The organism is Herbaspirillum sp. GW103 (genome assembly GCF_000261365.1).
Taxonomy (GTDB): Bacteria; Pseudomonadota; Gammaproteobacteria; order Burkholderiales; family Burkholderiaceae_D; genus Herbaspirillum.
Map to the genome: position 1 here is coordinate 56,835 of NZ_AJVC01000001.1, position 115,343 is coordinate 172,177.

The following is a 115,343-nucleotide window of genomic DNA, read 5'->3' on the forward strand; positions in this document are numbered from 1 at the left end:
ACCGGACTTGGTGACTGCCGAAATATAGGCGCCCAGGCCATCGGCCTTGAGCGAGACATCCCCCCAACTGGCCAGCTCGGCCACGATGGAGGCGTTCCAGGCCCCCCCGGCGGCGGTACATGCACCGGTCACCCAGAACGGGAAGATGGCCGGCAGGATCAGCGTCTTCCACAGGTTCCAGCGTGACAGTCCGTACATGCGTGCGGCTTCCTTCAAGTCGTTGGGAATGGCCATGGCGCCGGCGATCACGTTGAAGAGGATGTACCACTGCGTGCCCATGGCGATCAACAGGATGCTGCCCCAGTTCATGCTGACGTTGGCCGCGACGAACCAGCCCACCACCAGCGGGAAGGTCATGTTGACGGGGAAGGATGCGCCGATCTGCGCCAGCGGTTGCGCGAAGCGGGCGATGTGCGGCTTGGAGCCTATCCATACCCCCACCGGGGTCCAGATCAGGGTGGCGATGACGGTCATGGCCAGCACCCGCAGCATGGTCAGGAAGCCCAGCCAGACGATGTGACCGAACAGGCTCCAGCTCATCGCGCCGTGCAGCGCATCGATGGCCGCGACCAGTCCGCGCAGGGCTTCGAAGATCAGCAGGCCGCAGATCGCGCCGGTCAACACGCGTTTGGTCCAGCGTTGGCGGGTGATGCGCGCCGGCGTGAGCGCTGCCGAGGTGGCGGGACGATGACGCGCCAGCCAGTCACCCAGCGGCTGCCAGCATTTCTCATCGAGCCAGGTAAAGACGTAGGAACCGCGCAGCAGGTCATACACCCAAGAGGTCGGCGGCGAGCTCGATTCGGTCAGTTCGATCTTGAACTTGTCGGCCCAGGCCAGCAGTGGCCGCCACACCAGCTGGTCGCTCACCAGGATCAGCGCCAGCATGGCGATGACCGCCCACAGTGCTGCCGTATGGTCGCCCTGGGCGATGGACTGCGCCATGTAGGAACCCAGGCCGGGCAGCTTCAGATCCTTGTTCATGACGCTGATGGCTTCGCTCTGCGCCACGAAGAACCAGCCGCCGCCGAAGGACATCATCGAGTTCCAGATCAGGCTGTGTGCCGATGCCGGCAGCTCCACGGTGCGAAAGCGCTGCCAGGCGGTCAGGCGATAGGTGGTAGCGGCTTCCTGCATGTCGGTCGGGATGGTGACCATGGAGTGATAGAAGCCGAAGGCCATGTTCCACACCTGGCCGGTGAAGATGGCGAAGATGGCCGCGCATTCCACGCCCATCAGGCTACCCGGGAACAGCGCCATGAAACCGGCCACGGTGGCCGAGAGGAAACCCAGCACCGGCACCGATTGCAGGATGTCCAGCGCAGGCAGGATGAGGGCGCGCGCACGGCGGCTCTTGGCGGCCAGGTAGCCGGTGCCGATGGCGAAGAAGAGCGAGAAAGCAAAGGCGATCCACATGCGCAGCAGGGTGCGGCCGGCGTAATAGGGGATCATGGCGGGCGAGCTGTCGACCTCCAGCTGGTCGGACGGGTCGAAGTGCACCAGCATGCCACGGCCGAAGTGCAGCGCGCTCCACAGCAGGCCGAACAGCACCGCCAGCACCAGCGCATCGATCCAGCCGAAGCCAGGCTTGACTTCTTCATAGGCCGTCAGTTGCGGCGAGGTGGTCTTCATTGTCATGGCGGCGAGGCTGGATGGCGGTGTTGGTGTTGGTCGCGGTGGTAGCGTTCGTGGCTGGGCAAGACGTGGTCAACGGCTTCAATCCGGTCGTGCGCGATCCCTGCCTGATGGATCAGTCGCCCCCCGGGACCGGCGGCGCCACTGTAGCAAGGAATTCTGACAGTTTCTTGACCACCTTCCCGGATGCCAACATTTGCTTGACTGCCTGACGCTACCGGGTGGACGCTTAACGCACGGACTGTCATCCCGGCTGACGCGAACCGTACGCGATCCGATGCGTCTCGCATGTCGATAGTAAAAAAAGCCGCCCTGCTCTCGCAGGACGGCTTTTCTCCCCGGACCGCCGGATCGTTTCAGGCGCGATGCTGCGGCCCTTCCTGCGTCGCTCTGCGTGGAATCATCGTCCACATCGTCAAGCCACTGAGCAACAGCAATCCCGCCAGGATATACAGCGCGATATCGATATTGCCGGTGCGCGTCTTGACCAGACCGATCAGCCAGGGGCTGACGATGCCGCTGGTGATGCCCACGCTGGAGATGAAGGCGATGCCCGGTGCGATGGTCTGGCTCGGGAGCAGTCCGGGCGGCAGCGACCAGAAGATCGGCAGGGCCGCAAAGATCAGCACCGCCGCCATCGACAGCAGTCCCAGCGAGACCGCAAAGCTGGAAGGATGCAGGGTCAGCGCGGCCAGCGCCAGCGCACCGCCGGTGGTGCACACCAGGAAGTGGCCGTGACGCTCGTTGCGGCGGTCCGAGCGGCGCGCGATCAGGATCAGGCCGATGGCGCCGATGGCGTTGGGGATGACCGTATAGAGCGAGACCTCGACCACATCCTTGATGCCGAAGTCGCGAATCATCAGTGGCATCCAGAAGTTCAGCGTGAGCGAGCCGCAGGTCAGCGCAAAGTAGATGAAGGCGAACAGGTAGGTCTGAGGATGCGACAGCGCCTGCCTGAGCGCCATCAGCGAATGCGGTCTCACATGATGGGTACGCAGCGCTTCCTGGTTTTGGCGGGTCTGCAGAAAACCGGCTTCTTGCGGGGTCAGCCACCTGGCCTGTGCCGGTCCGTCGGGAAGCAGGAAAATCACCAGCAGGCCCAGCACCACCGCTGGTGCACCTTCGATGGCAAACATCCACTGCCAGCCATACAGACCCATCACGCCAGCCATGTCACGCATGATCCAGCCCGAGACCAGTCCGCCCAATACCCCCGCCACCGCCACCCCGGCAAAGAAGATCGCCATTACCGCCGCGCGGCGCTGCGCCGGAAACCAGTAGCTGAGATAGAGCACGATGCCGGGGAAGAAACCGGCTTCGAATACGCCCAGCAGGAAGCGCAGGATGTAGAAGTGCGTGGCATCGTTGACCGCCATCATGCCCACCGATGCCAGCCCCCACAGCACCATGATGCGGGAAAAGGTGCGGCGTGCGCCAAAACGTGCCAGCAGCATGTTGCTGGGCACTTCGCACAGGACGTAGCCGACATAGAACACGGCCGCGCCCAGACCATACATGGCGTCGCTGAAGCCGAGATCCTGCTTCATCTGCAACTGGGCGAAGCCGATGTTGATACGGTCCAGGAAGGACACTACGTAACAGATGAAGAGAAAGGGAATGATGCGCAGCCAGACCTTGCGATAAATCGCGTCTTCGGCCGCCACGCCCAGATCGAGCGCGGAAGGGGCGGCCAGCGTGCCGGCGCCCTGGGATGGGGTCATCATGAATGTCTCCGTTGGATAGGCGCCTGTGGCGGCGCTCTTGTGGATGTCGAGGAAGGATGGATATGACTCAGGCCGCTTCGGCCAGCGTCGCCGAGGCTGCCGGGGCCAGGCCGGCGCGGGCGCGCTGCATGGCCTCGATCAGCACGTCGTGGCCGCCGATGTGGTTGGCCAGCAGCAGGATCAGGCGGGCATTGAGGTCCTGGCTGGCGGCATCGTCCAGGCCGCGATGGATTTCGATGAGGGCTTCGTAGAAGTCATCGGGGTGCGTCAGATTGGGCGCGGTGTTGAGGCTCATGGTGTCTCCTTGTTGAAGGGGCGGGTGGTTTTGCGATGGGTTCAGGCGGCATCCAGTTCGGCCGTGGACAGGGTGTCGTGGCTGTGGCCGGTGGCGCGCTGCAGGGCGTGTTCCAGCGCCGACGCGTCTATCCCGCGCCAGCGGGCGCAGACGTGCTGGTCCGGACGGATCAGATAGCAGGTGTGCGGCTGGCCGTCATAGCGTTGTGCCACCAGGCCCTCGATGTCCTCCACCTGGACGGCGTCGGGGCCCAGGGTTGCCAGCACGGCACGGTCGGCGGCGGTGGTCGCGACGCCGCTGACAAACAGCAGGCGCAGCGGCACCCCGTTGTCGGTCAGTCGGGCCAGTGCCGGCAGCAGGACGGCGGGCAGGGCGGCAGCCGGGGCGAAGATCATGGCCACGAACTGGTCGCCCAGATGGGGTAGCAGCCAGCCCGGCATGGTGTCCATCGAGACAGGGGCATCGGTACAGGGGGCCCCGGCCTGCATGGCCCCCTGGAAAGGGGCACTGTCGCGGGTGCTCAAGGGGGAGTCGTGCAGGGTGGCGGGCAGTGACAGGCGGCCACTGTTGACCAGTCTGCGTGCGAACACATGCTCACGCGCCAGCCCCAGCACGGCATCGCGGAAGCGGCGGCTGACGGCGCTCTTGGGCGTGATGAAGTCGGTGGAGCGGGTAGAGTTGAGCAGGTTCTCGTCAGCGGCGTATTGGCGCTCGCTGGCGTAGCTGTCCAGCAGGCTTTCAGGCGCCTTGCCCTGCAGGACGAAGGCCAGCTTCCAGGCCAGGTTCTCGGCATCCTGCACGCCGCTGTTGGCACCGCGCGCACCGAAGGGCGAGACGCAGTGCGCGGCGTCGCCCACGAACAGGACGCGCCCATGACGGAAGCTGTCCATGCGCACACAGGAAAAGGTATAGACGCTCACCCATTCCAGGGTGAATTGCGCCTGCTTGCCCAGCAGCGCCTGCACGCGCGGGATCACGCGTTCGGGCGTTCTCTCCAGGACCGGATCGGCGTCCCAGCCGAGCTGGAAATCGATGCGCCAGACATCATCGGGCTGGCGATGCAGCAGCACCGACTGGTTGGGATGGAAGGGCGGATCGAACCAGAACCAGCGTTCGGCCGGGAAGGGCGCTTCCATCTTGACGTCGGCGATGAGGAAGCGGTCGCGGAAGGTGTGGCCCACACTTTCCAGTCCCATCATCCGACGCAAGGGGCTGCGCGAGCCATCGGCTGCCACCACGTAGCGCGCCTTGAGCTGGTAGCTGTCCTCCGGGGTTTCTACCGTCAGCACTTCGTGGTCGGCGTGATGCGCGATGGCGCTGACCCGGCTCTTCCAGCGCAGCTCGATGAGGTCATGGCTGCGCGCCTGTTCCAGCAGGTAGCCTTCCACGTAGTACTGCTGCAGGTTGATGAAGGCCGGCCGCGCGTGGCCACTTTCGGGCTGCAGGTCGAATTCGTAGATGGCCTCCTCGCGCAGGAACACCTTGCCGCGATGCCAGCCCACGCCCTTGTCCATCATGCGCTGGCCGCAACCGATGCGGTCGAAGATGTCCAGCGTGCGCTTGGCAAAGCAGATCGCCCGCGAGCCGGTGGAGAGCGTATCGTCGTCATCGACCAGCACGACGCGAATGCCCTGCCGTGCGAGGTCGATGGCGGTCACCAGCCCGACCGGGCCGGCGCCGACGACGACCACCGGATGCACGGCGGCGCCGGCGGGTCTGGTTTGCTCCGGGCAGGGCTGATAGCTGAAACGTTGCTGCTGATAATCAATGGCTGGGCTGGGGTTCATGGCCGGTCTCCTCGCTGTTCTTTTCTCTTCTGACTGCGGGCGCTTGCGGTGCGCTCAGGCTTGCAGTGCGGCCCACATTTCCTTGTCGCGTTCTGCCGTCCAGATGCGCGGATGGGTGATGCCGGAGGCCTCGTCATAGGCCCGCGTGACATCGAAGGGCAGGCAGTGTTCATAGATGAAGACCTGGCCGAACCTGGGATCCATCAACTTGCGGGTGTGCGCCATGGCCTCCTTGAGCCCCATCTTGCCGGCCACGGCTTCGCGCCCTGCGCGCAGCAGGGTGGAGACGAAATCCCTGGTATAGGCGATGGCCTGCGTGACCTGCTCGCGCCCTTGCAGCGCCGGCCCGCGGCCGGGGACCAGGGCTTCCGGTTGCAGGGCCGCCAGGGCATCGAGCGTGGCCGGCCAGGGTTCCAGCTGGGCATCGCCGCAGTAGCAGGCGGCGTCGTATTCCACCAGATCGCCCGAGAACAGCACCTTCTGACCGGGGATCCACACCACCGTATCGCCCTTCGTGTGACCAGGGCCGAGATGGGCGATCTTCACTTCCAGCTGACCCATGAAGATCGTCATTTCCTTCTCGAAGACCATGGTCGGCCAGGTCAGGCCGGGCACCGTTTCCACCCCGGCGAACAGGCGCGGGAAGCGCTCGATCTCGGACTTCATGTCGGCCTCGCCACGCTCGACGATCATCTCGTAGGTACCGCGACTGGCGATGACCTGCTCGCCGCCTTCCTTGAAATAGGCCGAGGCGCCCAGCACGCGCACGGCGTGGTAGTGCGTCAGCACCACGTACTTGATGGGCAGGTCGGTCACGCTGCGGATGCGCGCGATCAGGTCCTGCGCCATGGCCGGGGTGGCGGTGGTGTCGATGACCATCACGCTGTCGTCGCCGATGATGACGCCGGAGTTGGGATCGCCCTCGGCGGTGTACGCGTAGGCGTTTTCCGAGATGCGTTCAAAGGTGATCTTCTTGGCGTCGAGATCCGCCTGGGATGCAAAAGCCTTGGCCATGTCTGCCTCGTTCTGGTTCGTTGGGTGGGGACGCGGCTGGACATGGCGTGTGCCATCGGGGGAGTCTCCGTCCAACCCGTCTTGGATCAATGCGGGTCAAATCTTGTTGTTGTTGCCTGCGACAAGCAGGTTGATCGCATCTTAGTCAGCGCGTTTTGATTAGTCAATAGCAAATACGCTTGTCAGGAGTTAATTGACGTTTTCTGCACCATGACGTGGAGGATGTCTTGCCGGACGGGAGTTGGATTAGAATCCAGGGTCTCGTATCGCAGGGCAGCCGGACGCGCAGCAATGCTTGTCGCTGCCATTGCCCGTCATCAGAAACCTTGGAATCATCGGATGAGCGCATCCCCCGTCAAGACACAACGCGGCATCCAGAGCGTGGAGGTGGCCGGGCGCCTGTTGCAGGCGCTGGCCCAGGCGCGCCAGCCATTGCCGCTGGTGGCGCTGGCGGCTGCGGCCGAATTGTCCTCGGCGCAAGCCCATACCTACCTGGTGAGTCTGCTCAGGCTGGGCCTGATCAAACGCACCCCCGGCGAGGGCTACTATGAATCCGGCCCGCTGGCCCTGCGTTTGGGCATGGCGCGGCTGGCCCGGGAACCGGCCTATCGCCAGGCCTTGCCGCAGGTCCGTCAACTGAGCCAGGAGACCGGCCTGAGCGTGGCGGTCACCCTGCCCACGCCGGCCGGCCCGACCATCGTGCATTACGCCCATGCCGGCAAGCCACTGCACGTGAACCTGCATGTGGGCACCGTCATGGCCCTCTCGGAAACCGCCACCGGACGCACCTACTGCGCCTTTACCCCACATGCCGACTGGCAGGCTCTGTGGGAGGCGCAGCATCCCGCCCAGCCGAAGGGCCGGCTCAAGCATGTCCAGCAAGAACTCGATGCCATCCGCAAGCGCGGCATGGAGCGCGCGGTCGACCTGCCCAGTCCGGGCGTGAGCAGTCTGTGCATGCCCTTGCTGGATGCACGGCAGCAGTTGCTGCTGCTGGTGACCGTGATCGGGCCCAGTGGTGTCATCGATACCGGCTGGCGCGGCGTGGTAGCGCGCCAGTTGCGCAGCTGCATCGAGGCCATCGCGGTCACGCTGGCGGCTGCAGAACAGACCGATGAGGAAGGGGAGTTTGTCCCATGAAGAGTACGCCGCACGCCTTGACCACGGTGGAGGGCGATCAGGAAGGTGAGCGCAGTCAGCGCGGTATCCAGTCGCTCGACAGCACCGGCGCCCTGCTCGATGCCTTGCTGGAAGCCGGACGGCCGCTCCCGCTGGGCGACCTGGCCAGACTGGCCGGGATGCCGGCAGCCAAGGCCTTTCCGCACCTGGTGAGTCTGCAGAAGATCGGTTTGCTGGCGCGCGATGCCCAGGGCAGTTTCTTCCCTGGTACGCTTTCGCTGGAACTGGGGCTGGCGGCCCTGCAGCGACTCTCGCCCCTGCGTGAGGCTGAGGCCGAGGTGGCTCCGCTGGCCCAGGCCACGGGCCTTTCGGTGGCGCTGGCCGTGGTCGGGCCGTTGGGCCCGACGGTAGTGCGGCTGGAGGAATCTTCGCGACCGCAGCACGTAAGCCTGCGCATCGGTACGGTGCTGTCGATGGTACATACCGCCATTGGACGTGTGTGTGCCGCACACCTGCCATCAGACATGCTGGCCGGTGCGCTGGCCATGGATGCGATCCGCATGGAAGGCGCCCATCCCGACAGCGTCTGCCATGCCGATGGCAACCTGCGCCACGACTACGCCGAACGGCTGCGCCAGATCCGCCTGCAGGCCATGGACCAGGCGCTGGGGCGACCGGTGCCGGGGATCCATACCCTGGCTGCGCCGGTATTCAATCACGCCGGACAACTGGCGCTGGTGATGGCCGTCATGGGCAGCAGCGGCAGCTTTGATACGGCCATCGAGGGCGAGGTGGCACAGCTGCTGCGGGCGGCAGCCCATACCGTGTCATGGCGCCTGGGCGCCTTCGAACAGGCTGCGCCGATGGCGCCCGAATAGGCGTTAGGATCGTATATATCGTTTATATAATTTATATTGTTGATTTTTTTTTCATTCTGACATGGTGCGGCTCTCCAGGATCTCCTGGACGCGCCGCGCCAGCGTGTCCATCTTGAACGGCTTGGTCAGCAGCTGCATGCCGCAGGGGAGATGCCCGTTGCCGAAGGCGGCGTTTTCGGCATAGCCGGTAATGAAGAGCACTTGCAGCTGTGGCCGCGTCGCCCGGGCTGCATCGGCCACCTGGCGACCGTTGAGCCCGCCAGGCAGTCCTACATCGGTAATGAGCAGGTCGATACGGGCAGCCGAATGCAGGATGCGCAGCGCCGCAGGGCCATCGTCGGCCTGCAGGGTGGTATAGCCGGCCTCGTTGAGCACCTCCGCCGCCAGCAGGCGGATCGGGGCTTCATCGTCAACCACCAGGACCACTTCACCACTGCCGGACGCTGCGGGGGCGTCGGTGAGTTCGGCTTCCTCGGTGGGGATCTCATCCTGATGGCGCGGCAGGTAGATGGAGACCGTACTGCCCTGGCCGACTTCCGAATACAACCGCACCTGCCCGCCTGATTGGCGCGCGAAGCCGTACACCATGGACAGGCCCAAGCCGGTGCCTTCACCGAGGGGCTTGGTGGTGAAGAAGGGATCGAAGGCCCGCGCCAGCACGTCTGGCGGCATGCCCGTGCCGTTGTCGGTGACCGAGACGCAGACATACTGACCCGGTGCCAGGTCGCGCTCCTGCGCCCATGTACCCTCGAGCCACTTGTTGGCGGTCTCGATGGTCAGACGTCCGCCCTCGGGCATGGCATCGCGAGCATTGATGCACAGGTTCAGCAGGGCGCTTTCCAGTTGCGGTCCGTCCACGAAGGTCGGCCACAGGGCAACTGCCGTGACCACTTCCAGCGAGATGGACGGACCGATGGTGCGGCGGATCAGTTCTTCCATGCCGCCAATGAGGGCGTTGACGCTGGTGGCGCGCGGTGCCAGGGTCTGCCGCCGCGCAAAGGCCAGCAGCCGCTGCGTGAGCGAAGCCGCGCGTTGCGCGCTGCGCGCGGCCAGGTCGATATAGCGGAACAACTCGTCGCCGCGCCCCTGCACCAGCCGCACCCGCATCAGGTCCAGGCTGCCGGTGATGCCTCCCAGCAGGTTGTTGAAGTCATGTGCCAGGCCCCCTGTCAACTGGCCGATGGCCTCGATCTTCTGTGAATGGCGCAAGGCTTCCTCGGTGGCCATCAGTTCTCTGGTGCGGGCGCTGACTTCCGCTTCCAGCGATTCATTGATCTCGCGTAGTCGTGCTTCGCTGGCGGCCAGCGCCTGCTGGTTGCGGATACGCTCGAAGGCGGCGCGGGTCTGCTGGCTGACTTCACGAACCAGGTTCAGTTCGTTGTCGGTCCAGGTGCGCGGCACATTGCTGCTCACGTGCACAATGCCTACCAGTTCGCCCCCTTCAATGAGTGGCACATCCATGTAGGACGCCATGCCGCAGGCCAGGTGCTCCTCTTTCAGAGCGGCCGCGCGCGCATCGCTGGCGACATCGCCGACCAATACCACGCTACGGCTACGCCAGGCCTGCGCCAGTCGCCGTTCATCATGCAGGGCCAGGGCAGCGACGGTGCCGTCTTCCGGATGGAACGTCCACTGGCCCAGCTCGTCGACCTGCTGCGCAGGTCCCAGCGACTTGTAGCTGACCCAGCGTGCCGTCAGGGCCTCGCCGATGACGTGGGCCGCTGCGCTGGCGATGGCGCCCAGCGATTCGGCTGCGCGGATCGCCTCGGCCAGGCGGAACAGGGCGTGCTGGCGCGCCTCACTGTTCTTGCGCTCGGTGACGTCGCGGGTAGTCCCGGCCACCGCCTCGACTTCGCCATCCGGACCCAGCACCGGGAAGAGGATGTAGTCATAGATGCGCCGACCGAAGGTCCCGTTGAAGGGTACATCGCCGCGCACGGGGCGCTTGGTGGCGCGCACCTGTTCGATCTCGCGGCTGTGCATCTCGGCGTGCCAGGGCTCGTAGCCAAGTTCCAGGCAGTTCTTGCCGATGGCCTCATCCCAGGTCTTGCCCCACATCTGCAGCAAGACGCGGTTGGCGTAGGTGAACCGGTGATGGAGATCCCAGGCGTAGGCCAGGTCGGGAGTCGTGGAAAGGAATGTTTCGTAGAAGCGCCGACGTTGTTCGGATTCGCGCGTCAGGCGCGCCAGTTCGGCGATGGCTTGCTTCTGTACATGGATGTCGATGGAGGTGCCATACCAGTGCAGGACTTGTCGCCCCCCTGCATCCAGTTGCGGTTTGCCGCGTGTGAGGAACCAGCGGTATTGCCCGTGAGCATCGCCGATGCGGTGCTCAATGGCCAACTCCTGGCAGGCGCTACGTGCTTCCTGCCAGGCCTGCAGGGTGTGCGACTGGTCCTCGGGGTGGATGTGGCGCGCGATCATGGCCTCCAGGTTGCCTAGCCCTTCGGGAGTGATCTCGCCGGTATGTTGGCGCCATTGGTCATTGATGAATTCGAGGCTGCCGTCGGCATCGGCTATCCAGACGATCTGGGCAATGGCGCTGGTCATCAGGCGAAAGCGCGTCTGGCTTTCGTGCAACATGTGGTCGATCCGCTGCTGCCGCTCTGGCAAGGGTGGGTGCAGGTCGGCCCGCAGGCTGACCGCAAGGCCGTGCGCCTGCCGACAGCAGATGACCTCATAGGGTCGCGCCTGTCCGGCCGGCGTATGTAAGCAGTGGCGGCTGTGGCCATCTTCGAGCGTGGCACGCAGGCAGGTTTCAAGATCACCGCCCGTCAGCGTCGGCCAGGCTTGCCAGAGGATGGCACCGAGTAGCCCGGCAGCGCCGCGCGAGGAGTCCCTCGGGGGTGGTGATGCCTCCAGCAGCGTGCGCGCTGCATCATCGATATAAACCAGGCGCCACTGTGCATCCACCGCAAAGTAGGCGGCGGGGAGGACGGCAGGGACGATGGCAACGGCGGATCCGGCGGCAGGCCACAAGGGATCGGCACGAGGGAAAAGCTCGGACATGGCGTACCTTGATTTCTGGTTACGCCCGATTGTAGATGAGCGTCTGTGAGGATGCTGTAGGACAAGCGCCCGTTTTGCGGCAGCCAACGGAAAAAGACCTGCGCAAGTTCCTCCCCGGCAATTGCTCGCCAGGGCCGGCTGAACGATGCGTTCCGGCTGTCTCCCTGGCGTCGCGCCATTACCCGGAAAGCGGGTTTACATCGGGCTTTTCCTGACTTTGCAGCAGCCCCGGCGCCCCTATAATCAATGCCCGGATGACAAATGGTTGCTTGGCTGATGCCCAGCCCTCATGACGCCCTGGTCGCGGCGGACAAGTTGAAAAGGCATAGAGCAAAGGATGTCTGCTTCCTCATTGATGAACATGGTGCGCGCCTACTGGCGTGTCCATTACGATCAGCCCGAGCTGCTGATTGCGCAGTACCGCGCGTTCTCCGGCAAGATGCCGATGATGTATCTGATCCTGCTGATCAACAGCTGGGCACTGGCGCATACCTACTACCCGCTGGCCCCGCACTGGCTGACGCTGTATTTCCCGGCCGCGCTGACGGTCCTGTGCGTGACGCGCTTGAGTTTCTGGTGGCGCGGGCGCCACGTGGACCCGACCCCCGGCATGGCCGCCAGGGCGCTCAAGCGTACCAATTTCCTGGCAGCACCCATTGCGCTCAGTTTCTCGCTGTGGTCGGTGCTGATGTTTCCTTATGGCGACAGTTATGCCCAGGCCCATGTGGCGTTCTACATGGGCATCACCGTCATCTGCTGCATCTTCTGCCTGATGTACCTGCGCTCGGCGGCACTGTCGGTTGCGTTGATCGTCAATGGCATCTTCACGGTCTTCTTCCTCGGCACGCATATTCCGACCTTCGTGGCCGCTGCCATGAACGTGGTACTGGTGACCATCGGCATGCTGGCCATCGTCAACAGCCATTACAACGATTTCACCCGGCTCATTGATGCGCAGGTCAGGACGGCGCTCCTGGGCAATGAGAACCTGCGTCTGGCCAACCTCGATTCGCTCACGCAGATTCCCAATCGCCGCAAGTTCTTCGCCCAGCTCAACGAGATATGTACACGTGCCACCGCCAACGGGCAGCGCTTTGCCGTCGCCATTCTTGACCTCGATGGTTTCAAGGCCGTCAATGATCTGTATGGTCATACCCACGGTGACCAGCTGCTGGTGGAAGTGGGCCAGCGTCTGACAGCAGTGTGCCTGGACGAGCGCTTCCATCTGGCGCGCCTGGGTGGCGACGAGTTTGCCATCATCATCGATGCCGGCCTCAGCGATGAGGCCCTGACCGGTTTCGGGGATCGCATCTGCGCTGCGCTGCGCCGCCCCTTCGTGCTCTACAAGGCGACGGTGCAAATCGCTGCCTCGGTGGGCGTGGCCACCTTCCCCGACATGGCGGTTGATGCGAGTTCGCTTTATGAACATGCCGACTATGCGCTGTATCAGGGCAAGCGCGAACGGCGCGGTACCGTCACGCTCTTTTCGGAGCAGGACAAGGCGCAGATCCAGCGCAACGCCAACATCGAGCAGGCCTTGCGGCTGGCCGACTTTGATCGCGAACTGTCGGTATTCTTCCAGCCCATCGTAAGTCTGGAGGATGGCCGACCGATCGCCTTCGAAGCCCTGGCGCGCTGGCACAGCGCGGTCAAGGGCGTGGTGGCGCCGGTCGAATTCATTCCCGCTGCCGAGCGCATGGGCATCATCAACCCGTTGAGCGTGATCCTGCTGAAGAAAGCCCTGCAGGCCGCAGTCACCTGGCCGTCCGCGATCCGCCTGTCGTTCAATCTCTCGGCCAACGACATCAATACCAGCGAAGGCATGGAACAGATCGTGCAGGTGATCGCCAGCTCGGGGTTTTGTCCTGCGCGGCTGGATCTGGAAATCACCGAGACGGCCGTGTTGCAGGATCTGGAGAAATCACGCCAGCTGCTCAGTGCCGTGCGCAAGCTCGGCTGCGGTATCACGCTCGATGACTTCGGAACCGGTTATGCCAGCCTGAGCCACCTGCATGCCTTGCCGCTGACGCGCATCAAGATCGACAAGAGTTTCGTCGCCGACATCGAACACAACGAGGTCAGCCACAAGATCGTGAAGTCATTGCTGGCGCTCACGCATGACATGCAGCTGACCTGCGTGGTGGAGGGCGTGGAAACATCCGCGCATCTGCAGAGCCTGCGCGAGCTCGGAGCGCTCTATGGCCAGGGCTACCTGTTCTCGGTACCGCTGGCGGCCGGCCAGGTCCAGCCCTGGATCGAGAACCGGTCGGCTGCCACACCTCAGCGCGGCTGACGCGCTGCGTTGGGGCGATCACGGCATGATGGTCCGTGCCGGATTCGCCCGCCATCATGGCGTCGGCAGGGTGCCGACAAGGCGTCTGAGGATCAGGGCTGTTTGGCCTTGCGGTTCATCTCCGGATCGGCCGAGCCGATTTCCGCCCCCGTCAACGGTTCGCCATCCTGGGCCGAAGCGGTACGCGCGGCCATCTGGTCCAGCATGGCCTGTTCCTCCGCGCTCAGCTCGACGCTTGCCTGACCGTCGCCCCCGTCGACCGGTGTCAGGGCATCGGCGCCATCCAGACGCTCCCACTGCTTGCCGTCATTCCACGGGCCGCTCTGTTCGCCGACGCCCTGCGAGAGATTGACGTAGACCTTGGAGAAGCGCGGATCGCCAGGCAGCTTTCCCGGCGGGAAGTTGGGATGGATGGCATAGAGCGCTTTTTCGAACGATTTCTGGTGTGCGATCTCGCGCGTCATCAGGAAGCCCAGCGCTTCTTTCACGCCCGGATCATCGGTCAGATTGATGAGCCGCTCATAGACGATCTTGGCGCGTGCTTCTGCGGCGATGTTGGAGCGCAGGTCGGCGGTCGGTTCGCCGATGGTATCGATGTAGGCGGCGCTCCATGGGACCCCCGCCGAATTGACCAGTGGCGCGCCGGCCCCGTAGAGCACTTGCGTGATGTGGCTGTCGTTGCCGGCGCCGGTGATCTCCTTGTAGAGCATCCCTTCTTCTTCCACGCCTTCGGCCAGCTTTCCCTTGGCGCCCTTGTTGAGCATGACCACGATGTTGCCGATCACTTCGAGATGGCTTAGTTCTTCGGTGGCGATATCGAAGAGCATGTCCTTGCGGCCGGGATCATCCTCGGCAATGGCCTGGGTGAAGTAGCGGCAGGCAGCGGCCAGTTCGCCTTGCGGGCCGCCGAATTGTTCCAGCATCAGGTTGGCCAGCCCGGGATTGGGGCCGGCGACGCGTACCGTGTATTGCAGGCGCTTGTTGTGAGCGAACATGTCGGTCTCCTTGTCGAGGTCGGGGAATTGATGGGCAGGGCTGCCGAACGTAATCGCCTTCACCGCCTGGCAAAGAGCGGACACGTACAACAGAAACTTCATCCTAGGCGGCCGGTGCTCAGCCATACCATCGGCATGTGCGGAAAACATGCGGTGATCGGTGACGACGAAACGTGTCGGAGATCCTTAGCGCGGCAGCAGGCCGGCGTCGGACGACCACGGGTTCGAGATTCAGTGTTAGTCCGATGCAGCACCGGCAGGCGCGTCGCTAGACTTGTCGACTTGCATCGCCCTGCTGTTTGTCGGCGTCCGTCGCTGGCCTATGCTGATCCTCCCCTTCAGGCAAGGACACCATGCTCAAGAAAGTCGAGCCCGCATTGAATACCGCATCGAACTCTCCTGCCAGACCCGGGCAGTCCCCCGCCGACGTGCCCGCTGCGATTCTGCTGAGCTGGCCGATGGTTGCCGGTGGCGTGATGCTGCTGGCCGTGCTGATCGGCTGGTGGAGCGCCCAGGATGAGCGTATCTGGCGCGCCTATTGCGGCGGCATGGCTGCTGCGGCGGCAACGGCGGTGGGCACCTTGCCGCTGTTCTTTTCGCGCCGCTTCTCGCTGCGCATGGCAGATTGCTGCACCGGTTTCGGCGCGGGCGTGATGCTGGCGGCCTCGGTGTTCTCGCTCATCTTGCCGGCCCTGCACAGTCTGGAGCAGGCCGGGGCCGGCAAGCAGATGGCCAGCCTCATCGCCGGTGCCAGCGTGCTATCCGGTGCGTTGCTGGTGCTGGCCCTGCAGCGTGCGGGACGAGGGCATGACGATCTTGCGCGCCAGGCAGCGTTGCGCCGCGTGTGGCTGTTCGTGCTCACGGTCGGGCTGCACAACCTGCCGGAAGGGCTGGCGGTGGGCGTAGCGTACGGGGGTATCGCGCCGGAGCAGGCCACCGTGCTGACCTTGGGTATCGCCTTGCAGGACATTCCCGAAGGGATGATCGTGGCCACCGCCTTGCGGGGCATCGGCTATTCGCGCGCCGATGCGATCGGCTGCGGCATTCTCTCGGGGCTGGTGGAACCGCTGGCGGCAGTGGCGGGTGCAACGCTGGTATCGCTGTCGGCGACGATGCTGCCATGGGCGCTGGGCGGCGCGGCCGGCGCCATGCTGTTCGTGCTGGCCCATGAAGTGATTCCGGATCCGCATCGCCGCTGCGACGCGCTGGCGGCGAGTTGCTGTCTCATCATCGGCTTTGTGCTGATGATGGTGATGGATACGGCCCTTTCATGAGGTGCAGAGCATGAAACGGCCCGTCTTTGCCGACGATTCGACCTTCTCACCGTCAACGCTGACCTATGTCGAATTATGGCGTGGTGCTGATCTGCTCATCAGGAAAGCAGGGGAGGAGCAGTCCGGTTCACGCTGGGTCTACCTGTCGGTACTGATGATGCTGTCGTTCTGTCTGGAGGCCTATCTCAACTACGCCGGCCCGCTGCTGTTCGGCGCCAACTGGAACGAGGGGAGCCAGGCGCATGGCGCACAGGATGCCAGGGCCAAGCTGCGGCTGGTGTGTGCCGCCTGCGGCGTGGAACCCGATGTGCCTCACAAGTACCGTACCGTGGCCCTTACGCTGCTGGAACTGCGTTGCAGCCTGGGGCGAGCTACCCAAGTGCGGTTGCAGCCGCCGGGCGAGCCGACGGCACGACGCGCGCAGGCTTCCACCAGTGCGAACGATCCCGATGACCTTGCCCTCGATCCGGCCTGGAGCCCGTATTGCGAGCGCAGTGTGGTGCTCGATTACCGGATGCAGTTGCGCAGTCTGCTGGCCCGGCTGCATGCCCGCTTGCCACAGCAGGGACGCAGTGCGCTGTCGATCTGAGCGCATGCGGGCAAGGTCGCGTCTCTGCCGTTGCGACACGCAACTTTTTCATCTCTAAAGGAGACCTCCATGTTCAAGCAAATTTTCCGACGCACCCTGCAAGCCGCCGCCTCCGGCAGCTTGCTGATGCTGGTCATGCACGCTGTACCAGCCCAGGCCGATGAGCCTACCCTGAGCATTCTCGAGCCCAAGTCCGGGCAGACCGTAACCAGTCCCTTCCGTGTGCGCCTGGCTGCGCATTCCATGACCACCCGCCCGGCTGGCAAGCTGGTCGAGGGTACCGGGCATCATCATGTGCTCATCAATCACGGTGCCGTGGGCAAGGGAGATGTCATACCGCACGACGATACGCACATCCACCTGGACAATGGCCAGACCGAAACCATGCTCTCGCTGCCCCCCGGAAAATACAAGCTCACGGCGCAGTTTGCCGATGGCGAGCACCGCTCTTACGGGCACATGATGGCGCACGGCATCAACATCACCGTGAAATAGACGAGGAAAGCGAGCCAGGGAAGGTGACGGGCCGTCAATGACGAGCTCCGCGATCGATCCAGGCTCATCCTGAACTGCTCACGTTGATGTAGCCGAGGGAGCACAGGGCAACAAAAAAGGGCCCCGCAGGGCCCTCTAACTTCAGCGTTGCACTACCGGTTAACGGCTGTTGCTCTGGTTGCCGCCGTTGTGGCTGTTCTGACCGCCCTTGCGGCCGGCTTCACGCGCTTCGTCGGAGCTGAACTCGTGCGCAGTACCCTTCTCGTGAGCGGCCTTGCCGCCCTGGCTGGCGATCTCGCGCTGCTTGTTTTCATCCATCGAAGCGAAGCCGCGGTTGCTGGTGGAGCCTTGGTTCTGGTTTGCCATGATGTATCTCCTTGGTTCATGAGGGGTGGAAAAATTCCGCAGGGCTTTATCTTCCCTACGAGTCCTCATCTTAGACAGACCGCACGGTGGCGACCATCAGCGTCTTTCTCTTCAAGGGGGCGGTGCCTGCTGTCAGTCATGCCAGCGTCCCTGAAGAAGAGTCTGTCGATGAAGGTGCATCGATTCATCTGGCGCGCTGTCGCTCCATCATGAGCGTGATGGCAGAGGATCGCGGACGCGAGGAACCTGCAGCAGGCAAAGTACTCCATGGCTTGTTCAACACTACGCATGCGCATTGTCGCGCTTGGCCGCCACTCTGACGGGCAGCCGGCGAGACAGGCATCACCGGGACATGACAATGAAGAAGAAACAAGCGCTGATCGAGGGAGTGAACCGGCTCAAGGCCTCGCATGAACAGGCAGCCGCGATCCTGCAGGGGATCGTGCATGACGCGGTGCGGGTGAGCAAGGGCGGTGAAGGACTGCCCGAGCGGCGCGACTTGCGTCGTTACCGTCGGGCCATCAAGGAGTTGAAACTGCAGTGCCTGCAGGTGGAGATGGTGTTGGCCGAATTCGATCGTGAACAATGATCGCTACCGTTGGTCCTGGCGGCCCGGTGGGCCGGCCAGGGCGATCTATACTTGCGCCCCTGGCTGCGAGCGGGCTTGCGTGTCATAGCTGCGGGCTGTTCTCGCGCATGTCCTGCTCGGAATAATTGTCGCCTTCCGGCTTGTTGCGTGAGGCCGGCTTGTCGCTGTCGCCGGGTGCGTATTGCCGGCCATGGGCCAACATGTCACGCTCGCTGGTGCCATTGCGCTGGTTGCCTTTCGTCTGGAGGTCTTGCGGGCCGGAGGTGTCGGCGGGGTGAGTATGTCGGTTCAGTGCGTCGGTCATGGTGTTCTCCTGATCGTGGTCAATGAAATGAGCGTGAAATGAGCGGGCTGCGGCAACACAAGGCCGCGGCGCCGTCCATATCGGATGCTAATGCTGCCGCCATGGCGTGTATGTCGGCCAGTGCCGCGCATGCAGGTGGCCAACACTGACAGTATGACGCGAGCGGCGGTCGCGGCCAGCCTGCTGGCAGTCGATTGCGCGCACGCTCATCAAGCGGCGCTGACGCCTCCGACAGTCGCCGCCCACAGGGCCAGGCGAGACACGCTGATGTTCGCGGCGCGGCGGGACGGTGAGTGTGCCGGGCGTGTATGCCGGGTTCATCCACGGCTTCCTGTTCGGCGACATCTTCGAGAAGGGGCTGACCATCAAGACAGGCCAGACCCATGTGCAGCATTACATGCCGGAGCTGCTGACCAGTATCGAGGATGGCTGGCTGCGCCCGGAAGCCATCATCACGCATCGCCTGCCCCTGGACCAAGCGGCCGAAGGCTATCGGATCTTCAACGAGAAGCGCGAGAATTGTCGCAAGGTGGTGCTCACTACGTGACGCGCTGACATTCTTCTCCCCATGTAAGCGATCACTTGGCCGAGCGCCAGCGATCTGCCAACTACTCGCATTGGCGTCATCAGTATGTCATAACGTGATGGAAACGAGACACGTCCGCAAGTTTCATTTGCTGGTAAGACCTTTGTGTGAGTAAATACTGCAAAAATTATGAAATATGCGAATAAAACATCGCGATGTTTCGTGATTATTTGCATATTTTTCATATTTTTATCGCAAACGTGATCCGGGAAAGTGAATGAAGGCTTTGTCAAACATGAAGATCGGCGTGAAGCTGAGCTTGGGGTTCGCCAGTCTGCTGGTGATGATGCTCGTACTGGTCGGGGTGGCCATGGTGGGGATCAATGCCTTGCGCGCCTCGATCGCGCGTGCCAATGAAGAACAGAACGAAAGCCTGAAACCGCTCTACGAGGCGCGCGAAGCGCTGGATCAGACCGGTCTGGCCGCACGCAATGCGTACGTCTTCCTGAGCGACGCCGATGCGCAATCCGAACTGAAGATCCTCGACCAGCAGAAGGCGCTCTATCTCAAGCTGTTGCAGAAGCTGGAACCGCGCCTGGCCGGCCTCCCGCAGTTCGCCATCGTGCGCACCGGCTTGCTGCAGATGGCTGATGAACTCAAGCGTCCGCGTCAATATCGCGAGAGCGGGGCGATGGAGGCGTATCGCGATTTCCTTGTCAATGATTGCAGTCCCTTGCGGCGCAAGATCGTGGGCGACATCAACCTGCTCATCGAGCAGATCGATGCACAAAGTACGGCAGCAGGCGCGCAGGTCGAGCGCTCGGCGACCGACGCTCTGCGTTTCATCGCCATGCTGGCGGCGGTGGCGATCCTGATTGCGGTGGGGGTGGCCTTCACCATTACGCGCGGACTGTTGCGTCAGCTCGGCGGTGAACCGGCCTATGCGATGGCCATCGCGCAGCGCATTGCGCATGGCGACCTGGCCGTGGAGGTCGTCACCCGAACCAACGACCGGAGCAGCCTGCTGCATGCGCTGGGCATGATGCGCGACAGCCTGGCTGCCATCGTCGGCCAGGTACGTCAGGGAACCGATGCGATCGAACGTGCGGCCACTGAAATCGCCTCGGGCAACACGGACCTCTCCGGCCGCACGGAACGTCAGGCCAGCTCGCTGGAGGAAACCGCCAGTGCCATGGAGCAGATCACCTCGGCCGTGCGACAGAGTGCGGCCAACGCGGTACAGGCCAATGAACTGGCGGCCTCGGCCTCGGATATCGCGGTCAGGGGCGGCGACATGATGGGCAATGTCGTGGCGACGATGGAAGACATCCATCAATCCTCGGTCAAGATCGTGGATATCATCAGCGTGATTGATGGCATCGCTTTCCAGACCAACATCCTGGCGCTCAATGCCGCCGTCGAGGCGGCTCGGGCGGGCGAGGGCGGACGCGGCTTTGCGGTGGTGGCCTCGGAGGTGCGTACCCTGGCCCAGCGCAGCGCCTCGGCGGCCAAGGAAATCAAGGAACTGATCGGCGCCTCGGTGGCCAAGGTCGATAGTGGCAGCGACCAGGTCAAGGATGCCGGCCGGACCATGGAAGAGATCGTCGCCAGCGTGCGCAAGGTGACTGAGGTGATCGCCGAGATCAGTCTGTCCAGCCGCGAACAGAGCGAGGGTATCGAGCAGGTCAACGATGCCATCGGTCACATGGATGAAGCGACCCAGCAGAATTCGGCACTGGTGGAACAGGCCGCTGCGGCAGCAGAGGCGCTGACCTCGCAGGCCGGTGCCCTGGCGCGCCTGGTTTCCACCTTCAAGCTGGCGCCGAGCGGGCGTACGGCGCTCGTGGCGGGTTGATTCGTGCTTCTTGAAAATACCGGCCACGCCTACTGTGCAGCCCCGGCCGCCTTGCCGGACGATGAAGGTGCACGCCTGGCGGCGTTGCAGGGATATTGCGTACTCGATACGCTGCCCGACAAGTCCTGTGACCAGATCACCGAACTGGCGCGCACGCTCTTTGGCGTGGAGATCGCCCTGATCTCGCTGGTGGACGAGGATAGGCAGTGGTTCAAGTCCCGTGCCGGTCTATCGGCGCAGGAGACTCCGCGCTCGATGTCCTTCTGCGCCCATGCCATTCTGGCGCGCGGCAGCCTGGTGGTGCTCGATACGCATCAGGATGGGCGCTTTCGCAACAACCCGCTGGTGACTGCTGCACCGCGCATCCGCTTCTACGCAGGCGCGCTGCTGAGATCGTCGCAAGGTCATGCGCTGGGTACGCTCTGTCTGATCGATCCGCGTCCCCGCGAGCACTTCGGGCCGGCCGAGATGGCCAGGCTGGAGCAACTGGCCTGCATGGTCATGGAGCGGCTCGAACAGCTGCGCAACCGGGGCTATACCGACCATGTGACGGGTTTGCCCAATCGCGCCCGGCTCATGGAAGTGCTGCGCGCACGGGCGCATGTAAAGGGCGATACCGGCTTGCCGTGCGCAGCGCTGGGCGTGGATATCTGTTCACGTGAATATCTGTTCGACATGGTCAAGGCACTGGGCTGGGATTATGCCGAGTCCTTCCTGGTACAGGTCAGTCGTGCCTTGTGCGAAGCGCTGGACTACCAGCCGGTCTATCGTGTGACCACGACCACCTTCGTCTTCCTCCACGAAGGAACTGCCGCGCAGCGACAGGAGCACATCGCCAACGTGCGTCAACAGTTCGTCCAGGCGCTGGAAATCCACGGCATTCCGCATCAGCTCGACATCGCCATCGGCGTACTGCCGGCGGTAGATGACATTGCCGGCAGCGACGTCGTCCGCTCGCTGCTGACCGTCATCGACGTGGGTCGCGAGGAGGGCATCTGTCCGCGTCAGTTCGAATCGGTACATGCGGAAAACCAGCGCAATGCGTTCTGGTTGCTGTCGGCGCTGCCGATGGCCTTCAACTCTTCCGATGAACTGAGCCTGCATTACCAGCCCAAGGTGCGCTTGCGCGACAGCAGTTGCGTGGGGGTGGAAGCACTGATCCGCTGGCATCACCCTGTCCTGGGCAACATCTCGCCCGCGATCTTCATCGCGCTGGCCGAGAAGACGGCGCAAATTCGCCAGATCACGGCCTGGGTCGTGCGCCATGCGGTGGTGCAGGCGGCCGCCTGGCATGCGCGCGGCCATCGGGTGCCCATTGCCATCAATACCTCGGCGCGCGATTTCGAGTCCGACGACATCCTGCGCCTGCTGGCCGCCCAACTGAAGCAGCATGCGGTCCCGCCGGGTCTGATTGAAATCGAATTCACCGAAAGCGCCATGGCCAGCAATCCTGCAGTGGTGCGCCAGCGCGTGCAGGCCATCCGCGAGCTGGGCGTGAAGGTGGCCATCGATGACTTCGGCAGCGGCTTCAGCAATCTGTCCTACCTGAAGAGCATTCCGGCTGACATCATGAAGATCGATCGTTCCTTCATCAGCAGACTGGTCGAAAACGAGGCCGATCAGGTGATCGTGCCTTCCATCATCCATCTGGCCCATCAGCTGGGGTTCAGCGTCGTGGCCGAAGGTGTGGAGAGCGAGCAAACCGCCAGGATCCTGCATCACCTGGGCTGTGACTTCGCCCAGGGCTATGCGATTGCGCGACCGATGCCGGCAGAGGAACTGGAGGAGTGGCTGGGGATGGTGCGATGAGCAGCGGCTGCTTCTTGAGCTTGCGCGTAAGCGCCTGCACGCTGCTCAGGGTGGAGAAGTCACTGGCGTTTCGATTCCAGCAGTTGCAGCGACAGGATGTCGGTCGCCAGGGCTGCGAGTTCTTCCAGCGCCTGTCGTTCGTGGGCGCGCAAGATGCGCGGTTCGGTGTCGATCACGCACAGCGAGCCAAAGGCACGGTCCTGGTACATCAGGCGGATGCCGGCATAGAAGCGGATGAAGGGTACGCCCGTGACCATCGGGTTATTGACGAAGCGGGGATCCTTGGTGGCATCGGAGACGGTGAAGATTTCCTCCTGCATCACGGCGTAATTGCAGAAGGCCCACGAGCGCGGCGTGGAGCTGATGTTCAGGCCATGTGCCGCACGGAAGATCTGCAGCTCCGAGGTCAGGAAAGTGACCAGGGCAATGGGTACATCCAGCAGTTCGCTGGCGAGCCATGTCAGGCGATGAAAGCGGGCCTCGGAATGTGTGTCTTCCATTGTCTGTTCAACAAAGCGCGCACGTTCTGGCTCGTTCGGGCTGACCGGATAAGGAACCTCGATCTGTGGCCCAGCGTGACCGGCAGTGGGCTCGGGTTGTTTCACTTCACGATGGCCAAGCAAGGTCATGACCGAGCTCAGCCGGGTGCGCCGATGGCCGCCCGGCGTTTTCCAGGAGGCCAGCATGCCGCTCTCCATCCACATCTGGGCGGTCGTGATCGATACCCCCAGCAGTCGGGCAGCTTCTCGCGAAGTCATCGCCGGGTCCCCGGGGGGCATCTCGTTGTCATCAGATGGTACTGCACGACCCATTTGATTGATCCTTGTAAAAGTATAGCTGTGCGGTGAGTGAATTTGTATATTTCACATATTTAATATTTTTCGCATGGCAGAAATGCAACGAATCGTAGATTCTTTAATATCTTTCACTTTCCGGAGCATATGCTGTGGGCAAAATATGAAATAAACAAAGCTTCATACTGTAGTCAGGGGAGCTTACGTGTTCCTTGTCATTACCGGATTCTCGCTCTGCGGGAATGCGTGGATGTGCGCCATCTTGCAGGGATGTCCTTGCCAAGCGGGCATTGTAGTGCGCATTGCGAAAAGATGTCGGACAAGCGCCCGCGTTTTGTCCGGAAGCTGACCTGCGTCAAGCCTTGGAGGCCGGCAGGCTGGTTGGAGTGGGGAAGAGAGGGCAACGCTGTGGAAAAAACGGGAGAAGCCATGGGGGTGCAAGAGCAGTCCTCCTCGATTTCTCATGAGATGAAAATCCGAATCGGGGGTACCACCTATCTGATTGAAAGCCGCGCCTCGGGCGGGCCTGACGAACATCGGCTGTATGCCTATCGCGTCTGGTGCGATGGCGAATTGGTGAAGGATTGGACCGAGGGCAACATGGCCGACTTTTTCGGCAAGCTGCCCCCGGCTCACGTGCAATAGAACGCAACTGCTCCGGCGCATCCTCCGCGCCGGAACGCTGTCCCGCCTTCTCATCCCCCCGAGAAGGCGTTTGCCCTGCTCCGCGAGGAGCGGGGCTTTTTTTCGCCCGCGCCCCGGGCCGGGAATGGAAATGTATGAGCCAATCTCATTGGTCAATGAGATCAAATCATTTTTATTCATGGATTGGGCAGCATAGAATTCGCCCGGTACATTGACCGCATCGAGTCCGCCGCGCTGTCGGCAGACACGACTTCAGCACAGGGGCGCAGAAACATCATGAGCAAGGACTTCGCATTTGCCATCAAGAGCATTTGTTTCGACGAGGATTATCATCCCGCCGACAACACGCGCATCACCACCAACTTCGCCAACCTGGCCAGGGGCGCGCAGCGTCAGGAGAACCTGCGCAACACCTTCCGCATGATCAACAACCGTTTCAATGCACTGGCCCAATGGGATAATCCCAAGGCCGACCGTTATGCCGTGGCATTGGAGATCATCTCGGTGGAAATGGGCCTGGCAGGACAGGATACCGGCCAGGCACTGCCATTGATCGAGGTGCTCAAGACCAACATCCTCGATCACCGGACCGGTGAACGCATCGAAGGGATCGTTGGCAACAATTTTTCTTCTTACGTGCGCGACTACGATTTCAGCGTCGTCTTGCTGGAGCACACGAAGCAGCAGCCAAGCTTCAGCGTGCCGGAGAATTTCGGCGAACTGCATGGCAGGCTGTTCAAACAATTCGTCCAATCGGAGGCCTACCGGGCGCACTTCAGCAAGCCGCCCGTGATCTGCCTGAGCGTGGCCAGCAGCAAGACCTATCACCGTACCGAAAATGTGCATCCGGTACTGGGCGTAGAGTATCTCCAGAACGAAAGCTCACTGACCGATGCCTACTTCGCCAAGATGGGCCTGAAGGTCCGCTACTTCATGCCGCCCGACAGTGCCGCTCCGCTGGCCTTCTACTTCAGCGGCGACCTGCTGCGCGACTACTCGAATCTGGAGCTGATCGGCACCATCAGCACGATGGAGACCTTCCAGAAGATCTATCGCCCCGAAATCTACAACGCCAATTCCGCCGCCGGAAAGACCTACCGCCCCAGTCTGCAGCATGAGGACTATTCCCTCACGCGCATCGTCTATGACCGCGAGGAGCGCAGTCGTCTGGCGCTCCAGCAGGGACGCTTTGCCGAGGAGCACTTCATCAAGCCGTATCGCAGCGTGCTCGAACAGTGGTCGTCTGCTTGCACCCATTGATCTCTCCACCCACAAGGTTCTCCATCGTGAAAAAACTATTGCCCACCTCCACCGCCGGCAGCCTGCCCAAGCCCGTCTGGCTGGCCGAGCCCGAGACTCTCTGGTCCCCCTGGAAGCTGCAGGGGGATGAACTGCTGGAAGCCAAGCGCGATGCGTTGCGCCTGTCGTTGCAGCAACAGCGACGGGCGGGCATCGATATCGTCAGTGATGGCGAGCAGACGCGTCAGCATTTCGTGACCACCTTCATCGAGCATCTTGACGGGGTGGATTTTGCCAGGCGCGAGACGGTGCGCATCCGCAATCGCTACGATGCCAGCGTGCCGACGGTGGTCGGTGCGGTCTCGCGCCAGAAGCCGGTGTTCGTCGACGATGCGCGCTTCCTGCGCAGCCAGACCCGGCAGCCGATCAAGTGGGCCCTGCCCGGACCGATGACCATGATTGATACTCTCTACGACAGCCACTACAAGAGTCGCGAGAAGCTGGCCTGGGAATTCGCCACGATCCTCAACCAGGAAGCGCGCGAATTGGAGGCGGCAGGGGTGGACATCATCCAGTTCGATGAACCGGCCTTCAATGTCTTCTTCGATGAGGTCAACGACTGGGGCGTGGCCACGCTGGAGCGGGCCATTGAGGGGCTCAAGTGCGAGACCGCCGTGCACATCTGCTATGGCTACGGCATCAAGGCCAACACGGAGTGGAAGAAGACACTGGGTTCGCAGTGGCGACAGTATGAGGAGACCTTCCCCAAATTGCAGGCATCGGGCATCGGCATCGTCTCCCTGGAATGCCACAACGCGCGCGTTCCCATGGATCTGATCGGACTCATTGCCGGCAAGAAGGTGATGGTGGGAGCCATCGATGTGGCCAATCACACCATCGAAACGCCTGAGGAAGTCGCGGCCACCCTGCGCCAGGCATTGCAGTTCGTGGAGGCGGACAAGCTCTATCCCTGTACCAATTGCGGGATGGCGCCGCTGCCCAGGGAGGTAGCGGCCGGCAAGCTCGATGCCTTGTGTGCGGGGGCGGAGATTGTGCGCCGGGAGCTGGGGGCTTGATTATCTTGCCCACGCTCTGAACGTCGACGTAGGCATTCGTCGTGACCACGATCTGCAACAGCGGTGAAGCACCGACGATCATCGACTGTCTGCAGTACCCCCCAGCCACGAGCAGTTGGTCAAGCTGATCCGGGATGCCGGTCTCGCGGTGCGCGAAGCCCTGCGTCAAAAGGCAGGTCCCTGACGGATTGATATGGCGAGCCAAGAGAATGCGCCGCGGACCTGTCCAGGCGCATGAATCAGACTGTCCTGCGGGCTCGAAGTCCGTCAGCGCTTGCCGCAATCAACGGACTTCATCTGCATTGCCTCACCGGACTTACCAACTGGTCTCCCTCTCCGCGGTCGAAGAAATCTTGTGAATGGCCAGATCCGCGCCTTCAAATTCCTGTTCCGGATCAAGACGAATCCCCACCATTTTCTTCAGCAAGCCATAGACGATCCAGCCTCCTGCCGCCGCAATGGCAATGCCCATAAGGCTGCCGATGAGCTGCGACATGAACGACACACCGCCCCTTCCGCCCAGGGCTTGCAAGCCGAAGATGCCGGCTGCGAGTCCGCCCCACAGACCGCACAGCCCGTGCAGCGGCCATACGCCCAGTACATCGTCGATCTTCCACTTGTTCTGCGTGCGGGTGAACATCCATACGAAAATCGCGCCTGCAATGCCACCCGTGACCAGCGCGCCCAGCGGGTGCATCAGGTCCGAGCCAGCGCATACCGCTACCAGTCCGGCTAGCGGACCGTTGTAGGCAAAACCGGGATCGTTGCGACCCATCATCAGGGCCACCAGCGTCCCCCCGGCCATGGCCATGAGCGAATTCATCGCGACCAGGCCATTCATCTTGTCCAGCGTCTGCGCGCTCATCACGTTGAAGCCGAACCAGCCCACCGTCAGGATCCATGCGCCCAGGGCCAGGAAGGGTATGTTGGAGGGGGGATGCGCCGCCACCGCACCTTCCTTGCTGTAACGGCCACGCCGCGCGCCCAGCAGCAGCACCGCAGGCAGGGCGATCCAGCCGCCTACGGCGTGGACCACGATGGAACCGGCGAAGTCATGGAACTGCGCACCGAAGGTCGCCGCCAGCCAGGCTTGCACACCCAGGTGCTGGTTCCAGGCAATGCCCTCGAAGAAGGGATAAACCACACCCACCAGCACGGCCGTGGCCACCAGCTGCGGATTGAACTTGGAACGCTCGGCAATGCCGCCCGAGATGATGGCCGGAATGGCCGCCGCAAAGGTCAGCAGGAAAAAGAACTTCACCAGCTCGAAACCACTGCGCTGGGCCAGCGTCTCGGCTCCCGCAAAGAAGCTCACGCCATAGGCCACGTAGTAGCCGATGAAGAAGTAGACGATGGTCGAGACCGCAAAGTCCGCCAGGATCTTCACCAGAGCATTGACCTGGTTCTTCTTGCGTACCGTCCCCAGCTCAAGGAAGGCAAAGCCGGCGTGCATGGCCAGAATCATGATCGCCCCCAGCAGGATGAAGAGGGCGTCTGCGCCGTTTTTGTGATCGTCCACCAGAAAATCTCCCAAAAAGTGTGCGAGAAAATGCTTGAAAGCCAGGACTAAAGCAATTTCCGTTCCATTTTGGTGAGAAATTCTCAGGCCGTTGATTTTAAAAGACTTTTATGGTGCATCATGATCTTGTTAGTGAATGCTGCGCACGAACTTAGTGCATTTCGAGGATGGGCCGAGGAGGCGAGCTGCATTTTGGTGCGAGGGCCCAATGGTCTGGGCCTCCCCGGATGGGAGCGCCGTTTTTTCAGTCGGCCAGTGTGCCGATGAACCCCTCGATCTGTTGCGCGACCGCCTCCGGATCCTCCAGCAAAGACAGGTGGCCCACGCCAGGCAGGATGTGCAGACGGGCGTGGGGCAGACGCGGCAGCAGCTCCGCCTGCAATGTCGTGACCCGGTCGACCTGATCGTGCTCGCCCGCGATGACCAGCGTAGGGACATTGATGGTGGCCACGGCGGTCGTGATGTCTTCGGCCATCGCCACATTGGGCCAGGCGCGCTTGGCCTGTGGTGCAGCCCGCAGGCTGTCCTCGATGACCTGCTCGCGCCGTGCGTCGCTCAGGGGGCTGGCCGTGAGCACATGGTCGAGGACGAATTCGACCGATTCTCTGGATTGATAGGCGCCTGCGAGCATCGCGCGCTGATCTTCGGAAAGCAGCATGGGCGACGGCGGCGAGGGCGCGATCAGGATCAGCCCTTGCAGCCCGTGTGGTCGCCGCGAGGCCATCAGCTGCGCGACCTTGCCACCCATGGAGTGTCCGACCAGGACGTAGCGCTGCAGCCCCAGCGCCGCGATGACACCCTCGGCATCAGCGGCAAGATCGGCAATCCCGTAGCCCTCGGCTGGCGCATCGGACTGGCCCCAGCCGCGATGGTCGGTGGCGATGATGCGGTAGCGCTGCGCCAGTTTGCCGGCCACTGCATCCCAGGTCCGCGACGAACCGCCGTAGTAGTGCAGCAACACCAGCGCCAGCTCGCCACTGCCTTGTTGCGCCACATGGATGCGCGTTCCGTTTGTTTGGATGTGCATTTCTCTGCTCCTTTTGTGATGGGGTCCTGCAATGTTAGATTCGATTTCATGAATTTATAATTGCTTAACTATTAGTGACAGTCGAAACCAGAATGATCGAATAAGGAAAGAGAATGGATCAGCTGATGAGCCTCAATGTCTTCGTGGCGGCGGTAGAGGAGGGCAGTTTTGCCGGCGCCGGGCGGCGCTTGCACCTGTCGCCCGCCATGGCCGGCAAGTACGTCAGCCACATGGAGGCCCGCTTGAGTGCCCGCCTGTTTCAGCGGACGACTCGACGCCTGAGTCTCACGGAGGTGGGGCGGACATACTACGAACGCAGCCGGCAGATTCTCGGTGCGCTGGACGAGGCCAACCGCGAAGCGACGGCCGCGCAAGGCAGCGCGCGCGGCCTGCTGCGCGTGGCGGTGCCGGTCACCTTTGGTGCCCTGCATCTGGGTGCGGTGGTGGCGCGCTATGTGGCGCACCATCCCGAGGTCAACGTGGAGGTCTTGCTGGGAGACCGCTACATCGATCTGCTCGATGCGGGCGTGGATGTGGCGATCCGGATCGGACAGCTCGATGATCCGGCGCTGGTGACGCGTCGTCTGGCCTCCTGCCCTATGGTGGTATGCGCTTCGGCCGGTTTTGTCGAACGGCATGGCCTGCCGCGTACACCGGAGGACCTGCAGCAGCTGCCGCGTCTGGCCTTCAGCGAAGCGGTGTCCGCCGGGGACTGGACCTTCACGGATGACTCGGGGCGCTCATATCGCATCGACGGCCCCTGCCGGGTCGTGGCCAACAACATGCAGATGTTGCTGGCGTGCGCGCTGGCGGGGGCGGGTGTGGCCTACGGGCCGGCCTTCGTGTTTGGTGAGGACATACGGCAGGGGCGCTTGCTTGCCCTGCTCCCCGATTACGCTACCACTGCATTGACCATGCAGGCGGTTTATCCCGGCGCGCGGGGAATTCCGATCAAAGTGCGCCGCTTCGTCGACTATCTCGCCGAGGACTTCGGCAGTCATCCTCCGTGGGCGCCGCAGGAAACGCCGCGTACCTAGGGCCCGCCTAGTGCGATGACACGAACAGCGCAGCAGGATCCGGCGCGGGAAGCGCGTAGGCAGTCTTCATTCTGGCGACCTCCTGCACGGGTGTCATGCCAAACAATCGCTTGAATTCACGGCTGAACTGGGATGCGCTTTCGTAGCCGACGGTGGCGCTGGCTGCGGCTACCGTCAGGCCGTTGCGCAACATCAGCAGACGCGCCTGATGCAGGCGCGTGGACTTGAGATACTGCATGGGCGAGGTGGCGGTGACCGCCTTGAAATGCGCATGAAAGGATGGCGGACTCATCCCGGCTTCTTGCGCCAGCTGTTCCACGTCCAGCTTGTCCGCGTAGGCGGCATGGATCTTCCGGATGGCGCGAGCTACCTTTGCGTACTGTCCGTCATTGCGCAATGCGGCTCGCATGGAGGCGCCCTGTTCGCCGCTGAGTGCCCGCAGGTAGATCTCCTTGACCAGCGAGCGGCCCAGTATGCGGGCCTCCAACGGAATGCACATGGCCTCCAGCAGGCGCAGGACGGAGGCCGACATCCTCTCGTCCATCCGGGTAGCGAACATGGTTTGCGGAATGACGCGCACATCGGTCTGGTCCATCTGCAAGAGCACTTCGGCCAGCAGCTGGAAGTCCAGCCGGAAGTAGATCGCCAGCAGTGGCGCCTTCGCGCTGGCATCGGTTTGCATCGTGAATGGCACCGGCACGGAGACGGCCAGATAGTGGCGGGCATCATAGAGATAGGTCTTCCCGCCCAGATAGCCGCGCTTTCTTCCCTGCACGACCACGACGATGCCCGGCTCGTAGAGCACCGGTGTTTCACGCAGGCGGCGATTGGAACGCAGCAGGCGCACATCCGGCAGCAGCGATAGGTTATAGCCCTCTTCAGGCGCGAGCTGCATGAGCAGGTCCACCATGCGCTGGTGCACACCCGAGGTCAAAGCTTGAGATGTCTTCATGCGTCCCGTCATCGTCAATTGATAGGTTTAGGCAAACATTGAATGCCAACCGACATGGTGCAGTCAAGTGCACCTGCCTATCATTGAAGCCGTCGCCTTCCCGGGTGATGAACCGGTTTGGTTCGTCAGGAAGGCGGTTTCATGGGAGATGTGGCGATGGTCATGCAGAAGTCCGACAAATTGAATTTTCTGATTACGGGTGTCAGCTCAGGTTTTGGACGTGCGCTGTCCCATGCGGCCTTGCAGGCGGGACATACAGTAATAGGCACAGTGCGCAACGAGGAGGCGCGCGCGGTCTTCGAGCACCTCGCACCGGGGCGGGCGATGGCAGTGGTGCTCGATGTCACCGATTTTCCTTCCATTGACAGTGTCATCGGCAGCGCGACCGAGCGCCTTGGTCCTGTCGACGTCCTGGTCAACAATGCCGGCTACGGTCATGAAGGGGCGCTGGAAGAGTCTTCGCTGGAGCAGATGCGGCATCAGTTCGACGTCAATGTCTTCGGTGCCGTCGCCATGATCAAGGCCGTGCTGCCGGCCATGCGGACGCGGCGACGCGGCCATGTCATCAACATCACCTCCATGGGTGGATTCATTACCATGCCGGGCATCGCCTACTACTGTGGCAGCAAGTTTGCTCTGGAAGGTATTTCAGAGACCCTGGCCAAGGAAGTGGCTGACTTCGGCATCAAGGTCACGGCGGTAGCGCCAGGCTCGTTCCGCACCGACTGGGCAGGCCGCTCGATGGTCCGTTCGCCGCGCAGCCTCTCCGACTATGACGCAGTGATCGATCCGATCCGCGCTGCGCGTCAGGCCAAGAGCGGTCACCAGCTCGGCGATCCGGCGAAGGCGGCGCAGGTGATCCTGGCCTTGGCCGGCGATGTCAACGCCCCGGAGCATCTCCTGCTGGGCAGCGATGCAGTCAGGCTGGTGCGGGAAAAGCTGATGAAGATGAATCAGGAGATCGACGCATGGGAACAGGTCTCCGTCTCCACCGACTTCCCGTAAATGCCCTTGCGTGACAGGTCCACCGAAGAACATCACTGCGCGGAGGGGGCGTATATTTTCGAGCGACTGACTGCATTTCAGCTGCGGTCAGGATTGGTCATCATGGTTTCATTGGACGGTCATATTGGATTGCTAGATTGCAGCTCCCCCCGTGTATCCCTCACCCTCACAGGAGCCGCCATGCCAGACCAATACCCGCCAGCCGACCACAGCCGTCGCCGCTTCCTGCGCGACAGCGCACTGACCACGGTGGCCGCCGCCACCACCTTGAGCGCCCCGGCCGCCTTTTCCGCCGCACCGGCCATCATCACCTCCGAACGCCTGCGCCCGCAATTGCCCGGCGGCGTCATGAGCGGCGATGTCACGCGTGACAGTGCCATGCTCTGGGCGCGTACCGATCGCAATGCGCGCCTGCTGGTCGAGTATTCCACCCGCGAGAACTTCAGCAATCCCGTGCGCATCGTCGGCCCTACCGCGCTGGCACGCGAGGACTACACCGCGCGCGTGGACCTGCGTGGCCTGCCGGCCGGCGAACGCATCTACTATCGCGTGCGCTTCCAGGACCTGCAGCATGAATCGGCCCTGAGCGAAACGCTGACCGGCAGCCTCATGCTGCCTGCCTCTGCACATGGCCAGGCGCGCGACATCACCTTCGCCTTCTCGGGCGACGAAGCCGGGCAGGGCTGGGGCATCAATGAGCAGTGGGGCGGTTATCGCGTTTATGAAAGCATGCGCCGTTTCCGCCCGGATTTCTTCATCCACTCGGGCGACCAGATCTATGCCGATGGCCCCATCCAGGCCGAAGTGAAGCTGGAGGACGGAACACTGTGGCGCAACGTGGTCACCGAAGCCAAGTCCAAGGTCGCGCAGACGCTGGACGACTATCGCGGCAACTTCGCCTACAACATGCTGGACGCCAACAAGCGCCGCTTCGCCGCCGAGGTGCCCTTCCTGGTGCAGTGGGATGATCACGAAGTGCGCAACAACTGGTATCCCGGCCAGGTGATCGGTGCGGCCGAAAAGCGCTACGACGAACGCAACATCGACGTGCTGGCGGCCCGCGCGCGCCAGGCCATGTTCGAACACAATCCCTTCCGCATCGACAGCGCCGATCCTTTCCGCATCTATCGCGCCTTCAATCACGGGCCCCTGCTGGAGGTGTTCATGCTGGACGAGCGCAGCTATCGCGGCCGCAATTCTCCCAACCGCCAGAAGGGCGGCCACGACGCCGACTTCCTTGGCCCCGAGCAGATGCGCTGGATCAAGCAGGCGCTGCTGCGTTCGCGCTCGACCTGGAAGCTCATCGCCAGCGATATGCCACTGTCGATCGTGGTGCCGGACCTGAACCCGGATGTGCCCAAGGGAACCTTCGAGGCCTGGGCCAATGCCGACAACGGCAAGCCCTCCGGACGCGAGCTGGAGGTGGCCGAACTGCTGCGCTTCATCAAGCAGCACGACATCAAGAACGTGGTGTGGGTGACGGCCGACGTGCACTACGCCTCGGCTACGCACTATGCGCCCGAGCGTGCGCAGTTCACCGACTTCAAGCCCTTCTGGGAATTCGTCGGTGGCCCGATCAATGCCGGTACCTTCGGGCCGGGCGAGATCGATCGTACCTTCGGTCCGGACGTGCGCTTCGTCAGCATCCCGGCGGACATGAAGCAGAACCGCTCGCCGGCCGAGCTGCTGCAGTTCTTCGGTATCGGCAAGATCGACGCCAAGAGCAAGACCCTCACCGTCACGCTGCACAACACCGACGGCAAGGAAATCTACAAGGTGGAATTGCCGCCCGAGGCCTGATCGCCTGCGGACAGTGCGGCAAGAAACGGACCGGACTCAGCCCGGTCCGGCAAGCTTGCGCGAGATGTTCGCGCAAGCTTGCAGCAGCGGCATCACATAGGCCTGCTGCGCATCGGGCAGGCGGCGATACAGCGGAATGCTCACGCTCACGCAGGCCACCGGTACGCCATCAGCACCGATGATGGCCGCGCCATAACAAAAAATCTGGGCTTCGTTCTCTTCGCGATCTTCGGCATAGCCGCGCGTGCGGGTCTCTTCGACATCGGCAAGCAGGGCCTCCAGCGTGGTGTGCGTGTTGGCCGTGAAGGCTTGCAGATGCAGCGCGCGCATCAGGCGCTCGCGCTGCGCTTGTTCCAGTGCGGCCAGGTAGGCTTTGCCCACTGAACTCGAATACAAGGTCACGCGCGTACCGATGCGCGAATCCATGCGCACGGCTTGCGGGCTTTCCAGTTTCTCGATGTAGACCATGCTGTGGTCGCTGGGCACGGCCAGGTGCACGGTCTCGCGCGTGATGTCGCGCAGCTGGCGCAACGGCTCGATGGCCGTGGTGCGGATGTCGCTGCGGTCCCAGGCACGGCTGGCCAGATGGATCAGGCGCGGCCCCACTTCATATTGCTTGCTGCGCGGGTTCTCCACCACCATGCCCTCGGCCATGAGCGCGCCGAGGATGCGATAGACCGTGGGGCGCGGATAGCCCGACAGCGCAGCCAGCTGCGCGATGGAGAGCGGCGCTTCCTGGTCGGCGATGAGCTGCAGCACCGCCATGAACTTGGAGAAGGCGGCCGTGCCTGCAATCTTGTTGGCGTCGTCGGGTTGTTGGTCTTTGTCGGGCATGAGCGGTGCAGGAAACGGTACGGGGATCGGACCAGGAGACGGACCACATGCTGGTACGGAATGGGTTGCCGGATTCCGGCCAGATTATAGCCGAGCCCGTTTGCAAAAAATCCCGCGCCGTCTGGAGCCGGCGCGGGCAAATGGCATTGCACGTGAAAGCGTTGCGGTGGTGTCAGGCCACCAGATAGCCGCCATCGACCGGCACGATGGCGCCGGTCATGAAGGAGGCCGCGGGTGAACACAGGAAAGCAACCACCTGGCCGATGTCTTCCGGCTTGCCCCAGCGGCCCAGCGGTGTGCGCGCCAGGATTGGCCCGGCGCGTACGGGATCGTCCTGCAGGGCTTGTGTGAGCGGGGTGGCGATCCAGCCCGGCGCCACTGCATTGACGCGGATGCCGTCGGCCGCATAGGCAATGGCCAGCGACTTGGTCAGCTGCGCCACGCCGCCCTTGCTGGCGCTGTAGCCCGGTACCAGTCCGCCGCCGAAGAAGCTGAGCATGGAGGCAGTATTGACGATGCAGCCCCCGGACTGCTTGAGCAGTTCGCGGCTGGCAGCACAGACGCGCATGGTGCCGGTGAGGTTGACCGCGATGACCTGCTCGAAGACCTCGGTCTCCAGCTCTTCCCCGCGCTTGATGATGCCGGCGCAGTTGACCACGATATCGAGTTGCGTGAGGCCGGCGAGCACCGCGCGCACGCTGTCTTCGCCGGCCACGTTCATCTCCGCCAGGGTGATGCCGCTGCCCTCGAATGGCTCATGCGCCAAGGGCGGCAGGCCGGCAGCAATGACGCTTGCACCCAGTGCGGCGAGCTGGCGTGCGACGGCCGCGCCTATGCCTTGGGTGCCGCCGGTGACGAGGGCGGTCTTGCCCCGGAGCAGGTCGGGAATGAAGCTCATGAAGGTTCCTTCTTGTGAGTGGCAGGAGACTGGCTGGATGCCGCTACCCAAGGGCGGCGGCATCGGGTCAGGCTACTGACGAGTGAAGTTTTGCCTCAGGCGGCGTGTGCCTCGATCGGCTTGTCTACCACGAACATGTAGACCAGCGCGGCGGCGAAGGCCACGGCGGCACTGATCAGGAGGGCATTGACGAAGGAGTGGGTCTGGTCCACCACCACGCCCGTGATGACCGGTGCCAGCGAGCCGCCGAGATAGCCGCCGAAGTTCTGCATGCTGCCCAGCGAAGCCACCAGGCGCCGCGGAATGGCCACCGAAACCAGCGCCCAGGCGCCACCGGAAGCCATGTTCACGAAGGCCATGGCCAGCGAGATGTAGACGATGGCCATGGTGGTGCTGGGCGTATAGGCGGCCGGAATGGTGAAGGCGCCGGCGCCGATCAGGCCCGCGCAGATCGGCCACTTGCGGCTGCGGATGGCAGGCATGCCGCGCTTCATCAGGCCATCGGCAATGTAGCCCGATGAGAGCATGCCGAGCGTGCCGAAGATGTAGGGAATCACCACCACCCAGCCGGTGCGGGCGATGGAGAGATGGCGTTCATGTTCCAGGTAGGCGGGCAGCCAGGTGAGGTACAGCCACACCATGTAGATCACGCCCATGAAGCCGAACAGCATGCCCCAGGTGGTGCGATAGGTGAAGAGGCTCTTCCATTCTGACCAGCTCAGTTTGGCATTGGCGTTGGGCTCGTTGTCATGGTCGTCGGCCAGGTACAGCACCTCGGAGGGCGTGAGCTGGACTTCGTTGCGATTCCGGTAAAACAGGTACCAGCCCACCGACACCGCGATACCCATCACGCCCATGATGACGAACATCATGCGCCAGCCGAAGGAGAGCATCAGGATCGTGAGGATGGGCGGCGCCAGCGCCGGACCGATGGTGGAGGAGGCCACGAAAATGCCGGTCGGCCCGCCGCGCTCGCGCATGGCAAACCATTCCGAGACCACCTTGGCACCGGCCGGGAATTGCGGTGCCTCACCCAGGCCGAGGAACACCCGCGCCACCAGGAACTGCTGCAGGCTGCTCACGAAGCCGCCCGCCAGCTGTGCCACCGACCACACGAACATGCCCGCCCCCAGCATCACGCGTGCGCCGAACTTGTCGAGCATGGCGCCGATGGGCAATTGCGAGAAGGCATAGGCCAGCGAGAAGGCCGACAGCAACAGGCCCATCTGCGAGGCCGACAGGTTGAGTTCCTGGCTCACCGAGTGATTGGCGATGGACAGCGTGCTGCGGTCGAGGTAGTTGACGATGCCTGCCAGCATCAGGAAGCTCAGTGCGACTACCTGTATGCGTTTGAGCCGGGGGCTCTTTTCCTTTTGGACTTCCATGGTTACGTCTCCAGTGTGAATGATGTGCTGCCATTGGCGTGCTTCGTACCGGCTACGTCTGTCGCGCAGCTCGCTGTCGATGACATGGCCGAAGCTTCTTGCAAGGATGCGATCCTGAGGACGTTGTGGAGTCCGTCCCCGCGTGTTGCTCTTCCGGCGCTGCCTGGGCTGCTTGTGCCTGCCCAGGCATGCGATCCTTGCTTGCCCGGATGATTCTGGTGGCCGAGCGGCAAGCTGCTCAGTAAGTTGCGCGCCCGCCCGAAAGATCGAACACGGCACCGGTGTTGAAGCTGCAGGACCCGGAGCACAGCCATGCGCACATGTCGGCGACCTCATCGACCGTGCCCAGGCGACGCATGGGGCTCTTGGCGATCATGGTCTGCACATGCTCCGGCGACATCTGCTCCAGCAGTGCGGTCTTCACGGCGGCCGGTGCAATGGCGTTGACCAGCACGCCGGTCTCGGCCAGCTCCTTGCCCAAGGACTTGGTCAGCGCCAGGACGCCCGCCTTGGCGGCGCTGTAGGCCGAGGCATTGGGCGTGCCTTCCTTGCCGGCCAGCGAGGCGATGTTGACGATGCGTCCGCGCCCGGCTGCGCGCATGGCCGGCGTCACACTGCGGCAGGCATGGAAGACGCCCAGCAGGTTGACCTGCACGATGCGATGCCATTGGGTAACGTCGTACTCGTCCAGCGGCACGGTAGGGCCGGCGTAACCGGCGTTGTTGATGAGGAAATCGATGCGCCCGGTGTCGGCCAGCAGTCGCTGTGAGGCCTGCATGACCGCAGCGGCATCGGTGATGTCGAGGATTTCTTGCCGATAGGGCGAGGCAGCGTCGTGCTGCTGGTCCCAGACGACGACCTGCGCGCCCCCCGCGGCCAGACGTGCGCCGATGGCCGCGCCGATGCCGCCATGGCCGCCGGTGACTACGGCCACGCAGTCGCCAAAGTCATGGGAGGCGCGGGAATAAGTCATTTCGTGCATCCTCAGCGTACGAAGCGATTGACGTAGTCGCTGCCCAGTCCAACCGCTTCATAGTGCTTGCGGCACATGTCGAGCTTGGTGAAGACGTCCTCATAGCCTTCGAACTTGCCCCAGGGGTCGCAATAGAACATCACGCCGGTGATGTGGAAGTAGGTGATCATCTCTTCCACGTCTTCAGGCACGTAGAGGGTGTGGGTCTCGCCAGGCGGCTCGAAGACATAGCTGCCCTGTTCGGCGATCCATTCGTGTTCCAGATAGCGCCAGCGGCCTTTGAGCACCATGCCATGCACCGGTGCCGGATGACGGTGGCGCGAAAGCACGCCGGACTTGCGCACGCGCAGCAGGTTGGTCCAGTAGCCCTGCGAGACATTGAGGCACAGCGGACGGAACCACACGTTCTCCGCCTGCGGCACCCAGATGCGTTCGTCCTCCGGCACGGCCGGATTGACCACGATCTCCAGCGGCGCTTCCTTCGGGTTGGGGAGCTGGTAGGGCTTCATCTTCAGATCGGCGGGCATGGGGGTGTCAAGGGTCGTCATGGGGTCTCCTGTCGTTGTTCTGCTGAATTTGCGTTCTGTCCGCTATATGGACAATGCGTTCGCTATATGGTCAATGTCGGCTATAGAAGACGATGTGTCAATGGCGGGTCAGGGCAGGTTGGGGCGGCACGAAAGCGAGCTTGGCGTCGGTTTTCCGGTGTTTCGGCAAGCGTGCGAAGCCGAGCGCACACGGCGCAAGGCGAGCCGGCAAGCTTTGGTGAGGATGCGTGAAAATTATGCGTGGCTGCCGTTCAAGCCAGCCTGCGGGAGAAGGCGGTCGCACCGCGAGAATGCCCGCTGTGCTACCAGTGCGGTATCGGGCGATCAGCCGATCCGCCGATCAGTGGGCGTCCGGTGCGGACCAGTGCACCTGGGAGAACGCTTCGGAAAGAAAGTCCAGCATCGCGCGCACCTTGGCCGGCAGGTGGGCGCGGCTGGGGTAGACCGCATAGATGCCCAGGTCCGGCACGGTGTAGTCGGGGAGCAGGGGAACCAGCTGCCCGCTGCGCAGGTACTGGTCGATCATGAAGGTTGGCTGGCGTGTGATGCCGATGCCGCCCAGGGCCGCCTGCACGCAGCTGTCCCCATTGTTGACGTGCATGCGGGCATGGATACGCACGCTCACCGGACCTTCCGGGCCGCTGAACTGCCATTCGTCCTTGCCCTGGTTGTAGCTGTAGCTGATGATCTGGTGCTGTGCCAGCTCGTGCGGATGATGCGGCGTGCCGTGTTTCTCCAGGTAGGCGGGTGAGGCGCAGATGGGCAGGCTGGTGCTGGTTAGCTTGCGATGGATCAGCGTGGAATCGGCCAGCCTGGCGATGCGGATCGCCAGATCATAGCCCTCGTCGATGATGTCGACGATGCGGTCCGACAAGGTAATGTCCAGCTCCACTTCCGGATGCCGGTCCAGGAACATCGGCCATAGCGGTGCCAGGTGCAGGATGCCGAAGGTGACCGGGGCATTGATGCGCAACAGCCCGACGGGCTTGGCGCTGCCTGCCGAGAGCAGGTCATCGGCTTCTTCCAGGGCGGTCACGATCTGCTTGCAGCGCTCCAGGTAGAGACTGCCTGCCTCGGTGAGCGAAAGCCGGCGCGTGGTTCGCTGCATCAGGCGTGACCCGAGGCGTGCCTCCAGTTCCAGTACCGTGCGCGAAACCGCCGCCTTGGAGATGCCCAGTGCATCGGCGGCCTTGACGAAGCTGCCGAGCTCGGCCACGGCGATGAAGCATTCGATTTCGCGCAGTTTGTTCAAATCGTCTTTCCCCGTAATGGCGCCGCGCTGGCGCCATCGGGAAGACGGGGCTCAGGCAGCGGCCGGTAGTTGTGCCAGCAGGCGGGAGCCGGTGCCGAAGGCGAAGGCGTCCATGCGCAGGCTATGATACGTGGAACCGCTGTCCAGGTGAACCAGTCGGGTCCAGTCATCGGCCGCGCCCATGGCGAAGAACAGGCTCAGCAGATGTTCGTCGGTGGGATGACTGCGCACCGCATGCGGGGCCGTAGTCCGGTAGCCAAACAGAGCCTGCAGATCACCGGCCTGCATGCGTTCGAGGAACCAGTGCAGGAATTCCACCGTATGCGGCGCGTCGCCGCCATCGGCCTCTGTACGACGCAGTTCGCGCAGGTTGTGCGTGAAGCTGCCCGAGCCGATCAGCAGGATGCCTTCGCTGGCCAGCGGCGCCAGCAGGCGACCAACCTGGTAGTGATACTCGGGCGGTTGCTGGGATTGCAGCGACAGCTGGATCACCGGCACATCGGCTTGCGGATAGAGATAGCGCAGCGGCACCCAGGCCCCGTGATCGAGCCCCCAGCCGCCATCGGTATTGGCTGGCAGTCCGCCCTCGCGCAGGCGTTGCGCCACGTGCTCGGCCAGGGCCGGTGCGCCTGGGGCCGGGTAATCCAGTTCATAGAGCGCCTGCGGGAAACCGCCGAAATCATGGATCACGCGCGGCTTGCTCTGGTTGCCCACGCGCGGGGTAAAGGTCTCCCAGTGCGGCGACACCATCACGATGCCACGCGGACGTGGCAGCGTCGCACCGATACTGGCCAGCAGCGGTCCCGTGCGACCCGGTTCGACGGCCAGCATGGGCGAGCCGTGCGAGACGAACAGCGAGGGCAGGGGGAAGCTATCGGTGGTGCGGCCTGTGGTGGACACGGTGGACATGATGATTTCCTTGGAATCCCGGTAAAGGATATAAAACATTTATAGCATTTGGCTTTTTGCTGCCGTGATGCCTGATTGCTTAGTTGCATTGATGAACCAAGCCGGGCACAGGCCCGGCATTGATCGATGCGTGCTGCCCATGTTGCCATCGATGGTGCATCAGCGCTGCGTTTCGCGTTTCAGGGCAAAGGCCCCGTCACCCAGCAGGAACACGGCGATCAGGCCGACGATCCAGAGTGCCAGGTATTCCCAGCCGCCCTTGGGGTTGGTAAAGAAGAAGCCGGCCTTGCCATGCACCAGCACGATTGCGCCCAGCAGGTCTGCTGCCAGCGGCAGGGCCAGCCAGCGGCCATAGTAGCCCAGCACCAGCGCGATGCCGCCGATGACTTCCAGTGCCATCACCGGATAGGCGAACCAGCCCGGCACGCCCAGCGAGGCAAAAAAGCCGGCCGTGCCAGCCGGAGTGAAGACGAAGAGTTTCAGGCCGGCGTGGACCAGGAAGAAAATGCCCATGGTGACGCGCAGCAGGAAGGCGGCGTAGTCGGCACGGGTGTTGACGGTAACGGTGGTCATGATGATCCCGGAAAGTGTGGAGTGGATGAAGGATGGCCGGCCTTGCGCCTTTTTCTGCCTGCGCAATCGGCAGCGGCCACGTCCACACTGTAGGGAAGAATGCGAGCCGGATAAACCGGCTGCGGCGGGATGGATCGTCTTGAAGAAGTTGACAATCCATCCGCGCCGGAGAGGATCAGTCTTCGCCGTCGCGCGGGACCGGCTTGGCTTCCTCGCGGCGGTTGTAGCCGGCCACCATGTCGAAGCGGAACAGGCGGCATTCCAGGGCGCCGTTGAAGAACGGCGTCTTGCGGGCTTCCTTCAGGCGCATCAGCTTGGGCAGGCCGAGGTCGGCCGAGAACAGGAAGACGCTCCAGCCGGCAAAGCGTTGCTTCAAGGTAGTGGAGAAGGCGCTGAAGAACTGCGCGAACAATTCCTCGGTCGGCAAGGCGCGGTCGCCGCGCACGCCGATACGCTCACCGTAAGGCGGATTGGAGAGGATGATGCCGACCAGCGGCTTGCCCTCGGCATCGACCGGCGGCTTGATTTCCTGTGCTTCGATCTGCTTGAGCGGTACCTCGAAGTGCACGCCGGCGCGCACCAGGTTCTTGCGCGTCAGTTCCACCATGTCGCCGGAGATGTCGCTGCCGAAGAGCGTGGGCGTGGTCGGAATCGGATGGGGTTTGAAATCGCCCTTGATGGCGAACCAGGCATCGGCATCGAAGTTGCTGAACTTCTCGAAGGCGAAGCGGCGGCGTGCGCCCGGCGGCACGCCGGCGATGATCTGCGCGGCCTCGGCCAGGATGGTGCCGGAACCGCACATGGGATCGAAGAGTGGCACGCCCGGCTTCCAGCCTGCGGTGCGCAAGAGGCCCGCCGCCAGGTTCTCGCGCAGCGGTGCGTCACCGGTTTCTTCGCGCCAGCCGCGCTTGAAGAGCGCCTCGCCGGAGGTGTCGAGATAGACCGTGAAATTGTGGGCATCGACGAAACCGGCGATGCGCATGTCAGGCGTGCGGGTGTTGACCGAGGGGCGCAGCTTGAACTGGTCGAGGAAGCGATCGCAGATCGCATCCTTGATCTTGAGGGTGCTGAACTCCAGGCTGCGCAGCGGCGATTTCACGGCGGTCAGGTCCACGCGGATGGTGTGCGAGACCTTGAACCAGTCTTCCCAGGCTTGTGCGAGGGTGAGGTCGTAGATGTCATTCTCGTTCTTGTAGGAACCATGGCCCATGCGCAGCAGCACACGGCTGGCGATGCGCGAGTGCAGGTTCATCTGGTAGGCCGCCAGCAGCGTGCCGGAGCAATGCACGCCACCGGGCACCTGGTTGTGCACCTTGAGGTTGGCGGCGGGGCCGGCGTGCTGGGCGATCTCGTTGAGTTCCTCGGCCAGGGCCGCTTCCAGGCCGCGCGGGCAGGGGCAGAAATAAGAGTAATGGGTGTCGGGGGATTGCATGGGAGTACCTTTTGTCCGTTGGAAAACAAAGTATCAAAAATGGAAAAAGCCGGAGTGCGCTGCTTGTAGCGCACTCCGGCGTCATTGTACGCTGCTCGCTCAGCCCTTCGCGAAGGCGCGCTCGACGAAGTCGAGGCGGTCCTGGCCCCAGTAGCCTTCACCCTGGTAGAGGTACCACGGTGCGCCGAAGACGCTGGCGGCATTGGCTTCATCGGTGAAGCGGTCGAACTCGGCTTGCACGCTGGCCGTTTCAGCCGACTTCAGCAGGGCGGCGCCGTCGTGTTCCAGGGCATTGGCGATGGCCACCAGGGTGTCTTGATCGGCGATGTTCTTTTGCTCTTCCCACACCGCGCGCATGATGGCACCGGTCATGCGCAGCGCGGCCGCGGTACCGTGTGCCAGCTGGGTGGCGATGATCAGGCGCGAGGCATTGTCGCTGTTGACCGGGAAATAGGTCGGTTGCAGGATCATGGGCTTGCCGAGGAATTCGCTCCAGCGTGCCAGTTCCTTCAAACGATAGGCCTGGCGCTGCGGTGCGCGCTTGGCCAGGGGCAGGCCGCCGGAGACACCGAAGATCCTGGACAGATCGAAGGGTTTGGGAAGGATTTGCACCTGGTATTTTTCCGCCAGGGCGACGAAACGATCGTGGCCCAGATAGGCGAAGGGCGAATGCGGCGCGAAGAAGTACTCACAGACTTTGCTCATGACCGGCTCCGGAAGGATGGGTGTGGAATGACGCGGATGACGACAGAAAAATGCAGAACGATTGCTTGGATCAGAATGGCTTGACCACGACCAGGATCACGATGGCCAGCATCAGCAGCACCGGCACTTCGTTGAACCAGCGATACCAGACGTGGCTGCGCACGTTCTTGCCGTGTTCGAATTTCTTGAGCAGCGAGCCGCAGGCGTGCTGGTAGCCGATGACCAGCACCACCAGGAACAGCTTGGCATGCAGCCAGCCATTGCCCGGCCCTTTCCAGAATGACCAGGTGATGGCCAGCAGCCACACGCCCAGCACCAGTGCCACCAGCGAGATCATGCCGGTGAAGCGGTACAGGCGGCGCGCCATGCCCAGCAGGCGTTCGCGCGCGACCAGGTCGGTTTCCTGGGCCAGGTTCACGAAGATGCGCGGCAGGTAGAACAGGCCGGCGAACCAGGAAGCGATGAAGACGATGTGCAGGGCTTTGATCCAGAGCATGCTATTTTTCTCCAAAGAGCTTGGACTTTAACGTCGCTTCAAACTGATCGAATGAAGCGAGTCCTCTTAAACCGGAAAAGTCGGTGGTGAGTTCAGCGACGCGCAAGCGTTGCCTGTCGGGTGAAAATTTCTTCAAGGCACGTGCATTCCGTTCGGAAGCTGCTTTGAGCGCATCAAATAAAATCTGTTTGGGATTTTTTGTTCTTTCCCATTCTCTTTTGCCGGGAATGCCGAGTCCGGTTCTTCCATTGGGGTTTCCGGCTGCTGAGCGAATTGCATGCTCATCGCTGAGCAGCCACGCTTCCGTCATACGCATTGGGATGATCGGGACATAGCTGTGGGTCAATTCCGTGAAAGCCGATGCAATCTCAGATTCGCGCTTTTCCAGTGACTCACTTTCCGAATCACGATGCACGAACAAGACATCGCAAGGATAAGCACGGATTGCCGCCGATACTCGCTCCGATAGTTCGCTTCCGACGGGTCCAAGATGACGAGCAAATTGGGGCGTGATGCCAATGGCAGGATCTTGTTGGGCGATGGCCCAATCGATAACGTGCATCAGGGCTGCGTCGGACGTTCCATCACCCAATAGCGTATACGAAATCAATTCACTGTCCCCTTAGCGTCCGATCATGCCAAGCTGATGTTTCAAGTAATGACGTACCGTTTTTCCCTCTTCGATTTGATCTTCAGAATCCTCAATGTTGAGAAAGTCCAGCAATGCGCCATAGCCTATCGGGGGATGGCCAGCTCCACACATTGCGGCTTCACGCCAAGTTTGCGTGACCGCCGTAAAGCGCGAAAGCTGCGCACCGTCCTTCTTGATGGCTTGTGAAACGACCAGATCATCAGTGACAATTTTCTCAATCACCGATGGAGAATGGGTGTTGATGATGACCTGTCGAAGAGGATTATCCGTGCTATCGACCGGTACAAGAGGATCTGCCGTCATTCGGTACAGCAATTGAATCATCGCGGAAATTCGTGCGGGGTGAATGCCATTTTCAGGCTCTTCCAGGCAGATGACGCCACCGCTGTCGGAGTCTGCTCCGATAATCGACAAGGCCAGAAATCGCAATGTCCCGTCCGATAAGGCTCTGGCCTCATGCCTGATCCCTGTCGTGGTTTCCAGATACAAGGTCTTCGACTGACGAGGCTCGTCGATGTCAACGGAGACATTGGCGACGTCGGGAAGCAAATTGGCCAATTCGTTTGCAATCTCTGCATTCTTCCCGGCGATCTTCTCCAACCGGGATAGCGTTGCCGGAAGATGCTCGCCAATAGAGGAGACTTTACTCACCGAGACAAAGTCATCAGGACGGCGCAATGCAGAGGGTTCCAACTGCAACAAAGTCCAGGACTGAATTTCGCGACGGGCCGCCAGAGCCGTCGGACGATCAATGCTGTTGATGCCGCTCAGTGCGGTTCTCTCAGTGTTTGCAATCGGAATGGTGACGGGATTCCCACCTTTCTGGTCTTGTCTGACTTTCAGAACCGGATGGCCGTCTTCGACATCCGTGTAAATAAAATTGATTTTGCTCCCGCCGTGGTAAACGGAATCAAAAAACTCCTTGCTATGTTCGAAGCCAAGTCTATTTCGTGCCTCACCCTTTTGAACGAAGGTCAGTACCTCTCGCGTCAGCTCGATGCCTTCTGGGCCCTTATCCGTGGCCGGCAGATACCTCAGGACCAGGTTGTATTTCAAATAGGTGACCTTGGGGCTGGCTTCCCTGCGGTAGTCATCAATCACCTTTGGGCTGACAATGAACTCTGCATCGAATTCGATTTCTTCCGCCTGAGATGAAATCGTTTTTGTAAACAAAGAACGGATATCGCTGCGGTTGTGACCATCCCGGTTTCTGACCCGGTTGGCGGCCTCAATGATTGACTTGTCCGCCAAATCCTTCAGAAACAGAATCGCATCAAAAAGATTGGATTTGCCCACGCCATTCGTACCCGCGATGCAGGTGAATGGTCCGAAGGCAACGTCGATATCTTCCAGACTCTTGAAACCCCTAACTTTTAAGCGAGTCAGCATTTGCGTTCTTCCGAAATGAGTTACTGGCGGACCTGTCCCTGGCCCAGCACCACGTACTTCAGCGAGGTCAATCCTTCCAGTCCCACCGGGCCGCGTGCATGCAGCTTGTCGTTGGAGATGCCGATCTCCGCACCCAGGCCGTATTCGAAGCCATCGGCAAAGCGGGTCGAGGCATTGACCATGACTGAGGCCGAATCCACTTCGCGCAGGAAACGCATGGCGCGCGTGTAGTCCTCGGTGACGATGCTGTCGGTGTGCTGCGAAGAGTGACGGTTGATGTGCTCAATGGCCTCATCCATGTCGGCCACCACCTTCACGGCCAGGATGGGCGCCAGGTATTCGGTGTCCCAATCCTCTTCGGTGGCCGCCTTGAGCAGCGGATACCCGGCCAGGATCTCGGCAGCTTCGGCATCGCAGCGCAGTTCCACTTCCTTGACGCGATACAACTCGGACAGTGGCGGGAGGATGGTGGCGGCAATGTTGCGCGCGACCAGCAGGGTTTCCATGGTGTTGCAGGTGCCGTAGCGATGGCACTTGGCATTGAAGGCCACATCCAGCGCCTTGCGGCTGTCGGCGCGGTCGTCGATGTAGACGTGGCAGATGCCGTCGAGGTGCTTGATCATCGGTACCTTGGCTTCCTTCATCAGGCGCTCGATCAAGCCCTTGCCACCACGCGGGACGATCACGTCCACGTACTCCTGCATGGTGATGAGCGCGCCCACGGCGGCGCGGTCGGTAGTCTCCACCACCTGCACCGCTTCTTCCGGCAGACCGGCACCGGCCAGACCTTCCTTGACCAGCCTGGCCAGCGCCTGGTTGCAATGGATGGCTTCGGAACCGCCGCGCAGGATGGTGGCGTTGCCGCTCTTGATGCACAGGCCGGCAGCATCCACGGTGACGTTGGGACGGGCTTCGTAGATGATGCCGATCACGCCCAGCGGTACGCGCATCTGGCCGACCTGGATGCCGGTGGGGCGGTACTTCATGTTGCTGATCTCACCGATGGGGTCGGGCAGGGACGCAATCTGCTCCAGACCCTCGGCCATGGTGGCGATGGCCTTGTCCGACAAGGTCAGGCGGTCCAGCATGGCCTCGGCCAGGCCATTGGCGCGCGCTGCGTCGAGGTCCAGCGCATTGGCCGCGCGCAGGGCGTCAGCCTCGCGACGGATGGCGGCGGCGATCAGCAGCAGCGCCTGGTTCTTGGCGGCGGTATCGGCGCGCGCCATGGCGCGCGAGGCGGCACGGGCCTGCTGGCCGATGCGGTTCATGTAGAGGTCGATGTTTTCCATAGGGTTTTCTCCGGGGCGCGCTGCGCGTCGGGTTCAATGCGGGTGATGTCAGTGTCCGCGTGCCAGTTTCAGTCCCAGCTGCAGCAAGGCGTCCCACGGGTCGCCGGCAAAGCTGCGGGCGCGCAGGCCCTTGACCATCCGGTCCACCAGGGCGGCTTCCTGCAGGGCCTGTTCCAGCGCGCCCAGGCTGATGCGGCGCAGGGCCGGTTCCATCAGGCGTTCGCGCGGGCCCCAGATGCGGTATTCCTTCAACAGTGCCCCCACCGGCTTGCCCTGGGCCATGCCGGACTTGAGCTTGAGCAGGGTGCGGATTTCTTCGGTGACGGCCCACAGCACCAGCGGCAGGGCCTCGCCTTCGCCCTTGAGGCCCTCCATCATGCGCGTCAGGCGCGCAATGTCGCCGGAGAGCATGGCTTCGTTGAGCTTGAAGACATCGTAACGTGCCACGTTGAGCACCGCATCCTGCACCTGGTCGAAACCGAGCTGGCCGGGCGGATGCAGCAGGGCCAGCTTCTGGATCTCCTGGTGTGCGGCCAGCAGGTTGCCTTCCACGCGGTCGGCGATGAAGTCCAGGCAGGCCCGGTCTGCGCTCTGCTGCTGGGCGGCCAGCCGGTTGCCGATCCAGCCTGGCAACTGGGCGCGTTCCACCAGCGGGATGTCGATGTAGACCGCCGCCTGTTGGAGCGCGCCGACCCAGGCCGCCTTCTGCGTGGCCCAGTCCAGCTTGGGCAGGCTGATGATGGTGAGATTGTCGGGCGACAGATTGGCCGCGTAATCCTGCAGCGCCTGGCCGCCATCCTTGCCGGGCTTGCCGGTGGGGATGCGCAGCTCGATGAGCTTCTTGTCGCCGAACAGCGATTGCGACTGGTTCGCCGCCAGCAGTTCGCCCCACTTGAAGCTGCGCTCCACTACCAGCACCTCGCGCTCGGTATAACCGTTGGCGCGGGCGCTGCGGCGGATCTTGTCAGCCGCTTCCAGGGCCAGCAGGTGCTCGTCACTGGCGATCACATAGAGTGAGGCCAGCGATTTGCCGAGATGGGCGTCCAGGGAGTCGTGGCGCAGCTGCATGGTGATCCCGTGCGCCGGTCAGGAATCCGCACCGGCCGCAGCCTTCTCGTTGCGGATGGCCGTCTTGGAGGCCGACAGGCGTCGCAGGATCTGCTGCACCAGGTCGGACTGCATGTCGCGGTAGAGCAGGGCTTCTTCGGCCTGCTTGGCCAGTTCCTGGTTCTCGTCATAGGTGATGACGCGACGCAGGGTGATGGCCGTGGGAGGGATCACGAGCACGCCCTTGGCATCGGTGACCGAGAAGGTGAAGCGCTGGAACAGCGCGTATTCACGCACGCGGCCATCGGTGTTCAAGGTCAGTACCTGGCGGTCGCGGGTATCGGTCAGCACCTTCAGGTTGGCTTCAGCCTCCTTGGGTTCGCTCACCACCCTGGCACCGCTGGCCTCGATGTTGCGCTTGAGTTCCACCCCGACCACCGAGTTGGGCGTGAAGCCCAGGTAGATGGTCTTGAAGGGCAGGTCGGCGGCGCCGCGCAGATGGAAACCGCAGGCCGTGAGCATCACGGCCGCGGCCACCAGCAGCAGCCATTGCGAGAAACGCTTGATTTGGACTTGAGCGTGCATGGAGTTCCGTCGTTGAGGTTGGGCCGGATCAGGCAACGATGTTGACCAGCTTGCCCGGCACCACGATCACCTTCTTCGGTGCGCCGGTCAGGAATTTCTTGACGTCTTCATTGGCCAGCGCAGCCGCTTCGATGGCGGCCTTGTCGGCATCCTTGGGGACGGTGACTTCACCGCGCAGCTTGCCGTTGACCTGCACTACCAGCTTCAGCTCGCTCTGCTCCAGCGCCGCCGCATCGACCTGCGGCCAGGCCGCATCGAGGATGTCGCCCTGTGCCTTGGCATAGCCCAGTTCCTGCCACAGCACATGGGTGATGTGCGGGGCCACCGGATTCAAGACGCGCAGGAAGATCGAGAAGCATTCGGCAATCACCGCATCACCCGCGGCGCCGGCAGCCGGCTTGGCCGCTTCGAGCGTGTTGAGCATCTTCATGCAGGCCGAAACCACGGTGTTGTACTGAATGCGCTTGAAGTCGTTGTCAGCTTGCTGCAGGACCTTGTGCACTTCGCGGCGCAGGGTCTTCAGGCCATCATCGAGCTGGGCTGCATCGACCGCACCGGCAGCGGTGATGCGCGCGGCGTTGTTGTAGCCGAAGGCCCACACGCGGCGCAGGAAGCGGTTGGCGCCTTCCACGCCGGCACCGGACCATTCCAGGGTCTGCTCCGGCGGCGAGGCAAACATGGTGAACAGGCGGGCCGTGTCGGCACCGTACTGGTCGATCTGCGCTTGCGGGTCGATGCCGTTGTTCTTGGACTTGGACATCTTCTCGGTGCCGCCGATCATCACCGGCTGGCCGTCTTCCTTCAACACGGCCGAGACCGGACGGCCCTTGTCGTCGAAGGACAGGTCGACGTCGGCCGGGTTGTACCAGGTCTTCTTGCCAGCAGCGTCTTCGCGATAGTAGGTCTCGTTCAAGACCATGCCTTGCGTCAACAGGTTGGTGAAGGGCTCATCGAACTTGACCAGGCCGAAGTCGCGCATGACCTTGGTCCAGAAGCGCGCATACAGCAGGTGCAGCACGGCGTGTTCGATGCCGCCGATGTACTGGTCCATGGGCATCCAGTAATCGTTGCGGGAGTCCACCATCGCATCGTTGCTGCCCGGCGAGGTATAGCGCATGTAGTACCAGGACGAATCCACGAAGGTGTCCATGGTGTCGGTTTCGCGACGGGCCGGCTTGCCGCAGCAGGGGCAGTCGACCTTGAGGAATTGCTCATGCTTGTTGAGCGGATTGCCGCTGCCGTCGGGCACGCAGTCTTCCGGCAGCACCACCGGCAGGTCTTTCTCGGGCACGGGGACATCGCCGCAATCCGGGCAGTGGATGATGGGGATGGGGGTGCCCCAGTAGCGCTGGCGCGAGATGCCCCAGTCGCGCAGGCGGAAAGTCACCTTCTTCTCGCCCAGACCCTGTGCGGCCAGATCGGCGGCCACTGCATCGACGGCGGCCTGATAGCCCAGGCCATCGTACTTGCCCGAAGCGATGGTCTTGCCGGCTTCCCTGTCGCCATACCATTCTTCCCAGGCTTCGGTGGAGTAGGTCTTGCCTTCCACGGCGATGACCTGCTTGATCGGCAGATCGTACTTGCGGGCGAAGGCAAAGTCGCGCTCGTCATGCGCCGGCACGCCCATCACGGCGCCGTCGCCGTAGGTGATGAGCACATAGTTGCCGACCCAGACTTCGACCTGCTCACCGGTCAGCGGATGGGTCACGTACAGGCCCGTGGGCATGCCCTTCTTTTCCATCGTCGCCATGTCGGCTTCGATGACGCTGCCTTGCTTGCACTCGGCGATGAAGGCTTGCAGGGCCGGATTGCTTTCTGCGGCGAGCGTGGCCAGCGGGTGTTCCGGGGCGACGGCGCAGAAGGTCACGCCCATGATGGTGTCGGCGCGGGTGGTGAAGACGAACAGCTTGCCGTCGTTGATGAGCTGGCCGTCCGCGCCCTTGATCTGGTGCGGGAAGGCAAAGCGCACGCCGGTGGACTTGCCGATCCAGTTGGCCTGCATCAGGCGCACGCGCTCGGGCCAGCCGGGCAGCCTGGTCTCGACGTGTTCCAGCAGTTCGTCGGCGTAGTCGGTGATCTTGGCGTAGTACATCGGGATCTCGCGCTTTTCGATCACGGCACCCGAGCGCCAGCCGCGGCCATCGATGACCTGTTCGTTGGCCAGCACGGTCTGGTCGATCGGATCCCAGTTCACGGTGCCGGTCTTCTTGTAGATGATGCCCTTCTCCAGCATCTTCAGGAACATCCACTGGTTCCACTTGTAGTACTCGGGACGGCAGGCCGTCATCTCGCGCGACCAGTCGATGGCCAGGCCCATGGACTGCATCTGCGACTTCATATATTCAATATTGGAATAAGTCCACTGCGCCGGCGGCACGCCATTGGCCATGGCGGCGTTTTCGGCGGGCATGCCGAAGGCATCCCAGCCCATGGGCATCAGGACGTTGTAACCGTTCATGCGCAGGTAGCGATACATCACATCATTGATGGTGTAGTTGCGCACGTGGCCCATGTGCAGCTTGCCGGAGGGATAGGGCAGCATCGAGCAGGCGTAGAACTTCTTCTTGTCGCGACCTTCCTTGTCGCGGGCGTTTTCGACGGTCTTGTAGGCGTCGATGGCGTTCCAGTGCTGCTGTGCGGACTGTTCGACTTCGGCTGGGCTGTATTTATCTTGCATGACGGGCTGATACGGATGGAATTCGGTTGGGAGGGGATTGCAATTCGAAACCCTGCATTATACCGGCTCGCCGCCCCGGCGCGGCATTCCGGCCCGCCTTGGCCGACCGTCGACCCGCCTGCCCGAAAAAAAACCCGCCTCGGTAAAGAGGCGGGCCAAGACCCCTGTGCCTGAGCAGTGTGGCAACAGGGATAGCAGCTACACGGTTCCCGCCTACGAGGGGGCGACGGACTGGGTCGGTGTTGCTGGCCAGCATGGGAGCTGGCATGGCGTATGAAACCATCGACAGCCGCCGAGTGGTGTGTTCTCGAAAGTATTCTTGTTAATTCTCGAAAAATTGTGAAAAAGCAATTTTTTATTCGGGTTTGGGAGAATTTGGCCGCGTCGCTTGTCCTTCAATTGAAAGTCTCCCGGACCAGGCAGTTATGAATTTTTCGTTCACATCTCGTAGGCTTTGGTGGTCATGAGGGCGTAACAATCGGGCGGCATCATGAAATCGTTTTCATTTGCCCCGGAAACCCCCGTGCGTCCGTCCATCAAACAAGTTGCCCATCTGGCTGGCGTCTCCATTGCCACCGTCTCGCGCCTGCTCAACAAGCCAGGCTCGGTCAGTGCGGAAACCGCCGAGAAGATCCATCGCAGCATCGCCGAGCTGGGCTTTCGTCCCAATTTCACCGGGCGCAACCTGCGCGCCGGCAATTCGCGCACGGTCGGGGTGGTGGTGCCGACCCTGTCCAACACGGTCTTCGCCCAGTGCCTGCAAGGTATCGAGCTGGCAGCGCGGGCGCTGGACTATTCGGTCATGTTCACCACCACCGAATACCTGCCGGAAGACGAATCGGCCGCAGTCGAACTGCTGCTCGGACATCGCGTCGATGGCGTGATCCTGACGGTGGCCGATGCCGGCGCCAATGCCACGCTGGACCTGCTGGAACGCGAACGCATTCCCTTCGTGCTGGCCTACAACCAACTGGCCGCCACCGGTGCGGCCAGCCACCGCGCTTCAGTTTCGGTAGACAACCGCGTCGCTGCCTGCGATGCCGTCAGCCACCTGATCGCGCTGGGGCATCGCCGCATCCAGATGCTCTCGGGGCGCTTCAATGCCTCCGATCGCGCCATGCAGCGCCATAGCGGCTATCTCGATGCCATGCAGGCCGCAGGTCTCACGCCGCTGCCGGCCATCGAGGTCGAGCGCCATACGCTCACGGCCGCCACCGACTATCAGCAGATGATGGCCGATCCGCTGCACCGTCCCACGGCCCTGTTCTGTTCCAACGACCTGCTGGCCCTGAGTGCCATGCGCGACCTGCGCGCGCTGGGCTTGCAGGTGCCGGGCGATATCTCGGTGATGGGTTTCGACGGCATTCCCGTGGGGGCCCTCATCGAGCCGGTGCTGGCCAGCGTGGTTCAACCTTCGGAGCAGATTGGCGATGTCGCCCTGCGCACCCTGGTCGAGGCCATCGAGCGTGCGGTGCCTGCGGCGGCCGTGGCTGCCGCCGGGGAGGGGCCCGCCATCAGCACTGCCGCCACCGACGCCGTGCGCCACATCCTCCCGCACGTCCTGCGCGCGGGCGGGTCGGTGGCGCCGCCTGCACCGCTTTCGTCGTGATGTATCCGCAATGGCTCATTCGTTGTCCCCTCGTTGTTCAACCTCTAGGAAAGGATCTGACATGTTCCTGAAACGTGTTATTCAAACCGCTGCCGGCGCGCTGTTGCTGTCGGCTTCCCTGGCTGCATCGGCCCAGACCGCGATCTGCTACAACTGTCCGCCCGAGTGGGCCGACTGGGCCGCGCAGATCAAGGCCATCAAGGACAAGACCGGCATCACCGTGCCGCCCGACAACAAGAACAGCGGCCAGGCCCTGGCCCAGCTGACCGCCGAGAAAGCCAGTCCGGTGGCTGATTTCACCTACCTGGGCGTGTCCTTCGGCATTGAAGCGAAGAAAAAGGACCTGGTGGCCGCCTACAAGCCGGCGCACTGGGATGACATTCCCAACGGACTGAAGGATCCTGACGGTTACTGGGTCACCATCCACTCCGGCACCCTGGGCATCATGGTCAACGTCGATGCCTTGAAGGGCAAGCCCGTGCCCAAGTCCTGGGCCGACCTGCAGAAGCCCGAATACAAGGGCCTGATCGGCTACCTCGACCCGGCCTCGGCCTTCGTCGGTTATGTCGGCGCGGTGGCCATCAACCAGGCCATGGGCGGCACGCTGGACGATTTCTCGCCGGCCATCACCTACTTCAAGAACCTGCAGAAGAACCAGCCCATCGTCCCCAAGCAGACTTCCTACGCGCGTCTGATCTCGGGCGAGATTCCCATCCTGCTGGGCTATGACTTCGACGCCTATCGCGCCAAGTACAAGGACCACGCCAACGTGGCCTTCGTGATCCCCACCGAAGGGACCGTCACCGTGCCCTACGTGGTCTCGCTGGTGAAGAACGGTCCGCACCAGGCCGACGCCAAGAAGGTGCTGGACTTCCTGCTGTCCGACCAGGGCCAGGCCATCTGGGCCAATGCCTACCTGCGTCCGGTGCGTGCCTCGGCCATGTCCAAGGAAGCTCAAGCGCGCTTCCTGCCGGCTGCTGAATACGCCCGTGCCAAGTCGGTGGACTACGGCAAGATGGCCGAAGCCCAGCGCAAGTTCGGCGAGCGTTACCTGGCCGAAGTGCGTTGAATGCAGACCGCAGGAGCAAGCATGAAAAGCATGATCCCCTCCGTCTCCGGTGCGCGCCCTCGGACCGCAGGCAACGGCGTGTGGCTGTGGTTCGCCCTGCCCGGGTTGACGATCTTCTGCGCCTTCTGGCTGCTGCCCATGGTGCGGCTGGTCGGCGTGGGCGCCTCGGGACCGGAGGGGGCGATGGCCTATCTGGCGGTGCTGACCAACCGTCATTACTTCACCAGCCTGGTCTCCACGCTGTTGTTGTCGGCGGTGGTGACGGCTGCCACGCTGGCCATCTCGGTGTTCGTGGGCTTGTTCCTGCAACGCAATCGCTTTCCCGGCCAGTCGCTGTTGCTGGCCATGCTGACCTTCCCGCTGGCGTTTCCCGGCGTGGTGGTCGGCTTCATGGTCATCATGCTGGCCGGGCGCCAGGGTCTGATCGGTTCACTGACCAACTGGCTCTTCGGTGAATCGTTGGTGTTTGCGTATTCGCTGGCGGGGCTGTTTCTGGGGTATCTGTATTTCTCGATTCCTCGTGTGATCCTGACCGTCGTGGCCGCCGCCGAAAAGCTCGACCCGTCGCTGGAAGAAGCGGCGCGCTCGCTGGGCGCCAGGCCCTGGCAGGTGCTGCTGCACGTGGTGCTGCCGGCACTGCTGCCGGCGCTGATCTCGTCGGGTGCGATCTGTTTTGCCACCAGCGTCGGTGCCTTCGGGACGGCTTTCACGCTGGCGGCCAATATCGATGTACTGCCCATGACCATCTACAACGAATTTACCGGCTACGCCAACTTTGCCACGGCCGCTTCGCTGTCCATCGTGCTGGGGCTGTTCACCTGGGCCGTGCTGGCGCTGGCGCGTTCGCTCACCGGCAGCGGCGTTGCGGCGGCGGCATAAGGAAGAGGCCATGCAGAATCGTTTCCGTTTTTATCTTCAGTTGGCCTTCACGCTGCTGGTCTGCGCCTTCCTGGTGGTGCCGGTGGTGCTGTCGATGCTGGCCGGTGTGACCGAGAATTTCTTCGTCGGTTTGTCCAGCGGGCTCACGCTGCGCTGGGTAGCCCAGGTGTGGGACATGTACCAGCCCACCATCTGGCGCTCGCTCATCATCGCGCTGGCCTGCCTGGCGGTGACGCTGGTGGCGGGAGTGCCGCTGGCCTACATGCTGGCGCGCTATCGCGGTGGTCACAGTCGCCTGGCGCGCATCATCGAAGAATTGCTGATGATGCCGGTGGCTGTGCCCGGGCTGGCCACTGCGCTGGCGCTGATCATGGCCTATGGTCAGCTGCGCGAGTTCCGCGCCAGCATCTTCTTCATCCTGGTCGGCCATGTCATCTTCACGCTGCCCTTCATGGTGCGGCCGGTGCTGGCGGTGATGCAGTCCTCGCAGCTGGCGCAACTGGAAGAAGCCGCCGCCAGCCTCGGTGCCGGGCGCCTGCGTCGCTTCTTCGGCATCGTCATTCCCAATGCGGCCTCGGGCATTCTGGCCGGGGCGCTCATGGTCGTGACGCTGTCCATCGGCGAATTCAACATCACCTGGATGCTGCACACGCCGCTGACCCAGACTCTGCCGGTGGGTCTGGCCGATGCTTACGCATCGATGCGGCTGGAGGTGGGATCGGCCTATACGCTGATCTTCTTTTTCATGATCATTCCGCTCCTGATCGGCATGCAGTGGGCGACCCAGGCAACACGCAAGAAAGTCAGTCTATGAAGCCCAAGCAAGAAGCCGTTTCCATCCGCCTGCAGCAATGCGCCAAGTCCTTTTCCAACGGTACGCGTGCGCTGCAGCCGCTGGACCTTGATATCCATCCCGGTGAAACCCTGGTTCTGCTGGGGCCCTCGGGCTGCGGCAAGACCACCACGCTGCGCATGATCGCGGGGCTGGAGTTTCCCGATATGGGCGGGCAAGTCTTCTTCGGTGACGAAGACGTGACTGCCTTGCCGATTGAAAAGCGCGGTGTAGGCATGGTGTTCCAGAACTATGCGCTGTTTCCCAACATGAGCGTGGGCGAGAACATCGCCTATGGCATGAAGATCCGCAAGATCCCCGCCGGCGAACGCGCCGAGCAGGTGGAACGCCTGTTGGACATGGTGCATCTGCAGGGCCTGTCGCATCGCCGCGTGGACCAGCTCTCGGGCGGCCAGAAGCAGCGCGTGGCATTGGCGCGCGCACTGGCCATGGAGCCGCGCGTGCTGCTGCTGGACGAACCGCTGACCGCTCTGGACGCCAAGCTGCGCGAAGCCGTGCGCAGCGATCTCAACAAGCTGCTGCGTGGTCTGGGCATCACCGCCATCTACGTCACCCACGACCAGGGCGAGGCCATGGCGCTGGGAGACCGCATCGTGGTCATGGAACGTGGCAGGATCTCGCAGATCGGCACGCCGCGTGAAATCTACTATCATCCGGCCAATGACTTCGTGGCCGATTTCATCGGCGCGATGAATCGCGTGCAAGGTATCGTTTCAGGAGATAGATTGTTGTTGCCCAGCGGAAGCCTGCCGCTGCTGGAGCAGCTCGATGCGGCACAACAAGGGCAGCAGGCCTGCGCGTTGTTCCGTCCCGAAGATGTCGAGGTAGTGGATGTCACCGAAGCCGATGCCCAGTGCGTGCGCGGCAAGTTGCTCAACATCTTTTTCCTCGGCGACCGCAGCCGTTTTGAAATCGAGATCGGCACCGAGCGTCCCGTCATCGCCGAGACCAGCCGCCGTGGCTGGTGGGAGGCCGGGCAGCAGATCGCCATTCGCGTGCCCGCCGAGGCACTGGTGAAACTGGCGCCGCGCGCCGAGAAGGAGAGCGCATGATCCTGGGTCAGATTTCCGACCTGCACATCAAGACCGATGGCAAGAAATCCTATCGCGTGGTGGATACCGCCGAGGCCTTGCGTCGCTGCGTGCGGCAGGTCAATGCACTGAAGCAGAAGCCGGATGTGCTGGTCATCACCGGCGATCTGGTGGACTTTGGCAAGCCCGCCGAATATGCCTGCCTGCGTCAATTGCTGGCACCGCTGACCATGCCCTACTACCTGTTGCCGGGCAACCATGACGAGCGCCGTGCGCTGCGTACCGCGTTTGCCGACCATGCCTACCTGCAGCAGGGGGGCGAGCGCATCGAGTATGTGATCGAGCAGTATCCGGTGCGCATCATTGCGCTCGATACCGTGATCCCGCGTGCCAGCGGTGGCGAACTGGCTGCCTCCAGCCTGCTGTGGCTGGATGAGGTGCTGGCGCAGCAGCCGCAGCGTCCGACCGTGATTGCCATGCACCACCCGCCCTTTACCACCGGCATCGGACACATGGATGACATGGGGCTGGTCAATCCGCAGGCGCTCGAAGCGGTGGTACGCAAGCATCCGCAGGTCGAGCGCATCCTGTGCGGGCACCTGCATCGCTCCATCCAGCGCCGCTTTGGCGGGACGCTGGCGACGACTTGTCCGGGGGTGTCGCATCAGGTGCAACTGGATCTGGATGCACAGGCACCGTCCTGCTTCGTGATGGAGCCGCCGGGTTTCCAGTTGCACTGGTGGGATGCGGCGGCGGCGAGTCTGGTCAGCCATACGGCCTTCATCGGGGAATTCGATGGGCCGTATCCGTTTTATGATGGGGATGAGTTGATCGATTGATCTGTGCAATAGATCAATCGGGGCCGCCGCAGCGATGGCGGCGATGAATGGAAGTAGGGGATATCACTTCCAGACCAGCGCAATCACCGGCGGCTCGCCATAATCCTCGCAACGGTCATTGATGGCCGTGCAGCAGAATTCCACATCTTCCACCAGATCTGGCAGGCGCTGGTGCAGGTCGGCGCTGTGGCTGATCTCGATGGTCAGCACTTCCTTGGGTTTGAGCCTGAACTTGCACATGCCGTCGTCATCGCGCAGATAGGACAGGCAATCGACCCAGGCATCCATGCTGCGGCCATAGAAATCCGGGAAGCCGAAGGCTTGCGCGCTTTCGGTGTGGAAGCTCTCCCAGTCGGTGATGCGGTCGCCCGCCAGTTGTACGGTGGCCATGCCTGCTCTCTTTCAGTTTGCTTTCTTCTCGCGCTTGCCGCCGTCCTTGGGATCGGTGACGAAGCCCAGCTTGGTCAGCCCCGCACCCTGCGCGGCTGACATCACTTCAGCGATCATTTCATAACGGGTCGACTTGTCGGCACGCAACTGCAGCTCGGGCTGCGGCTTCTTGGCCGCAGCCGTGGCCAGGCGCGCATCCATGTCCTCTGCGCTGACCGGCTGGTCGTCCCAGTACAGCTTGCCGGCGGCATCGATGCCCAGGGTGATGGTCTCCGGTTTTTCCGGGGCCGGGCTGGACTGCGCGGTGGGCAGGTCCAGCTTCAGGGCGTGGGTGAACATGGGTGCGGTGATGATGAAGATCACCAGCAGCACCAGCATCACGTCCACCATCGGGGTGACGTTGATGTCGGCCATCGGGCCCGAGTTGTGGTTGTCGTTGAATCCGCCGAAACTCATGATGGACTCCTCTCAAAGGTCGTGTCGAAGAAATTATTTACGCATGCCGCCGACGCGCTCGCCGGTGGTCAGATACGCATGCAGGTCGTGCGCGAAGCCATCCAGTTCGGCCAGCACCACGCGATTGATGCGGGTGAAGGCGTTGTAGGCCAGCACGGCGGGGATGGCCACCAACAGGCCCAGCGCGGTCATGATCAGCGCCTCGCCCACGGGACCGGCCACCTTGTCGATCTGCACCGTGCCGCTGGCCGAGACCGCCACCAGCGCATGGTAGATACCCCAGACGGTGCCAAACAGACCGACGAAGGGGGCCGTGGAGCCGACCGAGGCCAGCAGGGTGAGGCCGCGTTCCAGGCGCGCCGAGACCCGGTTGATTTCGCGACGCAGGGTGCGCGTGATCAGTTCACCCGGATCGGTGGCGGCGTTGAGCGATGGCGTACCTTGCTGGCGGGTGCCGATGTCGGCGGCTTCGGCGGCGCGTTCGGCCATGGGGGTGTAGATCAGTTCGCTGTCCACGCGCTGCATGGCGGCGGTGGCATCGGCCAGGGTCGGTGCCTGCCAGAACTGTTCCAGCGCATTGCTGCCACGGCGGATGCGCCAGGCGGCCCAGGCCTTGGAGAGGATGTAGAACCAGCTGGCGATCGACATGAGCAACAGCAGATAGGCCACCGAGTGGGAAACGGCATCGCCTTGCGCCCAGTAGTGGGCAAATCCAATGTTCTGTTCCATGGTAGGTGCTTTCGGGAAAGACGCCGCGCTTGCGGCAGGGAGTCAATGACGGTGAAGTCCGGGGCAGTCGCTTGGAGCGGCCGGCCCCAAAAAAATTCGCTGCCGGACCTGGTGGGGCGCGGCAGCGTCGGGCATTTCCTGTGGTGGCGGGCCAGGCTTACTTGAAGCCCAGCACATCCTGCATGTCATACAGGCCGGTCTCTTTGTCGGCCAGGAAGCGCGCGGCGCGCAGGCTGCCCATGGCGTACGAGACGCGGCTGGACGACTTGTGCGAAATCTCGATGCGCTCGCCGATGCCGGCAAACAGCACCGTGTGATCGCCAATGATGTCGCCGCCGCGCACGGTGGCAAAGCCGATGGAGGACGGATCGCGTTCACCGGTGACGCCTTCGCGTGCATAAACCGCGACGTCGTCGAGCTTCTTGCCCAGCGCATCGGCGATGACTTCGCCCATCTTCAGCGCCGTGCCGGAAGGTGCATCGACCTTGTGGCGGTGATGGGCTTCGATGATCTCGATGTCGTAGCCGTGCGAGAAATTCTTGGCCGCCAGTTCCAGCAACTTCATGGTGACGTTGACGCCCACGCTCATGTTGGGGGCGGCCATGATGGCGGTGCGCTTGGCGAATTCGGCGATGGCCGCTTTGCCTTCGGCTTCGAAGCCGGTGGTGCCGATGACTACCTTCACGCCATGGGCGGCGCAGTATTCGAGGTGCTTGAGGGTGCCTTCCGGACGGGTGAAGTCGATCAGTACGTCAGCCCCGGCCAGGCCGCGTGCCAGGTCCGATTCAATGATCACGCCCGTGGTTTTGCCCAGGAACAGGCCGGCATCGGTGCCGATGGCCGCTGAGGTGGGCGTATCGAGGGCGCCGGAGAGCTTGAGATCCTCGGCGTTGAGGATGGCTTCGATCAGCATGCGGCCCATGCGCCCGGAGGCGCCGGTCACCGCGATATTCAATGCAGTCATGTGAAACTCGGAAGAAGGAAGTGCAGGAGACAGGGCTTACTTGTTGGTGGCCGAGGAAGGCGCCACCGGCGAGGCCGGCTTGATCTCGCTCTCATCCTTGGGTTTGTCAGTGAAGCTGGCCTTGGAACCGACCTTGGCATCGGTGATCAGGGTCAGGTATTCACTCTCGGTGGGCAGGTTCTGGCCGCCTTCGACGTGATCCAGCAGGTCATCCTTGAAGAACACCGAGACGCGGCTGGTCATGATCTCGCCATTGCCCTTGGCCAGGCGGAAGTCGTAATCCCAGCGGTTGCTGTGGAACATGTCGGTCAGCAGCGGCGTACCCAGCACGAAGCGCACCTGGTCGCGGGTCAGGCCCGGGCGCAGTTGCGCCACCATTTCCTTGGAGACGAAGTTGCCCTGCTGGATGTCGATGCGATAGGGCTTGAGGAAGCCGAACAGGCTGTTGCTCTTGCCGGTCACCTTCACGCCCGAGGTATCGGTGGGCGCCGCCTGTTCCGGCGCCTTGGTCGAGGAACAGCCGGCCAGCGTGACGGCCAGTGCGGCCAACAGGCCGAGGGCAGCGGTGTGATGACGGGACTTCATTCGGGAAAGCATGCGCATAAAGATTTCAACCGGGTTGAGCCATGAGCCTAAAGCACTATATGATAAGCTAGAACTTACTTCTTAAATAGGCATGAGTGCGTTCCGGGTGTAAAAGGGCGTTCCCCACCGCCCCGCCGGAACGGTCCGCCAGGTCTTCCCAGTGGACCGCCGCGCCTGTTCGAGACCAGTAAACCCCGGGAACCCACTCTACCATGCCGAACAATCCATCCGAACTGAAGGCCAGCGGCCTGAAGGCGACCCTGCCGCGCCTGAAGATCCTTGAGATCTTCCAGAACACTTCGGTGCGCCACCTCAGCGCCGAAGACGTCTACAAACAATTGCTCTCCGACAACCTGGACGTGGGTCTGGCCACCGTGTACCGTGTGCTGACCCAGTTCGAGCAGGCCGGCCTGCTCCAGCGCAATCACTTCGAAACCGGCAAGGCCGTCTTCGAACTCAACGAAGGCTCGCACCACGATCACCTGGTCTGTCTGGATTGCGGCAAGGTCGAGGAATTCTTCGACGCCGAGATCGAAAAGCGCCAGATCAAGATTGCCCAGGAGCATGGTTTCGAGATCGCCGACCACGCCCTGGCCCTCTACGGTCATTGCAAAAACTGCAAGAAAGTGAAGAAATAAGCCCGCCATCGCTTCCTGGCTCGATTTGAGCAAAGCAGCGTGAAGCAAAATGCAAAAAGCCACGTGTGGTCGCACGTGGCTTTTTTGCGTTCTGGCGGGATGGTTGTGCTGGCCGGGCTCAGTGCTGGCTCAGCGCGCTGGAGAGCAGCTTGGCGGTGATGTCGACGATGGGGATGACGCGCTCGTAGGCCATGCGGGTCGGGCCGATCACGCCGAGCGTACCGACGATGCGGCCGTTGACCTCGTAGGGCGCGGTGACGATGCTCATGTCGTCCATCGGCACCAGCTGGGATTCGCCGCCGATGAAGATCTGTACGCCGGTGGCCTTGCTGGAGACATCCAGCAGCTGCAACAGCCCGGTCTTCTGTTCGAACATGTCGAAGAGGCGGCGCAGCGAATTCATGTTGGAGGACAGGTCGGTCACCGACAGCAGGTTGCGCTCGCCGGAGATGACCACGCTGTTGTCGGCCTCTTCGCTCATGGCGTCGCTGCCGGCTTCGACGGCGGCCTGCATGAGCGTGGTCATGTCGTCGCGCAGCTGGCGCAGCTCGCCCTGCAGATGCACACGCACCTGGTCGAAGCTTTGGCCGGCGTAATGCTGGTTGATGTAGTTGGCGGCCTGGGTCAGTTGGCTGGGGGTGTAATCGACCTCGGTCAAGAGCATGCGGTTCTGCACATCGCCACCCTGGTCGACGATGACCAGCAGGATGCGCTTTTCCGACAGCCGCAGAAATTCGATCTGCTGGAACGCCGATTCGCGCTTGGGAGTCATTACCACACCGGCGAACTGCGACAGCGAGGACAGCACCTGGGCTGCATTGGTGATGATCTTCTGGGACGAGCCGCTGTGCTGCAGGCGCGACTGCAGGCGGCCTTCGAGGGCGCTTTCGTCGATGGCCTCGACGGTGAGCAGGGTATCGACGAACATGCGATAGCCGCGCGGCGTGGGCACACGACCGGCCGAGGTGTGCGGGCTGGCGACGAAGCCCATCTCTTCGAGATCGGCCATGATGTTGCGGATGGTCGCCGGGGACAGTTCCAGGCCGGACAGTTTCGACAGGGCGCGCGAGCCCACCGGCTGGCCGTCGGCGATGTACCGTTCGACCAGGGCCTTCAAAAGTGTGCGGGCGCGGTTATCGAGTTGCATGGGGCATATTCTAGCGGCATATCCGCCAAATGTGACGGCGGCTCCGTCCTGGGGGACATTGTACGAAGAATCAGGCCTGCGTTTGCAGCCAGTCATGCAGCTCATGCAGGTCGCGGCAGATGGCGTCCGGCGTGATGCCTGCCGGCAGCGTGCGCTCAAAACGGTTCATCCACACCGCCCGCAGGCCGGCCTGCTGTGCGCCCTGTACGTCCAGCAGCGGGTCGTCGCCCACGTAGACAGTGGCCGCCGGGGCAACCTGCAACGCTTCGCAGGCGGCATGGAAGATGGCCGGGTCGGGCTTGGCGCGGCCGAAGCGGTGCGCGGCAATCGAGACGCCGAAGTGACCGGCCAGGCCAATGCGATCCAGGTCGGCAAAGCCGTTGGAGACCGAGCCCAGCGTCAGCCGTCCCTTCATGCGCAGCAGCGCCGGTTCCACGTCATCGAACAGCGCCACCGTGCTGCGCGCCTCGGAGAACACGGCCATGGCCGGGTCGACCAGCGCCAGGTCCACGTCATGCTCGCGGAAGACATCGGACAGCGCCGTATGGCGCAGCTTCCAGAGGTCGATGCGATACATGGGATCGGTCTTCATCAAGGCCATGCGGCGTTCGCGCAGGCTGGCAATCGTATGGGCCGCCACCACGGCGGGCGCATGCTCGCGCAGCCAGTCGTAGAGCAGGCCTTCGGCGCGCACCAGCACCGGTTCGATGGCCCACAGGGTATCGTCGAGATCGAACAGCACCGCCTCGATGGAGGAGGGCGCAGGCGAGGAGGGCAGGGAGGAAGCGCTTGGTTTCATTACAATGTCATCTCAAATTATGGTCTAATCCGCAGCATGTGGCCCATCAAATTACCCGTTCAGGCAGCCGTACCCAAAACCGTCGCCATCGTCGGCAAGTTCCAGGCCGTCGGCATCGCGCAGATCTTGTCGGACATCGCCGTGTTCCTGGAGTCGCATGGACACACCGTGGTCTTCGAGTCCGAGACCGCCGAGAACATCGCCCTGCAAGGCTATGACAGCCTGACGCCCGAGCAGATCGGACAGCAGGCCGACGTGGCCATCGTGGTCGGCGGCGACGGCACCATGCTCGGCATTGCGCGCCAATTGGCTCCGTACAACGTACCGCTGATCGGCATCAACCAGGGGCGGCTGGGCTTCATCACCGATATTGCCCAGGACCGCATGATACCGGCTCTGGCCGACATGCTGGAAGGCAAGGTCGAAGCCGAGTCGCGTTCGCTGCTGGAAGCAAGGGTCTACCGCGAGGGTAGCGAGATCTTCCGCGCGCTGGCTCTGAACGACGTGGTGGTGGCGCGTGGCTCCACCTCCGGCATGGTCGAGCTGCGGGTGGAGGTCGATGGCCGCTTCATGTACAACCAGCGTTCCGATGGTCTCATCGTGGCCACGCCCACGGGTTCCACGGCCTATGCCCTGTCGGCCGGCGGACCGATCCTGCATCCCAGTCTGCATGGCATCGTGATGGTGCCGATTTCACCGCATTCGCTGTCCAACCGTCCCATCACCCTGTCGGATTCCTGCGAGATCGTCATCCAGGTGGTGGCCGGACGCGAGGTCAGCGCCAACTTCGACATGCAGTCGCTCACCAGCGTGCTGCATGGCGACCGCATCGTGATCCGCCGCTCGGCGCACAAGATCACCTTCCTGCATCCCGAGGGCTGGAGCTATTTCGACACCCTGCGCGAGAAGCTGCACTGGAATGAATACCCGTCGATAGAAGGCCGTTTACAATAAGCGCGCCATTGTCCCGACCGGCGTGTGCCGGTCTGCATGGCACCCCTGGCCTGTTCGTCCAACCCGCTGCGAGACCACCATGCTGCGTACCTTAACGATTCGCGACTTCGTGATTGTCGATGCCATCGAGCTCGAATTCGCGCGCGGATTTTCCGTCTTCACCGGCGAAACCGGCGCCGGCAAATCCATCCTCATCGATGCCCTGGCGCTGGCCATGGGCGGACGGGGCGACCCCAGCGTGGTGCGCGAGGGGGCGGCCAAGGCGGATGTGAGCGCCGACTTCACCGCCACGCCGGAAGTCATGGCCTGGCTGGACGAACACGAATTCACCGGCGAGCACGACGGCGTACTGCTGCGCCGGGTAATCGACAATGCCGGCCGCAGCAAGGCCTACATCAATGGCAGCGCCGCCACCGCCGCGCAATTGCGCGAAGTCGGCGAGATGCTGGTGGATATCCACGGCCAGCATGCGCACCAGTCGCTGATGAAGGCCGATGCCCAGCGCCAGTTGCTGGACAGCCAGGCCGGCCTGCTGGACCCAGCGCGCGAAGTGGCCACCGCCTACAAGACCTGGCGCGCCTTGGCGCGCCAGCGTGAACAGTTCGAACAGGATGCGCGCAATGTCCTGCTGGAGCGTGAACGCCTGGAGTGGCAGGTGGCCGAGCTGCACAAGCTGGCCGTCAAGCCCGGCGAATGGGCCGACATCAGCACCGAGCACAGCCGTCTCTCACATGCCGCTGCGCTCATCGGCGGCGCGCAGGAAGCGCTGGGGATGATCTCGGAATCGGAGTCCCCCATCCTCTCGCAGCTGTCCTCGATCACGCAGAAGCTGAGCAAGCTGGTCGATGTCGATACCGCCCTGAAGCCCGTGCTCGATGCCCTGGAACCGGCGCAGATCCAGTTGCAGGAAGCGGTCTATGCCCTCAATGATTACCTGGGCCGGGTCGAACTTGATCCGGCACGGTTGCAGGCAGTGGAAGAGCGCCTCGAAGCCATCCATTCGACCGCCCGCAAATTCCACGTCCAGCCCGATGAATTGCCCGAGGAACACCGCAAGCTCTCCGAACAATTGAAGCAACTGGCCGACGCCAGCGATCTCGACGCCCTGCGTGCGCAGGAAGACAAGCTCAAGGACGCTTACCTTGCCCTGGCGCAGAAGCTCTCCGGGGCGCGCGCCAAGGCCGCTGCCGCGCTGGGCGAGGCGGTCACGGCGGCGATGCAGGATCTGTCGATGGCCGGCGGACGTTTCGAGATCGCGCTCAATGCCGTGGAGCCGGCCGCCTACGGACTGGAGCAGGTCGAATTCCTGGTGGCCGGTCACGCCGGCGTGGCACCGCGCGCACTGGCCAAGGTGGCCTCGGGCGGTGAGCTGGCGCGTATCTCGCTGGCCATCTCGGTCATCGCCTCGGCCGCCACTACGGTGCCGACCCTGATCTTCGATGAAGTCGACAGCGGCATCGGCGGCGCCGTGGCCGAAGTGGTCGGACGGCTCTTGAAGCGCCTGGGCCAGGAACGCCAGGTGTTGTGCGTGACCCATCTGCCGCAGGTGGCCAGCCAGGCCAACCAGCACTACCAGGTCAAGAAGCGCAGCGAAGGGGGCAAGACCCTCTCCGACATCGACGGGCTGGACGCCAAGGCGCGCGTGGAAGAAATCGCCCGCATGCTGGGCGGACTGGAAATCACCGCGACCACGCGCAAGCATGCGCGCGAGTTGCTGGCTTCCTGATCGCGGCTTCCCTCACAAGAACATCAAGAACACCAAGCTCAACGACTATGGCCTTTCGCAAAGAACCTCCCTACACCCATGGCAGCCCGGCCTCCACCGCCGTGGTGCTGGTCAACCTCGGTACACCCGACGCGCCCAACGCTGGCGCGCTGCGGCGCTATCTCAAGCAGTTCCTGTCGGATCCACGTGTGGTGGAAATCCCGCGGGCGGTGTGGTGGTTCATTCTCAACGGCATCATCCTGCCGTTCCGTTCGTCCAAGTCGGCCGAGAAATACGCCAGCATCTGGACCGAGGAAGGCTCTCCGTTGCGCGTGCATACCCAGGCCCAGGCTACGGCGCTGGGCGCGCAGCTGGCTGCGCGCGGACATCATCAGCTGCAGGTGGTGTATGCGATGCGCTATGGCACGCCCTCCCTGCCGCAGGTGCTGGACCAGTTGAAGGAGCAGGGCTGTACGCGCATTCTGGTGCTGCCGGCCTATCCACAATATTCGGGCACGACCACGGCATCCATCTTCGATGCGGTCTTCGATCACTATCGTCAGGTGCGCAACATTCCCGAGCTGCGCCTGATCCGTAATTATCACGACCAGGATGCGTATATCCAGGCGCTGCGCCAGTCAGTGCTGGACCACTGGGACCTGCACGGGCGGCCGGACAAGCTGCTCATGAGCTTCCATGGCGTGCCCAAGCGCACGCTGATGCTGGGTGATCCCTATCATTGCGAGTGCTACAAGACCGCACGCCTGCTGGCGCAATCGCTGGGTCTGGCCGAGGATCAGTATCAGGTCACCTTCCAGTCGCGTTTCGGCAAGGCAGAATGGCTGCAGCCCTACACCGCCCCGACCGCTCAGGAACTGGGCCGCCAGGGCGTGCGTCGCATCGACGTGATGTGCCCCGGTTTCACCAGCGATTGCCTGGAAACCCTGGAAGAAATCGCCATGGAGGTCAAGGAAGACTTCCTTCACGCCGGTGGCAAGGAATTTCACTTTATCCCTTGTCTGAATGAATCTCCGGCCTGGATCAAGGGCATGGTGGAGCTGGCCGAGCAGCATCTGGCCGGCTGGCCGACCATGAGCAACGCCGCCGCCCGCGAGGAGCTGGCGCACCAGCAGCTCATTGCCGCCGAGCGCGCCAGGGCCCTCGGCGCGGATCGCTGATTTTTCACGAAGCTTCATATCGGCCTGCGCGCAACGGCGGCCTGACCACGTCAGCCTGCTAGAATAGCGGGCTGAACGCCTTTTGTTGCCTGTCCGGCAATGAGCCTGCCGGGTAGCGGCGGGCCAAATTGTTCATACAAGAAAAAAACCGGGCTGGCGCAGTCGCTCAGAGCGTGTATTCACCCACCAGATGGGTATAGCTGATCCAGGCGGTAGCGAGCAGGCTGTACAGGGCGACGAGAATGGTGGCCGCAATCAGTGGCAGTTTCATGATGACACCTTGTTGGCGCGACAAGAGAGGGGAAGTGGTAAAGCCGTCGAACGAGTTGGCCCCAGCGGGCGAGAACTCGAATTCAGTTTAGGTCGGGCTCGAATTAACTTGAAGTCAGAGTCCGTAATTTCTGTAAGCGCGCGTAACATTTTTCTTCTTGAAATCGCAGAAATAGGCAAAAAGTCGCCGGAAAGTGCCAAAAAGCCCTTGAAAAAGCAGGGAGATACCTTACTTGTGCCGCATCCCATCGTGGACGGCGCCCTGCATCGGACCGCCGCACGCACGTAACTCATTGATTTGTTGGAGGTAATTCAGGAATGCAAGACATGGAAAAACAGGAGTCCCCATCCGTCCAGCAAGACAACCCGGCTGTTGAAGCCGCTGCGGCCCCTGCTGCCGAGCAGGCCGCTCCCGCTGCCGCTGCCGAGCCCACGCTGGAAGACAAGCTGGCCGCCGCCGAAGCGAAGGCTGCCGAACTGCAGGATGCCTTCCTGCGTGCCCGTGCCGAAGGCGAGAACATCCGCCGCCGTGCTCAGGAAGACATCGCCAAGGCCCACAAGTTCGCCATCGAAGGCTTTGCCGAATCGCTGCTGGCGGTCAAGGACAGCCTGGAAATGGCCCTGAAGATCGAAAACGCCTCGCTGGAGTCGCTCAAGGAAGGCGTGGACATGACCCTCAAGCAACTGACTTCGGCCTTCGAGAAGAACAAGCTGCAAGAAGTGAGCCCCCAGGCCGGCGACAAGCTGGACCCGATGAAGCACCAGGCCGTCTCGGCCGTGCCGGCCGAGCAGGAAGCCAATACCGTGGTGGCCGTGCTGCAAAAAGGCTATATGATTTCCGACCGTCTGCTGCGTCCGGCGCTGGTGACGGTGGCCCAGGGAAAGTAAGCGGACCGGCGCCGCAAGAGGGCAAGCGCAAAAGGCATCATTTTTGCTTGTCCCGGTGGTTTCGGCGCTTGAAAGTCCGGCTTTCCTCCACATATTCAAACCATTCAAAACACCTGTAGCCCGACATCCAGGGCTGAAAGAACGAAGGAAAAATCATGGGAAAAATCATTGGTATTGACCTGGGCACCACCAACTCTTGCGTTTCCGTCATGGAAGGCAACCAGCCCAAGGTGATCGAGAACTCCGAAGGCGCGCGTACCACGCCTTCCATCATTGCGTATCAGGAAGACGGCGAAATCCTGGTCGGCGCTCCCGCCAAGCGCCAGGCCGTCACCAACCCCAAGAACACCATCTATGCCGCCAAGCGCCTGATCGGTCGCAAGTTCACCGAGAAGGAAGTGCAGAAGGACATCAACCTGATGCCCTACCAGATCGTGGCCGCCGACAACGGCGACGCCTGGATCGGCGTGCGTGACAAGAAGCTGGCACCCCCGCAGATCTCTGCTGAAGTGCTGCGCAAGATGAAGAAGACCGCCGAAGACTACCTGGGCGAAGAAGTCACCGAAGCCGTCATCACGGTCCCGGCTTACTTCAACGACGCCCAGCGCCAGGCCACCAAGGACGCCGGCCGCATCGCCGGTCTGGACGTCAAGCGCATCATCAACGAGCCGACCGCAGCCGCGCTGGCTTTCGGCCTGGACAAGGCTGAAAAGGGTGACCGCAAGATCGCCGTGTATGACCTGGGCGGCGGTACCTTCGACGTGTCCATCATCGAAATCGCCGACGTCGATGGCGAAAAGCAGTTCGAAGTGCTCTCCACCAACGGTGACACCTTCCTGGGTGGCGAAGACTTCGACCAGCGCCTGATCGACTACATCATTGACGAATTCAAGAAGATCAACGGCCTGGACCTGTCCAAGGACGCCATTGCCCTGCAGCGCATCAAGGCCTCGGCCGAACGCGCCAAGATCGAGCTGTCGTCCTCGCAACAGACCGAGATCAACGAGCCCTACATCGCCATGGCCAATGGCGCACCGGTCCACCTGAACCTGAAGATCACCCGCGCCAAGCTGGAGTCGCTGGTCGAGGAACTGATTTCCAAGACCATCGAGCCCTGCCGCACCGCCATCAAGGATGCCGGCGTGAAGGTCTCCGACATCGACGACGTGATCCTGGTCGGCGGCATGACCCGCATGCCCAAGGTCATCGAGAAGGTCAAGGAATTCTTCGGCAAGGATCCGCGCCGTGACGTGAACCCCGACGAAGCCGTGGCCGTGGGCGCCGCGATCCAGGGTTCGGTCCTCTCGGGCGACCGCAAGGACGTGCTGCTGCTGGACGTGACCCCGCTGTCGCTGGGTATCGAAACCATGGGCGGCGTCATGACCAAGATGATCAAGAAGAACACCACCATCCCGACCAAGTTCAGCCAGGTGTTCTCCACTGCCGACGACAACCAGCCGGCCGTGACCATCAAGGTCTACCAGGGCGAGCGCGAAATGGCCGTGGGCAACAAGGCTCTGGGCGAATTCAACCTGGAAGGCATCCCGCCGGCACCGCGCGGCACCCCGCAGATCGAAGTGACCTTCGACATCGACGCCAACGGCATCCTGCACGTGGGCGCCAAGGACAAGGCCACCGGCAAGGAAAACAAGATCACCATCAAGGCCAACTCCGGCCTGAATGAAGAAGAGATCGAAAAGATGGTGCGCGACGCCGAAGCCAATGCCGAGGAAGACAAGCGCCTGAAGGAACTGGCCGAAACCCGCAACCAGGGCGATGCGCTGGTGCACTCGACCAAGAAGGCACTGGGCGAATACGGCGACAAGCTCGAAGGTGGCGAGAAGGAAGTCATCGAGTCCGCCATCAAGGCACTGGAAGAAGCCTTGAAGGGTGACGACAAGGCCACCATCGATGCCAAGACCGAAGCCCTGTCGACTGCGGCCCAGAAGCTGGGCGAGAAGATGTACGCCGACCAGCAGGCTCAAGCCGCCGCTGCCGGTGGTGCTGCGGGCGCCGCAGGTGCACAGGCCGGCGCTGCCGGTGCTGCCGCACCCAAGGACGACAACGTGGTCGACGCCGACTTCAAGGAAGTGAAGTAATCCGGGACTGACGCCTCGTTTCCCCTGAGGTCAGCGCTCGCGCCCGGGTGCGGTTTACCGCAGCCCGGGCGGATTTTTGAGAAGCATCCACCCGGCCGGGTTGTTTTTTCGGCCAGGCCGGTACGCCGAGTCCGCAGTCAAAAGCTGAACTCGGCTTTTTCACATTGTTGGTTTCCGGTCGTGCGTGCGCGGCCGCAGATGCAGATGCAGGCCATCGCAGCAGCGACGGAACACAATAACAAGGTGGGTTATACAACATGGCAAAACGCGATTTTTACGAAGTGCTCGGCCTGGCGAAGAACGCCAGCGACGACGAAATCAAGAAGGCTTATCGCAAGCTGGCGATGAAGTACCATCCTGACCGCAACCCGGACAGCAAGGGTGCGGAAGACAAGTTCAAGGAGGTCAAGGAAGCCTACGAGATGCTGTCGGACCCGCAGAAGCGCGAGGCCTATGACCGCTACGGCCATGCCGGCGTCGATCCCAATATGGGAGCAGGCGGCGGTGCCGGTGCGGGTGGCTTTGCCGATGCCTTCGGCGACATCTTCGGTGATATCTTTGGCGGCGGCGGCGGTGGCCGCGGTCGCAGTTCCGGCCCGCAGGTCTATCGCGGCGCGGACCTGCGCTACAACCTGGAAATCACCCTGGAGCAAGCTGCCCACGGTTTCGACACCACCATCCGCGTGCCCTCCTGGGACCAGTGCGATACCTGTCACGGCAGTGGCGCCAAGCCCGGCACTTCGCCGGTCACTTGCACCACCTGCGGCGGTCATGGCCAGGTGCGCATGCAGCAAGGTTTCTTCAGCATCCAGCAGACCTGCCCGAAGTGCCACGGCAGCGGCAAGATCATTCCGGAACCCTGCACCACCTGCGCTGGCGCCGGCCGCATCAAGCGCAACAAGACGCTGGAGGTCAAGATCCCTGAAGGTATCGACGATGGTATGCGCATCCGTTCCTCGGGCAATGGCGAGCCGGGTGTCAACGGCGGTCCTCCGGGCGACCTGTATGTGGAAATCCACATCAAGCCGCATGACGTGTTCCAGCGCGATGGCGATGACCTGCATTGCGAGATGCCGATTTCCTTCGCCAAGGCGGCACTGGGTGGCGAGATCGAAGCCCCGACCTTGAACGGCAAGGCCTCCTTCTCCATTCCCGAAGGCACCCAGAGCGGCAAGACATTCCGCCTGCGCGGTAAGGGCATCAAGGGTGTGCGCTCCGGTTATGCGGGCGACCTGTTCTGCCACGTCGTGGTGGAAACCCCGGTCAAGCTGACCGAACGCCAGAAGGAACTGCTGCGCGAGTTCGAGCAGCTCACCACTGAAGGCGGCGCCAAGCACAGCCCGCAGACCAAGACCTGGAAGGACAAGGTCAAGGAATTCTTCGAGTAAGTTGTGACATCAGCATCAGCATCAGCATCAGCATCAGCAGCAAAGCAAAAGGCCAGCGTGATTTTCGCTGGCCTTTTTCTTGTCCATCGCTTGAGCTCAGGTACTCAGAAACAATGCTCCTGCGCCGGGAAGCTGCCATCCTTGACCGCCGCCACATAGCGGCGCACCGCCTCCTCGATGCCACTGGCCCCTTCCATGAAGTTGCGTACGAAGCGGCTCTTGTGGCCCGGGAAAACGCCCAGCATGTCGTGCATCACCAGTACCTGGCCCGAGCAGTCGGGGCCGGCGCCAATGCCGATGGTAGGAATGCTGAGCCGGTCGGTCACTTCCTTGCCCAGCGTGGCCGGTACCGCTTCGATCACCACCAGAGAAGCGCCCGCCTGCTGCACCGCCAGCGCATCGGCATGCAGTTGGGTGGCGCCATCGCTGGTCTTGCCCTGCACCTTGAAGCCCCCCAGCTGGTGCACCGACTGCGGCGTCAGGCCGATGTGGGCGCACACCGGAATACCGCGCTCGGTGAGGAACTTGACGGTATCGGCCAGCCACACGCCGCCTTCGAGCTTGATCATCTGCGCGCCCGCCTGCATCAGCAGCGCGGCGTTGCGGAAGGCCTCCTCGCGGGTCGGGTAGGTGCCGAAGGGCAGGTCGGCGATGATCAGCATGGTACGGCTACCGCGCGCCACCGCTGCCGTGTGGTAGGCCACGTCCTGAATGGTCACCGGCAGGGTCGAATCGTGACCCTGGCAGACCATGCCCAGGGAGTCGCCGATCAACACCGTTTCCAGCCCGGCGCGCTCCATGAGCGTGGCGAAGCTGGCGTCATAACAGGTCAGCATGCTGATCTTGTCGCCCTTGGCGCGCATCGCCTGCAGGGTGTGGGTGGTCACCGGCTTGGCGCGCGTAGCGCCCGATTCCTGAAGATAGCCTGCCATGAAGAATTCAACCTCCGTGATTGAGAAAGGCGCGCTTGCCGTGCATTTCCTGGATGTGCTGCATCCTTGTGAAGCGGATCCAGATGCTCGGTGTTGATGGTCGGCACCGACGCCTCTTCGTAGTGATAGAAAAAATGACTGTAGCATTCCGACAGCGGTTGCAGGCAATCCTGGGACAGGGTTTCCTCCATGCGGATGCCGCGCGCTCCACAGTGCGGCCAGACGGGCGGTCAGTGAGCGCTTGCCAGTTGCGACCGAGCAGTCGATGGCGATGCGGCGGCCGCTTTCTAGTGCCATGCCTTCCTTCGCCCGGCACGTCGGGTGCGGCATTGTAGTTGATTTCACTGCGGCCGGCGCTCATGCCTGCTTTGGCTTTTGTTGATTCGATGCAATATCCTGTCCATCCTCAGGTGGTGCAGACAACTCAAGCGGAATTCGGCCTTTATTCCACGCAAGGCCAGACCCGCTCAGCCAGCACAATAGGCTGTGGGGCGGTGCGCGCAGGCTGGAACCTGTCGCGAGGTGCATTGGTGCCGGGTTGTCCTCGGGGCGGAGGCGCTCAATCGCCTTTGTCTCCTTCCATGCCTGGCCTGGGCAGGAGGGCCTGTCAAAAGAAGCGCCAGTTCCTGCCGTAAACACCGTCAGGGGCAGGGTACGTGCACCGTGGCCGTACGGTTTGCCCCGAGCTGACAACAACCAACAGGAAAACGTGGCTGTGAAATCGCTTCGCAATATCTTGCCGGTGCTGTGCCTGGTGAATCTGCTGCTGTTGATGATGCTGGCCCAGCACTGGTGGCTGGGGGCGCTGGTGGGCCTGCTGATCGGCGGTGCCTTCTACCTGACTTGCCTGCCCGCACCGGCGGCGGTGCCGGTGGCGTCCCCGCAGCCGCCGCTGGCGCAGGCCGCCGCAGCAGCGACCTTGCCGCCGGTGCCTTCCGCACCTGTGGATGGACAGGCCTCGCTGGCCGCACTGCTGCGCGAAGTACTGCCGGTGTGGCAGGGCAATGTGCAACTGGCGCGGGCACAGACGCAATCGGCCATCGACGGTTTGACCGCCCGCTTCGTCGGCATCCATGAGCGCCTTGGCGGCGCACTGGACCCCGCCAGACACGGCGCAAATGGCGAGATCCTGCAGACCGTGCAGCATGCGGCTGAACAATTGGGCAGTATTGCCTCGGCGCTGGAAGGCATGCTGGCCTCGCGTCAGCTGCTGGTGACCAAGTTCGACAGCCTCATGGCGGCCAATGACGAGATTCGCCGCCTGGCCCAGCAAAATGAGCAACTGGCCGGCCAGACCGGCGTGACCGATCTGCTCAGCGACGAGCAGAGCTGGCAGGAACTGGCCGAGCGCTCGGCCGAGAACAGCCGCCAGATCGCCGCCCGCGCCAAGAGCGCACGCCAGCAGATCATGGCGGCCATTGGCGCCAACGGGGACGCCGCCGCCAGTACCGACGGTGTCGCTGAGAATTCGCGCGCCGTGATTGACCAGATCATTGCCGACTTCCGCCATTCGGCCATGAAGCTCACCACCACCGTGGAGGCGCTGGAGGACGAAGGCCGCGAAGTGGATCGCGAAGTATGTGACATCCTGGTCCACCTGCAATTCCAGGACCGCATCAGCCAGATCCTGGATCACGTGCAGCAGGACATCCTGCGTCTGCGCAGCGCGGCCATCGAAGCGCAGGCGCTGCCCTCGCCGCAGCAGTGGCTGGCCGAGCTCGAAAAGACCTACACCACCCAGGAACAGCGCCAGATTCATGCCGGCCAGCAGGGCCATCCCGTGCCACCGTCGCAGGTGGATTTTTTCTGAGACAACGAGGAACCGAGATGGAAAAGAGCATATTGATCGTTGACGATTCCTTCAGCCTGCGGCAGACCATCACGGCCGCCCTCAAGAGCGCCGGCTACCAGGTCGAAGAAGCTGCCGACGGCCTTGAAGCGCTGAAGAAACTGGATGGCCGCAAGTTCAATCTGGTCATCTCCGACCTCAACATGCCCAACCTGGATGGCCTGTCCTTCGTACGCGAGATGAAGCAGATGCCGGCCTACAAATTCACCCCCGTCATCATGCTGACCACCGAAAGCAGCGAGGTGCGCAAGCAGGAAGGCAAGGCCGCCGGCATCCGGGCCTGGGTCCACAAGCCCTTCCTGCCGCCGGTGCTGCTCGATGCAGTGGCCAAGCTGGTGCAACCCTGAGCGATCCAGAGGACCGTTGAAGACCCAACCGAGACCCCGAAAATGCCGCTGACGTATTCCGTGCAAGAGGACCGGCTGCTGCTCACGCTGAGTGGTGGCCTGACCATTTTCCAGGCAGCCGAACGCAAGCCGGAATTGCTGCACGCGCTGACACTTGCGCAGACCCACGTAGTGCTGGATCTGTCCGGTGTGGACGAGCTCGATACCGCCGGCATCCAATTGCTGCTGCTATTGCGCCGCGAGCTGGCCAACAGTGGTCGCCAGCTGGAGATCGGTGCCTACAGTCCGGCCGTGCTAACCGCACTGGACCTGCTGCAACTGCATGAGCGCTTCAGTCCCGCCGTGGAGGCCGAATGAAGAAGGATTCCGCACGCGATGCCGTCGTCCAGGAAGCCCGCGAACTGCTGGTGGCCATGGAAGCCGCCTTGCTGCAGATCGAAATGGAAGGTCCGAGCCGCGACAGCATCAATGCCATCTTCCGGGCCGCCCATACCATCAAGGGCTCGGCCGGCCTGTTTGCTTTCGACAGCATTGTGCAGTTCACCCACCAGGTGGAGCATGTGCTGGACCTGGTGCGCGAAGAGCGCCTGCCGCTGAACGCGTACATGATGTCCTTGCTGCTGCAGTGTGGCGATTACATCGGTGAACTGGTCGATGCCATCGAACGCAATCAGGAGGCCGAGGAGCCCAACGCCGAACGTCGTGCCACGCTGCTGGCCGAACTGGACGAGGTGGCGCAATCGGCCATTGCATCGCGGGAGCTGGTCTCTGGTCAGCCGACCTTGGTCGGGCAGCGCCTTGCCGGCAGTCCTGCTGCCGACCCGCTCGCCACCGACGAGGCAAGCATGGATGCCACCTTGCAGGCGGCGGCCGATTATCCTTACTGGCACCTGTCGCTGCAGTTCAACGAGAACGTCTTGCGCGATGGGCTCGATCCGCTGTCTTTCCTGCACTACCTGCGTTCGCTGGGGCGCATCGTCGCCATCCTGCCGGTGGAGGCGGGCATGCCTGCGGCCGCCGCCATGGATGCCGAGAGCTGTTATCTCGGCGTGGAAATCTGCCTGGTCTCCGATTCCACCCGGCAAACGCTGGAGGATGTGTTTGAATTCGTGCGCGATGACAGCCGTATCGACATCCTGCCTCCGCACAGTCCCCTGTGCGCGTATGCCGCGGTACTGCAACGCCTGGCCCGCGAGGACGCGGCCCGTCTGGCCGGCCAGTGGCGCAGTCTGTCATTGTTCAATGAAGTCCAATGGCGTTGCCTGGGAGCCGTCACCCTGGAGGAAGCGGTCGCCGCCGTGGTGCCGGCGGCCACCGACGCGGGCGCGCGGCCTCGCCCACTGGAGGAGCGGCGCGCGCAGGAACAGAAATTCATCAAGATCGAGGTCTCCAAGCTGGACCAGTTGATCGACCTGGTGGGCGAGCTGGTCATCGCCGGTGCCAGTGCACGCCTGATCGCACGGCGTCGCAAGGACAGCCAGTTCGAGGAGGCCACCCAGGCCATCGACAGCCTGATGGAACAGATCCGCGATGCCGCGCTGACGTTGCGCATGGTGCAGATCAATGAAGTATTCCAGCGCTTCCCGCGCATCGTGCGCGACATCGCCCGCGATCTCGACAAGGACATCGAGCTGACCATGACCGGCTCCGAGACCGAGCTGGACAAATCCATGGTGGAGCGCCTGGCCGATCCGCTGATGCACATCGTGCGCAATGCTATCGATCACGGCATCGAGCCGGCCGCCGAGCGTATCGCTGCCGGCAAGCCGGCCAAGGCATCCCTGCGGCTCAATGCCATGCACGAATCGGGCAGCGTGCTGGTGGAGGTGATGGACGATGGTCGAGGCATGGATCGCGCGCGTATCCTGGAAAAAGCCATCGCCCAGGGACTGGCCGCGCCCGATGCCGAGCTCAGTGATGGCGAGATATTCCGCTTCGTCTTCGAGCCCGGATTTTCCACCGCGCAGCAGGTCACTGAACTCTCGGGACGTGGTGTGGGGATGGACGTGGTCAAGCGTAACATCGATGTCCTGCAGGGTGAGGTAGGCATCGATACCGAACCAGGCCGTGGCACCGTGGTGCGCATCCGCCTGCCGCTGACGCTGGCCATCATCTCGGGCTTCCAGGTGGTGGTGGGCAATGCGGTCTTCGTCATCCCGCTGGATATGGTGGTGGAGTGCATCGACATGCCACCCCGGCAGAGCGGCAGCCACATCGTCTCGGTACGCGGTGAGCCCTTGCCGTTCGTCCCGCTGCGCGAACTGTTTGACCTGCCTGCGCGCGACCAGGGCAGGGGACGCAAGAGCCTGGTGATCGTACAGTACGGACAATTGCGCGCCGGCCTGCTGGTCGACGGATTGCTGGGCGAGTGCCAGGCGGTGATCAAGCCGCTGGGCCGCTTGTTCGGCAAGGTCAAGGGGCTGTCCGGATCGACCATCCTGGGCGATGGCCGGGTCGCATTGATCCTGGATATCGCGCACCTGGTGCAGCATACCCAGCAACAGGAACAAGGCAATACGGCGGCCTACGCCGAAAGCAGCGTGGCGTCGGCGCCATGACGGGCGCCGATCGGACGCCCGCACCACGAGGGGAAGCGAGCATGCAAGAATCGATGACCAACAGGATGAGCATCAAGCAGATCTTCATCTGGCTGTGTTTAGTCCTGTCCATCCTGGTGGCGGTGGTGATCAGTCTCACCAGTACCTTGCGCCAGGCCAATGCGGCGCTCGAACATGCGCACCAGTCGCGCTATGAATCGGCAGCGCTGGCCAATGAACTGCGACGTACCACCGAGGACATGACCAAGTTCGCGCGCGCCTACGTGACCACGGGCGATCCCAATGACGAGGACCGGTACTACATGATCCTCGACATCCGCAACGGCAAGCGTGCGCGGCCCTCCAACTATGATCGCTTCAACTGGGATCTGGTCAGTGCCCGCAAACTGCCGGTGGAGGCGGGTGCCCAGGCGGTGCCGCTGAGTGAACTGATGAAGCGTGCCGGCTTTACCGAAGACGAACTGGCCAAGATGCAGGAGGCCCTGAAACTGGCCGATCAGCTCTCGCGCATCGAGATTACCGCCTTCCATGCGGTCAAGGGCGAGTTCGATGATGGTCAGGGCAAGTTCACCGTGGTCGGCGCACCCAACCAGGCCATGGCGCAGGAGTTGGTGTTCGACCAGACCTACCGTGCGCTGTTCGGTCGCGTGATGACACCGATCAATGACTTCCTGCGCCAGGTCGACGAACGCACCCAGGCCCGCGTGCTCAAGGCCGGTCGCGAGTACGTCGAACTGGAACAGAAGATATTCTGGCTGCTGAGCGCCTCCGTGGTAGTGCTGTTTGCCTGTCTCGGGTTTGCCTATCGCACCATCCGCTCGCAGATCGGTGGCGAGCCGCGCGATGCCATGAGCGTATTGCGCCGCGTGGCCGAAGGTGATCTGACGGTGAGTGTGCCGCTGCGCAAGAACGACCGGGTCAGCGTGCTCTACAGCACCCAGCAGATGGTCAACAAATGGACCGACGTCATCGGCGATGTCAGCGGCACCGCCAGTGCTTTGGCCTCGGCCTCGGAAGAGATTTCCTCGTCCTCCCAGGCGCTCTCGCACAACGCTTCGCAGCAGGCCGCCAACGTCGAGGAAACCAGCGCCTCGGTGGAAGAGATCACCGCCACCATCGCCCAGAATGCCGACAATGCCAGGACCACCGATGGTATTGCCAGCCTCTCGGCAAGCGCCGCCACCGAGGGGGGACAGGCGGTGCGCGAGACCGTGGCGGCGATGAAGCAGATTGCCAGCAAGATCGGCATCATCGATGACATCGCCTACCAGACCAACCTGCTGGCACTGAACGCGGCCATCGAAGCCGCGCGCGCCGGTGAACACGGCAAGGGCTTTGCCGTGGTGGCGGCCGAAGTGCGCAAGCTGGCCGAACGCTCGCAGAGTGCCGCACAGGAAATCATTGCAGTGGCCGAGAACAGCGTGGGCCTGGCCGAAAAGGCGGGCGGCCTGCTCAACCAGATGGTGCCATCGATCCGCAAGACCGCTGACCTGGTGCAGGAAATCGCTGCGGCGTCGGCGGAACAATCGACCGGGCTGGAACAGATCAACAATGCCGTGCACCAGATGGCACAGACTACGCAGATGACCGCATCGGCCTCGGAGGAATTGTCGGCAACCTCGGAAGAGATGAGTGCCCAGGCCATCCATCTGCAGGATCTGATGCGTTTCTTTCGTGTGGACGAGTTGCAGAAGCCGGCGGTACGTGCCAGTGGCGCACCACAGTCGGGGGTGGATGGCAGTCGCCGCAAGCCTGCCCGGCATGCCGCGCAGGACAAGCGCGAGAGCGCACGGCGTCTGTCCATGCTGGATGTGGATGAGGATGCGCCGGGCGTGGATGAATCTTCGTTCAAGCGTTTCTGAGAGGACAGATCATGGCGTTGATCCAGTCCCGTTTCACCGCGCCGCCTGCGGGCCGCGTACGCATCAATTGGCCGCGGGATGAGCGCGGCAGCAAGGAGAGCAGGCCATGCCCAGCGTATCGTTGAATGGCGAATCCGCCCGCAAGCGGCAGCAGGAAGAAGTCATCGAAAGCCGCCAGTTCCTGACCTTCCTGGTCGGAACCGAGAGCTTCGCCATGCCCATTGCCAGCATTCGCGAGATCATCGAATTCGGCGGTCTGACCGAAGTGCCGCTGATGCCCGAGTTCCTGCGCGGCGTCATCAACCTGCGCGGTTCGGTGGTGCCGGTCATCGATCTGTCGGTGCGCTTTGGTCGCGCGCCCACGGTGGTGGCCAAGCGTACCTGCGTCATCATCATGGAACTGATCCAGGACGAGCAGATGCTGTTGCTGGGCGTGATGGTCGATGCCGTCAGCGCCGTGCTGAGCATCGGCGTTGACAGCATCGAACCGCGTCCGTCCTTTGGCGCGGGCATCCGCGCCGATTTCATCGAAGGGATGATCAACGTCAATGAGCGTTTCATCGTCGTGCTGGACGTGCAGCGCGTATTGTCGGTGGATGAACTGGCCAGCCTCCTGGGAATGAGCGCCGAGGATGCCCTGGGTGGCGGGCCGGTGCTGCCGGCGCAAACGCAACAGGAGTAGGTCCATGGCCAGCACCGGCAACCTGGCAGGCAGGCGCGACGCCGTACACGATCGGTGTGCGGGCCAGACCGTTTCTGGCGCCAGCGCTGCCGATGCTGAGGTCAGCGATGAGGACATGCTGCTGTTCCAGCAATTGTTCAAGCAGCACATCGGCCTGCATTTGCCCTTGTCCAAGAAGGCGCTGCTGCAAAGCCGCCTCAGTCATCGTCTGCATGAACTCGGCCTGTGCGGACTGGCGCAGTATCATCGTCTCATCAGTGCGGCCGATGGCGCCGAGGAACGGCAGCGCGCCATTGATCTCATCACCACCAATGAAACCTATTTCTTCCGTGAACCGAGTCATTTCGATTTCCTGACCCAGGAGCTGTTGCCGCAGTGGCGTGACCACAAGAGCCTGCGCGTCTGGAGCGCTGCCAGCGCTACCGGTGAAGAAGCCTATTCCCTGGCCATGTTGCTGGACCATCACCGACCCCCCGGCAGCTGGTCGGTATTTGCTTCCGATATCAGCACCCGCGTCTTGCGCTTTGCCCGCCGCGCCCTTTATCCGATGGCGCGGGGCGAGAATATTCCACGTCTGTATCTGCGCCGCTATTGCCTGCTCGGCACCGGTGAGTACGAGGGGCATTTCCTGGTGCAGGCCGGCCTGCGTGCCAAGGTCGAATTTGCCCGGCGCAATCTGACCGCGCTGCATGAACACGAGGATGGACTGTACGACCTGATCTTCCTGCGCAACGTCATCATCTATTTCGATTGCGATACCAAGCTGCAGGTCTTGCGCGACGTGATCGCCCGCCTGCGCCCCGGCGGCTACCTGGTGGTGGGGCATTCCGAATCGCTGCACGGCATGGAACTGGACCTGCTGATGCACTCCCCCTCGATTTATCGGAGGCCGCAATGAGTGGACCGTCTGCATCGGGGGCAGCCTCCATCATCCGCGTGATGGTCATCGATGATTCTTCGGTGGTACGCCAGCTGGTGCAGCAGCTGCTGGCGCAGACTGACGATATCCGCGTCATCGGTACCGCACCCGATCCGGTCTTTGCCCTGCGCAAGATGCAGCAGGAGTGGCCCGACGTGATCCTGCTCGATATTGAGATGCCGCGCATGGATGGCATCACCTTTCTGCGTCAAATCATGGCCACGCGGCCCACGCCGGTCATCATGTGCAGTGCGCGTGCCACTGGTGCGGGCGATATCACTGCCGAGGCGCTGGCCGCCGGCGCAGTCTCGGTGATTGCCCGTCCGCAACTGGGTGTGCGCGATTTCCTTCGTGAAGCGGTGGTCGAACTGGCCAGTGCCATCCGGGCCGCAGCGCTGGCCGGCCCCGGCACCAGGGCAGCGGCGGGCGCATTGCCCGGCAGTACCGGTGCCATGGCCTCCGCGCTCCGGCTGCGCCCGGTCAAAGCAACATCACGAGAAATACTGCATGATGAGGGCTGGTCTGCGGTCCTGCAGCGTCATTCGGCCGATGCGATACTGGCCGCGCCGGGAAGGGAGGATGGTTATCGTCCACCGACTGCGCGCATCGTTGCCATCGGTGCCTCCACCGGAGGGCCGCAGGCGCTGGAGCGGGTACTGGGATGCCTGGACCACCGTTGTCCGGGCGTGGTGGTGGTGCAGCACATGCCGCAGCGTTTCACGCGCAGTTTCGCCGACCGCCTGCATCGCATTTCCGGTGCCGAGGTCAAGGAAGCCGAGCATCACGATCTGGTTCTGCCGGGGCGGGTGCTGATCGCTCCCGGCGGTCGACATCTGGTCGTGCGGCGCGATGGTCTGCAGTACTATGTGGAAACATTGGATGGTCCGCTGGTGAGCCGGCACAAGCCTTCGGTGGATGTGCTGTTCCGCTCGCTGGCCAAGGCGGCGGGCAGCAATGCAGTGGGCATCATCATGACCGGCATGGGGGACGATGGAGCAAGAGGGATGCGGGAGATGGCCGATTGCGGCGCCGCCACCTATGCTCAGGACGAGGCCAGCAGCGTGGTCTTCGGCATGCCGAAAGAAGCGATACACATGGGCGGCGTCCGTGACGTCCTCCCGCTCGATCATATCTCCGCAGTGATAGAACAATATGCCTCCAGAGAATCTCAATGAGCTGATCGAATCCGCACTGGTCGTCGACGACAGTGCCCTGCAGCGCCAGCACAGCGTGTCGCTGCTGCAGGCGCTGGGCGTCGATCTGATCTACGAGGCCGGCAACGGCAACGAGGCGCTGGACCTGCTGGCGCTGTTGAAACTGCCGCCGGGCCTGGTCGTGATCGACCTGGAGATGCCGGGCATGGATGGCATTGAACTGATCCAGCACTTGCAGCAAAAGGGTATCGACATTCCTCTGATCGTCGCCTCCAGTCGAGAGACCTCGCTGCTGTTGTCGGTGGAGACCATGATCCACGCGCTGGGCATGAACCTGATCGGCGTATTGCAGAAGCCGCTCAACCAAGGCCAGCTGCACGCAGCGCTGCGATCTTTCCGGCCCCACGGTGGCGACGCTCTTGCCGATGCCGATCCCCAGCCTTCCATGTGTGAGAGCGATCTGGGCGTGGCCATCGGCGGTGGTCAGGTGCTGCCGTATTTCCAGCCCAAGGTAGATGTGCAGACAGGCATCCTCAAAGGCGTGGAAGCGCTGGCGCGCTGGGTGCATCCGGAACGCGGCATGGTGCCGCCGGACCGATTCATTCCGCTGGCAGAGCAATGCGGCCTGATTCACGATCTCACCATCAGCATGATGGACCAGGCCATGGCCCAGGCTGCCGTCTGGCACAGCCGCGGCCTGGCGATCAAGGTGGCGGTGAATCTCTCGCCGCTGTCGCTGGAACAGCCGGATTTCCTGCATCGTATTCTGGAGCTGGTGGACAAGCACGCGTTGCCGGCCGAAAACGTGGTGCTGGAAATCACCGAGAGTTCGGTGGTGGCGCACAAGGGTAATTCACTGGGCATGCTGGCGCGCTTGCGCCTGAAGGGATTTGGTCTGTCGATTGACGATTACGGCACCGGCTTCTCATCGATGCAGCAGTTGGCGCGTATCCCCTTCACGGAACTGAAGATTGACCGCTCCTTCGTGCATGGTGCACATGACCGCAAGAACCTGCGCGTGATTCTGCAATCCGCGCTGGACATGGCGCAACGGCTGGAGCTGGTGACGGTGGCCGAAGGCGTGGAGACCATGGAAGACTGGCGCCTGCTGCAGGACTTCGGTTGCAGCCTGGGGCAGGGCTATCTGATCGGCAAGCCCATGCCGGCCAATGAATTGCCGTTATGGTTGAAGGGACATCATCGCCGGCTCGGCGAATTGCGGCCGCTGGGGAAGGGGAGTGTTAGCGGTGGTGTGACTTGAGATTCGTTGTTGGACTGTTGAATTGAGCGTGGAAATAATCTGTTTTCGGTACGTCGCCGGTTCTTTATGCTGCTTCCGTTTGAGGCAGACTCTGCATCATTGCCGTACTAATTTTGGGGTGCAGGTCAACATCTCATCTGAAAAGTGTGCGCTCAGGATTAGGCTATGATGAATCGACTGAAAATGTATCTCCGAGATTCTAAGCTTAGTTCCCATCAATCCATACATCGTTTATCCAATCTGCAAGCGTCGGCCAGCTCTCCGAACTCACTCCATTTCCACTCCAAAATCTGATCTTACCCGTTTGATCCAGGCAGTAATAATCACCGTTATCCTCACATATGGGGAGCCAATTTGAAGGAACTCCCAACTGCCTTGCAACTTTTACCGCTCGCAGCAAGTCTCCCCTGCTATTGATATCAGGAGAAAGAACTAACGGCTCAATGTTCCCAAAAAAAATGGTGCTCGCGTTCTTTAAAAAATAACGATATTCGTCGCCAAAGGTAATTCCAATTTTCGACTCATAGTTATCAATCAATTCATCATCAGGCTCCAGCAATCTAATCCGTTCACCCGCTGATGCATTTATCAAAGCGTCTACTGCCTCAACCAATTTATTATCCATTTCATCTCACTTAAAATCGTTCGCCCGGCTCTTCCAATAATTACGCCGCCACGTATTGAATACACTGCGATTAATGCCAGATGGGATTTCCGAGCCGGCATTTATGTGTATAGCAGAGTAGTTTTCCTGATGGAACGTCTGCATAACTTCTGCAATGGGACCATCCTGATTTTGCAACATATGATGTAGATTGACGGGGTTCCCATCCTTCCCAATCGGGGCTCTGCCAGCCTGCATTAGTTCTAGATTGGTTTTTCCGGTTTGGCTATCCACCCGATTAGGGTCGATAAGGTCGTCGCGTCGATATACAAAATTTCCAGCGACTTCTACTGGCTCAGCACTCCAGTATTGCCTTTCTTGCCCGAAATATCTCTTTGCTACTTCCTGCCTGGAATATACATTCGGCAAATCCTGATCCGCAGTAAATCGATCACGATCAGGCGTTACCGCCGGTAGCTTTTCCTTTGGCAAGACAAGCTTCCTTGCCTCACCCACCAGGGCTGGAGTAGTAGCCGCGACAGCAGACAACGCTGCCATCCGGACAAGACGATAGTTTATCGCCTGCTTTACCAGTCCATCACAGGCAGCCGCGCTCAGTCCACCACAGTTATTCGTCCTGAAGGTCGCAACCTCCTTCGCCTGATCAACATCCGTTCCCGTCAGGGACGCGTTGCCCATCACGGAACCATAACTGATCACATTCGCTTGACGCCCGATCAGCGTATCTTCAAGTTTTGTATAGCCGAATGGCAATACCTTTACCTCGTTGACACTCGCCGCTTCAGCCAGATTTTTTTGGACGCACGCTACATCCCCTGAAATGATGCAACTTTGCACTGCGGCGATATTCTGGTCAGATATCTCCTTGTATTTTTTAAAGATTGAGGTGACGTCTCCGTCGCTACAACGACCGTTCTTCTTGCCGCAAGCCTCAATTTCCTTCTTGAGTGCGGCAGCATCAGCATGCTTGAGAAAGTTATTGACGACCTCGTTATAAGCCGCAGCCCCTCCCGGCGTCCCACCCACAGCTGCGCCCACCAAGGTACTCGACAGCGCCGTCAACACCTTCGCCAGATCAGCATCCACACCAGCATTATTCAGGGCTGCAGCCACATTAGGTGCGGCTAAGGTACCCACTCCCGCACCAGCTGCACCGGCGAGACCACCTGTGAGCCCGCCCACAACGGTGTGCGCCAAAGCCCGCATGTTTCCATCTGGCCCCCACTTAGTTTCCAACGCACTGGCCTGATCATTGAGCTGTGTTGCCACGGCAGGATCAGTTGCGGCATTGGCCTGCTTGCGCAAGTCTTCCGCCTTCTTCTGCTGTTGCTCAGCATAGTCTCCGATCAACTTGGAAGCCTGCTGTCCAAACGCCTGTGTAATCTTGGCCTGCGCCTCTACATCCTCACGCAGTTGATTGCTATCCCAGTTCTTGGCCAAGCTATTGCTACTGTCCTTGCCGGTACGCACAGACGTATCCAACGAGGCCACCGCGTGATCTGGACTCTGGCCGGTTTTTTCCTGTTGTGCCTGTGCGTTCGTAATGGTCACGGCAGCGCCAGAAACGCCACTACGCGTCACGCTCGTCTCGCTGCCCGATGCGCTGCCAATCCCAGCACCTCCGCCTGGCTTACCACCAGAGGTTCCGGCGCTAACGCTCTGACTCTGCGCCGAGTATTGACTCCGATTCTGGATATCACCGCTGGTCAGCGTCCCCGTCGTCAGGCTGTTCTTACCCTGCTCCACCGCCTTGTCCGTGCTGGCAATCTGCGCACCCTTCAGATCCGTATTGCCTTTAACGTTGACCTGGAATCCACCATCGCCGGATGTGATCCCCGCCTGCTGGCCTACATTCGCGTAGTCCGCATCCACACGACTGCGGCTTGCGCTGATGCTTCCTCCAGAAGAAGGGCCTATCGTGGCGCTGCCGCCAATGCTCTGGTCCCGACTCTTGAAGGTGCTGGTGTCCTGTACGCTGGCGATGTTCAGATCACGGCCCACATTCGCCGCCACCTGTTCACCTGAGACGGCTGCCCCAATCAGATTGGTATCGCGCCCAGATTCAATCTTGACCTGCCCGCCCGCACGCACCTGCGTCGTGACGTTGGACACATCTTTGCCATCACTATTGCCACGACTCCCCGCCGCGTTGGCGGTAACACCAAACTGGGCTTTGGTACCAAACTGCGCAGTAAAGCCAACTCCCCACGACGACGACGACCGGTCACCATGCTGTACATCCGTGTTTTGAGCAGCGATGAGATTGATATCGTTGTCCGCCTTGAGCGCCAGATTGCCCTTGGCATTGATGTCACTGCCTGCAATGGTGATGTTGCTGTTAGCGCCGTCCCCCTTGGCGCTGATGCTCATGTCGCCACCGGAAACAACGGTAGAGCCGCGTTGCATCACCGTGTTCTGTTCAGTACGACTGCTGTTCTGGCTGCTACCAATCGTGGCGCTGATGCCGACGTTGGCCGAACCCTCGGCAGCGCCTTTCTGCATCTCTCCCACGGCGCTATAAACCGACATGCCCGCCGTTGCAGCAGCCAGTGCCTGTGCGCGGCCACTCTTGGTCTTGCTGGCCGCCTCCGCCATCTGCTGCACCGTCTGCACCGCCGACAACACCGGACTGGTCACCGCCACCGTCACCCCTTGCTGACGGAACTTGTCCTCGGTCACGGTACGGCTGCTCTGCTGTGCAGCGAGAATGCTGACCGTCCGGGCCACGATGTCGATGTCGCCACCCGGTGCCAGCACATCGCTACCCACCTGCGTATAGCGATTGCCCGCCACGATGCCCACATCGCCTTGCACGCTGCCAATGGTCGATGCCGACGCAGTCTCGCTATTGCGATCCACATCGCGGCTCTGCATGCGGCTACCCACCGTCACGCCGATGCCCGCCCCCATCACGCCACTCTTGGTCTCCTGACGGAAGTTGCGCTGGGTGCTGCTCTCGCTTGCGGCAACAATGTTCACGTCATTGCCCGCCACAATGGTCGTCCCCTGCGTAGAAACGATCTGGCTGCCTTTAACATTCACATCGTTCCCGGAGCGCACAAGAACGGTATCCCCGGAGAAGATACTGCCTGCCTCCCGGCTGGTGCTGCTGGCGTCATCGGTGCGCACCGTCGTGGCCGACAGGATCCCGCTGCTGCTGCGCTGTCCCTGGTCACGTGCACTGGCCGAGACGTTGGCGGTGCCGATACGCACGTCACGTCCGGCCTCGACTTGCAGCGCGCCTTCAGCGACTACCTGCGCGCCCTTGCTCGTCACATCCTGACCCGCCTGGATGCGGACGCTGTTGCCGCTGACCTGCGTGGCGACCTCCTTGCTGCCGCTCACCACGGCGCGATTGACACCGACCTCATTGGTGCCGTGTGCACCATTGGCGCGGTCCACGAAGTTCGGACCGGTCAAGCGGCTGACCCAGTTGCTGCCGCCCTTGTCATCGGCCCAGCGGATCTCCTGCCGGAAATACTCCTGGATCACACCAAGACGCACATCCCTTCCAGCCGAGAGCGTGGCGTCGCCGCTGGCGGCAATGACGGCGGCATCGGCTTGCAGATCGCGGCCGGCCAGCAGCACCACGTCCTTGCCGTTGACGCTGGCTACCTGATCGATGTTGCTGCCCGTGGTGGTGGCATTGGCGGTGGTGACGCTGGTACTGCGGATCACCACATCGCGGCCCCCACTCAAGGTCAGCTTGTCATTGGCACTGATGACGCCACCGGCATGCTCGATATCGGTGGTGGCTGCGACACGGACATCGCCCCCATCGATACTGCCGCCGAGATTGCGCACGTTCTCCGCGCGCAGCGTCACGCCCCCACGCGCGGCAATGGTGCCGCCCCGATTAATGACGTCCTGCACGCTCTGTAGCACCACCTCATTACCGGCGATCAGGGTCTGTCGGCCACTGACACGCAGATTCGACGGCTGCAGATAGACTTGCGGCACCAGCACTTCCTGCTCACTGCCATCGGCCAGCGTTACCTTGCGTTGTACCAGCCAGACGATGTCGGTCTTGAGCTGGGCGATCTGTGCTTTGGAGAGCGCAATGCCCAAGGCATAACGCTGGGTCTGCGCCTGCTGCAGCCCGGCTTGCATCAGCGCCAGATATTGCGCCTCGTTGTTGCTGAATCCGTTCAGATAGCGCTGGCCGGTGGCCTCCTGGATCTGGCGCTGGATCAGTTGTTGTTCGTAGAATCCATCGCCGAAACGCTGGTAACCCGGCGCGGGACCCGCGCGATCCCGATACGCGCGAACGAGGACGTCAGAAGACAACCAATTCCGCTCACCGATGAAGCGCGGATCGGTCTGCACCAGTGGCGCCGTCACGCTGCTCTGATTGATCTGGTACAAGGCATTGGCCGGCAGGCTCAGGTCGCGCGTGCTGCCCACCTCGTGCGTGGCGCTCACATCAAGTGGGAATCGGGTTTCTATCGTTTGAGAGGCGTAGGGTGCGCTCTCATAACGACGGTCATCGGCCTTGAAGCGATGACCCTTGATGTAGGTTTTTACCCCCGTACCCACCGAGGTAACGATCTGCCTGCCCAGCGGACCGGTATTGCGGATGGCGGTGCCATTGACGTTGTCACCGGCCAGGGTGCCCCCGGCGATGAACTGACTGGCGTAGTTGTTGACCACCCCGGCGGCCAGATTCATCCTGCCGCCGGAGGTGATCATGCCGGGTGCGCTGCGCGTGACGATGGTGCGCTGGATCTGCTCGGTGCCGTCGTAGATGATCCATTGACCGAACATTTGTCCATCAAAGGGGGATTGCGCCGAGGGTAAAAGCAGGCGGAAGTTGTCTTCATCGCCCATGGCTCGCCAGTTCTCGGCAGCGATGATCTGGCCATTATCCTTGTGGATGATGCGCGCGTGCTCTCCCGAGATGAAATCGGAAGATCCCACCAGCCGGTAGTTGATGATCCGGCGTCCCGGCTTGCTCTCGTCGGCGATCTCGAAATGCGCATTGCGATTGTTGATCGCATCGGCCGCAATGGTGAGTGCACCATCCGCATTGACAGTCGCACTGGTATTGTTGACTTCGCGCGCGCGTCCGCTCGCACGATGGTCGCTGCCGATGGCGCCGCCAATGGACATGTCCTCGGCTGAATACAGCAGCGCCTTCTCGCTGTTGTGGAGCACCCTGGTCCCGATATCCAGACGCTCACGTGCCGCGATGACCGGGGCCCGCAGCACGCCATCGATGGTTTCCGAAGCGTTGTGCAGCACCTCCACAGCAAGCGCGATGCGGTCACCGTAAATGCGTCCGCTACCGAGGTTATAGAGCGTGCCGGCCTGGATGCGCGTGGTGACGCCATCGATCAGGCCCCGGTTGATGAAGTCCTGCCCCGCACCGGCCGAGAGCGAGACACCGCCGCCAAGCAGCAATGCACCCGCGTGATTGTGGATACCTTTGGCCGTCACGCGCAGCACGCCCGCACTGCGTATCTGCACATCCCGGCCAGCAGCGATGGTCCCGGTGTTTTCCAGACGGCCCGCCGCCGTGACGACCAGCTCTCCTTCGGTGGCTGCCAAGGTGCCGCCGTTGTGCACGCCCACACCATGCTCGGTGGCGGTCAAGTAAATGTGGCCGGCATACATGCCGCCCAGTTCGGCCACGTCGATGGCGCGCATCGACGGTGCATGGCCGGATGAGCTCTCCGGCGTGACCTGCGCGTGATCGGCGCTGACCGTATTGAGACCGGTGGTGAGCCGGAGCTCTCCGGCGCGCAAGGCAGCATGAACACGGACCGCTCGGGCGATCACCTCCGCATATGTCGTGCCACCGGCTCGCAGGCCGGATCCTTCAAAGCTGATGACGCCGCCGCCAACACGATAGCTCTCCAGGTTGCCCTGTCGGATGACCGGCGTCCCCGTGGTCATGGTGGCGCGCTGCGCATTGATGAAGCCGCAACCGGCACAGGTGATGCCGGAGGGATTGGCAATGATCACCTGCGCCCGGTTGCCGGCGACCTCGATGAAGCCACGCAGGTAGCTCGGGTCCGGTGAGTTGATCTGGTTGAGAATGACCTGCGCGCCACCCTGGGGCATCCAGGGATTGCCGGCGATGTAGCCGCCCAGTTCGGTCTTGCTGGAGCCGCCCGCGTTGTTGAGGATGACTCCCCGACCATCCACATCAAAACGCCGGTAGCTGTTGACTGACAGGCCCTTGGCGTTGGGCTGCCGGATGTTCACTACCGGTACGCCATTGGCGCCCCTGAGCACCACCGGCTGCTCTTCGCGCGGCGCGTTGCGGTCTATCAGGATCTGCGCATGCGACAGGCTCTGCCATGCCAGGGCAACGCACAGTGCAATGCGCGCGGTGCGCCATGGCAGCAGCGTGAGCGGCACCATTGCGGCTCGGGCCGTTCCTCTCCTCTTGGCACTGATGACAGACGCGGTTTCTGTCACTGCCATCACCATGCCGCGATGACGGTTGAAGATCAGTTTGTAGCGCAGCCGGTTCAAAGGACTCTCCTCCGTGATACCCGCCTTGCGAAAGGGCAAGACGATCGGAGCAGCAGTCTATTTTTTTGTATCGGCGCTAAAAATCAGAAATGTCTCATTTGCTGGAAACTAAAGAACCCAGGTTTCAAGCAATTCGATCGCTTTCGAATATCAATTCATTGCGAAGCTGCAAGATGATTTTGATGAGATGCCCATCGATTGTGAATCGATGACGACCAGGCTTTCCCGGCCTGTTGGGCTTGCTTGTACGTCAGCGCAGGAGGGGAGCCCATCGGGCAGGAATGAAATTTTCCTGTCGCGGCAAGCAAGTCATAGCCGGCTGATGGCCTGGTTCTTGATCGCATCGAGAAAATCGCGGGCCGGTCCCTGTCCCGGGATCACCACGTCCGCATCGATCTCCAGCATGGGCACCAGCACGAAGGCGCGCTGCGTCATACGCGGATGCGGGACGATCAGTGCCTCTTCCTGCAGGCGTGCATCCCCGTACATCAACACATCCAGATCCAGCGTGCGGGGGGCATTGCGATAGGGGCGTTCGCGTCCGTGCTGCAGTTCGATGGCCTGCAGGGCGTGCAGCAGATCCAGCGCCGTGAGTGAGGTACTGAGCAACGCCACGGCGTTGACGTAGTCATCGCCGCTGGAATCGATGGGGGCGGTGCGATAGAGCGAGGAGCTGCGCAGCAGTTGCGACTGCGGCAGCCGGGCCAGGTGGGCGAGCGCCTCTTCGACGGTGGCGCGGGCATCGCCCAGGTTGCCACCGATACCGATCCAGGCCCGCGTGAAAGAGGACGCCACGCGGCTCAGTCGTCGCCCGCAGGCGTACTGTCACCACCCGCGCCGCTACCACCAGCGCCACTACTGCTGCGACGACGGCGACGGCGCTTGGGAGCTTCTGCGGTCCCGGTGTCGGCCGGTTCAGCGGCGCTCTCGGCCGCTTCCTTGAGGGCGGGTGTGCGGGTCTCTGCGGGCGGCGTGCTCTCCTGCTCGATACCGCTGTCGTTGCCGCCCATGTCGGCGCCAGACTTGCTGCGGCTACGTCCGCCTCGGCGCTTGCGCTTCTTGGGGCCGGCACCGCCGCTGGCGGCATCGGCTGGCTTGCGGGCGATCAGTTCTTCACGCTCGGCACCGTTGCCGGCGATGAAGGCTTCCCACCATTCGCCGAGTTCGGCATCGAGTTCACCGGACTGGCAGCGCAGCAGCAGGAAATCGAAACCGGCGCGCAGGCGCAGATGTTCCAACAGCTTGTAGGGCGCCTTGCCGACGCGACGTTCAAAGCGCGGCTGCATGGCCCAGATGTCGCGCATGTCGGAGGCGATCTTGCGTTGCAGTGCCAGCTTCTCGGTTTGCGCATCGAGCACGTCATCGGCGGCCAGATGCAGCGCGGGGATCGGATACTCACCGGCAGCCTGGTAGGCACGCCATTTCTCCAGCACCTGATGCCACAGCAGCGAAGCGAACAGGAAGCCCGGCGAGACCCCCTTGCCTTCCTTGACGCGGGCATCGGTATTGGCCAGCGCCAGGCTGACGAACTTCTCCCCCAGCGGCTGTTCCAGCACCACATCCAAGAGCGGCAGCAGGCCGTGATGCAGACCCTCCTTGCGCAACTGCTGCAGGCAGGCCAGGGCATGGCCGCTCATGAGCAGCTTCAACATTTCATCGAAGACACGGGCTGCGGGTACGTTGTCGATCAGCGGGGCCATCACGCGGATTGGCGCGCTGCTGGCCGGGTCGATGGTGAACTTGAGCTTGGCCGCGAAGCGCACCACGCGCAACATGCGCACCGGGTCTTCGCGGTAGCGCGCTTCCGGTTCGCCGATGATGCGCAGTTTCTTGTCGCGGATGTCGGCGATGCCGCCGTGATAATCCAGCACCGCCTGGCTGGCCGGATCGTAGTACATCGCGTTGATGGTGAAATCGCGCCGGGTGGCATCCTCATGCTGCTCGCCGAAGGTGTTGTCGCGCAGTACGCGGCCGTGCTCATCCTTGGGCGCCGCTTCGGCCGAGGCACCACGGAAGGTGGTGACTTCGATCAGTTCCTGACCGAACATCACATGCACGATCTGGAAGCGGCGGCCGATGATGAAGGCGCGGCGAAACAGTTGCTTGACCTGTTCCGGCGTGGCATTGGTGGCCACATCAAAGTCCTTGGGCTTGATGCCCAGGAGCAGGTCACGTACCGCACCGCCGACGATGAAGGCCTTGTAGCCGGCTTCCTGCAGGGTCTGCGTCACACGCACCGCATTGGGCGAAACCAGTGCCGGATCGATGCCGTGCTGCTTGGGGCCGAGCACGTCGGGCTCGATCTTCCCCCCGTTGGCACCCGCCTTGGCGCGCGATTTCTTGGGCGGCTCGGTGCCCTCGGCAGCGGCGGTCTTGCCCCGGCCCAGAATGGAGCGAATCAGTTTCTTGATCATTGCGCGTGGCCGTCGGCGAAGAGGTTCAGCACCGGCCAGCCGCGCGCCTGGGCATGCGCCAGCAGCTTGTCGTTGGGGTTGGTGGCGATGGGATCGGTCACGCGTTCGAGCAGCGGAATGTCGTTCTGCGAATCGCTGTAGAAGTAGCTGCGCTCGAACTGGGCCAGCTTGAAGCCCAGGCGTTCCAACCAGGCTTCGGTATGCACGATCTTGCCCGGGCCGAAGGTAGGCGTACCGTCGAGCTTCCCGGTGAGGTTGCCCTTTTCATCGAGCATGGGCAGGGCGGCGATCAGGTGTTCCACGCCGAAATGCGAGGCGATGGGCTTGGTCACGAAGTGGTTGGTGGCGGTGACGATGGCCACCAGGTCACCGGCGTCGAGATGCTTCTTCACCAGGGCTACGGCTTGCGGCAGGATGGCGGGCTTGACCACTTCGTCCATGAATTGCAGGTGCATCTCGTCGAGCTGTGTGCGCGTGAAGCGCGACAGGTTGCCCAGCGCGAACTCCAGGTAAGCCACCGGATCGAGCGTGCCGTTCTGGTAATGGGCGAACCATTCGTCATTAGCCTTGCGGAAGCTGTCGGCATCCACGGCGCCGATGCGCGCCATGAATTCGCCCCACTCGTGGTCGGAGTCGAGCGGCAGCAGGGTATGGTCGAGATCGAAAAGGGCGAGGTTCATTGTTCTCCGGATTCCTGTTGTAACAGTTCGCGTAGCAAGGGCAGGGTGATGGCGCGCTTGGTGGCCAGCGAGTAGCGGTCCAGCGCGTCGAGCATGCGCGACAGCGAGGGCATGTCGCGCCGGTAGTGGGTGAGCATGTACATCATCACGGCGGGAGGGATCTCCAGGCCGCGGTCCAGGGTGATCTGCAGCAGGGCGGCGATCTTCTCGTCGTCCGACAGGTCATGCACCTGGTAGATCAGGCCCCAGCCGAGCCGGGTGCGCAGGTCTTCGCGCAACTCCAGGCGGGTCGGGGGCAGGGTGCCGGTGCAGACCATGCAGCCGCCCTGTTCGCGGATCTGGTTGAACAGGTTGAAGGCAGCGATCTGCTGTTCCTCGAACAGCTGATCGACATCGTCGAGCAGGTAGTGGCTGGTCTGCGGGTGATAGTCGAAGGCGGCGTCGGGAGAGTCGGCACCGATCAGGCGTGCGCGCTGGCCTTCCTGTCCGGCCTTGGTGGCCAGGGCATGCAGCAGGTGGGTCTTGCCGGCACCGGCTTCGGCCCAGAGGTAAATGAAGCGGTCGGTGCTGGCGCTGCCGCGCTGGGCGGATTGCTCCGCGCCGGCCGTGGCCAGCAGCTTCAAGCGCTCCAGCAGTTCTGCATTGCGGCCGGTCACGAAGCTGTCGAAGCTTTGCGGCTGGTCCGCGCTCAAATCGAGCGGAATCTGTTTCATCGGCGTGTATCAGCTACGGCGGCTGTCAGGGTATGGCAGCCAGTTAATGCAGGACGGCGCCAAGCGCCCGGGCCTGCGCAGCGTCCTGCAAGGGCAGGGGGGGCTGTGATCAATCATAGACTCTTCAACGGTTGTAAAAATTGCTGGCCAGATACTCGCGCCGCACATGGATGGCGATCACCGAGACAATGGCCGAGGCCGGCAGCGCCAGCAGCACGCCGACGAATCCGAACAACTGGCCGAAGGCCAGCAAGGCGAAAATCACCACCAGCGGATGCAGGCCGATACGCTCGCCCACCAGCTTGGGCGTGAGGATGAAGCTTTCCAGCACCTGTCCCACGCCATAAATCAGGGCCACCCACAACAGGCCGATGGCACCATCGAATTGCAGGATGGCGGCCAGTATCGCCAGCACCAGCCCGAGACCAAAACCCACGTAGGGGATGAACACCAGCAGGCCCGTCAACACGCCCACGGGAAGGGCGCTGTCGAATCCGGCGACGCTGAGCGCAACCGAATAATAGACCGCCAGCACCAGCATCACCAGCAATTGTCCACGCAGGTACTGTCCCAGCAGACTGTCGACCTCGGTCGCCATGGTGTTGACGCGACCGGCCCAGCGGCGCGGGATCAGGATCTGCAGGCGTTTCTGGAAGGGATGCCAGTCCTGCAGCAGGTAAAACAGCACCATCGGCACGAACAGCAGATTGGCCAGCCAGGCCAGCAGCGCCGTGCCGCCTACCTTGGCCGAGGCCAGCACCGAACTCCACAGCTCGTCGCCGCTGGTGCTGATCTGCTGCGTGAGCAAGGCCTTGATGCCGGCCAGGTCCAGTCGCACGTCGATACCCAGCTGGTGCAGGCGCGGCGAGAGGAAGGCATTCAACTTGTCCAGCAGCGGCGGTATCTGGGCCTGCAGCAGCGGGATCTGGCGCAGCACCAGCGGTGCCACGATCAGCACCAGGGCCAGGCCAGCCAGGATCAGCAGCAACACCATGATCGTCACGCCCACGAAACGCGGGACGCGGACCGGACCGATGCGACGGCTGGCGATCCAGTCCACGCCGGGGTTGAGCGCATAACCGATGATGCCGGCGGCAACAAAGGGGGACAGCATCGGCCCCAGCGCCACCAGCAGCGTCAATAGCAAAATGCCGACAATGAGCCACGCCAGGTTCTGTTTTTGCTCTTCGGATAAAGAAAAAGGCATGGATTCGGAGTTCGGGAGTGTCGGTTTTGTTAAAATCACGGCTTGGCAGGGCGGCTTCGCCCCTGAATCCCCTATTTTACCGTCTTCACTGGCAATATTTCATCATGACTTCACCTTCCAATGTCTCCCTCTCCTACCGTGACGCTGGCGTCGATATCGATGCCGGTGACGCCCTGGTCGAAGCGATCAAGCCGTTCGCCAAGCGCACTACCCGCGAAGGCGTGCTGGGCGGCATTGGCGGGTTCGGTGCCCTGTTCGAGATCAGCAAGAAGTACAAGGAGCCGGTGCTGGTCTCCGGTACCGACGGCGTGGGCACCAAGCTCAAGCTGGCCTTCCACCTCAATCGTCACGATACGGTCGGTATCGACCTGGTGGCCATGAGCGTCAACGACATCCTGGTGCAGGGCGCCGAGCCGCTGTTCTTCCTGGATTACTTTGCCTGCGGCAAGCTGGACGTGCCCTCGGCCACCGATGTCATCAAGGGCATCGCCGCCGGTTGCGAACAGGCCGGCTGCGCCCTGATCGGCGGTGAAACCGCTGAAATGCCCAGCATGTACCCCGATGGTGAATACGATCTGGCAGGATTTGCCGTGGGCGCGGTGGAAAAGTCCAAGATCATCGACGGCACCAAGATTGCCCCGGGCGACGTGGTGCTGGGCCTGGCCTCGTCGGGTGCGCATTCCAACGGTTATTCGCTGGTGCGCAAGATCCTGGAGGTGGCCAAGCCGGACCTGGACGCCGATTTCCACGGCCGCAAGCTGGCCGATGTACTGATGGCCCCGACCCGCATCTACGTCAAGCCGCTGCTGTCGCTGATGGAGAAGCTGGAAGTCAAGGGCATGGTCCACATCACCGGTGGCGGCCTGGTCGAGAACATCCCGCGCGTGCTGCAGGATCACCTGACCGCTGAACTGGATGCCAAGTCCTGGACCATGCCGCCGCTGTTCACCTGGCTGCAGCAGCACGGTGGCGTGGCCGATGCGGAAATGCACCGCGTCTTCAACTGTGGCATCGGCATGACCGTGATCGTCTCCCGGGAAAACGCCGACGCTGCTGAAGCTCACTTGAAGGCCGCTGGTGAAACCGTCTACCGCATCGGTACCATCCGCGCCCGCGCCGAAGGCGAAGCGCAGACCATCGTGCGCTAAGCCGGACAGGCAAAGCCATGCAAATCATGTAAATCCTTTTAAGGATTTACAAAGTTTAAAAGGCTGCATTCTTCGGAATGCAGCCTTTTTTTATTTCCGGCAGAACATTTCCCGCCAAATGAAAACTTGGTTTTAACTTAGTTTTGTCAAAACAAAAACTAAGTTTCCAAAAAGAAAAATCTAACAGTTCAGCTCGCCTGCCCGACATCCCCATCCTGTTCGGCCAGGATCTGCCGCGGTACCGCCTGCAGTCCCCTCGCCACGCCATTGGGCGGCGGCACGCGCACCGGCTCGCTGATGTCGGTGGCCGTCGAGAGCACATTGAGGGTGTCTTCCGGTGGGGCATCCCAGACCGGATCGTCGATGGCCTCGAAGACGCGCTTCAATTGCGAACCCCAGCTGCGCCGGATCATCTGGAAATACTGGTTCTGCTCATCGATGGTGACGAAGCGGGTCACGGCCAGGTCTTCGCTTTCATAGACCAGCAGGTCCAGCGGCAGGCCCACCGAGATGTTGGACTTCAAGGTCGAATCCATGGAGATGAGCGCACACTTGGCCGCCTCGTCCAGCGAGGTCTGGGGGGTGACCACGCGGTCGATGATGGGCTTGCCGTACTTGGATTCGCCGATCTGGAAGTAGGTGTTCTCATCGTGCGATTCGATGAAGTTGCCTGCGGAATACATCTGGAACAGGCGGCAACGCTCGCCACGGATCTGTCCGCCAAAGATGATGCTGACGTTGAAATCGATACCGAACTTGCTCAGCTCGGCGGCTTCGCGGTCATGCACGGCGCGAATGGCGTCGCCCAGGATCTGCGCGGCTTCGTACATGGTGGTGGCGGTCCAGATGCTGCGTCCCTCGGCATTGGTGCGCTCGGTGAGCATCTGGCGGATGGATTGCGAAATCGACAGGTTGCCGGCGGTCATCAAGACCATCACGCGGTCGCCCGGATTTTCGTAAACACTCATCTTGCGGAAGGTCCCGATGTGGTCCACTCCCGCATTGGTGCGCGAATCGGACAGGAACACCAGGCCGCTGTTGAGGCGCATGGCTACGCAGTAGGTCATGATGGCAACGTGATACGTGGAAACGGAAAGCCGGATTTTACCGTAAGGCCCGGCGCCAGAGCGTGCGCGCCGGGGGCATCTGTCGTGACGTACCTACAGTAACGGCCTGTTTCCCGAAAAGATGACAGCGGCTGTGCTTCTTTCTTGCGCGCCAGGCACAGCCGGAGCGGCTTACGCTGCCAAAGGAACAAGAAAATCGCGGCTGATGCGATTGCCCAGCTCGAAGATGCGCTCCAGGAACTCGGTGAGCGTATCGTGCAATCCGGCCTCCAGGATTTCCTCGATGCGGGCGAACTTCAGGTCGGCATGCAGCTTGCCGGCAAAGCGCTCGGTATCGGCCGAGACATCGTTGCGCACATGGTGCAGGTTGGAGATCACGTTGCCCATGCAGGCCAAGAGCGAACGCGGCATGTCCGCGCGCAGGATCAGCAGCTCGGCCACCCGTTCAGGCGTGATGACGTCGCGGTAGACCTTGCGGTAGATCTCGAAGCCCGACACCGAACGCAGGATCGCCGCCCAGTAGTAGAAGTCCAGCTGTCCTGCTTCATCGCGGGCGGCCTGGCTTTGCGACTGCGACTGGCCATTGAGCTTCTGCGACTGCGCTTCCTTGGTGCCGTGGAACTTGACATCGATGATGCGCGCCGTATTGTCGGCACGTTCCAGGAAGGTGCCCAGGCGGATGAAGTGGAAGGCCTCGTCCTCCAGCATGGTGCCGATGGTGACACCGCGCGAGAGATGCGAACGATGCTTGACCCATTCGAAGAAGTCGCTGGGGTTCTGTTCCAGCGCATTGGTTTGCAGGTAGGACTGCATCTTGATCCAGGTGGCGTTTTGGATCTCCCAGGCTTCGGTGGTCAGCGCGCCGCGTACGGCACGCGCATTCTCGCGCGCCTGGCGCAGGCAGGAGGCGATCGAGGACGGATTGTTGGGGTCACGCACCATGAAGTCGATGACATCCTTTTGCGTGAGCTTGTCGTATTTCTGGTTGTAGCCATAGAGCAGTTCCGAGATGCCCAGCACGGCACGCCAGCCCTGCTCGGCGTCATCCACCGATTGCGGCAGCAGCGCGGTCTGTACGTGCACGTCCAGCATGCGGGCGGTGTTCTCGGCGCGCTCGGTGTAGCGGGCCATCCAGAAGAGGTGATCGGCGGTACGGCTGAGCATCTTATTTCTCCAGAATCCAGGTGTCCTTGGTGCCGCCGCCTTGCGACGAATTCACCACCAGCGAGCCTTCCTTCAAGGCCACGCGCGTCAAGCCGCCCTTGACCATGGTGATCTGCTTGCCCGACAAGACGAAGGGACGCAGATCCAGGTGGCGCGGCGCGATGCCGGACTCCACATAGGTCGGGCACACCGACAGGGCCAGCGTGGGCTGGGCGATGTAGCCATCGGGTTTGGCGATGATGCGCGCGCGGAAGTCCTCGATTTCCTGTTTGGTGGAGGCCGGGCCGACCAGCATCCCGTAGCCACCAGCACCGTGCACTTCCTTGACCACCAGCTTTTCCAGATTGGCCAGGGTGTAGGAGAGATCTTCCTTCTTGCGGCACTGGTAAGTCGGTACGTTGTTGAGGATGGGTTCTTCGGTCAGATAGAAGCGCACCATGTCCGGCACATACGGATAGATCGACTTGTCGTCGGCCACGCCGGTACCGATGGCATTGGTCAGCGTCACCTTGCCGGCGCGATAGGCCTGCAGCAGGCCCGGCACACCGAGGGCCGAATCGGGACGGAAGGCCAGCGGATCGAGGAAGTCGTCGTCGATGCGGCGATAGATCACGTCGACCCGTTTGGGGCCGCGCGTGGTGCGCATGTAGACCACGTTGTCCTTGACGAACAGATCCTGCCCCTCCACCAGTTCCACCCCCATCTGCTGGGCCAGGAAGGCATGCTCGAAGTAGGCCGAGTTGTACATGCCGGGAGTCATCACCACCACCGTCGGATCGGTCACCCCGGCCGGGGCCACCGAACGCAGGTTGTCCAGCAGCAGGTCGGGATAGTGATCGACCGGCGCGATCTTGTGGCGCTTGAAGAGGTCGGGGAAGAGCCGCATCATCATCTTGCGGTTCTCCAGCATGTAGGAGACCCCGGACGGCACGCGCAGATTGTCTTCCAGGACGTAGAATTCACCTTCGCCCGCGCGCACGATATCGACACCCGCGATGTGGGCGTAGATGTCGTTGACCACGTTCACATCCTGCATCTCGCGCCGGTACTGGGCGTTCTGGAAGATCTGCTCGGGCGGGATGATGCCGGCCTTGACGATCTTCTGCTCGTGGTAGATGTCGTGGATGAACATGTTGAGCGCCTTGACGCGCTGGACCAGTCCCGCTTCCAGTTTGGCCCATTCGGCCTTGTGGATGATGCGCGGGATGATGTCGAAGGGGATCAGGCGCTCGGTGCCGGCATCGTTTCCATAGACGGCAAAGGTAATGCCGACGCGGCGGAAGATCAGGTCGGATTCGGCACGTTTGCGGGCGATGATTTCCGGCGATTGCGCGGAAAGCCAGCTGGCGAATTCTGCATAGTGCTGACGCACTTGACCTGCTTCGCTGCCGGCGCCTCCTGAATACATCTCATCAAAAAAATGTGCCATAGATTTGCTTCGTGTTCCCGTGGGGAGCGGGAATCTTTCTAAGTGGGTTGTAACGAAAACAGAGGCGGTGGGTACGGCAAAACTACAGCGTGGGTACAGCGTAATGCGATGGCGCTAGGGAACTGCACCTGCACGCCAGAGCCAGCGTGCATGAAGAAAGACTAACAGAGGCTTGAAATTTTTGACAGAGGAAAATTGCATGCTTTTGCTCCTCGCCCGTGCGGGTCTGCTGCCATCAAACGCAGACCCGCAGCGGCTTCAGTTATTCCATGGCGTGGCTGCGGGAACCGCGCAGGGGGCCGGCATATCGATGGTCTTGAAGTCGGCCGGACTAACGATTTCGAGATATTCCATGTCGGGCGAATAGTCGAACAGGAAGTGCACGATGCCCGGTCGCTGGTGCACGCAATCGCCCGCCTTGACCAGCGTGACCTCGGTTTCATACATGAAGCGCGCCCAGCCTTTCAACATGATGACGATATGGAAGTTGGCTTCGTGTCGGTGCCACCCGGTACCCGTCTGGGGCGCCATGTTGGCCTTGACCAGCTGGGCCACCACCTGGCCGCCGGTAGCGGCGGCAATGCCCAGGTCGCGATACAGGAAGAAGTCGCGCAGACCGCCGGTTTCATAGGGCGTGTCGCCCTCGCTCACATGCGAGAAGGTGTTTTGCGCCAGTACGCTTGGATCAGCTACGGTATTCATCACATCCATCCTTTCTGCGGTCTCCCGCCATGGGCCTGCGACAAAAAACGGGCGCGACTTTGCTGCCTTTGCTCATTGGTGCTGATGCTTCTGCGCCCTAGAATTCCACGTCCAGTTCGTCGATATCCTCCGGTTCCTTTTTGGCTGCCGCGATCCATTCCTGCATCTCCGGCATGGCCATGATGCGCTTGGCATAGGCGGTGCAGATCGGATCGAGCTTGACGTCATAGGTCATGAAGCGCGTCACCACGGGCGCGTACATGGCATCGGCCATGGTGCGCTGTTCGCCGAACAGGAAGGGGCCGCCATACTTGGCCAGGCATTCCTTCCAGATGGTGGTGATGCGTACGATGTCGGCTTCGGCGCGGGACCACACCTTGAAGTTGGGGAAGTGGCCCTTGAGATTCATCGGCAGCGCTGCGCGCAGGGCCGAGAAGCCCGAGTGCATTTCACCGCATACCGAGCGGCAATGCGCACGGGCGGCGAGGTCGGCCGGCAGCAGCTTTGCACCGGGGCGGATTTCGTTGAGATATTCGGCAATGGCCAGCGTATCCCATACCAGTACGTCGCCATGGTGCAGGCTGGGTACCAGGATGGAGGAAGACAGCAGCAGGATCTCTGCCCGTGCCGACGGATCGTCCGGCGGTACGATGTCTTCCTCGAAAGAGAGCCCGGCGAACCTGGCCATGAGCCAGCCGCGCAGGGACCACGAGGAGTAGTTCTTGCTGGTGATGCGCAAAGTCGTCTTAGGCATGTCAGTCCCTTATCTGTTTTGTGCAGGTTGACTTTGGGCACGCGGCCGCGTGAGCGGCGGTGTCTTGTTCATCATCTTCATCGTCCGCACCGTCTGCGCTCGGGGCGGACACGGGCCGCCGGAGCGGACCGCCTACCGCTACTTGCAAGGCTTGTGCCAGCTCGCGGGAAAAGTCGATCGAGCGTGCGCGAGGTGATGTGCGCAGCCATCTGGCGCATCCGGCATTGCACAAATGCCGTCCGCGCGGGGCTTGCGTCACCATCAATGGCACGACAATTGCATCGATGGCGGGGCGAGCGGACACCAAAAAGAGACAACCGAGGGCGGCGCTTCATGATCAATACCTATCAGCTCTACCAGAACTACGCCGACGCCACCGATCCGCTGCGGGCCTGTGCCCGCATGATGGCGCCCCTGCTGGGAGCGACCTGGCCCGGCATGCCGGTCAATCCGGCCCTGCGCAAGATGGCCTCGGCCTGCGAGGTCTTTGCGCGCACCCAGTTGACCCATGCACGCCCGCCCTTCGACATCGTCGAGGTGGTCGATGGTGGGCGCACAATTGCGGTGCACGAGGAGGAAATCAGCGCCACGCCCTTCTGTGGCCTGCTACGTTTCCGCAAGGAAACCTCGGATGCCCAACCCAAGGTGCTGGTGGTGGCGCCGATGTCGGGCCACTTCGCCACGCTGCTGCGCGGGACCGTCAGGACGCTCCTGCGTGACCATGATGTCTACATCACCGACTGGCGCAATGCGCGCGATGTTGCCCTGGAGCATGGTCGCTTTGGTCTGGATGAATACGTTTCCCATGTCATCGATTTTCTCGCGGTGCTCGGTCCCGGCGCGCATCTGCTGGCCGTGTGCCAGCCCACGGTGGCCGCACTGACTGCCACCTCGATCATGGCCGAGGACAATCACCCCGCGCAGCCGCGCACCCTGACCCTGATGGCCGGGCCGCTCGATACCCGGGTCAATCCGACCGCGGTCAACGCGCTGGCCAAGAGCAAGCCGATCAGCTGGTTCGAAAAGAACATGATCAGCACCGTCCCGGCGCGCCATGTCGGGGCCGGGCGGCGTGTCTATCCGGGCTTCGTGCAGCTGGGCGCCTTCATGAACATGAACCTGAACCGCCACATCGAGGCTTTCCGCAAGCTCTATCATCATCTGGTCGAGGGCGAGCAGGCGCAGGCGGCACAGATCAGGGATTTCTACGAAGAGTATTTCGCCATGGCCGACCTGCCGGCGGAGTTCTATCTGGAAACGGTCCGCACGGTGTTCCAGGAGCATGCGCTGCCGCTGGGCAAGCTGACCTACCGCGAACGCGTGGTCGACCCGCGCGCCATCCGTCGCACCGCGCTCTTCACCATCGAGGGCGAGAAGGACGATATCTGTGCGGTCGGCCAGACCGTGGCCGCACAGGAAATGTGCAGCAGCATCCGGCCCTACAGGCGTCTGCACCATGTTCAGACGGCAGTGGGGCATTACGGTGTCTTCAACGGACGACGTTGGGACAACGAGATCTATCCGCGGCTGCGGGATTTCATTAACATGAATCACCGGTGAGCTTGCGGCGTGCTCACCGACGCGAGTGAAAAACTTAGTCTTCAGGATCGAAAGTTTAAGTTTTTCTTCGCCCGGCACTAACACTCTCACATACACTCACAACGAGGTAGCTCCAACAGGATAGTCATCAGGAAAGTAATCAGGCGGTAAGAAAAACAAGGTATGCAGGAGAACTGCTCCGCATATCGCCAACAACCAAGCCCCGCGCTTGACCATTTGCTTGTCGTAAAGGAATTCCATGTCGATCCACGTGGCCCTGAACCATGTCACCTCTTACAAGTACGACCGTGCCATCAACCTGGGTCCGCAAGTCGTCCGCTTGCGTCCCGCCCCGCACAGTCGTACCCGCATCCTGAGCTATTCGCTGCGCGTGCTGCCCGAGCCGCATTTCATCAACTGGCAGCAGGACCCGGAATCGAACTACCTGGCACGCCTGGTGTTCCCCGAGAAGACCACCGAATTCAAGATCGAGGTGGATCTGGTGGCCGAGATGTCGGTCATCAATCCCTTCGATTTCTTCCTCGAACCTTACGCCGAGCAGTTCCCTTTCGAGTATGCCGAGGACCTGCAGAACGAGCTGTTGCCCTATCGCCAGAAACTGCCGTTGTCGCCGTTGTTCGAGCAATTCCTCAAGAGCGTTCCACGCGAGAAGGTGGGCAGCGCCAATTTCCTGGTGGCCTTGAACCAGAAGCTGGCCAATCACATCGGCTACACCATCCGCATGGAACCCGGCGTGCAGACGCCGGAAGAAACGCTGACCCTGAAGTCCGGCTCCTGCCGTGATTCCTCCTGGTTGCTGGTGCAGTTGCTGCGCCACCTGGGCCTGGCCGCGCGCTTCGTCTCCGGCTACCTGATCCAGCTGACCGCCGACCAGAAATCGCTGGATGGTCCCTCCGGTCCCGAGGCCGACTTCACCGACCTGCACGCCTGGTGCGAGGTCTATCTGCCCGGTGCCGGCTGGGTCGGGCTGGACCCGACTTCGGGCCTGTTCGCCGGGGAAGGCCACATCCCCTTGTCCTGCACGCCCGAGCCGGCCTCGGCTGCGCCGGTCAGCGGCCTGGTCGATCCCTGTGAGGTGGAGTTCGAGCACCTGATGTCGGTCAGGCGCATCTGGGAAGCGCCGCGCGTGACCAAGCCCTACACCGAAGAACAATGGGCCGCCATCGAGAAACTGGGCCATGCCATCGATGCTGACCTGCAGGCCAATGACGTGCGCCTGACCATGGGCGGCGAACCGACCTTCGTCTCGCTGGACCACCCGGACGAGCCGGAGTGGAACACCGCCGCCATGGGCCCGACCAAGAAGCCGCTGGCGGCCGAGCTGTATCACCGCATGCGCAACAAGTACGCCGCGCAGGGTCTGCCGCATTTCGGCCAGGGCAAGTGGTATCCGGGCGAGCAGTTGCCGCGCTGGGCGCTCAATTGCTACTGGCGCCGCGACGGTGAACCGATCTGGCTCAATCCCGCCCTGATCGGCGACGAGACCCGGCCGAACGTAATCGACAAGATCGTCACCAGCCATTTCCTGCATCGCGTGGCGCAGCGTTTGCAGGTGGATGGCAAGAACGTCTTCCCGGCTTATGAAGACGTGTTCTACTACATGTGGCGCGAGCGCCGCCTGCCGGGCAACGTCGATCCATTCGATTCGCGCGTGGATGACAAGCAGGAGCGCGAGCGCCTGATGAAGGTCTTCACGCAGGGCCTGCAAAGTGCGGTCGGCCATGTGCTGCCGCTGGCGCGTCGCGACGATGGACTCGGCTGGCAGAGCGGTGCGTGGTTCCTGCGCAGCGAGCGCTGCTACCTGTATCCGGGCGATTCTCCCCTGGGTTATCGCCTGCCGCTGGATTCGCTGCCCTGGGTCAAGGAGGGCGAGTATCCCGCCATCCATCCGGCCGATCCCACCCAGAACTTCCGCCCCTTGCCCAGCAGCGCCGAGATCCGCCGCCAGCTGGGCAGTCCGCAGGAACCGGCGGCGCGCCCGGACAAGGCTGCCAGCGCGGCCGCTGCCATCACTGGCGAAGGCCGCAGCAGTGCAGCCACTACGGCGGCCAGCACCGCTACCCAGACCGTGCCGGCCCCCTTCGAATCAGCCAACTGGCTGACCCGCACCGCGCTGTGTGCCGAGGTACGCAATGGCGTGTTCTACCTGTTCATGCCGCCGCTGGCGCAGCTGGAGCATTATCTGGAACTGGTGGCCGCCATCGAGGCCGTGGCCGAGGAGCTCAAGCAGCCGGTCCTGCTGGAAGGCTACGAGCCGCCGCACGATCCGCGTCTGCGCAAGTTCAGCGTCACGCCCGACCCGGGCGTGATCGAGGTCAACATCCAGCCGGCCAACAACTGGAGCGAACTGGTCGAGCAGACCACCCACCTGTATGAGGCCGCACGGGCCTCGCGCCTGACGACAGAAAAGTTCATGCTCGATGGCCATCATTCCGGCACCGGGGGCGGCAATCACATGGTCCTGGGCGGCATCACGACCAGTGATTCACCTTTCCTGCGACGCCCCGATCTGCTGCGCAGCCTGATCTCCTACTGGCACAATCATCCTTCGTTGTCCTACCTGTTCTCGGGCATGTTCATCGGTCCGACCTCGCAGGCGCCGCGCATCGATGAGGCGCGCAACGATTCGACGGTGGAAATCGAACTGGCCTTCAGCGAGATGGACAAGCAGGTCGCCAAAGGGGAATGCCCGCCCTGGCTGGTGGACCGCCTGCTGCGCAATCTCTTGATCGACGTGACCGGCAACACCCACCGCGCCGAGTTCTGCATCGACAAGATGTATTCCCCCGACAGCGCCACCGGCCGCCTGGGCCTCCTGGAACTGCGCGCCTTCGAAATGCCGCCGCATGCGCGCATGAGCCTGACCCAGCAACTGCTGCTGCGTGGTCTGGTGGCGCGCTTCTGGAAAGAGCCCTACAAGCCGGCGCGCCTGGTGCGCTGGGGCACGGAACTGCATGACCGCTTCCTGCTGCCGCACTTCATCGAGCAGGATTTTGCCGACGTGATGGCCGACATGAACGAGGCCGGCTATCCCATGCGGGCCGAATGGTTCGCGCCGCACATGGAATTCCGCTGCCCCAAGATCGGCGACTATGCCGTCAAGGGCATGCAGGTCGAATTGCGCACTGCGCTCGAACCCTGGCACGTGCTGGGCGAGGAAAACAGTGGCGGCGGCACGGCGCGCTATGTGGATTCCTCGCTGGAACGCCTGCAGGTCAAGATCACCGGCATGGCCTCCGACCGTTACGTGCTGACCTGCAATGGCGTTCCGGTGCCGCTGCAGCCGACCGGTACCGTCGGGCAGTTCGTCTCCGGTGTACGTTATCGGGCCTGGCAGCCGCCGTCGGCGCTGCATCCGACCATCCCGGTGGATTCGCCGCTGACCTTCGACCTGATCGATACGTGGAATGGCCGCAGCCTGGGCGGTTGTCAATATCATGTGGTGCATCCGGGCGGCCGCAATTACGAAACCTTCCCGGTCAATGCCTTCGAGGCGGAAAGCCGCCGCCTGGCGCGCTATTTCCGCATGAACCATACCCCGGGAAAATGGCAGCTCACCCCGGCGCGGGCGTCTATCGAGTTTCCTTTTACGTTAGACTTACGCTACTTCTAAAACTGAGCCGGGCGCCGTTGCAGGCGCGGCGCGCAGCCCGGCCACTCACTGACTTATGCCCCAGCGTCTACTGGAAAGCTATCCGGTCGCCAGCGATCGTTATGACGAGATGCTGGCCGCCGACGGCCGCCTGCGCCCGCACTGGCGAACGCTGATCGACCAGCTTGAAAACCTCTCGCCGGAGATGCTGCGCCGGCGCGCCAATGAGGTGCGCGACGCCATCGCCTCCGATGGCGTGACCTACAACGTCTATGCCGACCCCAAGGGCGCCAACCGCCCCTGGGAGCTGGATCTGCTGCCGCACCTGGTGTCCTCCGAGGAATGGGATTTCCTGGAGCGCGCCGTGGCCCAGCGGGCGCGTCTGATGAATGGCCTGCTCGCCGACATCTACGGCCCCCAGACCCTGATCGCCGAAGGTCTGTTGCCGCCCGCGCTGGTGTTCGGCCAGCACGGCTACCTGATGCCCTGCCACGGCTGGCAGCCACCGGGCGGCGTGCATCTGCATGCCTATGCGATCGACCTGGCACGGTCGGCCGATGGTACTTGGTGGGTAGTGTCGGACCGCACGCAGGGTCCGTCCGGTACCGGCTATGCGCTGCAGAACCGCCAGATCATGGCGCGCGCCATGCCCGAGGCGCTGCGCGACATGCACGTGGAGTCGCCGCACCGCTACTTCCATACCCTGCGCGCGATGTTGACGCGCCTGGCACCGGCCCAGGGCGAGGTGCCGCTGATCGTGCTGCTCACGCCGGGCCCCTACAACGAAACCTATTCCGAACACGCCTTCCTGGCCCATACGCTGGGCTTTCCGCTGGTGGAAGGGGTGGACCTGACGGTGCGCAGCGACCAGGTGTTCCTGAAGACGCTCAACGGTTTGCGCCGCGTGCACGCCATCCTGCGCCGCATGGACGATGACTATTGTGATCCGCTGGAACTGCGCGCCGATTCCGCTCTCGGTGTGCCGGGCCTGACGCAGGCCGCACGGCTGGGCAATGTGGTCATCGCCAATTCGCTGGGCAGTGGCGTGCTGGAGTCGACGGCACTGCACGGCTTCCTGCCGGCCATCAACGAACGCCTGTATGGCGAATCGCTGCTGTTGCCCTCGGTGGCGTCGTGGTGGTGTGGCGAGAAACCGGCGCTCGATTACACACTGGCGCATCTCGATGAGCTGGTGATCGTGCCGGCATTTTCTTCGATGCGCATGCAGCCGGTCTTCGGGCATACCGTCACGGGGGCGGCGCGTCGTCGTCTGATCGAAAGCCTGCAATTGCAGCCGCATGCCTATGCCGCCCAGGAATGGGTACGGCTGTCGCAGGCACCGGTGATGTCGCGCAGTGGTGACTATCGCCTGATGAACCGCACCATCAGTCTGCGCGTCTTTGCGGTAGCCGATGGTCAGGGGGGGTATCAGGTCATGCCGGGCGGTCTCACGCGCGTGGCCCCGCGCCAGCGGCGCGATGTGGTCTCGATGCAGCAGGGCGGCACCAGCAAGGATGTGTGGGTACTGCGCGAAGAGGAGCGGCCCGACGCCTCCATGGCCGATGAGCGTCATGGTGCAGAAAACGTCACGGTCATCAGGGGCACGGTCGACGTCTCCTCACACTCGGGCGAGAACCTGTTCTGGATGGGGCGCTATTCGGAGCGCGTGAAGAATCTCTCGCGCCTCTTGCGTACCACGCTGCAATACACGATGGATGGCCAGACCGAGAGTCGCGGCATGCTGGGCAGCGTGTCGTGGATCTGCAGTCAGTTGGGTGTGCAGATGCCCAAATCCGAACCGCGCCCGACCATCACCGGCTTGCAGCAGAGTCTGCAGGCTGCGGTGGTCGATCCGTCCGCACCGGTGAGCGTGGCCACGCAATTGCGCCAGCTAGCCAATGCCGCCTATCAGGTGCGCGAACATCTTTCTCTGGACAACTGGCACGCGCTGACCAAAATGCCGGCCATGGTGCAGGAACGCATCAATACGCCCGCCGCCGCGCAGCACGTGCTGGGCAACGTGATCGATGCCTGCTCGGGCCTGGCCGGTCATGCGCTGGACGACATGACGCGCGATGCCGGCTGGCAGTTCCTGATGGTGGGCCGTCACATTGAACGCATGGCCAACATGGCTGCGCTGTTGGACAACTTCCTGCGCCTGCCGCCGCAGCGCCAGACCGCCGCGCTCTCGTGGTTGCTGGAGGCGGCCAGCAGCATCGTCACCTATCGCGTGCGTTATCGGCGCACGCCGGAGTGGCTGCCGGTGCTGCACCTGCTGGTGTTCGACGCGAGCAATCCGCATGGCATGGCCTACCAGTTCCGCATGCTGCAGCAATACATGCGCGAGATTGCGCAGCAGCTGGGTTTGCTGAGCATGACCATTCCCTCGCATCTGTCCACCCAGCTCGAAGCGATGAACCTCAACGAGTTTGCGCACGATCATCCCCATGTCGGGCAGGCCAATGCACGTCTGACGCAATTGATGCGCGATGCCGTCAGCGGTGGCTACATGCTCTCCGACGATCTCTCGCGCCATTACTTCACGCCGCTGACCGCACCGGTCAGCCAGGGGGTATGAGATGACTGCCCGCCACCAACGCTACGTCTACCGCATCCATCACCAGACCACTTACCAGTATTCGCTGCCGGTGCGGCTGTCGCATCAGGTACTGCACCTGACGCCGCGCGAACTGCCGTGGCAGCAGTGTCTCTCGCACACCGTCAACATCCTGCCGGGGCCGCAACTGGTGCGCAGCTACGAGGACAATTTCGGCAATATCATCAAGGCTTTCTCGCTCGATACCGATCACACCAGCCTGGATGTGCAGGCCGATTCCTGGGTTGCGCTCACGCCGCGTGACCAGCCGCAGCCGGGCATGCCGTGGGAAGAAGCCGTCACGGTGATGGCCTATCACGGCGGGCGCCTGATGGCGCCGGGCATGCTGGAGGCGTCCAATTTCCTGTTCGAATCCTCGCACGTGCGCATCAAGCGCGAGTTCATCCGCTATGCGGCCGAGTGCTTCAGCCCCGGCCTGTCGGTGGTGGAGGGGGTGCGCGCATTGATGATGCGCATCCATGAGGAATTCGCTTTCGATCCGGCGGCGACCACCGTCTCCACACCGGTGACCGAAGTCTTCGTCAATCGCCGTGGCGTGTGCCAGGATTTTGCGCATCTGATGCTGTCCTGCCTGCGTTCCATGGGACTGGCCGCGCGCTACGTCAGCGGTTATCTGCTGACCGAACCGCCGCCCGGGCAGCCGCGCCTGATCGGTGCCGATGCCTCGCATGCGTGGGTCTCGGTGTATTGCCCCGGTGCGGACGGTGGCGAAGGGACGTGGATCGATGCCGACCCGACCAATGGCGTCTTCCCCGATACCAGTCACATCACGCTGGGCTGGGGACGCGATTTCCTCGACATCTCGCCCTTGCGCGGCGTGCTCATCGGCGGGGGACAGCAGAGCATGCAGGTGGCCGTGACGGTGTTGCCAGGGGAGGAAGCGCAGGGTTTGCAGCTGTCGATCTGAGCCGGGGCGTTCTTTTCGAACCCAAGAAAAATGGCCCATCACGGATTTCCGTGGAATGCCTTTCTACTTATCTGGGCAGAACGCATCTGACGCCTATTTATGAATGGGTTCTAGATTCTCTCGCGTTCCCGCTCCCAAGCCAGCCTTGCGCGCCTCGCGCAGCCTTCACGCCGCGCACCATGAATTCCCGTGCCGCGGGAACAATCGACATCGCGCACCGTCAAAACGCCCGTCAAGGCGCATCGACATGTTCAATCACGGGCAACATCAGAAAAAATATACGTCCTCCATGGATCGCCGTCGGCGGCACAGCTGAACGGCACACCAACTTGGTTTCAAGGAAAAAGCATGAAAAAAACAGGTCTCGTCTCGCTGTGTCTCGCGCTGCTGGTCTCATTGGCCGGTTGTGATGCCTTTTCATCAGAACCGACCTATAAGGGCTTGAGTGTTGAGGGGTTTAATTACACGCCATATAACTTGAGCCGTTTTGTCGTCACGGACAAATACGGCAACAGGGCCAGCGGCGGTGGAGATTTGCCGCCCGGTTCCGGAGAGGGCCGTCTTAGCTGTTGTTACTCGTTGAAAGGAACAGAATTTACCGTTGACTGGCGGGTGTATGACGTCGATGAGGGTGAGAGTGTATATGCTCCGATTAAATACATAGAGAAAAGAACAGAGGTGCATGTACCTCCCACTGAAGTCAAAGGAGGACCTGGCACCAGAATACTAGGTCTGCATTTTTATCCGGACGATCACATCGAATTTGAGTTTCGAACGGACTTGAGAGGTTCTCGTATTGATTTCTCAGAAGTAAATTATCGACTGAAAAAGAAATATCCTAGTCAGATCAATCCAGGCGGCGAAGAGGGACGGTGGACCGATTTTCGGAGAGTCGCAAAAATAGCAGCCGAGGGTTGGGTGAAGTATCACTTAGAAAATTCGGATGATCTTGAACAATATGTCTATTACACCTTGTTGGTAAACAAGGATTTTGATCAACATCCTTTGGTAAAAAAAATCATTAGCTCCACGAGAGGAAAACCCGGCGAATTCGCACGAGAACTAAAAGCCCTCCCTGAGGCGACGCGAAGCGAAATAAAGGCTGGCAAGTTTGAACATGTAAAAACCGAGGCAAGCAATGGCTAACGCAAACACTGCAAATGCTTCAGCCTTGAGTCCTGCGGATAAGACGCCGCCCAATGTCGTTCTTGGAATGGCCAGCCATATTGCTGCAACAAAAAATGCGGAAAAGCTTGCATGCCAGTGTGACATACACATAGGTTTTTTCTTTGACGGTTTCGGGCGCTCCAGAGATTTGGATGATCCGGCCAGCTCCCGCTACTCCAACATTTGCCGCTTATGGGAGGCTTATCGTGATAACAAGGATGATCGAAGAAAAGACACGCCGAATGAATTCTGGTATCCGTTTTACTACTCCGGGTTAGGTACGCCCCTCAATGATGACGCCGCAAGCAACGCCATTATCTCCGGCGCATTGAAGGTCGCGACAAACGCCGGCAAGGCGGTGATGGACAAAGCAAAGTCGACCGCCAAGGAGGCAACAGGCGTAGACAAGCTGGATGGTGTCGCAAAGCTGGCTTCTCCGACCAAGATCGGAACCAAGGCCCTAAAGGATTCATTGTCGGAAATGTCGTTCAGGCCTGTCGTAAAAGCCTACAAGGACATCATCAAGGATATCAAGGAAGCACCCGAAAACATTCGCAATGTCTTGCGCCTGGCCGAGGGAAACGAGTGGGTGACGCGCGGCAAGGCATCGGTGCGCGGCCTGCTGTATGACGCCAGGAAAAATCCGTTGAAGGCAGGCTGGGCTGCGGCAAAAACGGTCTTTTCCGATCTGATCGTGGACTCCATTCCCTTGGTGAGAGACAGCAGAGCCGCCTCAACCGTGTTTGGAACAGGGGTGGATGCCAGGCTGACTGCCGCACTTGATCAGTTCGAGGCTGCCTGGAAGGATGCCAAGGCTCAGATCCCAAAGGTGCAACGGATTCAGGTTTCCGTATTTGGGGCGGATCGCGGCGCAGTCATCGCACGCGCGTTCGTCAATGAACTGGCGCGCAAATACAAGCGCGCCAATGCAGAAGATCTGGCCATCGAGGGCGACGCCATCGACATCAAGTTTCTCGGCATGTTCGATGCTGTATCGTCACTGATCCAAGAAAACAAGCTGATCGGTTTTCTGCCCTTGGTGGGCATGGTCAAGCAAAATTTCGGCGACCGTCCGCTAGGCGTGCCGCCAGCCGTCAAGAAATGCGTGCATTTTGCCGCCGCCCATGAACTGCGTTTTTATCAGCGGCTCGACAGTCTCGAGAAAACCCGTGGCGAGCAGTTTCTCTATCCGGGTACCAGCGAAGACATCACGGGTGGTGCGCCTGATGGCTCGATGGGATTTCGCGCAGAACTGCAGCGGGTAGCTTTGCGCGATATGCTCAACGAAGCACTGATGGCGGGCGTGATGCTCGACAGGATGGAAGATCTTGTGAAATATAAACGAGAAACTTTCTTGAAGTTTTCGCTGGCAGCCCCCATCAACGACGGCAAATCCAATTACCAGATGATGGACCTGATAGCCGCGTACCGGAAGATCGTTCCGCGTACGCAAGGTCTTGATTTTGTCGCGCACATGAAGGTGTTTATTCAATGGCTGGCGGTGCGATATCAATCGCCGGAGTTTCGCGCTTCGGTGACCAGTCACGCCGATGAAGTGAAGGCGGCGCAACGCGCCAAACAGAAACGCGTCGAGATCGCGCAGGCGGAGTTCGAGGCAGCACGAGCCGCAAAGCCATTCGATCAGGAGCGCTACGGGCGAGCCACAGGTGCCTTATTCAAGGCGCAACAGGACGATCAGAGTACGATGCAAAAGACGATTTATGAAGCGCATCGTCCTTTCGTCAGCGTGTGGGAACGGCTTGATTCCGAGTCCAAAAAAATCGTCGAGATGCGCGCACAAGAGCAAAAGCGGATCGATGATGAGCCACGCCGCAAGAGCCAATGGCAAAAATTGATGGATGAACGTGAAGCCCCCTGGCGGGCAAAGGGAATGAGTCCGCCTGGAATGCCGCCGACTTACCGCCCCGCCCGCCCCCTGATGAGCCCCGAAGAGTTCCTATTGGGTGACGCCTGGATCGCAGCCTCCAGCGGCAAGACAACACTGCCGGACGATGTCATGGCGCTGTTCGATCTGCTGGTGCACGACACGATGTTGACCAGTTGGCACGATCACTTGCTGTCTTCGACGCTTTATTTCCAGACGCGTGCGACCGATGCCTTCGGCGTGACCGATGCCAAGGAAGAAGATGAAACCCGCAAGCAAGACGATGCCAATGCCGCCCGCATCAAACAGATGCAGGATACGATGCAAATGCCGCGCATGAGCCAGGCAAGTCAATAGCAGGCAAGTTGCGTGTGGGCTATGCTCGGCACGCAGAAACGCTCTTCTTCCAGCCTGACATCATCGCAATATTCACCGCCAGGATGACTTCCTCCTCTTGGTATCAGCCCACGGTAGAACGGTTATGGTGTCACATGAGTACGCAAAAAGAATGGCCACTGATCGCGAGATCAGTGGCCATTTCATTTCAGGCTGGCAGGTCAGTGCGCTCCGGCATCGGCGACCATCAGCGGCTTGCCGCCGTCAGGACGGTTGCGGTCCGAAGCCTGCTTGACCAGCAGTGCCACGGTCGAGACCAATGCAGCCGTGGCCACCACCGCGAATACTTCGCCAAAGCCCAACTGGCGCCGCGTCAGTTCGGCCACCAGGAAGGAACCGGCGATGCCGCCGAAGCGGCCCACGCCCAGCATCCAGGCCACGCCGGTGGCACGGCCACGGGTCGGATAGTAAGCGGCGGCCAGCGCCGGCAGCGATGATTGCGCGGTATTCATCAAGGTGCCCGCCACGAACACCACCACCGTCAGTACGCCCACGTTGCCCACCGCCTGGCCGATGCCGAAGACAGCCACGGCCGTGGCGGCAAAGCCGATGGCGATGACGCGGTTGGCGTTGTAACGGTCCATTAGCCAGCCGAACAGGATGGCGCCCACGCCGCCCAGCGGGAAGAGCGCCGAAATGAGCGTGGCCGTCTTGGGGGCCAGGCCGGCATCCTTGAACAGCACCGGCATCCAGTTCACCAGCGCATAGAAGATCACCAGTCCCATGAAGTAAGCCAGCCACAGCATGCAGGTGCCGATCAGATAGCGCGGCTCGAACAGCAGGGCGATGCCGCTCTTGCCATTGGCGACGTCGCCCTGCGGGCCGGTCTCGGTCAGGGTGAAACGACTGACATTGGCCGCCGAGGAGGAGATGCGGCGCAGGACCGCAGCGATGCGCCCGGCCGGGTAACCCTTGGCCACCATGTGGCGCACCGACTCCGGCAGGCTGGGCAGCATCACCAGCAACAGCAGCAGGGGAGCGGCACCACCCAGCATCAACACGCTGCGCCAGCCCCATAGCGGGATCATCCACGCGGCCAGGAAGCCGCCCAGCGCCGCTCCCAGCGGGAAGCCGCAGAACATGGCATTGGTCAGCATGGCGCGGCGGGCCGCCGGGCTGTACTCACTGGTGAGCGTGACGGCATTGGGCATGGCCGCGCCCAGGCCGAGGCCGGTCAGGAAGCGCAGTATGGTCAGCTCCTGCAGGTTGCCGGCGAAGGCCGAGCCCATGCAGGCGGTGCCCATCACCAGTACCGACAGCAGCAAGATCTTGCGACGGCCATAGCGGTCGGCCAAGGGACCTGAGGTCAGCGCACCGGCGGCCAGGCCGAACAGGGCGGCACTGAGTACCGGCGCCAGGTCCGGCTTGGCGATGCCCCAGTCCTTGAGCAGCGACGGGGCGATGAAGCCGATGGCAGCCGTGTCGAAGCCGTCCAGCAGGACGACGAAGAAGCACAGCGCAAAGATCAGCCATTGATAACGCGAGAAGGGCTCGCGGTTGATGAAAGCCTG

At 62.2% G+C, this 115,343-nt stretch carries 95 protein-coding genes and 1 pseudogene (2 of these 96 cut by a window edge); 45 read left to right on the top strand and 51 right to left on the bottom strand.

Translation table 11 applies throughout. The features are described from left to right. The 5 genes from GWL_RS00240 to GWL_RS00265 all read right to left on the bottom strand — a co-directional run. Positions 1 to 1,629: the 5' portion of an ABC transporter permease subunit gene (locus GWL_RS00240; protein ID WP_008325334.1), read on the bottom strand. It extends 117 nt beyond the left edge of the window; 1,629 of the gene's 1,746 nt are visible here — the first part of the coding sequence; the start codon lies at positions 1,627 to 1,629; the stop codon falls past the left edge of the window. A gap of 359 nt (positions 1,630 to 1,988) precedes the next feature. Next, positions 1,989 to 3,356: an MFS transporter gene (locus GWL_RS00250; protein WP_008325338.1), complete on the bottom strand. Its 1,368-nt coding sequence runs from the start codon at positions 3,354 to 3,356 to the stop codon at positions 1,989 to 1,991. A gap of 67 nt (positions 3,357 to 3,423) precedes the next feature. Continuing rightward, the gene (locus GWL_RS00255) at positions 3,424 to 3,651 is read right to left on the bottom strand and encodes a DUF2783 domain-containing protein (RefSeq protein WP_008325340.1); all 228 of its coding nucleotides are present in this window, start codon (positions 3,649 to 3,651) and stop codon (positions 3,424 to 3,426) included. Between the two features lie 41 nt (positions 3,652 to 3,692). Then, the gene (locus GWL_RS00260) at positions 3,693 to 5,438 is read right to left on the bottom strand and encodes an FAD-dependent oxidoreductase (protein ID WP_008325342.1); all 1,746 of its coding nucleotides are present in this window, start codon (positions 5,436 to 5,438) and stop codon (positions 3,693 to 3,695) included. Positions 5,439 to 5,492: 54 nt separating this feature from the next. After that, positions 5,493 to 6,452, bottom strand: a complete 960-nt coding sequence (locus GWL_RS00265) for an MBL fold metallo-hydrolase (RefSeq protein ID WP_008325343.1) — start codon at positions 6,450 to 6,452, stop codon at positions 5,493 to 5,495. 339 nt (positions 6,453 to 6,791) lie between these two features. On the opposite strand from GWL_RS00265, the gene GWL_RS00270 reads away from it, so the two are divergent. After that, positions 6,792 to 7,592, top strand: coding sequence for an IclR family transcriptional regulator (locus GWL_RS00270; protein WP_008325345.1), 801 nt, complete (start codon positions 6,792 to 6,794; stop codon positions 7,590 to 7,592). Beyond that, entirely contained in the window at positions 7,589 to 8,449 is an 861-nt protein-coding gene (locus tag GWL_RS00275) for an IclR family transcriptional regulator (protein WP_008325348.1), read from the top strand. The genes GWL_RS00270 and GWL_RS00275 overlap by 4 nt, the downstream gene beginning before the upstream one ends. A gap of 51 nt (positions 8,450 to 8,500) precedes the next feature. Here GWL_RS00275 and GWL_RS00280 read toward each other — a convergent pair whose 3' ends face one another. Further along, a complete protein-coding gene (locus tag GWL_RS00280; protein WP_008325349.1) occupies positions 8,501 to 11,458 on the bottom strand; it encodes an ATP-binding protein in 2,958 nt (985 codons plus the stop codon). Positions 11,459 to 11,795: 337 nt separating this feature from the next. Between GWL_RS00280 and GWL_RS00285 the strand changes: the two genes are divergently transcribed. Continuing rightward, positions 11,796 to 13,751, top strand: coding sequence for a bifunctional diguanylate cyclase/phosphodiesterase (locus tag GWL_RS00285; protein WP_008325350.1), 1,956 nt, complete (start codon positions 11,796 to 11,798; stop codon positions 13,749 to 13,751). A 92-nt stretch (positions 13,752 to 13,843) separates the two neighbouring features. Here the strand turns inward: GWL_RS00285 and GWL_RS00290 are convergent, their stop codons facing one another. Next, positions 13,844 to 14,746 carry a manganese catalase family protein gene (locus GWL_RS00290; protein ID WP_008325351.1) on the bottom strand — a complete coding sequence of 301 codons (903 nt, stop codon included), beginning with the start codon at positions 14,744 to 14,746 and terminating at the stop codon, positions 13,844 to 13,846. Between the two features lie 353 nt (positions 14,747 to 15,099). On the opposite strand from GWL_RS00290, the gene GWL_RS00295 reads away from it, so the two are divergent. The 3 genes from GWL_RS00295 to GWL_RS00305 all read left to right on the top strand — a co-directional run bounded on the left by GWL_RS00295 (position 15,100) and on the right by GWL_RS00305 (position 17,104). Next, positions 15,100 to 16,020, top strand: coding sequence for a ZIP family metal transporter (locus GWL_RS00295; RefSeq protein WP_008325352.1), 921 nt, complete (start codon positions 15,100 to 15,102; stop codon positions 16,018 to 16,020). 10 nt (positions 16,021 to 16,030) lie between these two features. Beyond that, positions 16,031 to 16,609, top strand: a complete 579-nt coding sequence (locus GWL_RS00300; protein WP_008325353.1) for a hypothetical protein — start codon at positions 16,031 to 16,033, stop codon at positions 16,607 to 16,609. 69 nt (positions 16,610 to 16,678) lie between these two features. Further along, positions 16,679 to 17,104, top strand: coding sequence for a DUF4399 domain-containing protein (locus GWL_RS00305; protein ID WP_008325355.1), 426 nt, complete (start codon positions 16,679 to 16,681; stop codon positions 17,102 to 17,104). A 159-nt stretch (positions 17,105 to 17,263) separates the two neighbouring features. On the opposite strand, the gene GWL_RS00310 is transcribed toward GWL_RS00305, so the two are convergent. Next, the gene (locus GWL_RS00310; RefSeq protein ID WP_008325357.1) at positions 17,264 to 17,470 is read right to left on the bottom strand and encodes a KGG domain-containing protein; all 207 of its coding nucleotides are present in this window, start codon (positions 17,468 to 17,470) and stop codon (positions 17,264 to 17,266) included. A 358-nt stretch (positions 17,471 to 17,828) separates the two neighbouring features. On the opposite strand from GWL_RS00310, the gene GWL_RS00320 reads away from it, so the two are divergent. Beyond that, on the top strand, positions 17,829 to 18,059 hold the full coding sequence (locus GWL_RS00320) for a hypothetical protein (protein WP_034349639.1): 231 nt from the start codon (positions 17,829 to 17,831) through the stop codon (positions 18,057 to 18,059). Between the two features lie 82 nt (positions 18,060 to 18,141). Here the strand turns inward: GWL_RS00320 and GWL_RS00325 are convergent, their stop codons facing one another. Next, on the bottom strand, positions 18,142 to 18,363 hold the full coding sequence (locus GWL_RS00325) for a hypothetical protein (protein ID WP_034349640.1): 222 nt from the start codon (positions 18,361 to 18,363) through the stop codon (positions 18,142 to 18,144). A gap of 274 nt (positions 18,364 to 18,637) precedes the next feature. Here GWL_RS00325 and GWL_RS00330 point away from each other — a divergent pair. The 3 genes and pseudogenes from GWL_RS00330 to GWL_RS00340 form a co-directional block, all read left to right on the top strand. Continuing rightward, positions 18,638 to 18,910: pseudogene (locus tag GWL_RS00330) on the top strand (glutathione-dependent formaldehyde dehydrogenase); the annotation flags it as partial. Between the two features lie 256 nt (positions 18,911 to 19,166). Continuing rightward, positions 19,167 to 20,744 carry a methyl-accepting chemotaxis protein gene (locus tag GWL_RS00335; protein WP_008325380.1) on the top strand — a complete coding sequence of 526 codons (1,578 nt, stop codon included), beginning with the start codon at positions 19,167 to 19,169 and terminating at the stop codon, positions 20,742 to 20,744. Between the two features lie 3 nt (positions 20,745 to 20,747). Next, positions 20,748 to 22,553, top strand: coding sequence for a bifunctional diguanylate cyclase/phosphodiesterase (locus tag GWL_RS00340; protein WP_008325382.1), 1,806 nt, complete (start codon positions 20,748 to 20,750; stop codon positions 22,551 to 22,553). 59 nt (positions 22,554 to 22,612) lie between these two features. Here GWL_RS00340 and GWL_RS00345 read toward each other — a convergent pair whose 3' ends face one another. After that, a complete protein-coding gene (locus GWL_RS00345) occupies positions 22,613 to 23,365 on the bottom strand; it encodes a GAF domain-containing protein (RefSeq protein WP_008325383.1) in 753 nt (250 codons plus the stop codon). Positions 23,366 to 23,659: 294 nt separating this feature from the next. Here GWL_RS00345 and GWL_RS23785 point away from each other — a divergent pair, with 294 nt between their 5' ends. From GWL_RS23785 to GWL_RS00360, 3 genes are all read left to right on the top strand, one after another. Beyond that, positions 23,660 to 23,992, top strand: coding sequence for a hypothetical protein (locus tag GWL_RS23785; RefSeq protein ID WP_237713498.1), 333 nt, complete (start codon positions 23,660 to 23,662; stop codon positions 23,990 to 23,992). Between the two features lie 276 nt (positions 23,993 to 24,268). After that, on the top strand, positions 24,269 to 25,252 hold the full coding sequence (locus GWL_RS00355; RefSeq protein ID WP_008325385.1) for a DUF1852 domain-containing protein: 984 nt from the start codon (positions 24,269 to 24,271) through the stop codon (positions 25,250 to 25,252). 26 nt (positions 25,253 to 25,278) lie between these two features. After that, on the top strand, positions 25,279 to 26,307 hold the full coding sequence (locus tag GWL_RS00360) for a methionine synthase (protein ID WP_008325386.1): 1,029 nt from the start codon (positions 25,279 to 25,281) through the stop codon (positions 26,305 to 26,307). 316 nt (positions 26,308 to 26,623) lie between these two features. Here the strand turns inward: GWL_RS00360 and GWL_RS00365 are convergent, their stop codons facing one another. After that, positions 26,624 to 27,826, bottom strand: a complete 1,203-nt coding sequence (locus GWL_RS00365; RefSeq protein ID WP_008325388.1) for an ammonium transporter — start codon at positions 27,824 to 27,826, stop codon at positions 26,624 to 26,626. A 244-nt stretch (positions 27,827 to 28,070) separates the two neighbouring features. Next, on the bottom strand, positions 28,071 to 28,853 hold the full coding sequence (locus tag GWL_RS00370) for an alpha/beta fold hydrolase (RefSeq protein WP_008325389.1): 783 nt from the start codon (positions 28,851 to 28,853) through the stop codon (positions 28,071 to 28,073). Positions 28,854 to 28,966: 113 nt separating this feature from the next. Here GWL_RS00370 and GWL_RS00375 point away from each other — a divergent pair, with 113 nt between their 5' ends. Continuing rightward, on the top strand, positions 28,967 to 29,890 hold the full coding sequence (locus GWL_RS00375; protein WP_008325391.1) for a LysR family transcriptional regulator: 924 nt from the start codon (positions 28,967 to 28,969) through the stop codon (positions 29,888 to 29,890). 7 nt (positions 29,891 to 29,897) lie between these two features. On the opposite strand, the gene GWL_RS00380 is transcribed toward GWL_RS00375, so the two are convergent. Then, positions 29,898 to 30,842: an AraC family transcriptional regulator gene (locus tag GWL_RS00380; RefSeq protein WP_008325394.1), complete on the bottom strand. Its 945-nt coding sequence runs from the start codon at positions 30,840 to 30,842 to the stop codon at positions 29,898 to 29,900. Positions 30,843 to 30,983: 141 nt separating this feature from the next. On the opposite strand from GWL_RS00380, the gene GWL_RS00385 reads away from it, so the two are divergent. Together GWL_RS00385 and GWL_RS00390 are read left to right on the top strand one after the other, a co-directional pair. Beyond that, positions 30,984 to 31,847 (top strand): oxidoreductase, encoded by an 864-nt coding sequence (locus GWL_RS00385; RefSeq protein ID WP_008325401.1) that lies wholly within the window; start codon positions 30,984 to 30,986, stop codon positions 31,845 to 31,847. Between the two features lie 180 nt (positions 31,848 to 32,027). After that, a complete protein-coding gene (locus GWL_RS00390; protein ID WP_008325404.1) occupies positions 32,028 to 33,647 on the top strand; it encodes an alkaline phosphatase in 1,620 nt (539 codons plus the stop codon). Positions 33,648 to 33,683: 36 nt separating this feature from the next. Here the strand turns inward: GWL_RS00390 and GWL_RS00395 are convergent, their stop codons facing one another. The 17 genes from GWL_RS00395 to leuS form a co-directional block, all read right to left on the bottom strand. Next, positions 33,684 to 34,481 (bottom strand): IclR family transcriptional regulator, encoded by a 798-nt coding sequence (locus GWL_RS00395; RefSeq protein ID WP_008325406.1) that lies wholly within the window; start codon positions 34,479 to 34,481, stop codon positions 33,684 to 33,686. A gap of 172 nt (positions 34,482 to 34,653) precedes the next feature. Then, positions 34,654 to 35,379 (bottom strand): SDR family NAD(P)-dependent oxidoreductase, encoded by a 726-nt coding sequence (locus tag GWL_RS00400; protein WP_008325408.1) that lies wholly within the window; start codon positions 35,377 to 35,379, stop codon positions 34,654 to 34,656. Positions 35,380 to 35,474: 95 nt separating this feature from the next. Beyond that, positions 35,475 to 36,764, bottom strand: coding sequence for an MFS transporter (locus GWL_RS00405; RefSeq protein ID WP_008325410.1), 1,290 nt, complete (start codon positions 36,762 to 36,764; stop codon positions 35,475 to 35,477). 238 nt (positions 36,765 to 37,002) lie between these two features. Then, the gene (locus GWL_RS00410; RefSeq protein ID WP_008325413.1) at positions 37,003 to 37,737 is read right to left on the bottom strand and encodes an SDR family NAD(P)-dependent oxidoreductase; all 735 of its coding nucleotides are present in this window, start codon (positions 37,735 to 37,737) and stop codon (positions 37,003 to 37,005) included. An 11-nt stretch (positions 37,738 to 37,748) separates the two neighbouring features. Continuing rightward, positions 37,749 to 38,285 carry a 2,4'-dihydroxyacetophenone dioxygenase family protein gene (locus tag GWL_RS00415; RefSeq protein ID WP_008325415.1) on the bottom strand — a complete coding sequence of 179 codons (537 nt, stop codon included), beginning with the start codon at positions 38,283 to 38,285 and terminating at the stop codon, positions 37,749 to 37,751. Between the two features lie 340 nt (positions 38,286 to 38,625). Continuing rightward, complete coding sequence (locus tag GWL_RS00420; RefSeq protein WP_008325420.1) at positions 38,626 to 39,537, bottom strand: LysR family transcriptional regulator; 912 nt, start codon at positions 39,535 to 39,537, stop codon at positions 38,626 to 38,628. A gap of 51 nt (positions 39,538 to 39,588) precedes the next feature. Next, positions 39,589 to 40,446: a dioxygenase gene (locus GWL_RS00425; RefSeq protein WP_034349730.1), complete on the bottom strand. Its 858-nt coding sequence runs from the start codon at positions 40,444 to 40,446 to the stop codon at positions 39,589 to 39,591. A 159-nt stretch (positions 40,447 to 40,605) separates the two neighbouring features. Continuing rightward, a complete protein-coding gene (locus tag GWL_RS00430; RefSeq protein WP_008325429.1) occupies positions 40,606 to 41,019 on the bottom strand; it encodes a DoxX family protein in 414 nt (137 codons plus the stop codon). A gap of 175 nt (positions 41,020 to 41,194) precedes the next feature. Then, positions 41,195 to 42,451: a class I SAM-dependent RNA methyltransferase gene (locus tag GWL_RS00435; RefSeq protein WP_008325431.1), complete on the bottom strand. Its 1,257-nt coding sequence runs from the start codon at positions 42,449 to 42,451 to the stop codon at positions 41,195 to 41,197. Positions 42,452 to 42,550: 99 nt separating this feature from the next. Beyond that, positions 42,551 to 43,156, bottom strand: a complete 606-nt coding sequence (locus GWL_RS00440) for a 2-hydroxychromene-2-carboxylate isomerase (RefSeq protein WP_008325439.1) — start codon at positions 43,154 to 43,156, stop codon at positions 42,551 to 42,553. 70 nt (positions 43,157 to 43,226) lie between these two features. Next, entirely contained in the window at positions 43,227 to 43,652 is a 426-nt protein-coding gene (locus GWL_RS00445; RefSeq protein WP_008325441.1) for a CopD family protein, read from the bottom strand. A gap of 1 nt (position 43,653) precedes the next feature. Then, positions 43,654 to 44,214: a hypothetical protein gene (locus GWL_RS23215; protein WP_081486007.1), complete on the bottom strand. Its 561-nt coding sequence runs from the start codon at positions 44,212 to 44,214 to the stop codon at positions 43,654 to 43,656. A 60-nt stretch (positions 44,215 to 44,274) separates the two neighbouring features. Next, positions 44,275 to 45,693 carry an AAA family ATPase gene (locus GWL_RS00450; RefSeq protein WP_008325443.1) on the bottom strand — a complete coding sequence of 473 codons (1,419 nt, stop codon included), beginning with the start codon at positions 45,691 to 45,693 and terminating at the stop codon, positions 44,275 to 44,277. 20 nt (positions 45,694 to 45,713) lie between these two features. Further along, a complete protein-coding gene (locus GWL_RS00455) occupies positions 45,714 to 46,982 on the bottom strand; it encodes a glutamate-5-semialdehyde dehydrogenase (RefSeq protein WP_008325445.1) in 1,269 nt (422 codons plus the stop codon). A gap of 48 nt (positions 46,983 to 47,030) precedes the next feature. Continuing rightward, on the bottom strand, positions 47,031 to 48,050 hold the full coding sequence (gene holA / locus GWL_RS00460; RefSeq protein WP_008325447.1) for a DNA polymerase III subunit delta: 1,020 nt from the start codon (positions 48,048 to 48,050) through the stop codon (positions 47,031 to 47,033). Between the two features lie 18 nt (positions 48,051 to 48,068). Next, positions 48,069 to 48,614 carry an LPS assembly lipoprotein LptE gene (gene lptE / locus GWL_RS00465; protein ID WP_008325454.1) on the bottom strand — a complete coding sequence of 182 codons (546 nt, stop codon included), beginning with the start codon at positions 48,612 to 48,614 and terminating at the stop codon, positions 48,069 to 48,071. A gap of 28 nt (positions 48,615 to 48,642) precedes the next feature. Beyond that, positions 48,643 to 51,291: a leucine--tRNA ligase gene (gene leuS / locus GWL_RS00470; RefSeq protein WP_008325456.1), complete on the bottom strand. Its 2,649-nt coding sequence runs from the start codon at positions 51,289 to 51,291 to the stop codon at positions 48,643 to 48,645. 523 nt (positions 51,292 to 51,814) lie between these two features. On the opposite strand from leuS, the gene GWL_RS00475 reads away from it, so the two are divergent. The 6 genes from GWL_RS00475 (at position 51,815) to GWL_RS00500 (ending at position 57,571) form a co-directional block, all read left to right on the top strand. Then, complete coding sequence (locus GWL_RS00475; RefSeq protein WP_008325460.1) at positions 51,815 to 52,900, top strand: LacI family DNA-binding transcriptional regulator; 1,086 nt, start codon at positions 51,815 to 51,817, stop codon at positions 52,898 to 52,900. 61 nt (positions 52,901 to 52,961) lie between these two features. Further along, positions 52,962 to 53,969, top strand: coding sequence for an ABC transporter substrate-binding protein (locus GWL_RS00480; protein ID WP_008325461.1), 1,008 nt, complete (start codon positions 52,962 to 52,964; stop codon positions 53,967 to 53,969). Positions 53,970 to 53,990: 21 nt separating this feature from the next. Continuing rightward, positions 53,991 to 54,848: an ABC transporter permease gene (locus GWL_RS00485; RefSeq protein WP_008325462.1), complete on the top strand. Its 858-nt coding sequence runs from the start codon at positions 53,991 to 53,993 to the stop codon at positions 54,846 to 54,848. A gap of 10 nt (positions 54,849 to 54,858) precedes the next feature. Next, a complete protein-coding gene (locus GWL_RS00490) occupies positions 54,859 to 55,662 on the top strand; it encodes an ABC transporter permease (protein ID WP_008325465.1) in 804 nt (267 codons plus the stop codon). Beyond that, on the top strand, positions 55,659 to 56,753 hold the full coding sequence (locus tag GWL_RS00495; RefSeq protein WP_008325467.1) for an ABC transporter ATP-binding protein: 1,095 nt from the start codon (positions 55,659 to 55,661) through the stop codon (positions 56,751 to 56,753). Before GWL_RS00490 ends, GWL_RS00495 begins: the two co-directional genes overlap by 4 nt. Next, positions 56,750 to 57,571: a phosphodiesterase gene (locus GWL_RS00500; RefSeq protein WP_008325470.1), complete on the top strand. Its 822-nt coding sequence runs from the start codon at positions 56,750 to 56,752 to the stop codon at positions 57,569 to 57,571. The genes GWL_RS00495 and GWL_RS00500 overlap by 4 nt, the downstream gene beginning before the upstream one ends. 63 nt (positions 57,572 to 57,634) lie before the next feature. On the opposite strand, the gene GWL_RS00505 is transcribed toward GWL_RS00500, so the two are convergent. The 5 genes from GWL_RS00505 to GWL_RS00525 form a co-directional block, all read right to left on the bottom strand. Next, positions 57,635 to 57,961, bottom strand: coding sequence for a barstar family protein (locus tag GWL_RS00505; protein WP_008325472.1), 327 nt, complete (start codon positions 57,959 to 57,961; stop codon positions 57,635 to 57,637). 12 nt (positions 57,962 to 57,973) lie between these two features. Next, a complete protein-coding gene (locus GWL_RS00510) occupies positions 57,974 to 58,417 on the bottom strand; it encodes a biopolymer transporter ExbD (protein ID WP_008325474.1) in 444 nt (147 codons plus the stop codon). Between the two features lie 33 nt (positions 58,418 to 58,450). Beyond that, positions 58,451 to 59,146, bottom strand: coding sequence for a MotA/TolQ/ExbB proton channel family protein (locus tag GWL_RS00515; protein WP_008325475.1), 696 nt, complete (start codon positions 59,144 to 59,146; stop codon positions 58,451 to 58,453). Between the two features lie 157 nt (positions 59,147 to 59,303). After that, positions 59,304 to 60,110 carry a 4-hydroxy-tetrahydrodipicolinate reductase gene (gene dapB, locus GWL_RS00520; RefSeq protein ID WP_008325477.1) on the bottom strand — a complete coding sequence of 269 codons (807 nt, stop codon included), beginning with the start codon at positions 60,108 to 60,110 and terminating at the stop codon, positions 59,304 to 59,306. A 36-nt stretch (positions 60,111 to 60,146) separates the two neighbouring features. Beyond that, complete coding sequence (locus GWL_RS00525; protein ID WP_008325478.1) at positions 60,147 to 60,695, bottom strand: outer membrane protein assembly factor BamE; 549 nt, start codon at positions 60,693 to 60,695, stop codon at positions 60,147 to 60,149. 212 nt (positions 60,696 to 60,907) lie between these two features. Here GWL_RS00525 and fur point away from each other — a divergent pair, with 212 nt between their 5' ends. Further along, the gene (fur, locus tag GWL_RS00530; RefSeq protein WP_008325479.1) at positions 60,908 to 61,333 is read left to right on the top strand and encodes a ferric iron uptake transcriptional regulator; all 426 of its coding nucleotides are present in this window, start codon (positions 60,908 to 60,910) and stop codon (positions 61,331 to 61,333) included. A 118-nt stretch (positions 61,334 to 61,451) separates the two neighbouring features. Here the strand turns inward: fur and hrcA are convergent, their stop codons facing one another. After that, positions 61,452 to 62,480, bottom strand: coding sequence for a heat-inducible transcriptional repressor HrcA (gene hrcA, locus GWL_RS00535; RefSeq protein ID WP_008325480.1), 1,029 nt, complete (start codon positions 62,478 to 62,480; stop codon positions 61,452 to 61,454). Between the two features lie 70 nt (positions 62,481 to 62,550). Next, positions 62,551 to 63,279 carry an HAD family hydrolase gene (locus tag GWL_RS00540; RefSeq protein WP_008325481.1) on the bottom strand — a complete coding sequence of 243 codons (729 nt, stop codon included), beginning with the start codon at positions 63,277 to 63,279 and terminating at the stop codon, positions 62,551 to 62,553. A gap of 36 nt (positions 63,280 to 63,315) precedes the next feature. Between GWL_RS00540 and GWL_RS00545 the strand changes: the two genes are divergently transcribed. From GWL_RS00545 to dnaJ, 6 genes are all read left to right on the top strand, one after another. Then, positions 63,316 to 64,233, top strand: a complete 918-nt coding sequence (locus tag GWL_RS00545) for an NAD kinase (protein WP_008325482.1) — start codon at positions 63,316 to 63,318, stop codon at positions 64,231 to 64,233. A gap of 79 nt (positions 64,234 to 64,312) precedes the next feature. Next, positions 64,313 to 65,959: a DNA repair protein RecN gene (recN, locus tag GWL_RS00550; RefSeq protein ID WP_008325483.1), complete on the top strand. Its 1,647-nt coding sequence runs from the start codon at positions 64,313 to 64,315 to the stop codon at positions 65,957 to 65,959. 47 nt (positions 65,960 to 66,006) lie between these two features. After that, positions 66,007 to 67,116, top strand: coding sequence for a ferrochelatase (gene hemH / locus GWL_RS00555; RefSeq protein ID WP_008325484.1), 1,110 nt, complete (start codon positions 66,007 to 66,009; stop codon positions 67,114 to 67,116). 588 nt (positions 67,117 to 67,704) lie between these two features. Continuing rightward, the gene (gene grpE / locus GWL_RS00560; RefSeq protein ID WP_034349650.1) at positions 67,705 to 68,274 is read left to right on the top strand and encodes a nucleotide exchange factor GrpE; all 570 of its coding nucleotides are present in this window, start codon (positions 67,705 to 67,707) and stop codon (positions 68,272 to 68,274) included. A gap of 155 nt (positions 68,275 to 68,429) precedes the next feature. Then, positions 68,430 to 70,373 (top strand): molecular chaperone DnaK, encoded by a 1,944-nt coding sequence (gene dnaK, locus GWL_RS00565; RefSeq protein ID WP_008325487.1) that lies wholly within the window; start codon positions 68,430 to 68,432, stop codon positions 70,371 to 70,373. Positions 70,374 to 70,630: 257 nt separating this feature from the next. Then, positions 70,631 to 71,761: a molecular chaperone DnaJ gene (dnaJ, locus tag GWL_RS00570; RefSeq protein ID WP_008325488.1), complete on the top strand. Its 1,131-nt coding sequence runs from the start codon at positions 70,631 to 70,633 to the stop codon at positions 71,759 to 71,761. Between the two features lie 104 nt (positions 71,762 to 71,865). Here dnaJ and panB read toward each other — a convergent pair whose 3' ends face one another. Then, positions 71,866 to 72,693, bottom strand: a complete 828-nt coding sequence (gene panB / locus GWL_RS00575; protein WP_008325489.1) for a 3-methyl-2-oxobutanoate hydroxymethyltransferase — start codon at positions 72,691 to 72,693, stop codon at positions 71,866 to 71,868. 715 nt (positions 72,694 to 73,408) lie between these two features. Between panB and GWL_RS00580 the strand changes: the two genes are divergently transcribed. The 9 genes from GWL_RS00580 to GWL_RS00620 all read left to right on the top strand — a co-directional run bounded on the left by GWL_RS00580 (position 73,409) and on the right by GWL_RS00620 (position 83,325). Then, on the top strand, positions 73,409 to 74,503 hold the full coding sequence (locus GWL_RS00580) for a hypothetical protein (RefSeq protein WP_008325490.1): 1,095 nt from the start codon (positions 73,409 to 73,411) through the stop codon (positions 74,501 to 74,503). A gap of 17 nt (positions 74,504 to 74,520) precedes the next feature. Further along, on the top strand, positions 74,521 to 74,889 hold the full coding sequence (locus GWL_RS00585) for a response regulator (RefSeq protein WP_008325491.1): 369 nt from the start codon (positions 74,521 to 74,523) through the stop codon (positions 74,887 to 74,889). Between the two features lie 42 nt (positions 74,890 to 74,931). Then, the gene (locus GWL_RS00590) at positions 74,932 to 75,246 is read left to right on the top strand and encodes an STAS domain-containing protein (protein WP_008325492.1); all 315 of its coding nucleotides are present in this window, start codon (positions 74,932 to 74,934) and stop codon (positions 75,244 to 75,246) included. After that, positions 75,243 to 77,447, top strand: coding sequence for a chemotaxis protein CheA (locus GWL_RS00595; protein ID WP_008325493.1), 2,205 nt, complete (start codon positions 75,243 to 75,245; stop codon positions 77,445 to 77,447). Before GWL_RS00590 ends, GWL_RS00595 begins: the two co-directional genes overlap by 4 nt. 41 nt (positions 77,448 to 77,488) lie before the next feature. Then, positions 77,489 to 79,309, top strand: a complete 1,821-nt coding sequence (locus GWL_RS00600) for a methyl-accepting chemotaxis protein (protein ID WP_008325494.1) — start codon at positions 77,489 to 77,491, stop codon at positions 79,307 to 79,309. Positions 79,310 to 79,415: 106 nt separating this feature from the next. Beyond that, on the top strand, positions 79,416 to 79,991 hold the full coding sequence (locus tag GWL_RS00605) for a chemotaxis protein CheW (protein WP_008325495.1): 576 nt from the start codon (positions 79,416 to 79,418) through the stop codon (positions 79,989 to 79,991). Positions 79,992 to 79,995: 4 nt separating this feature from the next. Further along, complete coding sequence (locus tag GWL_RS00610) at positions 79,996 to 80,889, top strand: protein-glutamate O-methyltransferase CheR (protein ID WP_008325497.1); 894 nt, start codon at positions 79,996 to 79,998, stop codon at positions 80,887 to 80,889. Then, positions 80,886 to 82,085, top strand: coding sequence for a chemotaxis response regulator protein-glutamate methylesterase (locus tag GWL_RS00615; RefSeq protein ID WP_008325499.1), 1,200 nt, complete (start codon positions 80,886 to 80,888; stop codon positions 82,083 to 82,085). Before GWL_RS00610 ends, GWL_RS00615 begins: the two co-directional genes overlap by 4 nt. Further along, positions 82,063 to 83,325 (top strand): EAL domain-containing protein, encoded by a 1,263-nt coding sequence (locus GWL_RS00620; RefSeq protein WP_008325503.1) that lies wholly within the window; start codon positions 82,063 to 82,065, stop codon positions 83,323 to 83,325. The genes GWL_RS00615 and GWL_RS00620 overlap by 23 nt, the downstream gene beginning before the upstream one ends. A gap of 205 nt (positions 83,326 to 83,530) precedes the next feature. Here the strand turns inward: GWL_RS00620 and GWL_RS22820 are convergent, their stop codons facing one another. The 7 genes from GWL_RS22820 to GWL_RS00650 all read right to left on the bottom strand — a co-directional run bounded on the left by GWL_RS22820 (position 83,531) and on the right by GWL_RS00650 (position 95,444). Next, positions 83,531 to 83,950, bottom strand: coding sequence for an SMI1/KNR4 family protein (locus GWL_RS22820; RefSeq protein ID WP_081486008.1), 420 nt, complete (start codon positions 83,948 to 83,950; stop codon positions 83,531 to 83,533). A 6-nt stretch (positions 83,951 to 83,956) separates the two neighbouring features. After that, entirely contained in the window at positions 83,957 to 90,430 is a 6,474-nt protein-coding gene (locus tag GWL_RS22825; protein ID WP_008325506.1) for a hemagglutinin repeat-containing protein, read from the bottom strand. Positions 90,431 to 90,739: 309 nt separating this feature from the next. Next, the gene (folK, locus tag GWL_RS00630) at positions 90,740 to 91,225 is read right to left on the bottom strand and encodes a 2-amino-4-hydroxy-6-hydroxymethyldihydropteridine diphosphokinase (protein WP_008325507.1); all 486 of its coding nucleotides are present in this window, start codon (positions 91,223 to 91,225) and stop codon (positions 90,740 to 90,742) included. A gap of 5 nt (positions 91,226 to 91,230) precedes the next feature. Continuing rightward, complete coding sequence (pcnB, locus tag GWL_RS00635; protein ID WP_008325508.1) at positions 91,231 to 92,844, bottom strand: polynucleotide adenylyltransferase PcnB; 1,614 nt, start codon at positions 92,842 to 92,844, stop codon at positions 91,231 to 91,233. Next, positions 92,841 to 93,524: an HAD family phosphatase gene (locus tag GWL_RS00640; RefSeq protein ID WP_008325509.1), complete on the bottom strand. Its 684-nt coding sequence runs from the start codon at positions 93,522 to 93,524 to the stop codon at positions 92,841 to 92,843. Before GWL_RS00640 ends, pcnB begins: the two co-directional genes overlap by 4 nt. Further along, positions 93,521 to 94,237 carry a DnaA regulatory inactivator Hda gene (gene hda, locus GWL_RS00645; RefSeq protein WP_008325510.1) on the bottom strand — a complete coding sequence of 239 codons (717 nt, stop codon included), beginning with the start codon at positions 94,235 to 94,237 and terminating at the stop codon, positions 93,521 to 93,523. Before hda ends, GWL_RS00640 begins: the two co-directional genes overlap by 4 nt. Before the next feature lie 124 nt (positions 94,238 to 94,361). Next, positions 94,362 to 95,444, bottom strand: coding sequence for an AI-2E family transporter (locus tag GWL_RS00650; RefSeq protein WP_008325511.1), 1,083 nt, complete (start codon positions 95,442 to 95,444; stop codon positions 94,362 to 94,364). Between the two features lie 104 nt (positions 95,445 to 95,548). Between GWL_RS00650 and purM the strand changes: the two genes are divergently transcribed. Continuing rightward, a complete protein-coding gene (gene purM / locus GWL_RS00655; protein ID WP_008325512.1) occupies positions 95,549 to 96,592 on the top strand; it encodes a phosphoribosylformylglycinamidine cyclo-ligase in 1,044 nt (347 codons plus the stop codon). A gap of 188 nt (positions 96,593 to 96,780) precedes the next feature. Here purM and GWL_RS00660 read toward each other — a convergent pair whose 3' ends face one another. The 5 genes from GWL_RS00660 to GWL_RS00680 all read right to left on the bottom strand — a co-directional run bounded on the left by GWL_RS00660 (position 96,781) and on the right by GWL_RS00680 (position 101,708). Beyond that, positions 96,781 to 97,659: a peptidase gene (locus GWL_RS00660; protein WP_034349656.1), complete on the bottom strand. Its 879-nt coding sequence runs from the start codon at positions 97,657 to 97,659 to the stop codon at positions 96,781 to 96,783. Between the two features lie 171 nt (positions 97,660 to 97,830). Continuing rightward, entirely contained in the window at positions 97,831 to 98,823 is a 993-nt protein-coding gene (locus GWL_RS00665) for an alpha-E domain-containing protein (RefSeq protein ID WP_008325514.1), read from the bottom strand. 1 nt (position 98,824) lies between these two features. Continuing rightward, positions 98,825 to 100,252 carry a circularly permuted type 2 ATP-grasp protein gene (locus GWL_RS00670; protein ID WP_008325520.1) on the bottom strand — a complete coding sequence of 476 codons (1,428 nt, stop codon included), beginning with the start codon at positions 100,250 to 100,252 and terminating at the stop codon, positions 98,825 to 98,827. 258 nt (positions 100,253 to 100,510) lie between these two features. Then, complete coding sequence (locus GWL_RS00675; protein ID WP_008325522.1) at positions 100,511 to 100,954, bottom strand: cupin domain-containing protein; 444 nt, start codon at positions 100,952 to 100,954, stop codon at positions 100,511 to 100,513. Between the two features lie 97 nt (positions 100,955 to 101,051). Continuing rightward, on the bottom strand, positions 101,052 to 101,708 hold the full coding sequence (locus tag GWL_RS00680) for a glutathione S-transferase family protein (RefSeq protein ID WP_008325524.1): 657 nt from the start codon (positions 101,706 to 101,708) through the stop codon (positions 101,052 to 101,054). A gap of 333 nt (positions 101,709 to 102,041) precedes the next feature. Here GWL_RS00680 and GWL_RS00685 point away from each other — a divergent pair, with 333 nt between their 5' ends. The 6 genes from GWL_RS00685 (at position 102,042) to GWL_RS00705 (ending at position 113,793) form a co-directional block, all read left to right on the top strand. Continuing rightward, a complete protein-coding gene (locus GWL_RS00685) occupies positions 102,042 to 103,268 on the top strand; it encodes a polyhydroxyalkanoate depolymerase (protein WP_008325526.1) in 1,227 nt (408 codons plus the stop codon). A 238-nt stretch (positions 103,269 to 103,506) separates the two neighbouring features. Continuing rightward, entirely contained in the window at positions 103,507 to 106,881 is a 3,375-nt protein-coding gene (locus tag GWL_RS00690; protein WP_008325528.1) for a DUF2126 domain-containing protein, read from the top strand. 55 nt (positions 106,882 to 106,936) lie between these two features. Further along, entirely contained in the window at positions 106,937 to 109,438 is a 2,502-nt protein-coding gene (locus GWL_RS00695) for a circularly permuted type 2 ATP-grasp protein (RefSeq protein WP_008325532.1), read from the top strand. A 1-nt stretch (position 109,439) separates the two neighbouring features. Continuing rightward, entirely contained in the window at positions 109,440 to 110,384 is a 945-nt protein-coding gene (locus GWL_RS00700; RefSeq protein ID WP_008325534.1) for a transglutaminase family protein, read from the top strand. 348 nt (positions 110,385 to 110,732) lie between these two features. Then, positions 110,733 to 111,530 (top strand): DUF3304 domain-containing protein, encoded by a 798-nt coding sequence (locus GWL_RS22830; protein WP_081486010.1) that lies wholly within the window; start codon positions 110,733 to 110,735, stop codon positions 111,528 to 111,530. Then, entirely contained in the window at positions 111,523 to 113,793 is a 2,271-nt protein-coding gene (locus tag GWL_RS00705) for a phospholipase effector Tle1 domain-containing protein (protein ID WP_034349658.1), read from the top strand. The genes GWL_RS22830 and GWL_RS00705 overlap by 8 nt, the downstream gene beginning before the upstream one ends. Positions 113,794 to 113,993: 200 nt before the next feature. Here GWL_RS00705 and GWL_RS00710 read toward each other — a convergent pair whose 3' ends face one another. Further along, on the bottom strand, positions 113,994 to 115,343 hold the 3' portion of the coding sequence (locus tag GWL_RS00710; protein ID WP_008325542.1) for an MFS transporter. Its footprint extends 30 nt past the window's final position; 1,350 of the gene's 1,380 nt are visible here — the last part of the coding sequence; its start codon lies beyond the right edge, outside the window; it ends in the stop codon at positions 113,994 to 113,996.

Bases quoted from the DNA above. Each gene is read 5' to 3' on its own strand.
- GWL_RS00250 (WP_008325338.1), bottom strand. From the start codon at position 3,356: ATGATGACCCCATCCCAGGGCGCCGGCACGCTGGCCGCCCCTTCCGCG.
- GWL_RS00255 (WP_008325340.1), bottom strand. From the start codon at position 3,651: ATGAGCCTCAACACCGCGCCCAATCTGACGCACCCCGATGACTTCTAC.
- GWL_RS00260 (WP_008325342.1), bottom strand. From the start codon at position 5,438: ATGAACCCCAGCCCAGCCATTGATTATCAGCAGCAACGTTTCAGCTAT.
- GWL_RS00265 (WP_008325343.1), bottom strand. From the start codon at position 6,452: ATGGCCAAGGCTTTTGCATCCCAGGCGGATCTCGACGCCAAGAAGATC.
- GWL_RS00270 (WP_008325345.1), top strand. From the start codon at position 6,792: ATGAGCGCATCCCCCGTCAAGACACAACGCGGCATCCAGAGCGTGGAG.
- GWL_RS00275 (WP_008325348.1), top strand. From the start codon at position 7,589: ATGAAGAGTACGCCGCACGCCTTGACCACGGTGGAGGGCGATCAGGAA.
- GWL_RS00280 (WP_008325349.1), bottom strand. From the start codon at position 11,458: ATGTCCGAGCTTTTCCCTCGTGCCGATCCCTTGTGGCCTGCCGCCGGA.
- GWL_RS00285 (WP_008325350.1), top strand. From the start codon at position 11,796: ATGTCTGCTTCCTCATTGATGAACATGGTGCGCGCCTACTGGCGTGTC.
- GWL_RS00290 (WP_008325351.1), bottom strand. From the start codon at position 14,746: ATGTTCGCTCACAACAAGCGCCTGCAATACACGGTACGCGTCGCCGGC.
- GWL_RS00295 (WP_008325352.1), top strand. From the start codon at position 15,100: ATGCTCAAGAAAGTCGAGCCCGCATTGAATACCGCATCGAACTCTCCT.
- GWL_RS00300 (WP_008325353.1), top strand. From the start codon at position 16,031: ATGAAACGGCCCGTCTTTGCCGACGATTCGACCTTCTCACCGTCAACG.
- GWL_RS00305 (WP_008325355.1), top strand. From the start codon at position 16,679: ATGTTCAAGCAAATTTTCCGACGCACCCTGCAAGCCGCCGCCTCCGGC.
- GWL_RS00310 (WP_008325357.1), bottom strand. From the start codon at position 17,470: ATGGCAAACCAGAACCAAGGCTCCACCAGCAACCGCGGCTTCGCTTCG.
- GWL_RS00320 (WP_034349639.1), top strand. From the start codon at position 17,829: ATGAAGAAGAAACAAGCGCTGATCGAGGGAGTGAACCGGCTCAAGGCC.
- GWL_RS00325 (WP_034349640.1), bottom strand. From the start codon at position 18,363: ATGACCGACGCACTGAACCGACATACTCACCCCGCCGACACCTCCGGC.
- GWL_RS00335 (WP_008325380.1), top strand. From the start codon at position 19,167: ATGAAGGCTTTGTCAAACATGAAGATCGGCGTGAAGCTGAGCTTGGGG.
- GWL_RS00345 (WP_008325383.1), bottom strand. From the start codon at position 23,365: ATGGGTCGTGCAGTACCATCTGATGACAACGAGATGCCCCCCGGGGAC.
- GWL_RS23785 (WP_237713498.1), top strand. From the start codon at position 23,660: ATGTCGGACAAGCGCCCGCGTTTTGTCCGGAAGCTGACCTGCGTCAAG.
- GWL_RS00355 (WP_008325385.1), top strand. From the start codon at position 24,269: ATGAGCAAGGACTTCGCATTTGCCATCAAGAGCATTTGTTTCGACGAG.
- GWL_RS00370 (WP_008325389.1), bottom strand. From the start codon at position 28,853: ATGCACATCCAAACAAACGGAACGCGCATCCATGTGGCGCAACAAGGC.
- GWL_RS00375 (WP_008325391.1), top strand. From the start codon at position 28,967: ATGGATCAGCTGATGAGCCTCAATGTCTTCGTGGCGGCGGTAGAGGAG.
- GWL_RS00380 (WP_008325394.1), bottom strand. From the start codon at position 30,842: ATGAAGACATCTCAAGCTTTGACCTCGGGTGTGCACCAGCGCATGGTG.
- GWL_RS00385 (WP_008325401.1), top strand. From the start codon at position 30,984: ATGGGAGATGTGGCGATGGTCATGCAGAAGTCCGACAAATTGAATTTT.
- GWL_RS00390 (WP_008325404.1), top strand. From the start codon at position 32,028: ATGCCAGACCAATACCCGCCAGCCGACCACAGCCGTCGCCGCTTCCTG.
- GWL_RS00395 (WP_008325406.1), bottom strand. From the start codon at position 34,481: ATGCCCGACAAAGACCAACAACCCGACGACGCCAACAAGATTGCAGGC.
- GWL_RS00400 (WP_008325408.1), bottom strand. From the start codon at position 35,379: ATGAGCTTCATTCCCGACCTGCTCCGGGGCAAGACCGCCCTCGTCACC.
- GWL_RS00405 (WP_008325410.1), bottom strand. From the start codon at position 36,764: ATGGAAGTCCAAAAGGAAAAGAGCCCCCGGCTCAAACGCATACAGGTA.
- GWL_RS00410 (WP_008325413.1), bottom strand. From the start codon at position 37,737: ATGACTTATTCCCGCGCCTCCCATGACTTTGGCGACTGCGTGGCCGTA.
- GWL_RS00415 (WP_008325415.1), bottom strand. From the start codon at position 38,285: ATGACGACCCTTGACACCCCCATGCCCGCCGATCTGAAGATGAAGCCC.
- GWL_RS00425 (WP_034349730.1), bottom strand. From the start codon at position 40,446: ATGTCCACCGTGTCCACCACAGGCCGCACCACCGATAGCTTCCCCCTG.
- GWL_RS00430 (WP_008325429.1), bottom strand. From the start codon at position 41,019: ATGACCACCGTTACCGTCAACACCCGTGCCGACTACGCCGCCTTCCTG.
- GWL_RS00435 (WP_008325431.1), bottom strand. From the start codon at position 42,451: ATGCAATCCCCCGACACCCATTACTCTTATTTCTGCCCCTGCCCGCGC.
- GWL_RS00440 (WP_008325439.1), bottom strand. From the start codon at position 43,156: ATGAGCAAAGTCTGTGAGTACTTCTTCGCGCCGCATTCGCCCTTCGCC.
- GWL_RS00445 (WP_008325441.1), bottom strand. From the start codon at position 43,652: ATGCTCTGGATCAAAGCCCTGCACATCGTCTTCATCGCTTCCTGGTTC.
- GWL_RS23215 (WP_081486007.1), bottom strand. From the start codon at position 44,214: ATGCACGTTATCGATTGGGCCATCGCCCAACAAGATCCTGCCATTGGC.
- GWL_RS00450 (WP_008325443.1), bottom strand. From the start codon at position 45,693: ATGCTGACTCGCTTAAAAGTTAGGGGTTTCAAGAGTCTGGAAGATATC.
- GWL_RS00455 (WP_008325445.1), bottom strand. From the start codon at position 46,982: ATGGAAAACATCGACCTCTACATGAACCGCATCGGCCAGCAGGCCCGT.
- holA (WP_008325447.1), bottom strand. From the start codon at position 48,050: ATGCAGCTGCGCCACGACTCCCTGGACGCCCATCTCGGCAAATCGCTG.
- lptE (WP_008325454.1), bottom strand. From the start codon at position 48,614: ATGCACGCTCAAGTCCAAATCAAGCGTTTCTCGCAATGGCTGCTGCTG.
- leuS (WP_008325456.1), bottom strand. From the start codon at position 51,291: ATGCAAGATAAATACAGCCCAGCCGAAGTCGAACAGTCCGCACAGCAG.
- GWL_RS00480 (WP_008325461.1), top strand. From the start codon at position 52,962: ATGTTCCTGAAACGTGTTATTCAAACCGCTGCCGGCGCGCTGTTGCTG.
- GWL_RS00485 (WP_008325462.1), top strand. From the start codon at position 53,991: ATGAAAAGCATGATCCCCTCCGTCTCCGGTGCGCGCCCTCGGACCGCA.
- GWL_RS00490 (WP_008325465.1), top strand. From the start codon at position 54,859: ATGCAGAATCGTTTCCGTTTTTATCTTCAGTTGGCCTTCACGCTGCTG.
- GWL_RS00495 (WP_008325467.1), top strand. From the start codon at position 55,659: ATGAAGCCCAAGCAAGAAGCCGTTTCCATCCGCCTGCAGCAATGCGCC.
- GWL_RS00500 (WP_008325470.1), top strand. From the start codon at position 56,750: ATGATCCTGGGTCAGATTTCCGACCTGCACATCAAGACCGATGGCAAG.
- GWL_RS00505 (WP_008325472.1), bottom strand. From the start codon at position 57,961: ATGGCCACCGTACAACTGGCGGGCGACCGCATCACCGACTGGGAGAGC.
- GWL_RS00510 (WP_008325474.1), bottom strand. From the start codon at position 58,417: ATGAGTTTCGGCGGATTCAACGACAACCACAACTCGGGCCCGATGGCC.
- GWL_RS00515 (WP_008325475.1), bottom strand. From the start codon at position 59,146: ATGGAACAGAACATTGGATTTGCCCACTACTGGGCGCAAGGCGATGCC.
- dapB (WP_008325477.1), bottom strand. From the start codon at position 60,110: ATGACTGCATTGAATATCGCGGTGACCGGCGCCTCCGGGCGCATGGGC.
- GWL_RS00525 (WP_008325478.1), bottom strand. From the start codon at position 60,695: ATGAAGTCCCGTCATCACACCGCTGCCCTCGGCCTGTTGGCCGCACTG.
- fur (WP_008325479.1), top strand. From the start codon at position 60,908: ATGCCGAACAATCCATCCGAACTGAAGGCCAGCGGCCTGAAGGCGACC.
- hrcA (WP_008325480.1), bottom strand. From the start codon at position 62,480: ATGCAACTCGATAACCGCGCCCGCACACTTTTGAAGGCCCTGGTCGAA.
- GWL_RS00540 (WP_008325481.1), bottom strand. From the start codon at position 63,279: ATGAAACCAAGCGCTTCCTCCCTGCCCTCCTCGCCTGCGCCCTCCTCC.
- GWL_RS00545 (WP_008325482.1), top strand. From the start codon at position 63,316: ATGTGGCCCATCAAATTACCCGTTCAGGCAGCCGTACCCAAAACCGTC.
- recN (WP_008325483.1), top strand. From the start codon at position 64,313: ATGCTGCGTACCTTAACGATTCGCGACTTCGTGATTGTCGATGCCATC.
- hemH (WP_008325484.1), top strand. From the start codon at position 66,007: ATGGCCTTTCGCAAAGAACCTCCCTACACCCATGGCAGCCCGGCCTCC.
- grpE (WP_034349650.1), top strand. From the start codon at position 67,705: ATGCAAGACATGGAAAAACAGGAGTCCCCATCCGTCCAGCAAGACAAC.
- dnaK (WP_008325487.1), top strand. From the start codon at position 68,430: ATGGGAAAAATCATTGGTATTGACCTGGGCACCACCAACTCTTGCGTT.
- dnaJ (WP_008325488.1), top strand. From the start codon at position 70,631: ATGGCAAAACGCGATTTTTACGAAGTGCTCGGCCTGGCGAAGAACGCC.
- panB (WP_008325489.1), bottom strand. From the start codon at position 72,693: ATGGCAGGCTATCTTCAGGAATCGGGCGCTACGCGCGCCAAGCCGGTG.
- GWL_RS00585 (WP_008325491.1), top strand. From the start codon at position 74,521: ATGGAAAAGAGCATATTGATCGTTGACGATTCCTTCAGCCTGCGGCAG.
- GWL_RS00590 (WP_008325492.1), top strand. From the start codon at position 74,932: ATGCCGCTGACGTATTCCGTGCAAGAGGACCGGCTGCTGCTCACGCTG.
- GWL_RS00595 (WP_008325493.1), top strand. From the start codon at position 75,243: ATGAAGAAGGATTCCGCACGCGATGCCGTCGTCCAGGAAGCCCGCGAA.
- GWL_RS00600 (WP_008325494.1), top strand. From the start codon at position 77,489: ATGCAAGAATCGATGACCAACAGGATGAGCATCAAGCAGATCTTCATC.
- GWL_RS00605 (WP_008325495.1), top strand. From the start codon at position 79,416: ATGCCCAGCGTATCGTTGAATGGCGAATCCGCCCGCAAGCGGCAGCAG.
- GWL_RS00610 (WP_008325497.1), top strand. From the start codon at position 79,996: ATGGCCAGCACCGGCAACCTGGCAGGCAGGCGCGACGCCGTACACGAT.
- GWL_RS00615 (WP_008325499.1), top strand. From the start codon at position 80,886: ATGAGTGGACCGTCTGCATCGGGGGCAGCCTCCATCATCCGCGTGATG.
- GWL_RS00620 (WP_008325503.1), top strand. From the start codon at position 82,063: ATGCCTCCAGAGAATCTCAATGAGCTGATCGAATCCGCACTGGTCGTC.
- GWL_RS22820 (WP_081486008.1), bottom strand. From the start codon at position 83,950: ATGGATAATAAATTGGTTGAGGCAGTAGACGCTTTGATAAATGCATCA.
- pcnB (WP_008325508.1), bottom strand. From the start codon at position 92,844: ATGATCAAGAAACTGATTCGCTCCATTCTGGGCCGGGGCAAGACCGCC.
- GWL_RS00640 (WP_008325509.1), bottom strand. From the start codon at position 93,524: ATGAACCTCGCCCTTTTCGATCTCGACCATACCCTGCTGCCGCTCGAC.
- hda (WP_008325510.1), bottom strand. From the start codon at position 94,237: ATGAAACAGATTCCGCTCGATTTGAGCGCGGACCAGCCGCAAAGCTTC.
- GWL_RS00650 (WP_008325511.1), bottom strand. From the start codon at position 95,444: ATGCCTTTTTCTTTATCCGAAGAGCAAAAACAGAACCTGGCGTGGCTC.
- purM (WP_008325512.1), top strand. From the start codon at position 95,549: ATGACTTCACCTTCCAATGTCTCCCTCTCCTACCGTGACGCTGGCGTC.
- GWL_RS00660 (WP_034349656.1), bottom strand. From the start codon at position 97,659: ATGACCTACTGCGTAGCCATGCGCCTCAACAGCGGCCTGGTGTTCCTG.
- GWL_RS00665 (WP_008325514.1), bottom strand. From the start codon at position 98,823: ATGCTCAGCCGTACCGCCGATCACCTCTTCTGGATGGCCCGCTACACC.
- GWL_RS00670 (WP_008325520.1), bottom strand. From the start codon at position 100,252: ATGGCACATTTTTTTGATGAGATGTATTCAGGAGGCGCCGGCAGCGAA.
- GWL_RS00675 (WP_008325522.1), bottom strand. From the start codon at position 100,954: ATGAATACCGTAGCTGATCCAAGCGTACTGGCGCAAAACACCTTCTCG.
- GWL_RS00680 (WP_008325524.1), bottom strand. From the start codon at position 101,708: ATGCCTAAGACGACTTTGCGCATCACCAGCAAGAACTACTCCTCGTGG.
- GWL_RS00685 (WP_008325526.1), top strand. From the start codon at position 102,042: ATGATCAATACCTATCAGCTCTACCAGAACTACGCCGACGCCACCGAT.
- GWL_RS00690 (WP_008325528.1), top strand. From the start codon at position 103,507: ATGTCGATCCACGTGGCCCTGAACCATGTCACCTCTTACAAGTACGAC.
- GWL_RS00695 (WP_008325532.1), top strand. From the start codon at position 106,937: ATGCCCCAGCGTCTACTGGAAAGCTATCCGGTCGCCAGCGATCGTTAT.
- GWL_RS00700 (WP_008325534.1), top strand. From the start codon at position 109,440: ATGACTGCCCGCCACCAACGCTACGTCTACCGCATCCATCACCAGACC.
- GWL_RS22830 (WP_081486010.1), top strand. From the start codon at position 110,733: ATGAAAAAAACAGGTCTCGTCTCGCTGTGTCTCGCGCTGCTGGTCTCA.
- GWL_RS00705 (WP_034349658.1), top strand. From the start codon at position 111,523: ATGGCTAACGCAAACACTGCAAATGCTTCAGCCTTGAGTCCTGCGGAT.